The sequence below is a fragment of the Nocardia mikamii NBRC 108933 genome, from assembly GCF_001613505.1.
In the GTDB taxonomy this organism is placed as follows: domain Bacteria; phylum Actinomycetota; class Actinomycetes; order Mycobacteriales; family Mycobacteriaceae; genus Nocardia; species Nocardia mikamii.
On record NZ_BDCM01000016.1, the window covers coordinates 169,459 to 250,264 of the forward strand.

46 protein-coding genes and 1 tRNA gene (1 of these 47 cut by a window edge) are annotated in these 80,806 nt (G+C 69.2%); 25 read left to right on the forward strand and 22 right to left on the reverse strand.

Annotated elements, in window-relative coordinates; genetic code table 11:
• Nucleotides 1-233: the 5' end (the start) of a TetR/AcrR family transcriptional regulator gene (locus NMI01S_RS26645; protein ID WP_063001431.1), read on the reverse strand. It extends 388 nt beyond the left edge of the window; the window shows 233 of its 621 coding nt (coding positions 1-233); it begins with the start codon at nucleotides 231-233; its stop codon lies off the left edge, out of view.
• 112 nt (nucleotides 234-345) lie between these two features.
• On the opposite strand from NMI01S_RS26645, the gene NMI01S_RS26650 reads away from it, so the two are divergent.
• From NMI01S_RS26650 to NMI01S_RS26660, 3 genes are read left to right on the forward strand one after another with little or no spacing between them, the layout of a single operon-like run.
• Nucleotides 346-1,386, forward strand: a complete 1,041-nt coding sequence (locus NMI01S_RS26650; protein WP_063001432.1) for an NAD(P)-dependent alcohol dehydrogenase — start codon at nucleotides 346-348, stop codon at nucleotides 1,384-1,386.
• A gap of 16 nt (nucleotides 1,387-1,402) precedes the next feature.
• On the forward strand, nucleotides 1,403-3,055 hold the full coding sequence (gene casG, locus NMI01S_RS26655) for a steroid-24-oyl-CoA synthetase (protein WP_063001433.1): 1,653 nt from the start codon (nucleotides 1,403-1,405) through the stop codon (nucleotides 3,053-3,055).
• A gap of 39 nt (nucleotides 3,056-3,094) precedes the next feature.
• Nucleotides 3,095-4,834, forward strand: a complete 1,740-nt coding sequence (locus NMI01S_RS26660; protein WP_063001434.1) for an N-acyl-D-amino-acid deacylase family protein — start codon at nucleotides 3,095-3,097, stop codon at nucleotides 4,832-4,834.
• A gap of 25 nt (nucleotides 4,835-4,859) precedes the next feature.
• Here NMI01S_RS26660 and NMI01S_RS26665 read toward each other — a convergent pair whose 3' ends face one another.
• The 3 genes from NMI01S_RS26665 to NMI01S_RS26675 form a co-directional block, all read right to left on the reverse strand.
• Nucleotides 4,860-6,149 carry an RNA polymerase sigma factor gene (locus NMI01S_RS26665; RefSeq protein ID WP_063001435.1) on the reverse strand — a complete coding sequence of 430 codons (1,290 nt, stop codon included), beginning with the start codon at nucleotides 6,147-6,149 and terminating at the stop codon, nucleotides 4,860-4,862.
• A gap of 13 nt (nucleotides 6,150-6,162) precedes the next feature.
• The gene (locus NMI01S_RS26670) at nucleotides 6,163-6,579 is read right to left on the reverse strand and encodes a YciI family protein (protein WP_036504404.1); all 417 of its coding nucleotides are present in this window, start codon (nucleotides 6,577-6,579) and stop codon (nucleotides 6,163-6,165) included.
• Nucleotides 6,580-6,717: 138 nt separating this feature from the next.
• Nucleotides 6,718-7,233: an anthrone oxygenase family protein gene (locus NMI01S_RS26675; RefSeq protein ID WP_062963458.1), complete on the reverse strand. Its 516-nt coding sequence runs from the start codon at nucleotides 7,231-7,233 to the stop codon at nucleotides 6,718-6,720.
• 115 nt (nucleotides 7,234-7,348) lie between these two features.
• Between NMI01S_RS26675 and NMI01S_RS26680 the strand changes: the two genes are divergently transcribed.
• A complete protein-coding gene (locus tag NMI01S_RS26680) occupies nucleotides 7,349-7,801 on the forward strand; it encodes an SRPBCC family protein (protein ID WP_063001436.1) in 453 nt (150 codons plus the stop codon).
• On the opposite strand, the gene NMI01S_RS26685 is transcribed toward NMI01S_RS26680, so the two are convergent.
• The 6 genes from NMI01S_RS26685 to NMI01S_RS26710 form a co-directional block, all read right to left on the reverse strand.
• Nucleotides 7,785-8,891: an NADH:flavin oxidoreductase gene (locus NMI01S_RS26685; RefSeq protein WP_084513293.1), complete on the reverse strand. Its 1,107-nt coding sequence runs from the start codon at nucleotides 8,889-8,891 to the stop codon at nucleotides 7,785-7,787. The genes NMI01S_RS26680 and NMI01S_RS26685 overlap by 17 nt on opposite strands.
• Nucleotides 8,892-8,977: 86 nt before the next feature.
• Nucleotides 8,978-9,934, reverse strand: coding sequence for an LLM class flavin-dependent oxidoreductase (locus tag NMI01S_RS26690; protein WP_063001437.1), 957 nt, complete (start codon nucleotides 9,932-9,934; stop codon nucleotides 8,978-8,980).
• 53 nt (nucleotides 9,935-9,987) lie between these two features.
• Nucleotides 9,988-10,725: a respiratory nitrate reductase subunit gamma gene (gene narI, locus NMI01S_RS26695; RefSeq protein ID WP_063001438.1), complete on the reverse strand. Its 738-nt coding sequence runs from the start codon at nucleotides 10,723-10,725 to the stop codon at nucleotides 9,988-9,990.
• Entirely contained in the window at nucleotides 10,722-11,471 is a 750-nt protein-coding gene (gene narJ / locus NMI01S_RS26700; RefSeq protein WP_063001439.1) for a nitrate reductase molybdenum cofactor assembly chaperone, read from the reverse strand. Before narJ ends, narI begins: the two co-directional genes overlap by 4 nt.
• A 43-nt stretch (nucleotides 11,472-11,514) precedes the next feature.
• The gene (narH, locus tag NMI01S_RS26705; protein ID WP_084513294.1) at nucleotides 11,515-13,218 is read right to left on the reverse strand and encodes a nitrate reductase subunit beta; all 1,704 of its coding nucleotides are present in this window, start codon (nucleotides 13,216-13,218) and stop codon (nucleotides 11,515-11,517) included.
• A gap of 1 nt (nucleotide 13,219) precedes the next feature.
• A complete protein-coding gene (locus NMI01S_RS26710) occupies nucleotides 13,220-17,032 on the reverse strand; it encodes a nitrate reductase subunit alpha (protein WP_084513295.1) in 3,813 nt (1,270 codons plus the stop codon).
• A 436-nt stretch (nucleotides 17,033-17,468) separates the two neighbouring features.
• Between NMI01S_RS26710 and NMI01S_RS26715 the strand changes: the two genes are divergently transcribed.
• Complete coding sequence (locus NMI01S_RS26715) at nucleotides 17,469-18,626, forward strand: FG-GAP repeat domain-containing protein (RefSeq protein WP_063001441.1); 1,158 nt, start codon at nucleotides 17,469-17,471, stop codon at nucleotides 18,624-18,626.
• A gap of 11 nt (nucleotides 18,627-18,637) precedes the next feature.
• Here the strand turns inward: NMI01S_RS26715 and NMI01S_RS26720 are convergent, their stop codons facing one another.
• The 5 genes from NMI01S_RS26720 to NMI01S_RS26740 all read right to left on the reverse strand — a co-directional run bounded on the left by NMI01S_RS26720 (nucleotide 18,638) and on the right by NMI01S_RS26740 (nucleotide 24,850).
• Nucleotides 18,638-20,935, reverse strand: coding sequence for an arylsulfatase (locus tag NMI01S_RS26720; RefSeq protein ID WP_063001442.1), 2,298 nt, complete (start codon nucleotides 20,933-20,935; stop codon nucleotides 18,638-18,640).
• A 117-nt stretch (nucleotides 20,936-21,052) separates the two neighbouring features.
• Nucleotides 21,053-22,786 (reverse strand): NTP transferase domain-containing protein, encoded by a 1,734-nt coding sequence (locus NMI01S_RS26725; RefSeq protein ID WP_167669945.1) that lies wholly within the window; start codon nucleotides 22,784-22,786, stop codon nucleotides 21,053-21,055.
• Between the two features lie 105 nt (nucleotides 22,787-22,891).
• Nucleotides 22,892-23,629 carry a VOC family protein gene (locus NMI01S_RS26730; protein ID WP_063001443.1) on the reverse strand — a complete coding sequence of 246 codons (738 nt, stop codon included), beginning with the start codon at nucleotides 23,627-23,629 and terminating at the stop codon, nucleotides 22,892-22,894.
• A gap of 169 nt (nucleotides 23,630-23,798) precedes the next feature.
• Nucleotides 23,799-24,098, reverse strand: coding sequence for an MGMT family protein (locus tag NMI01S_RS26735; RefSeq protein ID WP_063001444.1), 300 nt, complete (start codon nucleotides 24,096-24,098; stop codon nucleotides 23,799-23,801).
• Nucleotides 24,098-24,850, reverse strand: a complete 753-nt coding sequence (locus NMI01S_RS26740) for an alpha/beta fold hydrolase (protein WP_063001499.1) — start codon at nucleotides 24,848-24,850, stop codon at nucleotides 24,098-24,100. Before NMI01S_RS26740 ends, NMI01S_RS26735 begins: the two co-directional genes overlap by 1 nt.
• A 351-nt stretch (nucleotides 24,851-25,201) precedes the next feature.
• Here NMI01S_RS26740 and NMI01S_RS26745 point away from each other — a divergent pair, with 351 nt between their 5' ends.
• Nucleotides 25,202-28,618: an ATP-dependent helicase gene (locus NMI01S_RS26745; RefSeq protein ID WP_063001445.1), complete on the forward strand. Its 3,417-nt coding sequence runs from the start codon at nucleotides 25,202-25,204 to the stop codon at nucleotides 28,616-28,618.
• Nucleotides 28,615-32,388: an ATP-dependent helicase gene (locus tag NMI01S_RS26750; protein ID WP_157126379.1), complete on the forward strand. Its 3,774-nt coding sequence runs from the start codon at nucleotides 28,615-28,617 to the stop codon at nucleotides 32,386-32,388. Before NMI01S_RS26745 ends, NMI01S_RS26750 begins: the two co-directional genes overlap by 4 nt.
• Nucleotides 32,389-32,401: 13 nt before the next feature.
• On the opposite strand, the gene NMI01S_RS26755 is transcribed toward NMI01S_RS26750, so the two are convergent.
• Complete coding sequence (locus NMI01S_RS26755; protein WP_063001446.1) at nucleotides 32,402-32,794, reverse strand: DoxX family protein; 393 nt, start codon at nucleotides 32,792-32,794, stop codon at nucleotides 32,402-32,404.
• Nucleotides 32,795-33,142: 348 nt separating this feature from the next.
• On the opposite strand from NMI01S_RS26755, the gene NMI01S_RS26760 reads away from it, so the two are divergent.
• Nucleotides 33,143-34,204 carry a potassium channel family protein gene (locus NMI01S_RS26760; protein ID WP_063001447.1) on the forward strand — a complete coding sequence of 354 codons (1,062 nt, stop codon included), beginning with the start codon at nucleotides 33,143-33,145 and terminating at the stop codon, nucleotides 34,202-34,204.
• Nucleotides 34,205-34,281: 77 nt separating this feature from the next.
• A complete protein-coding gene (nudC, locus tag NMI01S_RS26765; RefSeq protein WP_063001448.1) occupies nucleotides 34,282-35,208 on the forward strand; it encodes an NAD(+) diphosphatase in 927 nt (308 codons plus the stop codon).
• 22 nt (nucleotides 35,209-35,230) lie between these two features.
• Here nudC and NMI01S_RS26770 read toward each other — a convergent pair whose 3' ends face one another.
• On the reverse strand, nucleotides 35,231-35,482 hold the full coding sequence (locus NMI01S_RS26770) for a mycoredoxin (RefSeq protein WP_269750196.1): 252 nt from the start codon (nucleotides 35,480-35,482) through the stop codon (nucleotides 35,231-35,233).
• A gap of 103 nt (nucleotides 35,483-35,585) precedes the next feature.
• On the opposite strand from NMI01S_RS26770, the gene NMI01S_RS26775 reads away from it, so the two are divergent.
• The 5 genes from NMI01S_RS26775 to NMI01S_RS26795 all read left to right on the forward strand — a co-directional run bounded on the left by NMI01S_RS26775 (nucleotide 35,586) and on the right by NMI01S_RS26795 (nucleotide 40,168).
• Complete coding sequence (locus NMI01S_RS26775) at nucleotides 35,586-36,023, forward strand: SRPBCC family protein (protein ID WP_063001449.1); 438 nt, start codon at nucleotides 35,586-35,588, stop codon at nucleotides 36,021-36,023.
• A gap of 41 nt (nucleotides 36,024-36,064) precedes the next feature.
• Entirely contained in the window at nucleotides 36,065-36,517 is a 453-nt protein-coding gene (locus NMI01S_RS26780) for an EVE domain-containing protein (RefSeq protein ID WP_063001450.1), read from the forward strand.
• Nucleotides 36,514-36,984, forward strand: coding sequence for a MarR family winged helix-turn-helix transcriptional regulator (locus NMI01S_RS26785; RefSeq protein WP_245717041.1), 471 nt, complete (start codon nucleotides 36,514-36,516; stop codon nucleotides 36,982-36,984). The genes NMI01S_RS26780 and NMI01S_RS26785 overlap by 4 nt, the downstream gene beginning before the upstream one ends.
• A gap of 98 nt (nucleotides 36,985-37,082) precedes the next feature.
• Nucleotides 37,083-39,236, forward strand: a complete 2,154-nt coding sequence (locus NMI01S_RS26790) for an ATP-dependent DNA helicase UvrD2 (RefSeq protein WP_439956302.1) — start codon at nucleotides 37,083-37,085, stop codon at nucleotides 39,234-39,236.
• 620 nt (nucleotides 39,237-39,856) lie between these two features.
• Complete coding sequence (locus tag NMI01S_RS26795) at nucleotides 39,857-40,168, forward strand: WhiB family transcriptional regulator (RefSeq protein WP_084513300.1); 312 nt, start codon at nucleotides 39,857-39,859, stop codon at nucleotides 40,166-40,168.
• A gap of 121 nt (nucleotides 40,169-40,289) precedes the next feature.
• On the opposite strand, the gene NMI01S_RS26800 is transcribed toward NMI01S_RS26795, so the two are convergent.
• Nucleotides 40,290-41,633: an ABC1 kinase family protein gene (locus tag NMI01S_RS26800; RefSeq protein ID WP_063001502.1), complete on the reverse strand. Its 1,344-nt coding sequence runs from the start codon at nucleotides 41,631-41,633 to the stop codon at nucleotides 40,290-40,292.
• A gap of 241 nt (nucleotides 41,634-41,874) precedes the next feature.
• On the opposite strand from NMI01S_RS26800, the gene NMI01S_RS26805 reads away from it, so the two are divergent.
• Genes NMI01S_RS26805 through NMI01S_RS36065 form a run of 4 tightly spaced genes read left to right on the forward strand, consistent with a single transcriptional unit; the run spans nucleotide 41,875 to nucleotide 45,983 of the window.
• Nucleotides 41,875-42,891, forward strand: a complete 1,017-nt coding sequence (locus tag NMI01S_RS26805) for a hypothetical protein (RefSeq protein WP_063001451.1) — start codon at nucleotides 41,875-41,877, stop codon at nucleotides 42,889-42,891.
• A gap of 5 nt (nucleotides 42,892-42,896) precedes the next feature.
• On the forward strand, nucleotides 42,897-43,880 hold the full coding sequence (locus tag NMI01S_RS26810; protein WP_063001503.1) for a hypothetical protein: 984 nt from the start codon (nucleotides 42,897-42,899) through the stop codon (nucleotides 43,878-43,880).
• 36 nt (nucleotides 43,881-43,916) lie between these two features.
• Nucleotides 43,917-45,179, forward strand: coding sequence for an adenylosuccinate synthetase (locus tag NMI01S_RS26815; RefSeq protein WP_063001452.1), 1,263 nt, complete (start codon nucleotides 43,917-43,919; stop codon nucleotides 45,177-45,179).
• 9 nt (nucleotides 45,180-45,188) lie between these two features.
• On the forward strand, nucleotides 45,189-45,983 hold the full coding sequence (locus tag NMI01S_RS36065; RefSeq protein ID WP_063001453.1) for an NUDIX hydrolase: 795 nt from the start codon (nucleotides 45,189-45,191) through the stop codon (nucleotides 45,981-45,983).
• Between the two features lie 32 nt (nucleotides 45,984-46,015).
• Here NMI01S_RS36065 and NMI01S_RS26825 read toward each other — a convergent pair whose 3' ends face one another.
• Nucleotides 46,016-46,921: a TOMM precursor leader peptide-binding protein gene (locus NMI01S_RS26825; RefSeq protein ID WP_084513302.1), complete on the reverse strand. Its 906-nt coding sequence runs from the start codon at nucleotides 46,919-46,921 to the stop codon at nucleotides 46,016-46,018.
• A 235-nt stretch (nucleotides 46,922-47,156) separates the two neighbouring features.
• Here NMI01S_RS26825 and NMI01S_RS26830 point away from each other — a divergent pair, with 235 nt between their 5' ends.
• Complete coding sequence (locus NMI01S_RS26830; protein WP_063001455.1) at nucleotides 47,157-48,137, forward strand: FAS1-like dehydratase domain-containing protein; 981 nt, start codon at nucleotides 47,157-47,159, stop codon at nucleotides 48,135-48,137.
• Nucleotides 48,138-48,168: 31 nt separating this feature from the next.
• On the opposite strand, the gene NMI01S_RS26835 is transcribed toward NMI01S_RS26830, so the two are convergent.
• A complete protein-coding gene (locus NMI01S_RS26835; RefSeq protein WP_063001456.1) occupies nucleotides 48,169-49,602 on the reverse strand; it encodes a zinc-dependent metalloprotease in 1,434 nt (477 codons plus the stop codon).
• Nucleotides 49,603-49,652: 50 nt separating this feature from the next.
• Here NMI01S_RS26835 and NMI01S_RS26840 point away from each other — a divergent pair, with 50 nt between their 5' ends.
• A complete protein-coding gene (locus NMI01S_RS26840; protein WP_218021121.1) occupies nucleotides 49,653-50,678 on the forward strand; it encodes a YlbL family protein in 1,026 nt (341 codons plus the stop codon).
• On the opposite strand, the gene NMI01S_RS26845 is transcribed toward NMI01S_RS26840, so the two are convergent.
• Nucleotides 50,675-51,322 carry a PPA1309 family protein gene (locus NMI01S_RS26845; RefSeq protein WP_439956303.1) on the reverse strand — a complete coding sequence of 216 codons (648 nt, stop codon included), beginning with the start codon at nucleotides 51,320-51,322 and terminating at the stop codon, nucleotides 50,675-50,677. The genes NMI01S_RS26840 and NMI01S_RS26845 overlap by 4 nt on opposite strands.
• A gap of 134 nt (nucleotides 51,323-51,456) precedes the next feature.
• On the opposite strand from NMI01S_RS26845, the gene NMI01S_RS26850 reads away from it, so the two are divergent.
• A complete protein-coding gene (locus tag NMI01S_RS26850) occupies nucleotides 51,457-54,471 on the forward strand; it encodes a UPF0182 family protein (RefSeq protein ID WP_084513303.1) in 3,015 nt (1,004 codons plus the stop codon).
• Nucleotides 54,472-54,636: 165 nt separating this feature from the next.
• Here NMI01S_RS26850 and NMI01S_RS26855 read toward each other — a convergent pair whose 3' ends face one another.
• Nucleotides 54,637-55,176 carry a transglycosylase family protein gene (locus NMI01S_RS26855; RefSeq protein ID WP_063001458.1) on the reverse strand — a complete coding sequence of 180 codons (540 nt, stop codon included), beginning with the start codon at nucleotides 55,174-55,176 and terminating at the stop codon, nucleotides 54,637-54,639.
• 618 nt (nucleotides 55,177-55,794) lie between these two features.
• Here NMI01S_RS26855 and NMI01S_RS26860 point away from each other — a divergent pair.
• The 4 genes from NMI01S_RS26860 to NMI01S_RS26875 form a co-directional block, all read left to right on the forward strand.
• Nucleotides 55,795-55,868: transfer RNA gene (locus tag NMI01S_RS26860), tRNA-Met, on the forward strand.
• A 747-nt stretch (nucleotides 55,869-56,615) separates the two neighbouring features.
• Nucleotides 56,616-70,271: a type I polyketide synthase gene (locus NMI01S_RS26865; RefSeq protein ID WP_281186774.1), complete on the forward strand. Its 13,656-nt coding sequence runs from the start codon at nucleotides 56,616-56,618 to the stop codon at nucleotides 70,269-70,271.
• 62 nt (nucleotides 70,272-70,333) lie between these two features.
• Complete coding sequence (locus NMI01S_RS26870; protein ID WP_439956304.1) at nucleotides 70,334-75,754, forward strand: type I polyketide synthase; 5,421 nt, start codon at nucleotides 70,334-70,336, stop codon at nucleotides 75,752-75,754.
• A 54-nt stretch (nucleotides 75,755-75,808) separates the two neighbouring features.
• Nucleotides 75,809-80,806: type I polyketide synthase (locus NMI01S_RS26875; RefSeq protein ID WP_157126381.1), on the forward strand; the 4,998-nt coding region annotated here is incomplete at its 3' end.

Sequence of the window (80,806 nt, forward strand, 5' to 3'; positions counted from 1 at the left end):
CTGGCGAGTGTGCCCTGTTCGGCGATCGCCCGCAGTACCTCCGTCTTACCGGTGAAATGCAAGTAGAAGGTGGCCCGGCTGCAGCCAACCGCGGCCGCGATGTCGTCGACGCGCACTCCCAGATAGCCCTCACGCGCGAACAACTGCCGCGCCTCCTCGACGATGCGCATCCGCGTCGCACGCTTCTGCTCATCGCGCAGCGATCCGCGCCGGGCGGTCGATTCCGAAGGCATGACGTCGATGATAGACGCCCGCACACTCACTGGACGCTGTGTCCAGTGAGTGCTACCGTGTGTGCCACGTCACGTCCGGCGCTGCGCCGAACGCCGCGGTGAGGAACAGAAGATGCGCGCATTGCAATTGACCGGGCCCGGCACGCTGGAGCTTCGCGAGGTCCCGATCCCCGAGATCGGACCCACCGATCTGCTGCTGAAGGTCGGGGCGGCCGGAATCTGCCATTCGGATTCCTTCGTGCTCGGCTTGCCGTTCCCGCTGCGCGAGGATCCGCTGACGATGGGGCACGAGATCGCCGGCACCATCGAGGCCGTCGGCGCCGAGGTCGACGGTCGTCGCGCGGGGGAGCGGGGCCTGGTCTACCTGTGCTGGTCCTGTGGCATGTGCCGGGAATGTGTGAGCGGTAACGAGAACGTCTGCCTCGCGGCGGGTCGCACCGCGATGCCGCCGTGCCCGGGACTCGGGCCGGACGGGGGGATGGCGGAATACGTTCGCATTCCGGCGAATTCGTTCGTGCCCATCGGCGAGCTGGACTTCGAAACGGCGGCGCCGCTGGCCGATGCGGCGCTCACGCCGTATCACGCCATCCGCGGGGCCGCCGACCAATTGCGGCCCGGCGCCACCGCCGTCGCGATCGGCATCGGCGGGCTCGGACATGTCGCGGTGCAGATCCTGAAGGCCACCACGGCCTGCCGCATCATCGCGGTCGACATCTCCGCGGAGAAACTGGAGCTCGCCACGGCATGCGGCGCCGACCTCACCCTGCCGGCCGACGAGAAGACCGCCGCCCGGATTCTGGACCTCACCGACGGCCGGGGCGCCGAAGCGGTCTTCGACTTCGTCGGCAACGACGCCACCGCGAAACTGGCCGTCGAAACGGTCGCGCCGAACGGCGCCTACCGCATGGTGGGGCTCGACGGCGGTATTCCGGGCATCGACGCCGGGCCCGCCGGTGGACCCGGCCTGCCGTGGGGCGCCACCGTCCGAAAATCGTACGGCGGCACGAGAAGTGATCTGTACGCCTCGGTCGCGCTCGCGCAGCGCGGCGCCATCGGCGTGTCGGTCGAACGTTTCGACCTCGCCGAGGGCCCGGCCGCATTCGAACGACTCGACCGGGGCCTCATCCGCGGTCGCGCCGTACTCATCCCGTAAGCAGAAAGTGAAGGTTATGACGCGAGCTGCCGACCCGCAGGCCATCGCCGCCCGGATCACCGCCGACCTCACCGGTCCCGGCGGGCCGTTCGAGATGGTCGTCGAAGAGGTTCTGGGCGCGCCGATTCCGGTGATGCGCAATCGGCGGCGCAGTATGGCCGAGCTGTTCCACGCGGGTACGGCCTGGGGCGACCACGACTATCTGGTGACCCCCGACCGCCGGATCACCTTCGCCGAACACGGCGCCGCGGCAACGGCTCTCGCGCGCGCACTCGCCGATCGATACGGTGTCGGCAAGGGCGACCGGGTGGGCATCCTCGCCGCGAACACGCCCGAATGGGTGACGACGTTCTGGGCGGCGCAGGTGCTCGGCGCGATTCCGGTGGGCTACAACGCGTGGTGGGCGCCCCGCGAAATCGCCTACGGCCTGGAGCACACCCGCCCGACGGTGGTCGTCGCCGACGCGAAGCGAGCCGCACTGCCGGCGGAGGTGGGCAGCGACATTCCGGTTCTCACCATGGAAACCGATCTGCCGCAGCTGATCGCCGACCATCCCGGTCCGGCGCCTCGGGTGTCGATCGCGGAGGACGACCCGGCGGTCATCCTCTACACCAGCGGCACCAGCGGGCGACCCAAGGGTGTGGTGCACACCCAGCGAAACCTGCTGGCGGTCTGCGACTATCACCGATTCACCGATGCCATGGCCGCCGCCTTCCGCGGGCAACAGCTCGGGCCGGGGCCCAGCGACCGCCGATTCCTGTTGACCTCACCGCTGTTTCATATCGCTAGCCTGCACAATCTGATCATTCCGCGGCTGGCCACGGGCGCGACCGTGGTGATCAACACCGGCAGCTTCGACCCGCAACGAGTGCTGTCGCTGATGGAGCGGGAACGGGTGACCAACTGGGGTGCGGTGCCGACGATGGTCAGCCGCATGCTCGAACACGACCTGTCCCGTTACGACCTGTCGAGTCTGGTGGCGTTCTCGCTCAACGCCGCCCCGTCCTCGCCGGCCTTCCATCAACGGCTGCGCCGGGAACTGCCGATGGCCGAGGTCGCGCTCACCACGAGCTACGGCCTCACCGAAAGCGGCACCGCGGCAACGGTTGCCACGCCGCCGGTGCTGGCCGCCCATCCCGACACCGTCGGGATGCCGATCATCGGCGTGAGCGTCGAGATTCGCGATCCGGACAACACGACGCTGCCCGACGGCGAGGAGGGCGAGATCTGTGTACGCAGCCCGTACGTGATGCTCGGCTACTGGAACGACCCGGCCGCCACCGCCACCGCCATCGATGCCGAAAGGTGGCTGCACACCGGCGATTTCGGTGTGATCGAGGAGGGCCGGCTGCGGTTGTCGGGACGGCGGTCGGATCTCATCCTGCGCGGCGGGGAGAACGTGTACCCGACCGAAATCGAGAACGTGCTCGACGAGCACCCCGCGGTGCTGGAATCGGCGGTTCTCGGTGTGCCGCATGCGGATCTGGGGCAGGAGGTGGCGGCCGTCGTGGTCGTCGCCGATCCCGCCGTCGTGACCGAGGACGAGCTGCGGGCCTTCACCGCCGAGCGGCTCGCCTACTTCAAGGTGCCCGCCCGCTGGGTGATCACGGCACAACCGTTGCCGCGCAACGCGACCGGCAAGGTCGTGCGGCGCGAGATAGAGATCTGACGCGCCCCGCCGGGGCGGGTGGGTGAAAGAGGCACTGTCATGTACGACAGCATCATCAAGGGCGGTACCTGGTTCGACGGCACGGGCGCGCCGTCGGCGGTGCGCGACGTCGGTATCCGCGACGGGCGAGTGGCCGCCGTCTCGGCCGAACCCCTGGACGCATCCGGTTGCGAGACCGTCGTCGACGCCACCGGCAAATGGGTGATCCCCGGGATGCTCGACATCCACACCCATTACGACGTGGAGGTCCTGCTGGACCCGTCGCTGTCGGAATCGGTTCGCCACGGCGTCACGACCGTCCTGCTCGGCTCCTGTTCGCTGTCCACCGTGCACGTCGGCGCCGAAACCGCCGGTGACCTGTTCGGCCGGGTGGAAGCCATCCCGCGCGGACATGTGATCGACGCCGTCGGCGATGTGAAGACCTGGCGCAACGCCCACGAATACGCCGCGGCCCTGGATGCCTCGCCGCTGGGGCCGAATGTGGCGGCGTTCCTCGGGCATTCGGATATCCGCGCCGCGGAGATGGGGCTGGACCGCGCCACCCGCACGGAGGTGAAGCCGACCGCCGGCGAGCTGACCGTCATGCGCCGGCATCTGGACGAGGCTCTCGATGCCGGTTTCGTGGGCATGTCCTCGCAACAGCTGATGTTCGACAAACTCGACGGCGAGACCTGCCGCTCCCGCACTCTGCCCTCCACCTACGCCACGATGCGCGAACGGCACCAGCTCAATTCGATCCTGCGGGCTCGACGGCGCGCTCTGCAGGGCGGGCCGGATGTGGCGCGGCCGCAGAGCTTGGTGGCGATGGCGCTGTCGAGTCTGGGAATCGGGCAGCCGCATCTCAAGGTGAGTCTGCTCTCGGCGGCCGACATCAAGGCGATTCCCCTGGTGGCGTACGTGTTTCCGGCCTTGGCGCGGGCGATCAACGCCTTCGGCGGCGATTTCCGGTTCCAGCATCTGCCGGTGCCGTTCGAGGTGTACGCCGACGGTATCGATCTGGTGGTGTTCGAGGAATTCGGTTCCGGTGCAGCGGCATTGCACCTGTCGAATCAGCTGGACGAGCGCCACCGGATGTTGCAGAGCGAAAGCTATCGCCGCCAGTTCCGTAAGGATTACGACCGCAAGTTCGGCCCGCGGGTGTGGCATCGCGACTTCTTCGACGCCGAGATCGTGGAATGTCCGGACAACTCGGTCGTCGGCAAGACCTTCGGTCAGGTCGGTGTGGAACGCGGGGGAGTGCATCCGGTCGACGCGTTCCTCGATCTGGTGGTGGAGTACGGGCCCAAGGTGCGCTGGCGCACCACGATCTCCAACCACCGGCCGCGTGTGCTGGATCGCTTCGCCGCCGATCCCGGCATGCAGCTGGGTTTCTCCGACGCCGGTGCGCACCTGCGCAATATGGCCTTCTACAACTTCGGGCTGCGGCTGCTGCGCCGGGTCCGCGATGCCGATCTGGCGGGGCGCCCGTTCATGTCGGTGGAACACGCGGTGCACCGGCTCACCGGGGAACTGGCCGACTGGTACGGGCTCGACGCGGGACATCTGCGCGTCGGAGACCGCGCCGACGCGGTGGTGATCGACCCGGCCCGCCTGGACGCGGGACTCGAGCGCTACACCGAACAGACGATGCCGTACTTCGGCAACCTGTCGCGCATGGTCAATCGCAACGACGACACGGTGAACGCCGTATTCGTCGGCGGCCGTTATGTTTTCGGCAACGGGGTGGCCGCGCCGGTGCTGGGGTCACAGGGCACGGGGCGCTTCCTCACCGTCGCGTGACCGGGCTGCGGGGCGGCCCGGTTCGTCAGCCGAGGTCGGCGAGTTTGCTGTGCAATACCGCTCGCTCGCGGTCGTTGCCGCACAGGCGCACGGCGATCTCCCACTCCTCGCGGGCTTCGCCGGTGCGGCCCAGGCGGGCCAGCAGTTCGCCCCGTACGGTCGGCAGCAGGTGGGAATTCGGCAGCGCGCCCTCGGCGCGGAGACCGTCCACGATCGCGAGTCCGGCGTCCGGGCCTTTCGCCATCGCGACCGCGACCGCCCGGTTCAGCTCGACCACCGGTGACGGCGCCAGGCGGCCCAGCGCTTCGTAGAGGCTCACCACGCGGTCCCAGTCGGTGTCGGTGACCGAGCCGGCGACGGCGTGGCATTCGGCGATCGCGGCCTGCACGCCGTAATAGCCCAGTCCGCGGCCGACCTGTCCGGCGCGGGTGAGGGCGGCGCGGCCGCGCCGGATCGCCGCACGGTCCCAGCGCCGCCGGTCCTGATGCTCCAGCAGCACCGGCTCACCGTCGGGGCCCGTCCGCGCCGGAAAGCGGGCCGCGGTCAGCTCGAGCAGCGCCAGCAGGCCGTACACCTCCGGTTCGTCCGGTACGAGATGGGACAGCACCCGAGCCAGCCGCTGTGCTTCCCCGGCCAGATCGAAGCGGATCAGTTCGGTGCCCGAACTCGCCGACGAACCTTCGGTGAAGATCAGGTAGATCACGCTGAGCACCGAGCTCAGCCGGGCAGCACGCTCACCCGTCGCCGGTACTTCGAACGGAATGTGTTCCGCGGCAAGCGTTTTCTTCGCGCGGGTGATCCGAGCCTGAACCGTCGCGGCCGGAACGAGAAATGCTTTGGCGATCTCGTCGCTGGTGAGACCGCCGACCACACGCAGCGTCAATGCGACCCGCGCCTCCCGGGAGAGCACCGGATGACACGCCGTGAAGATCAGAGCCAGCACGTCGTCGTCGATGCGATCGGGATCCCACAGCGGTTCCGCTGCCGAACGCATCGGATCCGCCCCGGGCCCGCCGGTCAGCACGCCGCCCTCGCCCAAGTCGCGGGCGAGGGCGGCGTAGCGATCGTCGAGGGCCGAACGGCGGCGGAAGGTGTCGATCGCGCGCCGCCGCCCCACCGTGAGCAACCAACCGGCCGGATTGTGCGGTGTCCCCTCCCGCGGCCAGGTGACCAGCGCTTCGGCCAGTGCTTCCTGCGCCAGATCTTCGGCGAGGGCGAAATCGCCGGTGTAGCGGGCCAGCGCGCCGACGATGCGCGCGGATTCGATCCGCCACACCGCGGCGACCGCCTCGCGTCCGGTGGGATCGGCCGTCATCCGGATGTTCCGTTCAGAGCTGGCCGGTGGCCTCGCGCCACGCCCGCTCCTTCTGAATCCAGACGTTGTCCTGCGGGAATTCGTCGATCGTGGGCACCCGCCGGATCTCGGTCTTGCACCCCTTGACGATGACCGGCATCCGCTTCGCCCACTCGACCGCCTCCTCCTTCGAGGCCACGTTGAGAAGGTAGAACCCGCCGAACAGTTCCTTGGTCTCGCCGTACGGACCGTCGGTGACGACCGGGGTTTCCCCGTCGTAATCGACCACCACGCTCTCGGCAGGGTCGAGTCCCTCCGCGGCGAGCAGTACGCCCGCCCGGATCAACTCGTCGTTGAACTTGCCCATCGTCTCCAGCATGGTGCCGAAATCGACCTCGCCCATGCTCGCGTAGGCCTCGTCCGTGGCGCGCATGATCAGCATGTACTTCATGGTGTGTCTCCTTCGTCTCGCGGATCCCCTCGGACCCTCTCACCCCTAGGTCGAACGACAACCACTACGGATCGACACGGCCGCCGAAATTTTCCGAAAGAATTTTCTCGCCCGCATTATCGCAGGTCGCCGGGGCTCTTACCCCTTGTTCGTGGTGCGCAGGGCCCAGGCGAGGACGCCGAGGGCGCCGGTGTTGGCGAGGGCTCGCAGGATGTTGAGAGTGATCCAGGGGCCTTCGAACTGGTGGCGGAGGGTGGCGAAATCGCCGGAGGAGGTGTCGGCCAGCTGGTTGTTCAGCGGGACGTTACCGCCCGAGGTGATGAGGAAACTGATCACGTTGAGGGCCAGGGCGAGCAGGACCCACCACAGCACGGTGCGCTGATCGGTGCGCCAGTACAGCACGGCGGCGAGGCCGGTGAAGGCGACCGACCCGAGGAAGCTGAGCATGAAGACCGGGTTGACGATGACGGTGTTGATCCGGTTCATCACGTCCACGAAGGTGCGGTCGTCGAGTTGGCGCAGGGCCAGCATCACCGAGCTGGCGTAGGCGTAGAAGACGCCGGCCAGCAGGCCGGTGGTGACGGTCGCGCCGATCAGGGAGCCGGTCGCGAAGCCGGAGGTGGTCGAGGTGGCGGTGGCGGTGGTCGCTGTCATGCACTCAGTACACCGGGAAACGGTGAGTGTTCCCATGGTCCGGACGCTCGCTCCCATACGCGAGCGTCCACGAGGTCCGGTTTCCGGCGGACCCCGCCCCGGGTAGCGTCGATCTATGGCCACCATCCGCCACGACATCGCGATCGACGCACCGCCGCAACACATCTGGGACGTACTGCGCGATATCGGCGCCGTGCACGAGCGCCTGCTACCCGGCCGGGTCGCCGATACCGCGCTCGAGGGCGAGCACCGCGTTCTGACTTTCCCCGACGGCCACGTGATCCGCGAACGCATCGTCAGCGTCGACGACGATCTGCGCCGCCTGGCCTACAGCGTGATCGAGGGTTCGCGTCCGGCTCTCACCCATCACCACGCGTCTTTCGAAGTGCGCGAGACGGATTCACAGACCGGACGACTGATCTGGACCACCGATCTGCTCCCGGACGAACGCGCCCCCGAAGTCCGGATCCGTATCGAATACGGCGCCGCGGAGATGAAAAGAGCCATCGAAGCGGCAGCGGTCCGGGGAGTGTCGCCGGGAGCGGCCGAGGTCAGCGGAAAGGAGTGATGTCGGCGAGTCGCCCGGCCCGCATCTTGTTCACCCATTCCGGGTCGGCGAGCAGTGCCCGGCCCAATGCGACGACATCGAATTCGCCCCGCTCGAACTGTTCGCGCAGCAGAGTGAAGCGTTGCGCCTGGGTTTCGTCGATGGTGTCGCCGCGGAAGACGCTGTCCACGCCGACCGAACCGACGGTGATCACCGGCAGCCCCGTGATCTTCTTGGTCCAGCCGGCCAGGCTGAGATCGTCGGCGGCGTCGGTGAATTCGGGTAGCCAGTGCCGACGGAGCGAGGTGTGGAAGATGTCGACACCCGCTTCCACGAGCGGGGTCAGCAACTCTTCGAGTTCCGCCGGGCTCTCGGCGATGCGCGCGCTGTAGTCGACGCCCTTCCACTGCGAGAAGCGGTAGATGATCGGGAAATCCGGTCCGACGGCCGCGCGCACGGCAGCGACCACCCGAGCCGGGAAGGCGGCGCGCCGCCGGAGGGAGCCGCCGTAGTCGTCGTCACGGTGATTGGTTGCGGCCCAGAAGAATTGATCGAGCAGATAGCCGTGCGCGCCGTGCAGTTCGATGCCGTCGAATCCCAGCTCCCGGGCCAGGAGCGCGGACTCCACATACGAGTCGACGAGCGTGTCCAGGTCGCCGGTCGTCAGCGCCCGTCCCACCGGCGCTCCGGTGAAGTCCACTCCGGAGGGGCTCACGGTCGGCGTCTCCGGCTCGAAGCGGGGTTCGTTCCCGCGATCGACGCCGGTATGCCACAGCTGCGGCACGATGGCCGCTCCTTCGGCGTGCACGGCCTCGACCACCGCCCGCCACCCGGCCGCACTCTCGTCGCCGTAGAACCGCGGCACCTTCCGGATCGGCCCGGCCGCCGGTCCCCGGACGTAGGTTCCCTCGGTGATGATGAGACCGACACCTCCGGCCGCATGTTCGCGGTAGTAGTCGATATTCTCCGCATTCGGAATACCGTCGGGCGATTTCGCCCGCGTCATCGGGGCCATCGCGAACCGGTTCCGCAACCGCAACGATCCCGCGTGAAATTCGGCGAACAATTCGTCCAGGCGAATCCCCGGCTCCTCGACCAATCCCTGTGACATGCGGCACATTCCCTTCCGATTCGACAACTCGGCCCTCGGATCCGGGCAACAACGGCGCCGCGACGGGAATTCCGGAGGAGAACTGCTCAGTGCGGGGCGGCGTCCAGGGTCGGGCGGATGATTTCGTCGGCGATCCAGTGGGCGACTCCGTCCGGGTACGGGGCGGGCGGGTTGAGGACCAGGTGGGTGAAACCGGCGTCGATCAGCTCGAGCAGCGTCTCGCGTATGCGGCCCGGGGCATCGTAGGAGATGGGCAGTTGCGCCGAACGGGTGATGTGTGCGGGATCGCGGCCGATCGCCGCGCAGTGGTCGTCCAGTGCCCGGCTGTGTTCGCGGAGGGTGTCGACACCGGTCAGCGGGGGTCCGATCACATTCCAGAGATCGGCGTGGGCGGCCACGATCGGCAGCGTCGACGCGCCCGCACCGGCGAGCAGAATCGGCGGGTGGGGCCGCTGGACGGGTTTCGGATCGCATTGGGCGCCGGTGAGAGGGAAGTGTTCGCCCGGGAAGTCGAACACCTCCTCGGTCCACATCCGCCGGATCAGGACGCATGCCTCACCCAAACTGCTCACCGCATCGCGCCACGCGCCGACCGGAATGCCGTACGCCGCGTATTCGGGCGCCACCATCGTCGCGAAGCGGGGATCGTTGCGTGGGAACCCGCCGACGCCGATCCCGAAATCCAGTCGTCCACCCGAGATCACGTCGACGGTGGCGGCCATCTTCGCCAGCAGTGCCGGATGCCGAATCCGGTTGTTGGACACCAGCAATCCGAGCCGGAGTCGTCGCGTCCGCGCCGCCAGCGCCGCCAGCAGCGTCCAGCCCTCGAGGACCGGGCCCGCCGACCTGCTCCCCGTCGAATCGCCGTCGTGTCCGGGCAGCCCGACCGCCGCCCGCGGCAGCAGGTGGTCGTACAACCAGGCGTGCTCGATCTCGGGTATGTCGTCGGCCTCCAGCCACACCCGCAGGATGTCCTCGTAGCCGACGTGCGCGGGTGTCGTCTTGATGCCGAAACTCGGTGCGGGCCCGATGGAATCGCTCATACCGGCGAAGCTAGTCCGTGGAGTGCGCTCCAGGTCAAGGGCTACGGAGCGAATCAGCGCGAGGGCGGCAGTACCGGGCTCTGCCAGGCCCGCGCGTACTTCTTCTTGTTCGCCATATCGACAGGTTTGCTGCGGTACACCACGTACGGGCGCACCAGATAGCCGACCGGGGCGCTGAACATGTGGACCAGCCGCGTGTAGGGCCAGACGGCGATGAGCGTCAGCACGATGAGCCCGTGCGCCTGAAAGGTCCAGGGGGTGCCGACCATCAGGTCCGGCTGCGGATGGGCCGTGAAAAGGCTTCGGAACCACGGCGATACGGTCTCGCGATAGTTGTACGTGCCCCACAGCAGATTACTGCCGACGGTATTGAGCAGCCCGGTGACCAGCGCGGCGGCGAGCAGCACGTACATGAACTTGTCGTTGGTGGTGGTCGCCTTGCGCACGGCCTGGACACGCACGCGGCGATAGGCGAGGATCGCGATACCGGCGATCACCGCGACGCCCGCCACCGTACCCGCGGAGACGGCGACCACGTGATAGAGGTGCTCGGAGATGCCGACGGCGTCGGTCCACGACTCCGGAATCAACACGCCCAGCACGTGTCCGCCGATCACACCGAGCATGCCGAAGTGGAACAGCGGGCTGCCCAGGCGCAGGAGCCGGGATTCGTAGATCTGGGAAGACCGTGTGGTCCAGCCGAATTGGTCGTTGCGATAGCGCCAGAGGTGGCCCAGCACGAACGAGGTGAAGGCGATGTAGGGCAGGGTGGCCCAGACGGTGGATGTCATCGTCGATCTCCGGATCCGGCGAAAAGCCCTGCGGTGGCGGAGGTTCCGGCGGCGGGCGGCGAGTACAGGTCGGGGTTCATGGCGGGATGCATCGACTCGCCGTTCATCGAATACGGCTCGAGCCCGACGTCCTCGTCCGGCGGTCCCTGCGCGGCCAGTTCCGCGATCCGGCGGCGATCTGCCGTGGTGGGCGGGGGCAGGGTGGCGAGGACGGCGGCCAGGGCGCCGGCATACGGCGATTCGCTGTCGGTGAGCGACAGCCGCAACATCTCCAGCACCGGTACGTGTTCGCCGAGCAGTCGTTCACCGCCGATCGGGTCGACGGTGGCGGCGAACTCCAGCAGCACCGGAAGATGGTCGGGCAGTTCGCGATCCGACAACTCCGCCCCGGCGTGCCGATAGGCGTGCTTGAACCGCAGCAGCGCCATACCGCGCTTGCGGGTGTCGCCGTAGGCGTAATAGGTCAGATGCAGGCTGGCGCGCCGGCGCAGGTCGAAGGTGTCGACGTAGTCGCGCGCCAGGGTCAGCGGTGCGGTACCGGTCAGGTGGGTGAGCAGCCGATCGAGATCGGGGCGCACCGGCTCCGGGAGCGAGGCCACCGCATCGGACAGGTCGGCGAGCATCGCCAGCGTGTCCGGACCGGGGTAATCGAGGAGCAGCGCTGAGATCCGCCAGATCAGCCGGCGATCCCGTTCTGACATCCGGACGACCGGCGCGGGGCGCTTTCGTAACGTCAGCAGTCCCATGACCGCACCTCTCGTCGTGCGGAACCGGGACGGTGGCACGTCCTCATCGGCTCGCTCCGGTCGGTTCCGGCAGCGTGTCGTCGGCTACGTCGTGTGCGGTGCCGCTCCCGTGCCCGTTCGTTCCCGAATGCCCGTTCGCGGCACCGTTGCCGTTGCGTTGCGGCACCAGCCCCTCGGTCGACCCGCCGTCCCAGTTCAGCAGATTGATCCGCGACGACTTCTGCTCGGGGGCGGCCGTATTGGCATCGACGAGGGCGAACTTCTCCGAAGTGACATCGAAGGCGGTCATACCCGGCCCGCCGTCGCCCTCCAGGCTGCAACCCGTCGCCAGCGAATCCAATTCGTGCGCCCTGGATGTCGCGCCCGACGGAATCACGTACCGATGCTCGTATTTGGCGATGGCCAGCAGCCGGTACATCGCCTCGATCTCCTCCGGTTCCAGGCCCACCGCGCCGGGAATCGTCAGATCGGGTTCCTGGCCGAGGTTGATCGAGCGCATGAACGACCGCATCCCCGCCAGCCGCTGCAATGCCGCGCGCACCGGCCCGATATCCCCGGCGGTGAACAGCTCGGCCAGATATTCCACCGGAATGCGCAGCGAATCGATGGCGCCGAACAGATTTCGGGCTTCTTCACCGTCGTGCCCGGTCTCGGCCAGCACATCCACCACCGGCGACAGCGGCGGCACGTACCAGACCATCGGCATGGTCCGGTATTCCGGATGCAGCGGCAACGCGATCTTGTAGTCGACGATCAGCTTGTACACCGGTGAATCCTGCGCCGCGGCAATCCATTCCGGCGAGATGCCGGCGCGTTCGGCCTCGCTGATCACCCGTGGATCGTGCGGATTGAGGAATACGCCCAGCTGCGACGGATACAGCTGCTCCGGATCGGTGACCGAGGCCGCCTCGAGGACCGCGTCGGCGTCGTAGAGCATGACGCCGATGTAGCGCAGTCGTCCCACACACGTCTCCGAGCAGACGGTCGGGATACCGACTTCCACGCGCGGATAGCAGAACGTGCATTTCTCGGCCTTGCCGGTCTTGTGATTGAAGTAGATCTTCTTGTACGGGCAGCCGGTGATGCATTGCCGCCAGCCGCGGCATTTGTCCTGGTCGACCAGCACGATGCCGTCCTCGGCACGCTTGTAGATCGCACCCGAGGGGCAGGAGGCGCCGCAGGACGGGTTGAGGCAGTGTTCGCAGATGCGCGGCAGATAGAACATGAAGGTCTGCTCGAATTCGAGTTTGACCTGGTCCGACAGCCGCGCCAGCAACGGGTCCCGGCCGACCTGTTCCGGTCCGGAGCCGAGGTCGTCGTCCCAGTTCGCGCCCCAGGTGACCTTCGTATCCTCGCCGGTGATCAGCGATTTGGGCCGTGCCACCGGGGTGGTGTCCATGGCCGGCGCCGACAGCAGAGTGTCGTAGTCGTAGCTCCAGGGGTCGTAGTAGTCCGATACCGTCGGCAGGTCCGGATTGGCGAAGATGTTGAGCAGGCGCTTCATGCGCGATCCGGACTTCAGGGTGAGGCGGCCGCGGCGGTCCAGTGTCCAGCCGCCCTTCCACTTCTCCTGATCCTGGTACTGCCGCGGATATCCCTGTCCCGGACGGGTTTCGACGTTGTTGAACCAGACGTACTCGGTGCCGCCCCGGTTGGTCCAGGCCTGTTTGCAGGTGACGCTGCAGGTGTGACAGCCGATGCATTTGTCCAGGTTCATCACCATGGCCAGCTGTGCCATGACACGCATATCAGTACTCCACTTCCTGTGAGCGTCTCCGGATCGTGGTGACCTCGTCCCGCTGATTTCCGGTGGGCCCGTGGTAGTTCAGGGCGAACGACTGCTGGGCGTACCCGCCGATCAGATGGGTGGGCTTGATCATGATCCGGGTGAGCGCGTTGTGGATGCCGCCGCGTTTGCCTCGGCCCGCCCGCATGTCCGGGGTGCCCTCGATACGCGGTACGTCGACCGCGCGGTCCTGGGCGTGATACATGAAGACGGTGCCCTCGGGCATGCGGTGGCTGACGATCGCCCGGGCGACGACCACACCGTTGCGGTTGACGGCCTCGATCCAATCATTGTCGGCCACACCGATTTTCGCCGCGTCGCGATCCGACATCCAGATCGCCTGCCCGCCCCGCGAGAGGGTGAGCATATGCAGGTTGTCCTGATACGCGGAGTGGATGGACCACTTCGAATGCGGAGTGAGGTAGCGGACGGTGACGCCCCGCTCGCCGACCGCCCCCACATCGGGTTCGCGGAACAGCACCGACATGTCGAGCGGCGGCCGGAAGATCGGAAGTTGTTCGCCCAGTTCGATCATCCAGTCGTGATCGAGATAGAAGTGCTGGCGTCCGGTGAGCGTGTGCCAGGGCTTGAGCCGTTCGGTGTTGATGGTGAACGGCGAGTACCGCCGGCCGCCGGTTTCGGACCCGGACCATTCCGGTGAGGTGATCACCGGCACCGGCCGCGCCTGTGTATCGGCGAAGGTGATCCGCTTGCCTTCGTGTTCGGCCGCCAGATCCGCCAGCCGGGTGCCGGTGCGTCGCTCCAGCGCGTGGAAGCCCTCCACCGCCAACCGGCCGTTGGTCGTGCCGGACAACGCCAGGACCGCCTCCGCCGCGTGCACGTCCTTGGCCAGCGACGGCCGGCCCTGCGCGACGCCGGAGACGACGGTGCCGTTGACTCCGCGCAGGTACTCGACCTCGGCGTCGGGGACGGTCGTGACGCCCTTGGTGGTGACCCCGAGCGTTTCGATCAGCGGCCCCAGCGCGGCCATCTTCTCGGCCAGTTTCGGGTAGTCCCGTTCCACCACGACGAGTTTCGGCATGGTGCGGCCCGGAACGGGTTCGCATTCACCGGCTTTCCAGTCCAGCACCCGCCCCCGCGCCTGCGCCAGCGCGTCGGCCGAATCGTGTTGCAGCGGAACGGCGACCAGATCCTTGCGAACGCCGAGATGTTTCTCGGCCAGCCAGGAGAAGCCGCGCGCGATGCGATGGAAGGCCTCGAAATCGGTTTTCGCCTCCCACGGCGGGGAGATCGCGGGGGAGAAGGCGTGCACGAACGGATGCATATCCGTCGAGGACAGATCGTGTTTCTCGTACCAGGTGGCGGCGGGCAGGACGATATCGGAGAACAGCGTCGTCGACGTCATCCGGAAATCCAGCGACACCAGCAGATCCAGCTTTCCGGTCGGTGCCTGTTCCGGCCGGCGCACCTCCTGCGGTGGCACGCCGGCCGAATCGTCGGCCTGCAGATTGGAATCCGCGCCGAGCAGATGCCGATGGAAGTACTCGTTGCCCTTACCCGAGGAGCCGAGCAGATTGGCCCGCCACACGGTGAGCACGCGGGGGAAGTTCCGCGGTGCGTCGGGATCCTCGCAGGCGAACTCGAGATCACCGGATTTCAGGTTGCCGACCACATAGTCCTGCGGGGTCTGCCCGGCTGCCTCGGCGGCATCGACCAGATCCAGGGGATTGCGATCGAACGTCGGATACGTCGGCATCCAACCGAGCCGCGAGGCCAGCGCGATATTGTCGGCGGCCGTGCGTCCCGCGAAAACGCCGGAACCCAGGGGAGAGGCGAAGGTTTCGGAGGTGAAGGGGTCGTAGCGCCACTGGTCGTTGGTCAGGTACCAGAACACCGTGCCCTGCATCTGCCGCGGCGACCGCTGCCAGTCCAGGCCGAACGCCAGGGTGGACCAGCCGGTGACCGGGCGGCACTTCTCCTGGCCCACGTAGTGCGCCCAACCGCCGCCGTTGACACCCTGGCAGCCGGTGAGCAGCGTCAGCGTGAAGAAGGCGCGATAGATCTGATCGGAGTGGAACCAGTGATTGGTCCCGGCGCCCATGAGGATCATCGACCGGCCGCCGGAGCGATCGGCGTTGTCGGCGAATTCGCGGGCGATGCGAATGGCCTGTGCCGCAGGCACTCCCGTGATCGACTCCTGCCACGCGGGAGTGTAGGGCGCGCTCGGGTCGTCGTAGCCGGTGGGCCAGTCGCCCGGCAGATCCGGGCGCCCGACGCCGTACTGCGCGAGCAGCAGATCGAAGACGGTCGTGACGCGGCGTCCGGCGACGACCATGGTCGGCACCGAGCGGGTGACCGTGCCGGTCTCGCCGTCGAAGCGGGGGAACTGTACGGCCGCAGCATCGTCGGTGCGGCCGTACAGAGTCATCAGCGGATCGACATCGCCGAGGTCCAGATTCCATCGTCCGGCGCCGGATTCGGAGAACCGGTCGCCGAGGGTTCCGTTGGGCACCACAGGGTTTCCGTCGGCGTCCAGCAGCACGGTTTTGTGCTCGGCGTTGTCCACGTCGAAGCCCGCGACGCCCGCGGCGGCGAGATCGGCGGCGGTGAGGAATTTACCGGGCAGCCAGGTGTGGCCGCGGTATTCGCCCTCGCCGGTCCAGCCGCCCTCGCGCTCGTCCAGCGTGATCAGGAACGGCAGATCGGTGTAGCGCTTGATGTAGTCGTCGAATCGGGCGGTGGAGGCGTCGACGAAGAATTCGCGCAGCACCACGTGGCCCATCGCCATCGCCAGGGCGGCGTCGGTGCCCGGGCGGGCGGGGACCCATTCGTCGGCGAATTTGGTGTTGTCGGCGTAGTCGGGGGAGACCACCACCACCTTCTGACCGCGATAGCGGGCCTCGGTCATGTAGTGCGCGTCCGGGGTGCGGGTGACCGGGACGTTCGAACCCCACATGATCAGATAGCCGGCGTCGAACCAGTCCGCGGATTCCGGGACGTCGGTCTGGTCGCCGAACACCTGCGGCGAGGCGACCGGCAGGTCGGCGTACCAGTCGTAGAACGACAGCATCGAGCCGCCGAGCAGGGAGATGAACCGGGCGCCCACCGCGTGCGACACCATCGACATCGCGGGGATCGGCGAGAAACCCGCGATGCGGTCCGGCCCGTACTGCTTGATGGTGTAAACATGTGCCGCGGCGGCGATTTCGGCGGCTTCCCACCATTCCGCCCGCACGAATCCGCCCTTGCCGCGCGCGGATTTGTAGGTCGTCGCCTGCTCCGGGTCCTCGACGATGGATTCCCAGGCGAGCACCGGATCCTTCAACCGTGCTTTCGCCTCGCGGTACATCTCGAGCAAGACCCCGCGCACGTACGGATATCGCACGCGCGCGGGGGAATACGTGTACCAGGAGAACGAGGCGCCGCGCGGGCAGCCACGCGGCTCGTACTCCGGTTTGTCCGCGCCGACCGAAGGATAGTCGGTCTGCTGGGACTCCCAGGTGATCACGCCGTCGGAGACGTAGATCTTCCAGGAGCAGGAGCCGGTGCAGTTGACGCCGTGCGTGGACCGGACCACCTTGTCGTGGGCCCAGCGGTCGCGGTAGAACTCGTCGGCCTCGCGCCCCCCGACCTTGTGCACCGTGCGAAGGTCACTCGATACCTCCCCGCGCTGGAAGTAGCGGCCCACCTTCAGCAAGGCATCGGCCGCCGACTCGGGTACGCCGTTCGACACCGCGGGTACGCCGTTCGACGCTGACGAGGGGGCCGAATTCTTTTTGTGCGATATGACCACAACGCCCCCATCGAGACACATGAACCGGGCTGACCAGTCCGAGAGTAAGGACGCTCGCGGGGGCGGCAAAACGATCCGCTCACACCGCGCGCGAGGCGCCGGTGAGCTGTGAGGTCGGGGAAACGTCCCGGTCACTGGGCGATTGCCGACTGCGTGGGGTGATTCCGGTCCGACCTGCGGCGATACCGATTCTCACGGTGCCGAGCCGTCGGCGAAGAGCCGCTGTCCACGTACTCGGTGATGCTTTGGAAACCGGCGCTTCGCGGGCGTTTTACATTTGTTAACACATTCGCGCGGCGTCGAATCGAGTCGAGAGGATAGCGGCGCGGCGTAGTTCTCCTCCGCGACGAGCGCCGCCGACCAGGTTCTCGTCGAGCGGGATCGAAGGTAGCCGGAGCGATGCCGCCAAGGCCGGGAAGACCATAGGCTGCCCCCGAATCCAACAACAGGAGAACCGATGTCGCGCTCTATTTCCGTTGTCAGCGTTCTCGCGCCGCTGGCACTCGCCGCTCAGGCGGTGGTCGCAGGCACTGTGGCGCACGCGGATCCGGTACCGCCCAATCTGATGGGGCCGGCGGTACCGGCGATCGCCGATATCAACGCCGACGGTGTGCCGGATGTCGTCTTCAGTGATTACCTCCTCGGAGGGGGTGTATCGGTCTTCCTGGGCAAGCCGGGAGGTGGCTTGCGGCCGGCCGTGCACTACGCCACCGGCGGCCAAGCAGACTACGTCGCCATCACGGACCTCGACCACGACGGCACGGTGGATCTCGCCGTCACGAACTTCGCCTCGAGCGACGTCTCCATCCTGCTGGGCCACGGCGACGGCACCTTCGCACCGGCGGTCGGCTACGCCACCGACTTCGCGCCGGGCGCCCTGGTCGCCGCCGATTTCGATCACGACGGAAACCTCGATATCGCCACATCGAACCAAGCGCCGTCGTGGTCGCTGCTGCGCGGCCACGGCGACGGCACCTTTGAGTCCGCGGTGACGATATCCACCGCCGGCGGTGTCGGATCCGGTTCGGCCGATGTCGCCGATTTCGACGGTGACGGCAACCTCGACCTGCTGCGCGGCAACTACGTCAACAGCACGATCCAGATCTACCGAGGCCACGGGGACGGAACCTTCGCCGCGCCGGTCACTTTCGAGTCGGGGGCGTCGACCGCGTGGTACGGGATGGCGCGCGATGTCACCGGTGACGGCACACCGGATATCTTGTTCTCCAACCTCGCCGACGCGACCGTCTCGGTCCTCACGAACCGGGGCGACGGTACGTTCTCGCCGGCCGTCGCCTACCCGACCGGTGGACTGCTGCCGCAGTGCTTCGACGTCGCCGACGTCGACGGTGACGGGAAACCCGACCTGGTGGTAGCCAACGGCGGTACCTCGAGCATCGCCGTCCTGCACGGACACGGCGACGGCACCTTCGACCCGCCGTCAGCCGTCTATCCCTCCGGCGGTCTGGTCCCGCTGTCCACACCGGCGCTCGCCGACTTCAACGGTGACGGGAAACTCGACGTGGTCATCGGCAACACCCTCACGGGCAACATCACACTGCGAGACGGCAACGGGGACGGCACTTTCGGGCCGGCCGTCGACTATCCGGCATGACTCGGGCGACGCTATTCGGCCACGAGTTCGGCCTCCGACTCCACCGCCCGCACCACCTGCTCCGGCACCTGTAGCGGCCCCGGGGCGTAGGTGACGGCACGCAACGACCCGGTGTAGCGGAACGGGCCGCGGCGCTGTCGCAGGTCCCAGGCGACAGGGCCGCGAGCGTCCACGCCGACCGAGATACCGGTCCAGGGGGCCATACCGACGAGCTGGACTTGGTCGGCGAGAGCGGCGACCGGGGTGCCGTCGAGGGAGAGGGCGAAGTCCCAGCGCAGGCGCGGCCGTACCGTCGCGGCCAGGGTGACCTCCCGGGCGCCGGGGGCGATACGCGCCGACACCTCGGAATACCGGCCGAACGAGTTGAAGCCGAACACGATTCGGCCGTTCTCGATGTAGAGCAGATAACCTCCCTGCGGATCGCCGTGGGCGACGAGTACCCCCTCGTCGCCGTCGTGATAGCCCGCGAGTTCGGCGGTGACGGTGAAATCGCGATAGGCGATGAGGCGTTGCGAGCGATACCGCTCGAGCGTCGGCGTCCCGGGCAGGATACGCAACGGCTCGGACAGCCGGGCTTCCTCGGGGCGCCGGCGCGCCAGATCCCCGCGGGTCAGCAGCGGGAAGACGGTATTACGCCAGGCCGCCTCATCCCAGGCCGCGGCCAGTTCACGCACCTTGCCGGGAAATTCGGCGGCGACGTCGTGCAATTCGGTGGGGTCGGTCCGCATGTCGAACAGCTGCCAGTTCGGCGCGTCCACGTCGCCGCCCGGCTCGTGCAACGCGAGCAGTTTCCAGCCGTCCCGGTAGAACCCGCGATGGCCGGTCATCTCCGAATACTGCTCGACATGCCGGGAGCGGGCATCGAGGTCCCGCAGCACCCGTGCCGCCGATACGCCGTCGAAATCCTTGGCCGGCAGCCCGTTTCGCACCGACGGTCGTGATACTCCGGACAGTTCCAGCAGGGTCGGCGCCAGATCGGTGACGTACACGTATTCATCACGAATCGCGTTGTCCGGCAGACCCTTCGGCCAGGAGATGATGAACGGCACCCGCACCCCGCCGGCGAAGGTCTGTCCCTTGTAGAACCGGAACGGGGTGTTCGACGCTTGCCCCCAGCCCCGCGGATAGTGCACGCCGAGACGGGCGGTGCCGATCAGATCCTCGTCGTGCGGGACATCGCCCACCCATTCCGGATCATCGACGTGCGCGAATTCGGCCAGATAGCTGCGGGTGCCGACCGGGCCGCCCTCCGCGGTACCGCCGTTGTCGGAGGTGAACACCACGATCGTGTCGTCCAGTTCGCCGAACTGCTCGACGGTGTCGAGGAGACGCCCGAGACTCTGGTCGATGTTGTCGACCATCGCGGCATACACCTCCATGTACCGGGCGAAGCGGCGCTGCTGCTCGGCGCTCAGCGAATCCCATTCCTGCGCTTCGTAACCCGGTTCGGTGTTGCGCGGTTGCTGCTCGGTTCCCGGCGCGAAGAGTCCCTGCGCCAGCTGGGAGGCGAATCGGCTCTGCCGCACCGCGTCCCAGCCCTGCGCGTAACGCCCGCGATATTTCGCGAGGTCGACATCCTTGGCCTGCAGCGGGCCGTGCATGGCGACGTGGGCGAAATAGAGGAAGAACGGCTTGTCCGCGTCGTGGGCGCGCAGATCCTTCAAGTAGGTGATCGCCTTGTCGGTCAGGTCGTCGGTGACGTAGTAGTCCTCCGGATACTGCTCGATATCCACGACCGAGGAGTCGGAGACGATCTGGTTCGGATAGAAGAACGAGTTGAAACCCTCCAGCGAACCGTAGTACCGATCGAAGCCGCGCTGTGTCGGCCACGAATCACGGTGTGCCGCAGGGTTCATCGTGGCGTCGCGCACCAGATGCCATTTGCCGACCGCGTAGGTGGCGTAACCGCCGGCTCGCAATATCTCCGGCAGGGTCAGCACATCGTCGGCGAGTTCCAGGCGCAACCCCGGATAGCCGGGATCGGCATTGGCGACGAAGCCGAATCCGGCGCGATGGGAATTGAGACCGGTCAGCAGGGCCGCGCGCGAGGGCGAGCACAGCGGGGTGGTGTGGTAATTGGTGAGCCGGACCCCACGTTCGGCCAGCCGGTTCAAGGTCGGTGTCTCGATTTCGGAGCCGAACGGGCCGATATCGCTGTAGCCCATATCGTCGACCAGCACCACGATGATGTTCGGCGCTCCCGCGGGCGCGCTCGGCGGATAGTTCCACGCCGGGGTGGAGTCGGCGGTGGTACGGCCGACCTCGCCGGGGAAGGCATCGTATCCGCGGGCATACTCGGGCACTGGCATACGACCAGGGAACCCGCCACGGCGGGCTGCCACCAGGTTTCGGCGCACTGTGCGCGCAACCGGCGCCGGCTGGGCACAGGGGTCGGCGCCTTCGCGGTTCGCCCGGGCGTCGCGGCGTCAGCCCGGCAGGGGCAGATATTCGACCGGCGCACCATCGACGGCGCCGGCGGGGACGACGACCAGACCGTCGCGATCGAGCAGCCCGGCCAGATGCGCGGTCCGGATATGACCGTCGGCGACCCAGCCGCCCTCCTCGGCCACCCGCGCGGGCAGGATGCGCGGCACCGGGCCGGAAACGTCGCCGGCGTTCAGGAGGGGGCCGATCCGCACCCGCGCCGGTATGCGGCCGGTGAGACCGGAGACGATGGCCGGGGCCAGCGCCCACAGCGTCGCGACCGCCGCGTAGGGATTGCCCGGAAGTCCGAGAACCACAGGGCCGCTGGGCAATTCGGCGACCACCGTGGAACCACCCGGCCGCATCCGCAAGCGGTGCACCAGAATTCGCGCCCCGGCCCGATCCAGTGCACCGCGCAGCTGGTCGGCTGCGCCACCACCGGTCGCACCGACCACGACCAGCAGGTGGTCGTCGGTCGTATCGGAGAGCACATCGTCGAAGCCGTTGGGAGTGTCGCGCAGATGGACCCGGTCCGACGATTCGATTCCGTGCCAGGACAACAACTCCGGGAAGACGGGGCCGACCGAATCGCGGGTCTGGCCGCTGCGCAGCGGACCTTCGCTGCGAATTTCGTCGCCGGTCATGACGATTCGTGCCCGCACCGGACCGCGAACCTGCGCGGTGACCACCTCGGCGGCGGTCGCGACGGAGATCAGTGCCGCGTCGACGGGGGTGCCCTCGGCGGCGACGATATCGCCGCTGTGCCAATCCTCGCCGCGGTGGCGCACATCGTCGCGGACCGGCGCCTCCGGTAGCCGCCGCAGCAGCCCGTCGTCGAGCCGGACGAATTCGTCGCGCACCACGGTGTCGGTGCCCTCCGGAACGTGGGCGCCGGTGGCGATGCGGACCGCCTCACCGGCGAGCAGGCCCACCGGTCGCTCGCCACCCGCGAAGCCGACATCGTGGCGCAGGCGCCACGGTTCCTCGCCCGACACCGCGTAACCGTCCATCGCCGACACGTCGAAGCGCGGCAGCGGCGAGGCGGCGCGCAGCGGGGCCGCCAACGCCGCACCCCGCACCGCCGCCGGCCGGGCCTCGTGCACCGGCAGCCGGGTGATGCCGGTGCGCAGCAGGTCGCGTGCCTGCGCCAAGGACAACGCCGGGACGGCGGCCTGGGCCGCGCGCACCTGTTCCGGGGTGTCGCAATCGGTGATACCGGGCAGCGTCACCATCAGCGTGTCGACCGGGACCAGCGCCTTCATCGGCTGATTGGTCACCGAATCCAACTGCCGCAAGGCCGACAGCAGCGCCGTCCGCCGCCACACCCCGACCAGATATTGCGGACGGCCGGACTCGTCGGTCGCGAACACCGCATCGGCATCGGAAGTCGTTGCGTGCCCGATCAATTCGCCGATCACGGCGGCGGTGAGAAAGGGCAGGTCGGCGGCCAGGACCACGACCAGATCGGCCGGGAAATCACATTCCTCGAGGGCGCGGACCGCGCAGGCGACGGCCGCGACCGGCCCGGCTCCGGCCGGCACCTCCTGCACCTGCCGGATCTCGGGCGCCAGTTCGGGCCGATGCGGGCCGACCACCACCGTGCGCACACAATCGGCGACCGCGTCCAGTGCCACGGTGAGCATCGCGCGACCGCCGACGGCGATCGCGGGTTTGTCCACCCCGCCCATCCGGGTCGCCCGCCCACCGGCCAGCACGATCGCGTCGACAGTGGTCACAGCGGCTCACCCGGGAGGTTGGTCATGGACCGATGGTAAACCGCCCACATCGGACGGCGGACGGCACGCGGACGGGCGCGGGCTCGTCGTCTGCTCGCGACCGCGTCAATCGCAGGGCGCACGCAACAACCGGATGCGGTTCGTCTCCGGATCGGTCAGCATCGCCTGAGCCGGTGGATGCACCGCGGCGCCCTGGCAGGCGACGGCACCGGCCGCGGTGAGCCGGGCGACCTCCTCCGCGGGATCGCCGGTGGAGTAGGTGACGACATCGAGGTGGACGCGATCGCATTCGCGGGCCGCGACCTGGGTGCGCAGGAATTCCAGCCACGGACCCTGACCGGTGGCCGAGCGGATGCCGGACATCCGCGATTCGTCGTGGGTCAGCGGCCAGCCCGCGGCGGTCTCCCAGAACCGGGCCAGCCGGGTGGGATGCGGAGTGTCGACGACGATCGCGGCGACCGCGCCGGTATCCACATACTCCTCGCGCGGTTCGAGGACACAGAATTCGTTGCCCTCGGGATCGGCGAGCACCGTCCAGGGCACCGCGCCCTGGCCGATATCGATCGGCCGCGCGCCCAGCGCCAGCGCCCGATCCACCTGCACGCGTTGATGATCCAGCGAACGACCGACCACATCGAGATGGATGCGGTTCTTCCCGGATTTGGGTCCGGCCGTCGGCACGAACATCAACGACACATCGGCGGCATCCGGATCGGAAGCAGCCACCTCGACCGCGTGCGGACGGTCCACGGTGATCTGCCAGTCGAGCAACTCCGCCCAGAACCGCGCCACGTTTCGTGGCCGGATCGCATCGAACACCACGCACGCCAGACGGGTGGTCATGCCTCCACGGTAACCGCCGAACGGGAGTAATGGGCGAATTCGGATATCGACGGGCCGATGCCGAGGTCGACAACCGGATCCGGCGGTGCCGTCAGGGTCGAATTGCCGGCTCGGCCGTCAGGGTCGAATCGCCGGCTCGGCCGTCAGGGTCGAATCGCCGGCTCGGCCGTCAGTGGTCGAATCGGTGGCGGGCGGCGGCCAGGTCGACGCGGTCGCCGCGGATCGGGCAGCCCTCCTCGGCCAGCCGGCGCAACTGGCGCTGAACCAGATGGCTCGCCGGGGTGCCGTCGGCGCGCAGCACCCGATGCCAGGGCAGATCGGCGGAGTCGGTGCGCATGATCCAGCCGACGGTTCGCGGCGTCGACAGTCCGGCCGCCGCCGCGATATCGCCGTAGGTGGCGACCCGGCCGGGCGGGATGGCCGCGACCAGTTCCCGCACCCGCTCGATCTCGGCGTCCGTGGTGGGCATCAGAGCACCGACCGGACGACGGCCGCGGTCTCGGCGGGACGCGCCTGGGCGACCATGTGATCGCAGTCGAATTCGTGCAGCGTGAAAGTCGGCAGCGTGGCGAACGCCTCGACGGTCGCGGGGGTGACGAACGGGGATTTACCGGCGCGGACCAGCACGGTCGGAATGTGCGGCGGCGGCAGGACCAGCTCGCGCGCCAGCTGACTCCAGTAGGACGTGACGGCCGGCAGGCTCATCCGCCACGTCACCCGGCCCTCGGCAGTGCCGACCAGGTGTTCGGCGAGTTCGGCATCGAGGAGTCCGGGGTCCACATCGGCCCAGGCCGTCTCGAGCTTGTCGTGGCGCGCCTCGGCGATGTCGGCGTAATCCGGCCGGGCCAGACCCGCCTCGGCGATGTCGTGGAGCAGCACCGGATCGAGGCCGATCGCCGGATCCAGCAGCACCAGCGCGCGGACCAGATCGGGACGGTGGCGGGACAGATGGACGGCGACCGCCGCTCCGAACGAATGCGCCACTACGACCGCCGGTTCGGTGAGCAGCGGAACCAGATCGTCGACGATCTGCTCGAAGGTCCACGGCGGCAGCGAACTCGCCCGCCCGTGGCCGCGCAGGTCGGGAGCGACGACGCGTACCTCGGGCAACTGCCCGCCGGCCAGCGCGCTCCACCGCCGCCCATGTCCGGTCAGGCCGTGCAGGGCGAGGACGAGCGGGCCGTCGGCGGGGCCGAATCGATGAATATGGGCGTCGGACACCCGATCATTGTGCCGTCGGCGCAGCGGCGGTGCGACCGGCGCGTTCCGTTCGCGAGAATCGGGCACGAGGATTGCCGGGCGCTGGCCGTGCCGGTGAACCGCCGGGGAACGACTGCGGCGGTGGGATTTTCGGCCCGATATTCGCGGCCGCCCCGACACAACGCGGTGCGGCATGACGTACGAGCTCTCTACCAGGCATTATCGACCGCAGGCGGAGATCGGCGCGAATTCGTGAATATCGCCCGGACAGGCGTGGCGCCGATCACAACACGGACACATCGGATGCACGGGGTGCGTTTGCTGTCACGGAATTCGATCCTGTCGGGGGTGTCTGTTGAAATAGCGCGTGTGATGCGATCGGATAGCTCGGTGCGACTGGTGCGCCGCAGTGAGACCGCACCCCGGCCACGCGAATGGGGTGCCGATGTCCGAACGCTGTTCGCGGGTGGGTCGGGCGCGGACCCGGGCTGGCGGCCCTGGCAGGTGCTGGGCGGCCCCGGCACCGGGAAGACCGCGCTGCTCACCGATCTCGCCGCCGATCGCATCGTCGCGGGCGCCGATCCGGAATCGGTGCTGGTACTCACCCATTCCAAACAGGCCGCGCTGCGGGTCCGCAACGCTCTCACCCGGCAGTTGACCGCGCTCGCACCCGAACTCGGCGGGGTGCCGGGCGCCGGGCGCGAGCCGATGGTGCGCACAGTGCACTCCTACGCCTTCGCGATCCTGCGCACGCACGCGGCCGCCCGCGGCAATCCGCCGCCGCGACTGCTGACCGGCGCTGAGCAGGACGTGGTCCTGCGCGAGATGTTGCGTGGCGAACTCGCCGACATGTCGTCCGGCGCCGAGGTGCTGTGGCCACCGCGCCTGCACGCCGCACTCGGCACCAACGGTTTCGCCGAGCAGCTGCGCGACCTGATGTTGCGCGCCACCGAGCGCGATCTGGGGCCCGAGGATCTGATCGAACTGGGGCGCCTGCACGAACGCGAGGAGTGGGAGGCGGCCGGATCGTTCGCGCAGCGCTACGAACAGTCGATGCTGTTGCGCTGGTCGGTCGGCGTCCAGGCCCCCGAGGCCAGCGCCCCCGCCCTCGACGCCGCCGAACTGGTCGGCGCCGCACTGGACGTGCTGCTCGAGGACGAGGAACTGCTCTCCGCCGAGCGCGAACGCATCCGCACCCTCCTGGTCGACGACGCCCAGCATGTGGATCCGCTTGCCGCGCAACTGATTCGCGCGATCGGGTCCGGTCCGGCGACGACCGTCGTGGCCGGCGACCCGGATCAGGCGGTCTTCAGTTTCCGGGGCGCGGACACCCGTTTCGTCACCGAACCCGACGCCCCGCCCGAACGCCGGATCGTCCTGCACGACGATCATCGCTGCGCGCCGGCGGTTCACGACGCGGTCGCCCGGATCGCCGCCCGCATGCCGGGCCGAACCGGGCACCGCTTCGACGTGCGGACCGGCGGACCCCATCTCCTCGGCGATCCCGCCGTCGACGGGCAGGCGCTGGTGCGGGTTCTCACCACCCCGGCCAAGGAGGCGGCGCTGATCGCCGACCACCTGCGGCGGGCGCATCTCACCGCGGACGTGCCGTGGTCGCGGATGGCGGTCGTCGTGCGCTCGGTGCCGCTGTCACTGGGCCCGCTGCGCCGCGCGCTCACCGCCGCGGGAGTGCCGGTGCTGCAACCGAAACCGGACACGCCGCTGGCCCGGCGGCGCGGCGCGGCGTGGATGCTGCAGTCGCTGCGCGCCCTGCTCGTGGTCGAACGCGGGCGCCCGGAGATGTTCTCGGCGGACGATGCGCTCGATCTGCTGCTGGGGCCGCTGGGCGGAGCCGATCAGATCAGCCTGCGACGACTGCGCCGTGGTGTTCGCCGCGCGCTGATCGAGCGCGGGTATCCCCGGACGGAGTCGATCGCGGCGGGCGACGGCGACACGGAGCTGGGCGTCGAGGAGTCGCCGGAGGCCCTCGCCCCCTACTCCGAACTCGACCGGTCCTCGGCGGTCGTGCTGCGCGATCTCATGACCGGCGTCGGTGATCGCACCCTGCTCGATCGGCTCACCGAGGTCGAGTCGGCGCCGCTGGTGCGGGTCCTGCGGGCGGTCGACCGGGCGCGGCGGGCGCTGCGGCGCGGGGCCGGGGTCGAGGATGCGTTGTGGGCGTTGTGGACCGCGTCGCGGCTGGAGAAGCGCTGGGTGGCGCAGTCCGAGCGCGGCGGCGCCGGGGCCGTGCAGGCCGATCGTGACCTGGATGCCGCGGTCGGCCTGTTCGATGCCGCTGCCGCCTACGTCGACCGGCTGCCCGGCGCATCCGTCGAGGGGTTCGTCGAATATCTGGAACAGCAGGAGATCAACCAGGATTCGGCTCCGCTGACCGAACCCGGTGACGCGGTGGCGATCGTGAGCGCGCACGCCGCGGCCGGCCGGGAATGGGACGTGGTGGCCGTCGCCGGAGTGCAGGAGGGGATCTGGCCCAACCTGCGTCCGCGCGGGACCCTGCTCGGCATCGAGGAACTGGTCGACCTCATCGGGGGCGTGGCCGATCCGGGTGAGCAGGTCAGCCGGGCCGCGCCGATCCTCGCCGAGGAGCGCCGGCTGCTGTTGCTGGCGTGCAGCCGGGCCCGCCACAGCCTGCTGGTGACCGCGGTCGAATCCGTCACCGGCGACCGCGATCTGGTGCCGTCCCGATTCCTGGCCGAACTCGATCCGGAGGCGGAACCGGGGGAACCGGGACGTATTCCGCCGCCGGTCGATCCGGGGCGCGCGCTGGTCGCGCAGGCCCTGATCGCCGAATTGCGCGGCGTGGTCTGCGACGACGGCGCCGACCCCGCCCGCCGGGACCGGGCCGCCGCCCAATTGGCCCGTCTGGCCGCGGCCGGTGTGCGCGGCGCCCATCCGGACGAGTGGTACGGCATCGCGGACCCGAGTTCGGAACTGGCGCTGTGGGACGACGGTGACGGGCCGGTCGCGTTGTCCCCGTCCACGGTCGAGCTGTTGCAGACCTGTCCGCTGCGCTGGGCGCTGGAACGGCACGGCGGCAGCGACGGGGACAATCCGCATGCCGTCAAGGGCAATCTCGTGCATACGCTGGTCCAGGCGCTGGCCGGGCGAGTGACCGAGGAACAGGTGAAGGCGGCGCTGGTCAAGGCATGGAAGGCCGTCGACCCGAGTTCCGGGGAGGACGGCCCGCACAGCTGGCACTCCCGGCTGGAATTGCGCCGCACCGAATCCATGGTCGACACCTTCCTCGCCTGGTTGCGCAATACCCGGGCGGAGCTGGCCGAGGTCGGTGTCGAGGTGCCGGTGGACTGTGTGCTGCCGGCCCGAGATCCGGACGAGGTGCCGGTGCGGATCCGCGGCCGCGTCGACCGGGTCGAGCGTGACGCGCTGGGGCGCTTCGTCATCGTCGACGTCAAGACCGGCAAGACCCCGATCTCCAAACAGGCCGCTCAGGATCACGCCCAGCTGGCGACCTACCAGGTGGCCGCCGGGGCGGGCGGGTTCTCCGCGGAGGTGGACGGCGACCGCGTCGAACCGGGCGGCGCCCGGCTCGTCTACGTGGCCAAACCGAGCCGCGACGGGGCCACCGAGCGGTTGCAGACCGCGCTCGATTCCGACGGTATCGCCCAGTGGCGCAAGGCGATTCACGACGCCGCGGCCGCCACCCGCGGGCCCGGGTTCCTGGCCATGCGCAACGACGGTTGCCGGCACTGCCAGGTCGCCGGCAGTTGCCCCGTGCAGGACACGGGCCGCCAGGTGACGGATCGATGACGATCACGCCGGAGCAGTTGGCGCAGGCACTGGGTCTGCCGCCACCTACCGAGGAACAGTCCGCCGTCATCGCCGCACCCCTCGGCCCGACCCTCGTGGTGGCCGGTGCGGGTGCGGGCAAGACCGAGACGATGGCCGCGCGGGTGGTCTGGATGGTCGCCAATCGGCTGGTGGCACCGGACGCGGTGCTGGGGCTGACGTTCACCCGAAAAGCCGCGCAGCAGTTGACGACTCGCATTCGCACCCGCCTGGCGCGGCTGGCCGGATCGCCGCTGCTGCGCGAGATCGACAGCACCGGGCGCCTGCGCGCGACCCTGGTCGGATCCGAGCCGGAGATCAGCACCTACCACTCCTACGCCGGGCGGCTGCTGTCCGAACACGGCCTGCTGCTGCCCGTGGAGCCCTCGGCCACGCTGCTCACCGAAACCCAGCTGTGGCAGCTCGCGCATCGCGTGGTCACCGGCTGGGACGGTGATCTCGATACCGAGCGCACCCCGGTATCGGTCACCGAGGCGGTGCTCGCGCTGTCCGGTCAGCTCGCCGAACATCTGGTGGAACCCGAGCAGTTGGCGGTGGCGCATCGGGAGCTGGAACGGCTGGTGGAGACGCTGCCTCCCGGTCCGCGCCAGCGCGGTGGCCCGAATCAGGAGCTGCGCGGGATCGTCAAAGCCCAGCAGGATCGGGTGGCGCTGCTGCCGCTGGTCGCGCGGCTCGGCGATGAGTTACGGCGCAGGGGCGCATTGGATTTCGGCTCGCAGATGTCGCTGGCCGCGCGGCTGGCCGCCACGCACGCCGAGGTCGGTGCGGCGGAATGCGAGCGGTTTCGCCTGGTGCTGCTCGACGAATATCAGGACACCGGTCACGCCCAGCGTATTCTGCTCGCCGCATTGTTCGGTGACCGCGGCGCGGTCGGTATCGCCGCCGAGGAGACCGATGTCGGCACCCGCCCGGCGGTGACCGCGGTCGGCGATCCGATGCAGTCCATCTACGGCTGGCGCGGTGCGTCGGCGGCCAACCTGCCCCGCTTCACCACCGATTTCCCGGCCGCGCCGAATGTCGCCGCGCCGGTGCTGCCGCTGCTGACGAGCTGGCGCAATCCGCCGGAGGCACTGGATCTGGCGAATCTGGTCGCCGAACCACTGCGCGGCGCCGAGGGCGGGGTCACGGTCGACGCGCTGCGCCCCCGGCCGCAGGCGACGGCTGGAACCGTCGCGCTGGCTCTCACCGAAACCGTTGCCGACGAACGGAAATGGGTTGCCGAGCGGATCGCGGCGGAATGGGAGCAGAGTGCCGACGCCGGACGGCCACCCCCGACCTCAGCGGTCCTGGTGCGCCGCAACGCCGACGCCGCGCCGCTGGCCGAGGCGTTGCGCGCCCGGGGGTTGCCGGTGGAGATCGTCGGTTTGGGCGGTCTGCTCGCCACCCCGGAGGTGGCCGATATCGTGGCCACCCTGCGTTTGATCGCCGATCCGGCGGCCGGCAGTGCCGCGATGCGCATCCTCACCGGCGCGCGCTGGCGGTTGGGCGTGAGTGATCTGAAGGCGCTGGCGGCCCGGGCACGTGAGCTGTCGATCGTCGGGACGCCGGGTCGCGCGGAACCCATCACCGACGCCGCCGGGCTGTCGGATGCGCTGCGGGCCGTGGCGCCCGAACCCGCCGAACAGGCCGGCATCGCGGATGCGATCGCCGACCCCGGTCCGGCGCAACGATATTCGGAGCTCGGATACGCGCGCATCGTCGCACTGGGGCGGGAGCTGGCGGCCCTGCGCGAACGCAGCGGGCAGTCGCTGCCGGAACTGGTCGCCGATGTGGAACGCACGATCGGGGTCGGTGTGGAAACCCAGACCCGCCGCGCGGCCGCCGGCGCCGGTGCGGGCCGCGAACATCTGGACGCCTTCGCCGACGTGGTCGCGGGATATGCCGGTGACCACCGTGCCACCCTGTCCGGTCTGCTGAGCTTCCTCGCCGCCGCCGAAGAAGTCGAGAACGGTTTGGAGCCGGGCGAAGTCGAGGTGGCGCACGATCGGGTCCAGGTGCTCACCGTGCACGCGGCGAAGGGGCTGGAATGGGAGGTCGTGGCCGTACCGCACGTATCGCGGAGCCTGTTTCCCTCCGGGAACGCCGCCGCGACCTGGCTCGGCGCACTCGCCGAACTCCCCACCTCGCTGCGTGGCGACCGGCAACGCGACAACGACGGCGGCACACCGGATTCCGCGCCCGCGCGCGACGGGGTCCCGGTCCTCGACCTCACCGAACTGTACGACCGCACGGATCTGGAACGGGCGATCAAACAGCACAAGGAGGCGCTGGCCCGCCGCCGCCTCGACGAGGAACGCCGCCTGTTCTACGTCGCGCTCACCAGAACCGAACGCGCACTGTTCGTTTCGGCCCACCACTGGGCCGAGACCGGTTCCACGCCGAAGGGGCCCTCGGATTTCCTGCTCGAACTGAAACGGTGGACCGAACATCCGGAGTCTCCCGGACACGGCACCGTGCGCGTCGACCTGTGGGCCGACCCACCACCGTCGGACGCGCCCAATCCCTTCACCGACAATCCCGCTGTGGCCGACTGGCCCCGCGACCCGCTCGGCGTGCGGCGGCGTGCGGTCGAAGCGGGCGCGGCCCTGGTCCGTACCGCACTCGCCCACCTTCCGCCCGAACCTCGTGAGAGTCGCACACAGCCGACGAACGGCCGAACCGCTCCTGCCCGGGCCGAGATCCCGCCGGTGCCCTCCCGCCGGGCCCACGACGCCACGAGCGAACCCGAATCCCCGCGCCAGCTGGATTTGTTCGCCGATCTGACGAACGATCCGGCGACCTCCGGCACGAACGATCCGGCGACCTCCGGCACGAACGATCCGGCGACCTCCGGCACGGACGGAACGGCCTCCGGCAACGGATCGGGGAACGGCGCGGCACCCGACCACGATCCGGATCCCGAAGGCTGGGCCGACGATGTGGACGCCCTGCTCACCGAGCACTTCGCGACGGTCGAGGGCATCCACGAAGTGGAGTTGCCCGCGCAGCTGCCCGCCACCGCGCTGGTGGATATGCGGGCCGATCCGGCCAAGCTCGCGGCCCGGCTGCGGCGGCCGCTGCCGTACCCGCCGAGTCCACTGGCCCGGCGCGGCACCGCATTTCACGCCTGGTTGCAGCGCTGGTTCGGCGCGGTCGGCTTGCTCGATTTCGACGAACTGCCCGGCGCCGCCGACAGCGATGCGGGCGACGCCGACCTGATCCGGTTGCAGGAGGCGTTCCTGGCCTCGCCCTGGGCCGACCGCAACCCCATCGACGTCGAAGTGGGATTCGAGACCAGCATCGGCGGCACCCTCATTCGCGGCCGCATGGACGCGGTGTTCAGCGAACCCGGCGGCCGCTGGCTGGTCGTGGACTGGAAGACCGGCGCGGAACCGTCACGCGCGGAAGAACGCTCGGTCGCGATGCAGCTGGCCGTCTACCGGGTCGCCTGGGCCCGCATGATGGCCGCGCAGACCGGGGAAGCCGAAGAGCTCGTGCTCGACAAGGTCGGCGCCGCCTTCCATTACGTCCGCAGCGGCCGGACGGTCGCGCCCGCCGAACTGCCGGGTCCGGCCGAGCTGGCCGATCTCATCGCCGACGTCGCGCCCGCCTGGGCGCCGCCCGCCGACCCGCGGGCACGGTCCGGCCCGGAACTCGCCGACGACCTTCCGCCCGACGAGGAGTACGGCGAAGAGCTGCCGCCCGACCCGGTGTCCGAAGCCGATTTCGACCCGGACTACCCGCCCAGGTGAAAGTCGTTGCCGCTCAGGCGGCTTCGCGGCTGATGCGCAGGGCCTGAGTGATCATCGGCGCCTGGAACGGCAACCGCAGCACCGACACCCACTTGATCGCCTTGGCGGCCTTCGGATTTCGCACCGAATCGGCGGCGAACTGGATGTTGGCCGGGAAGACCGCCAGGAACAACAGCGCCGCCAGCCGGCCGCCGAGCCGCCGGGTGCGCGGAGCCGCCAAGGCGGCCGCCACACCGATTTCGGCCACACCCGAGGCGTAGGTGTAGGTCCGGGCCCGACCCGGGAGAGCGGGCGGCACGATCGAATCGAAGGGCTTGGGCGCCACGAAATGCAGGGCCCCCATGCCGAACAGCGCGGTACTCATCAGCACCGCTCGCCGCTGCGAGGTCCGACCGGCGTCACTCATGCTGTGTCCTTTCTTCGCCCCGCCGCCGCGTCTCTCCGCCGCGAGTGGGTCGCTCCGTGGTGACGCTACGCTGCCGCCTGCGCTCCTGCCCACTCACGCTGTGTTGTTCGGGCGTGAGTGGGGTCGCTTCGTGGTGACGCTGCGCTGCCGCCTCCGCTCCTGTCCACTCACGCTGTGTTGTTCGGGCGTGAGTGGGGTCGCTTCGTGGTGACGCTGCGCTGCCGCCTCCGCTCCTGCCCACTCACGCCGGGCGGTTCCCACTCGCGTGCCCAGTCCGTGGAGTCGGCATCCGGCCGGTACGCTGCCGATCTGTGGCACAGGTGAGCAACGACATGTCCGGGGGATGCCGTGTTCGGTGACAGCTCACGAGGTCTGGGCCGTTTGACGGAACGCCCCGATTACGCGCTGGTCGGCATTCTGCGTATTCCGGAGATCCGGACCAGTCCCTGGGTCTCGCTGACCCGCCGGGTCGCATTCGCGGTACTGCTGCTGGTGGCGGCGACATTGGTGGTCTATTTCGGCCGCGCGGGATATCACGACAACCGCGGCGAGGAGCTGACCTTGCTCGACGCCGCCTACTACTCGACGGTCTCGCTGTCGACCACCGGCTACGGCGACATCGCCCCGATCACGGAGCAGGCGCGGCTGGTCAACACGATCGTCATCACCCCGCTGCGCGTGCTGTTCCTGATCGTCTTGGTCGGTACCACCCTGCAGGTGCTCACCGAGCGGTCACGACAGGCGTTCAAAATTCAGCGATGGAGGCAGAAGGTGCGTAATCACACCGTGGTCGTCGGTTACGGCACGAAGGGCCGGACCGCGGTCGACGCGATGCTCGGCGACGGGGTGCAACCGGCCGAGATCGTGGTGGTCGACACCGACGCGACCGTGCTGGAGGCCGCGGCCAACGCCGGGCTGGTGACGGTGCACGGCTCGGCGACGCAATCGGATGTGCTGCGGCTGGCCGGAGCGCAGCACGCGTCCTCGCTGGTCATCGCCGCGAACCGTGACGACACCGCGGTGCTGGTCACGCTCACCGCGCGGGAACTCAACGCCAAGGCCAAGATCGTCGCCTCGATCCGGGAGGCCGAGAACACCCATCTGTTGCGGCAATCCGGTGCCGATTCGGTCGTGGTCTCCTCGGAGACGGCGGGCCGGCTGCTCGGTATCGCGACCACCACCCCCAGCGTCGTCGACATGATCGAGGACCTGCTCACCCCCGAGGCCGGTTTCGCGATCGCCGAGCGGGACGTGGAATCCGACGAGGTCGGCGGCTCGCCGCGGCATCTGCGCGACATCGTGCTCGGCGTGGTCCGGGAGGGCACGCTGATCCGTGTCGACGAGCCCGAGGTCGATGCCTTGGAGACCGGCGACAAACTGCTCTACATCCGCCGCGTGCACAACAAATAGCCCGGACGGCGGTGCCCGGCGGGGTCGCGCAGGCTGCCTCCTCCGGGCCCGCGCGACCACCGCGATACTCTCGAAGCGTGTCGGTATTCGAACTGAATGGTCTTCCCCTGCTGTCGCGTTCCGCCCTCGATCGGGCCGAGACGTTGCGCTCGGACGAACAGGCGCTCAAGCAAGGGTGGGCCGAGGCCAAGCTGGTGCGGATGAACCGGCGGGGGCAGGTGCGGATCGACGGCGATCAGCTCGTCCTGGAAGCGGCGCTGGACTACGCGGCCGAGCCGGCGCCGGAGGCGGTGCTGCTGGGTGTGGTCGACGGCGCGCACATCTGGGCGATTCGCGACAACGAACTCGACGGTCAGCTGATGGACCTGCGGGTGGTGGGCAGCGCGCTGCACCTCGACGATGTGATCCTCGGCATCCTGTCCACCGCGCTGGCGCTGCTGAACTGGCACGACCGCGCCGGCTACAGCGCGGTCGACGGCAGTCCGACCACGGTGTCGAATGCCGGCTGGTCGCGCGTCAACGCTTCCGGGCACGAGGAATTCCCGCGCATCGACCCGGCCATCATCTGCCTGGTGCACGACGGCGGCGACCGGGTCCTGCTGGGCCGTCAGCAGAACTGGCCGGAGAAGATGTTCTCGCTGCTGGCCGGTTTCGTGGAGGCGGGGGAGTCGCTGGAACGCTGTGTCGAGCGCGAGGTCCGCGAGGAGGTCGGCGTCGCGGTGCGCGATATCCGCTATCTCGGCAGTCAGCCGTGGCCGCTGCCGCGATCGCTCATGCTGGGGTTCGCCGCGGTCGCCGATCCCGACGCGCCGCTGGTCTTCTCCGACGGCGAGATCGCCGAGGCCCACTGGTTCACCCGCGACGAGGTGCGCACGGCGCTGGCCGCGGGTGCGTGGGGTTCGGTCACCGGCGACACCGGAAACGCCGAGCAGCAGCGGCTGCTGCTGCCGGGCTCCATCTCCATCGCCCGCACCATCGTCGAATCCTGGGCTGCGGCAGGCTGATTCGCCCGCGACCCGCTGCCGGTCAGCCGATCGCGGCGAGCGCGGTCTTCACCTGGGCGAGGCTCGGGTTGGTGGCAGTGGATCCGTCGGAGTACTTGACGGTCGGCACCACGTGGTTGCCGCCGTTCACGCTGCCGACGAATTCGGCCGCTTCGGGGTCCTGTTCGATGTCGACGACGGTGTAGGTGATCCCCGCCTCGTCGAGTTGCTTCTTGAGGCGGCGGCAGTAGCCGCACCAGGTCGTCGAGTACATGGTCAGGTCAGTAGCAGTCACGCCTGATTGAACATCGAATGGGTTTTCCGTGTTCCCACGGGCCGGCTGTGACCTCTGCCGGCGGGGGCTTGTCAAACAGATAGTAAGCGCGCATACTAAATGCATGACACAGATCGCCGCAGCTCACGCCGTATCCACCGCCGCGCCCGCCGACTTCTTCGCGGTCTGGGCCGATATGGCCGCCTGGCCGGAATGGAACGCCGACACCGAGTGGGTCCGGCTGGACGGCCCCTTCGTCGAGGGCGCCACGGGCACCTTGAAGCCGAAAGGGGGACCCGAGGTGGCGTTCGTGGTCGAGAAGCTGACCGACGAGGAGTTCGTCGACGTCTCGCGGCTGTTCGGCGCTCGGCTGACCTTCGCCCATCGCGTGGTGCGGACGGCCGCGGGCGCGGAGGTGACGGTGACCATCTCGATGACCGGCCCGCTGCGCCGGCTGTGGTCGGCGCTGATGGGCGGCGGACTGGCCGATTCCGTCCATCGCGACCTCGCGGCGCTGGTCGAGACGGCCGAGGCGCGCCGCGCTGTTCCGGTCGCCCGCTGAATCAGTTCCGGGCACCCACTGAATCGTTCGAGGAGGACGTCATGAACAAGTACTGGCTGGCCGTCGTCTCCCGCGATCACGTGCGTCGCGGGATGGCGCTCGGCATCGCGCAGGCCAATCACGGCAAGCGTGCCGCGGTCGAACGGATGCGGCCGGGCGACGGGCTCGTCTACTACTCGCCCCGAACCGGTATGCGCGAGGGGGAACCGGTCAAGTCGTTCACCGCGATCGGCACGGTCGACGACCGGCCCGTGTGGCAGGCGGAGGATCCGGGCGGCTGCTTCCGGCCGTGGCGACGCGCGGTGACCTATCGCCCGGACGCGCGTGATGTCGCGATCGATACCGTGCGCAGTGATCTCGATCTCACCAGCGTCCCCAACTGGGGCATCGTGCTGCGGCGCGGTGTGGTGGAACTGAGCGCGCACGATTTCGCGGTCATCTCGCAGGCCATGCTGGGCGAGGACGCGGATGAGCGTTCGGGTGCGGCCGGGTGAGCGACGAAACCCACACGCTGCGAACGGAATTCGGTAGTGCCGACGAGAGTCCGGGCCTGTTGTTGTGGCAGGTGACCAACCGGTGGCAGGCGGCGGTGCGCGCGGCGCTGGCCCCGTTCGATCTCACCCACGTGCAATTCGTTCTCCTGGCAGCGCTGACGTGGTTCGGCGGATCGGATGCCGACACCCCGATCACGCAGCGCGATCTGGCCGCCCATGCGGCCACCGACCCGATGATGACCTCGCAGGTGCTGCGCGCCCTCGAACAGAAGGGCCTGATCGAGCGGCGCGATCATCCGCACGACCGGCGCGCCAAATCCCTGGCCCCCACGAAAGCCGGTGTGGCACTGGTGAATCGCGCGATCGTCGCGGTGGAGGACTGCGACCGGTCCTTCTTCGGGCCGTTGCAGGCCCGGACCGCCGACTTCGCCGCATCGCTGCGGACACTGCGCGACGCGCGGAGTTGAGCGACGGTCGCGCCGGGCCGAGGGCAACGCGCTGCGCACCCTGGCGCCGGGCAACCGAGGGCGTCGTCGCGGCGGCGCGGATGTCGGTGGTGCCTGTCATGATGGAGCGCGTGCCTGCCCCGACCTCATCGACCAGCCTGCGGCTCGACGGGCTCGATCCCGAGCAGGCTGCCGCGGTGCGGGCGCCGCGCGGGCCGGTGTGTGTGATCGCGGGCGCGGGCACCGGCAAGACCCGGACCATCACCCATCGGATCGCGCATCTGGTCTCGGCCGGGCATGTGCGACCCGACCAGGTGCTGGCGGTGACCTTCACCGCCCGGGCGGCCGGTGAGCTGCGGGCCCGGTTGCGCGCGCTCGGCCTGGGTGGGGACGCGCAGACGGTCCAGGCGCGCACCTTCCACGCCGCGGCGCTGCGACAGCTGAAGTACTTCTGGCCACAGATCGTCGGCGATGTGCCGTGGAAGCTCATCGACTCCAAATTCGCGGTGGTCGCCCAGGCCGCCCAGCGCGTGGGGCTGCCGACCGCGACGGAGAACGTGCGTGATCTGGCGGGCGAGATCGAATGGGCGAAGGCCTCGCTCATCGCGCCGGAGGACTACGCCGGCGCCGCCCAGCGCCACCACCGCGACATTCCGTATCAGGCGGACAAGATCGCCGCTGTCTACACCGGCTACGAGACGTTGAAGAACACCCCGGACGGTCTGCTGCTCGATTTCGACGACCTGCTGCTGCACACCGCCGCCGCGCTCGAGGACTACCCGGCCGTGGCCGAGGAGTTCCGCGGCCGCTACCGATGCTTCGTCGTCGACGAATACCAGGACGTGACCCCGCTGCAGCAGCGCGTCCTCGACGCGTGGCTCGGCGATCGCGACGACCTGACCGTGGTCGGCGACGCCAACCAGACGATCTACTCGTTCACCGGCGCCAGCCCGGCCTATCTGCTCGATTTCTCCCGCCGGTTCCCCGACGCCACCGTCGTGCGGCTGGAACGCGACTACCGTTCGACGCCGCAGGTGGTGTCGTTGGCCAATCGCGTGATCGGCGCCGCGCGCGGCCGGATCGCGGGGACCCGGCTGCAGTTGGTCGGGCAGCGCGCCGACGGGCCGGAACCGTCCTTCGCCGAGTACGACGACGAGGTCGCCGAGGCCACCGCCGTCGCCAAGGGCATCGCCGGCCTGCTCGGGCGGGGTGTTCCGGCCGCCGAGATCGCCGTGCTGTATCGCATCAACGCTCAGTCCGAGGTGTACGAGCAGGCGCTGACCGAGGCGGGCATTCCCTATCAGGTCCGCGGCGGCGAGGGGTTCTTCCAGCGGGCCGAGGTCCGGCAGGCGGTGCAGGCGCTGCGCCAGGCCGGAGCCCGCGACGACCTGCCCGAGGCCCGCGGTCGCGAGGTCGTGACGCTCGTGCGCGCGGTCCTCGCCCGGCTGGGACTCACCGCCGAGGAGCCGGCCGGTGCGCAGGCTCGCGAGCGCTGGTCGTCGCTGGTGGCCCTGGTACAGCTCACCGAGGAACTCGCCGCCCACGATCCCGTCCTCGAATTCGCCGGGCTGCTGCGGGAATTGGCCGTGCGCGCCGAGTCCCGCCACCCACCGACGGTGCAGGGCGTCACCCTCGCCTCGCTGCACGCGGCCAAGGGGCTGGAATGGGATGCGGTCTTCCTGGTCGGCCTGACCGACGGCACCCTGCCCATCGCCCATGTGCTCGGCGAGGGCGGCGCGGTGACCGACGAGGCCGCGCTGGAGGAGGAGCGGCGGCTGCTGTACGTGGGCGTGACCCGCGCGCGCGAACATCTGCGGCTGTCCTGGGCGCTGTCGCGCGCCGACGGCCGGCGGCGCAACCGGCGGCGCAGCCGATTCCTCACCGGGCTGGTGCCGGAGGATTCCCCGGCGTCGATGGTCGCTCAGCAGGCGGGGACGCGGGGTGGTCGTGGCCGCCGGCTGCCGGTCTGCCGGGTGTGCGGGCGTTCGCTGCTCAATTCCACCGACACGCTGCTCGGGCGGTGTTCGGGCTGTCCGGCCGAGGTGGACACCGAACTGCTCGGCGCGCTGCAGGAATGGCGGCGGCAGCGGGCCGAGGAATTGCAGATCAAACCGTTCGCGGTGGTGAGCGTCAAAACGCTGACCGCGATCGCGGAACAGGTGCCGATGGACGAGGACGCGTTGGCCGCGATTCCCGGCATCGGTCAGCAGAAGTCGCAGCAGTTCGGTCCCGAGCTGCTCGCGATCGTGCGATCACGGGTGCGCAACCGGTGATTCGGCGGGCGTGCCGCGAATGACAAAACCGCAGGTGAAAAATAGGTTGTGCGGTTGTGTATCGCACCCGTAGGGTGGTGATCACGCGCTGGGAGGGCATTCCGGCGCGCACAGTGATCAGTCGGATAACGAGTAGGAGGGAGGTAGACAAAATGAACAACATCGTGACTCTCGCTTCGAGAAGCGTTGTGGCACCGGTGGTTTCTGTCGTGTCCGCCTCCCGGGGGGTCCTCGCCTTGCAGGGGACCGGTCTGTCTGTCGCAAGCATTATCGGTGCTCGACCGCAAGCGCCCGCATATGCAATTGCCGCAGACAAGTCCGAGTGGGGTTGGCATCAGGCACACATCGGTTTCCACACCGACGCTGCCGACGCCTTCGCAGTGGAAGCCGATCGTATGACGGCGAATCTGCAGGCAGTCCGCCTCCGCAACGCACACCCAGCGACCGTGATCAGTAGCCGACATCGAAGTCGGTTCAGGTAGCACCAGCTACCGCAGCCTCCTGGCCACGGATCGCCCGAAGCGAAACCGTGGCCACAGTTCTTTTTCGGCCTCCAGCCACCGGCACCGGTTTCGCGGAAGACAACGAAACGACCGCTGCACGAGCTGAAGGAGCAAGACGTGTCCACCGCGACCGTTACTCGCGTGACATGCCGATCGACCCAGGCCTCGAGGCCGGCCCGCACCCGCGGTGTCGCGCTCGCCCTGCCCTGCCGAGTCGGTGACCCGGACCTGTGGTTCGCCGAAAGCCCCACCCAGCTGGAAGAGGCCAAGGCACTGTGCGCTTCCTGCCCGATCCGCAAGGGCTGCCTCGCTGCCGCCCTGGATCGCGGTGAGCCCTGGGGCGTCTGGGGTGGCGAGATCTTCGAACAGGGCGTCGTGATCGCCCGCAAGCGGCCGCGCGGCCGCCCGCGGAAGGTCGCACTGGCGTGATCGGCGCCGGTTCGGGCCGAGTGCGGATCCGCCTCGGCCACTTCTGGGAACACGAACAAGCCCCGCATCCGACATCGGATGCGGGGCTTGTCCCATATTCGGCGCCCGGCGGGGCGAAGGATCAACTGGCGCTGCGGTATTCGACGTAGCCGGGCACCCAGTCGTGCATCAGCTTCATGAAGGGCACCTCGGCGTCGAGCTGTGCGCAGATGCCGATCGAACCCATCAGCACCCGGAACACCATGATGTGTTCGGCCGGAAGTTGCAGCGACATACCGGTTTTCATCTCCGGGCGGCTCACATCGGTGGCCTTGCCCGCCACGCGCTGCATCCACTTGCGGGTGAAGTGGAACGAATCCTCGCGGATGGGATCGGTGAACGGGCGCAGATAGTCGGCGATCTCCGCATGCGTGACGGTGCGGCCGGGGATCACCCAGCCGTTGGTGTACATCAGATCGGTCAGCTCCTCGAACCGATCCTCGACCGCCATCGCCACCATCTGGCCGAGTACCGGCGGGAACCCGTCGGGCAGCGGCGCGCACGCGCCGAAATCCAGCACCGCCAACCGGCCGTCGTCGAGCATCATGAAATTGCCGGGATGGGGGTCGGCATGCAGCAGGCCCGCCAGGGCGGGGGAGGAGAAGTGGAATTCACCCATCAGGGTGGCCACGCGGTTGCGCAGTTCGACCGTGCCCGCCGGATCCTGTTCGCCGCGCTTGATGATTCCGGAGACCGCGGTGCCGTCGAGCCATTCGGTGACGATCACCTTCGGCGCCCCGGCCACCACCTTCGGCACCAGGAACCGCGGGTGGCCGTCGAAGGCCTTGGCGAAACGACGCTGGTTGGCGGCCTCGGTGCGGTAGTCGAGCTCTTCCTCGGTGCGTTCGGTGATCTCGGCGAGAATGGGTTTGACGTCGGCGCCCGGGATGACGGCGCCGATCATGCCGGCCATCCGATTGAGTGTCTTGAGGTCCGCGCGCAGCGCCTCGTCGGCGCCGGGGTACTGAACCTTCACCGCCACCGTGCGGCCGTCGGACCACTCGGCCTTGTGCACCTGCCCGATACTGGCCGAGGCGGTGGGGGCGTCGTCGAAGGAGCGGAAGCGCTTGCGCCACCCCGTGCCCAGCTGTTGATCCAGCACGCGGTGTACCGCCGCGGCCGGCAGCGGCGGGGCCGCGGCCTGCAGTTTGGTCAGCGCCTCGCGATAGTGCTCGCCGAACTCCTCGGGTACGGCGGCCTCCAGCACCGACAGCGCCTGCCCGAATTTCATTGCGCCGCCCTTGAGCTCGCCGAGAACGGTGAAGATCTGCTCGGCGGCCTTCTGATTCAACTCGGCATTGATCTCGCCCTTGTCGCCGCCGGCGAGTTTGCGACCGAACCCCACAGCGGCCCGTCCCGCGATACCGAGTGGAATCTTCGCCAACTTGGCGTTGCGGGATGAGCTACGGCGCACAATCTCAGACACACCCCCATCATGGCTGACCCACCGTGCCGCGTGCCATGTGAATTGCGTGAACTCGACCCCCGGACCGAGACGTGTCATCGGTCACAGTGGGGCCGGTCCGGGCGATGGTCGGTGCGCACGAGCGCATGAGAAACGGCGCATCCGTGGTGGTCGGCGGGCTGCGGCCGCAAGTTTTTGTGGTTTCGACTAAAAGTTGGCCCGAGGTCTGGTGTGGCATGTTTTAGTCGATTAGACTAAAACTATGACGACAACGCGAGAGGCCGCGGCGGCCATTCGGGGGGTGCGACGTCCGGAAGATCTGTTCGGCGCGGCGACAACGGATTCCGCCGTTCGCCGCAGCGCGCATCGGACGTATCTGCGGTTGGCCGCCGCGCTGCATCCGGACCGGGTGCCCGCCGCCGAGGCCGAGCGGGCCACCGCGGCATTCGTCCACCTCGGCGAGCTGTACCGAAGCTGGCTCGCGGCCGGGCAGGCCTTCGAGGTGGGTGGCGTGCGGGGGCGGTATCGCCTCGGCGCGATGCATGCCCGCGGTTCCGTCGCGGACGTGTACCGCACCGAGTCGGCCACAGTGGCGAAAATCGCACGGCGCCCTGCCGCGAATTCGCTGCTGGCGAACGAGCGAAACGCCTTGACCGACATCGCCGCGCTCACGGGGGAGCACGCGTGGCTGGCACCGTACTTTCCGCGCCTGATCGACACCGTCGACCACTCCGATACCGCCTCGGGGGAGGTTCGCGCGATCAACGTGCTCGACGCGTTGACCGACGGGTTCGTGACGTTGGCTCAGGTTCACGCCGCCTTTCCACGAGGGCTCGACCCGCGCGACTACGCCTGGATGCACCGGCGGCTGCTGCGCTGCCTGGCCGGCGCCGCGACCGCGCACTGGGTGCACACCGCGGTCTCCGCGGAGAACGTGCTCGTTCATCCCCGGCTGCACGGGGTGGTGCTGGTCGGCTGGTCGTTCGCCACTCGCCCCGGGCGAGTGCCCGCGGCCACGCCGGCCTCGATCGACTATCCACCCGAAATCGGCACCGGGGTTTGCCCGCGTACCGATGTGTATCTGGCCCACCGGCTGCTGCTCACCATGCTCGGCGCCCGCGCGCCCGCGCCGATGCGCGCCTTCGCCGAGGGATGTCTGCAATCGGCACCGAGGCTGCGGCCCGACGCCCGCACCCTGCTCGACGAATTCGACGACCTGCTCGACCGGCTGTACGGCGCCCGCCGCTTCCGGCCGTTCGAACTACCGAAAGAACAGTGATCACCATGGGATACGGACAGTGGGACGACAGCGCCTACGACGCCGCCCGCACCTTCCGCGCCGCCCGCGGACTCGACGACTTCGGCTACACCGCCGACATGCGAGCCAAGCCCTATACGGAGTGGGTCGCACATCCGCTGCTCGACCCCTTCGGCGTCGGAGCGCGTGAATCGCGCGACTCCGCCGAGCACGGGGCCTCGCTGCCGATCGCGGTGCTGTTCGACGTGACCGGGTCGATGGGGCGGGTCCCGCGCATCATGCAGGAGAAACTGGCTACCCTCCACGGACTGCTGCAGCGCAAAGGGTACGCCGAGGATCCGCAGATTCTGTTCGGCGGGATCGGCGATGCCGACTGTGATCGGGTGCCGCTGCAGATCGGGCAGTTCGAATCCGACAATCGGATGGACGAACAACTGCGGCTGATTCTGCTCGAAGGCGGCGGTGGCGGACAGAAGTCCGAAAGCTACGAGCTGGCCGCGTATTTCATGGCTCGACACACGGCGACCGACGCGTGGGACAAGCGCGGACGCAAGGGGTATCTGTTCATCGTGGGCGACGAGCTGAACAAGCCGCGCCTCGCGGCCGGGCACGTGCGCCGGGTGATCGGCGACGATGTGCCCCACGATATTTCGGTTCCCTCGATCTACCGCGAGCTGGCCGATCGGTGGCACGTGTACTACATCCTGCCGAATCAATCCCACTACTACACCGATCCGGAAATCCTCGAGCACTGGCGGGGAGTGCTCGGGGAGCGAGTTCTGCGCCTGGACGATCCGGCGGCGGTGTGCGAACTCATCGCCCTGACCATCGGCATCGGCGAGGACCGCGTCGATCTGGGTGCGGGGCTGACCGACCTGCGTGACATCGGGTCCGCCGACGCCGCCGACGTCGTCGGTAAGGCACTGGCCCCGCTCGGTACTCCCGCCGGTCGCCGCGCCGCGGGCGCGCTGCCGGCGGCGACCCCGGGCGACGACGACGTCCGGTTCTGACCGCGAATCCGATCCGAAAAGCGAAGGGAAATAACCATGTTCGGCGACCGGCATGTGATCGTGGTCGATCTGGGATTCGGCGACGCCGGGAAAGGCGCCACCGTGGATTGGCTGTGCTCGCCACAGGCCGGCTTGGACGTCGCGGCCGTCGTGCGCTTCAACGGTGGCGCGCAGGCCGCCCACACCGTGATCGCCGACGGCCGGCGACACACCTTCCGGCAGTTCGGATCGGGCACACTGTCGGGCGTGCCGACGGTCCTGTCGCGGCACGTGCTCGTGGATCCGATCGCCCTGGCCGCCGAGGCCGAAGCGCTGATCGCGCTGGGCGTCGCCGATCCGCTGGGATCGATCTTCGTCGACGAGCGGGCGTTGCTGACCACTCCGATCCACGGGGCCGCCAACCGCTGCCGGGAGGATGCGCGGGGCGCCGGCCGGCACGGTTCCTGCGGGATGGGTATCGGGGAGACCGTGCGCTACGCCCTCGAGCACCATGCGCCCCGGGTCCGGGACTGTCGCACTCCGGATATCCTGCGCCGCAAACTGATCGCGCTGGAGCGGCACTTCGCACCGCTGCTGGCGAGCGGGCGGCACGGCTACGAACCGATCGACGTCCTCGTCGAGGCCTATACGGAATTCGGGCGGTCGGTGGCGCTGGTGCCGGGCAAGCAGCTCGCGGTGTTCGCCGCCGCGGGCCGGCTGATCTTCGAGGGCGCCCAGGGCGTGTTGCTCGACGAATGGCGGGGCCTGCACCCCTACACCACCTGGTCGACGGTGGAGCCCCGCCATGCCCGCGCCATGCTGACGCGCATCGGGGAACCGGGCACGGTACTCGGAGTGACACGCACGTACCAGACTCGCCACGGCGCCGGCCCTTTTCCGACCGAGGATGCGGCATTGTCGATCCCGGAGCCGCACAACGCCACCGGCCCGTATCAGGGCGTCTTCCGCGTCGGGCATCTGGATCCGATCCTGCTGCGCTATGCCGTGGAAGCGTGCGGGGGTATCGACGCGCTCGCCGTCAACCATCTGGATCTCGTGGCCGGTCGCGACGATATGCGTACCGCCGCAGGCTATTTCGCCCCGGACGGATATCGGGACCGGCTCGATTGCGGTCCCTGGCGGGATCTGGACCATCAGCGGTGGTTGACCGGCCTCGTCTCGCGCAGCACACCCGATCTCGTGGCGCTGCCCGCGGACGTACCGGAATATGTGGAACACCGGCTCGGGGCTCCGGTGGTGCTGACCGGGCACGGGCCCGATCGTGCCGATCGCGTGGCCCGGGTCGCGGCTGCGGCATGATGGTTCGCCGTGGAGCAGCAATCCGCCGTATCGCTCGATGTCGTCGCGCTTCGATTCGGCGCCGACGACACGACCGTCACCTTCGCAGTGGCGCCCCGGCAGTGGGATCCGTTCGCGGGTGAGCTCGCCCTGCCCGGTGTGCTGCTCGGCCGCGGTGAGCGGCTCGCGGCGGCGGCCCGTCGCGCGGTACACAGCAAACTGGGTGTGCCCGACGACGCGATCCTCGCTGTCGGGCAACTGGTCACGTTCGACGAGCCGAATCGTGATCCACGCGGTCCGACGCTCTCGATCGCGATGTGGGCGGTTCTCGGTCACGCCGCAGCCGCGGGTGCCGAGCAGTCGAACGGCGGGGAGCCCGGCATTGCCGAGCAGGCCGGGCCGGATGCTTCTGCTGGTGTTCAGCAGATGAGCGGCGATGTCTCCGGCGATGCCCATGGAACGAAAAATGGTGAAACCGGCAGCACCGCAGACTTTCTCGATGTCCGATGGGTTCCGTTCGACGACGTCCCGCCGCTGGCCTTCGACCACACCATGATCGTCGAGGTCGCCCGGGAACGGCTCGCCGACATGCTGTGGAAGGATCTCGCTTTCACCCGCGCGCTGATCGGCGAGCAGTTCCCCGCCACCCGCGCCGTGGCCCTGGCCACCGCGTTGTCCGGTACTCGTCCCGACCCGGGCAACCTCAACCGCACCCTCGCCGCGATCCCCGGGCTCACCCGCACCGGGGAACGGATGCGCACCAAGGCGACCGGACGTCCGGCGGCCGTCTGGTCCTTCACCGACTCGCCCTCCGGTGAGCACTGAGCGGGCCGCTGCGCGGGCTACCTTCGTCGCGCTCATACCTGTCCTCCGGCGACGGAGGCCGCGCGATCGTCGTCCGGCGCTTCGGTCCCCGTGGCCGCGATTCGGCGGCAGGCGCAGTCCGCGTGCGGGGTCCAGCGACGCCGGGCGATGCGCCTGGTGTGCGGATCCAATTCCAGTGTGGTGTCCAGAGTTCGGGGCGGGTCGTCGGCGGCGCCCTCGATGATCGATTCGATTTCACGCAAGGTCAGGGCCGCGGTGGCGGCAATGGTGGCGGGGGAGGCGTAGCCGGTCCGGCCGAGCAGCTGCGCCGCCAGATGCGGCCATTCGGCGTCGAATTCGGTGCGGGTCAGATCGGCGCAGCGCAGACAGCTGGTGCCGCCGGGCAGAACCAGCGGCCCGATCACGCCGTGCCCGTCGCGGATACGCACCTGCAGGTGCGGGATTCGGCGCACCAGCAGCATGCTGACCAGCTCCGGCACCGGGACCAGCGCGTCGGTGAGAATCACCAGATCGGAGCTCGGCAGCGAATCCGGTGCGCCGCTGCGATATTCGCTCGACCGCGTCGGCGTGATGCCCAGTTGCCGGATACCGCTGTGCAGCGAATCCGCCAGCGGCCCGCGGCCGTGTACATGCACCGTCCGCACGCGAGTGCGGCGGGCCCGCGGCCGGACCAGCAGTCCGGCCGCGTCGATATCTCGTAACAGTTCCAGGGCCACGCCACCGAGGCCGAGTTGCCCGGCCTCCCACAGGAGCTGGGGATGGCTGTGCAGACCGTCGAGCAGCCGGACGAACGCGACGACCGCATCGGTGTCGACGGCGGGCGGGTGCAGGAGTACCGCGTGTTCGGGGTCCCATCCCAATTGCACCGCACCCGAGGGCCGGCGCAGAACCGCCACCCGCGGATGCAACATCGGTCCACGTGCGTGTGACAACGTCATGGGCTCAGTATTGTCGGCAGGCCGAGGCACGCCCGCGGGAAAACTGCTGGTTATCCACAGGTTCGGCGTTGTCCACAGGGGGCTTCGGGTGATGTCGCAGCATCACTGTGAACGCACCGTTTCACAAAACTCGCCGACGACTCGCCGTGAATTTTCCAGACCGGAGCAGAGAGTGCTAACGCCCGGCCACCGGCGGCCGACAATCGGGTCGATTCGGGTCGGTTAAAGGAGCAATATGGTCAGCGCATCCCTCGACGTGCCACCGGTGGCGCCGCTGCACGGCGAACATCGGTTTCGAACTCGCGGTGATCGGCCGATCGCCGCGGACACGATTCGCGAGTACGCCCGGGCGATAGGCGCCACCGACTCCATCCACTGCGACGAACGTGCCGCCGCCGCTCGCGGATTCGATGCCCTGGTGGCCCCGCCGACCTTCGCCACCACGGTGTGGATGCGCGCCGAGGAACGCACGCTGGACGCACTCGTGCCGGGTTTTCACAGCGGGCGGGTCGTGCATGCCGACCGCACGCTGGAAATCGTGCGCCCGCTGCTGGCCGGCGACCGCATCAGCTGCGATATCGGATTCGAATCCTTCCGCCACTACCGCGACTACGACGTGGTCTCGGTGACCACCCTGTTGCGCGACGCCGACGATCAGGTCGTGGCCAGCGGCTCCTCCACCCTGCTGGTGCACACCCAGCCCGGAACCCGTACGCGATCCGGGGCGCCCCGGCGGCCGCACGATCTCGAACCGGTCCCGGCGCAACGGCGTCTGCGCACGCCGCAGCGGGACCGGATCCAACCCCCGCTACCGCGCCCGAACGTCGATCTCGGCCCGCTGGCGGTCGGCGCAGATCTGCCCGCCGACACCGTCACGGTCGCGGCCGACGATGTGATGCGCCACGCCGGCGTCGTGGATCCGCAACGGTCCGGCACCGCGACGGGGGCGGCGCCCGGCATGCTGACGCTCGGCCTGGTCGCCGGCTACCTCGGCCGCTGGCTCGGCGATCCGATCGCATTGACCAAACTGCGGGTGCAGTACGCACCCAAGATGCACTATCTGCCCGTCGACTCCGACGCTCCGGCGTCGATCCTGTTCGGCGGCCAGGTCGGCTGGCTCAGTTCGCGGCGCCGCATGGTGACCGTCGTGGTCGACGCATTGTCCAAGGGGCGCAAGCTGTTCGGCTACGCGACCGCCGAGGCGCGACTGGGCTGAACCGCGCCGACCGGACTCGGTGACGCCGCGGCTAGCGGTCCTCGTTCTCGCCGCGCTCGTCACCGGTGTCGCCGTCGGAGTCCTCGTTCGGCCGCTCCTGTTGCGCCGCAGCGCCTTCGCGGCGTTCGCGCGCCTCGGTCTCGGCCAGCTGCGCCAGCGGATCGTCGAAAACGTTGGCGCCGCCACCGATCACACCGTCGATGAAGCCGCTCGGCTTGTCGAGATCCTCGGAACTGGGCAGCAGATCCGGATGCGCCCACACCGCGTCGCGCGCCGACATCCCCGCGTCGGTGGTCAGCCGCTGCCACAGCGTGGCGGCCTCGCGCAGCTTGCGCGGGCGCAACTCCAAGCCCACCAGCGTGGCGAAGGTCTGCTCGGCCGGACCGCCGGTGGCGCGGCGGCGCCGCAGCGTCTCGGCCAGCGCACCCGCACCGGGCAGCCGGTCGCCGACCGCCTCGGCCACGACGACCTGAACCCAGCCCTCGATCAGCGCCAGCAGCGTTTCCAGCCGCTCCAGCGCGGCCTTCTGCTCGGGGGTGGTCTGCGGTTCGAAGGTGCCCTGCGACAGCAGTTCCTCGAGTTTCGACGGGTCGGTCAGCGACATCGGATCGATGTTCTGGGCGGCCTCCTCGATCGCGGAGAAGTCCATGCGGATCCCGCGCGCGTAATCCTCGACCGCGCCCAGCACCTGCTGCCGCAGCCACGGCACATGGGCGAACAGCCGCTGGTGAGCGGCCTCGCGGGCGGCCAGATAGACCAGGATCTCGCTTTCGGGAAGCTCCAGGCCCTTGCTGAATTCGCTGATCGCGCTCGGCAGCAGCGCCGCGGTTCCGGCCGGACCCAGCGGCAGCCCGATATCGGTGGAGGTCAGTACCTCCTGGGCGAGCTGTCCCAGCGCCTGCCCCAGCTGCGAGCCGAAGGCGAGTCCGCCCATCTGGCCGAGCATGCCGAGCATCGGCCCGGCGAACTGCTTGGCCTCCTCCGGCAGTGTCGAACTCCACATACCCGAGACCTGCTCGGCGACCGGATCGCACAGCCGCTTCCAGGTCGGCAGTGTCTGCTCGATCCAATCGTTGGGCGACCACGCGACCGTCTTGGTGGCCCCGGCGGGCAGGGTGGTGGCCGCGTCCAACCACAGTTCGGCCAGATGCGCGGCATCGCTGACGGCGCGCTGCGCACCCTCGGTGATCGGCGCGACGGTCGAACCGAGTTGCTGGCGAGCCAGCCGCTTGGCGACGTCGTAGTTGACCGGACTCGCCTGGCCGCCCGGCTGGCTCATGGTGGAGAACATCTGCCCGAGCGAGGTCAGCATCTGGCCGAAGGCCGCGGGATCGAATCCGGCCGCGCCCGAAGACCCCATGCCGAAGGCGAAGGGGTTGTTCGCTCCGGAACCGGCCTGATCGTCACGCTTGTCGCGGTCGGGATCGTCGTCGCGGTTCGAGAATCCGAAGGGCACGTCGCTCATGCCCCCAAGGCTACGCGGATGGTGATCGTGGAGCCGCTACTGTGGGCCGGGTGAATCGTCGGATCATCACCTTGATAGCGGCTCTGGTGCCCGTGCTAGTCCTCGGTGTGGTGGGCAGTGCGGTGACGGTGCCGTTCGTCGCTCTCGGCCCTGGTCCCACCTTCAATACCCTCGGCGAGGTAGAGGGAAAGCAGGTCGTCGCGGTGCAGGGTGCCGCGGTGGATCCGACCTCGGGACACCTGAACATGACGACGGTGTCCGTTCGCGACGGGCTGAATATATTCGAGGCGATGGGTTTGTGGGTGGATGGCCGCTACGGCCTGGTGCCGCGCGCCGAGGTCTACCCGCCCGGCGTTCCCCGCGACCAGGTGGACAAGTCCAACCAGGCCGATTTCAAGGAATCCGAGGACAACGCCGAACTGGCGGCCCTGAACTTCCTGAAGTATCCGACCAAGGTCCAGGTGCGCGTGGTGGCCGACGACGGCCCGGCCGAAGCGGTGCTGCAGAAGGGTGACGAACTGGTGAGCGTGAACGGGAAACCGATCACGACCTCCAAGGACGTGATCGACGCGGTGCAGGGCGCCGCCCCGGGCACGACGATCCCGATGGTGATCCGCCGCGGCGGCGTGGAACAGACGGTCGAGGTGAAACTCGGTGCGCGCCCGGACGATTCGAACAAGGCCTACCTCGGCGTCACCCCGCAGGAGGTGCCGGCCGGTCCGCTGCAGGTCGATTTCAACCTCGCCGATATCGGCGGCCCGTCGGCCGGTCTGATGTTCAGCCTGGCCCTGATCGACAAGCTCAGCCCCGGTGAACTCAACGGCGGACGTTTCGTCGCAGGCACCGGAACCATCGATCCGCAGGGCAAGGTCGGCCCGATCGGCGGTATCCAGTACAAGATGATCGCGGCCCGCGACGCCGGTGCGGAGACCTTCCTGGTCCCCGCCGACAACTGCAACGAGGCCCGGCAGCGCACCCCGGACGGCCTGAAACTGGTGAAGGTCGACACGTTGTCCAGCGCGGTGCAGTCGCTCGACGACATCAACGCCGGACGTCCCGCCCCCAGCTGCGGTTAGTCCGGCTCGTTCTCGAGCGTGTGGCGCAGCGCGTCGACCAGGTTGGGAGCCAGGTTCGGCGCGGTCCGCAGATCCAGTTCTGGGAAGGCCTCGTCCTCTTCGGGGCGTAACTGCAACAGGCACAAGGAGACTCCGTCGCGCAGCACGCCGGCGTAGAGGCGGGCGTCGCGGCGCTCGGGATGAGTCTGCGCGGCGTCGCGGCCGGCGCGGTCGGCGGCGTCGCGGTCGGCCAGCAGCGGTGCGATGGCCTCGTCGAGCGTGCGTTCGGCGGTCGGCGGCAGCACCACGATCTGCTGCACCAGCACGACCCCCTCGACGGCGGGCGGCCAGCTGGTGGTGGCGAGGAATTCGTCGAGAGCCATCGAATCGCCGGTCAGATCGTCGGGAAGCGGTTCCTGGGCAATGGGAGTCAAGGCGGCCCCGTCATCGAGCTGATCCTCGAGCGTCGGCTCGGCGGCCACCAGGTCGGCGGTCGGCACCAGCGCGAACAACTGCGGCGGCTGATCCCAGCCCTCGGTGTCGGCGAACTCGGCCACGTCCCGGATGCAGCGGTACAGGGCGGAGGAGGGATTGTCCACAGTCACGGCCGACACTGTACGTCCACCGTGAGCGCCCGCGTCCCCGCCACGGCATACCGGAGCCATCGCGATCCAAGCCGACCCGTTTTACGTAGAGTGGGGCGCGAGAGACGGTCCGCAGGGACCACACGCATCATCGGACTGCGGTGTATCGGCCGACAATCGCTTCGGTACGCCGCCGGACCTGGGAGAGTGGCATCGTGGGCATGCGCCCCCCGACAGGCTTACCTTCGCTGTCTCGACGCAGCCGGATATTGCTGATCACCGCGCTCGTGATTGCGGCGTTACTGCTGGTCGGCCCGCGGTTGACCGACGCATACACCAACTGGTTGTGGTTCGGCGAGGTCGGCTTCCGCCAGGTGTTCACCACGGTGCTCGTCACCCGGCTCCTGTTGTTCCTCATCGTCGCGGTCGTGGTCGGGGCACTGGTCTGGCTGGCGCTGCTGGCCGCTTACCGCACCCGACCGGTCTTCGTCCCGGTGTCCGGTCCCAGCGATCCGATCGCGCGCTATCGCACCACAGTGATGGGCCGGTTGCGGCTGTTCGGCATCGGCATTCCGGTACTGGTCGGCCTGCTGTCGGGTCTGGTCGCGCAGTCGAGCTGGGTCACGGTGCAGCTGTTCCTGCACGGCGGCTCGTTCGGGATCAAGGATCCGCAATTCAACATCGACGTCGGTTTCTACGCCTTCGATCTGCCGTTCTACAAGCTGCTGCTGAACTGGCTGTTCGTGGCCGTGGTGATCGCGTTCTTCGCGAATCTCGTCACGCACTACATCTTCGGCGGGCTGCGGCTGTCCGGGCGTGAGGGAACGCTGACCCGTCCGGCCCGCATCCAGCTCGCGCTGATCGCGGGCACGTTCGTGGTGCTGAAGGCGGTCGCCTACTGGTTCGACCGGTACTCGCTGCTGTCGAGCACCCGCAAGGAGCCCACCTTCACCGGTGGTTCCTACACCGATATCAACGCGGTGCTGCCGGCCAAGCTGATCCTGATGTCGATCGCGATCATCTGCGCCGTCGCGTTCTTCGCCGGTGTGGTGCTGCGCGATCTGCGCGTGCCCGCGATGGCGGCCGCCCTGCTGTTGCTGTCGTCGATCCTGGTCGGCGCGGTGTGGCCGCTGGTGGTCGAGCAGTTCGAGGTGCGCCCGAACGCCGCCACCAAGGAAGCGACCTATATCGAACGCAACATCACGGCGACCCGGCAGGCCTACGGGCTCACCGACGACAAGGTCTCCTACGTCGACTACAAGGGTTCGCAGACCAAGGATCCGGGATCGATCCCGGCCGATCAGCAGACCATCGGCAATATCCGGCTGCTGGATCCGAATCTGCTGACCCAGACCTTCATCCAGCGCCAGCAGCTGCAGAACTTCTACGGCTTCCCGGATCCGCTGGACATCGACCGCTACACCATCAACGGCGAGAAGCAGGACTACATCGTCGCCGCTCGCGAACTGGTGCCGCAGAACCTGTCCGGTAACCAGACCGACTGGATCAACAAGCACACTGTCTACACCCACGGTGACGGCTTCGTCGCGTCCCCGGCCAACCGGGTGAACGTGGCCCCGCCCAAGGAAACCCAGCAGGCCGCCACCGGCGCCGGCACCAGCAGCTCCAGCGGCGGATACGGATATCCGGTCTTCAACGTCGGCGACAAGTCGACGGTGAGCGATCTGTTCACGCCGAAGGACAAGCAGGCCATCCCGGTCGATCAGCCGCGCATCTACTACGGCGAGATGATCTCCAAATCCGATGCCGACTACGCCATCGTGGGCGGGAACAACCAGCCGCCGCGCGAATACGACACCGGCACCGAGCAGTACACCTACACCGGCCAGGGCGGTGTCCCGATCGGCAACTGGTTCAACCGGCTCGCCTTCGCCGCCAAGTACGCCGAACGCAACATCCTGTTCTCCGGCGCCATCGGCTCGGATTCGAAGATCATCTACAACCGCGATCCGCGCAGCCGCGTGCAGCAGGTGGCGCCGTGGCTGACCACCGACGGCGACATGTATCCGGCGGTGGTGAACGGGCGCATCCTGTGGATCGTCGACGCCTACACCACACTGGACAACTTCCCCTATGCGCAACGTACCTCGCTGGAAGGCGTGGTCGAGGACAGCATCGACCAGAACACCGGTCGCACGCTGCCGCGCAAGGAAGTCAGCTACATTCGCAACTCGGTCAAGGCCACGGTCGACGCCTACGACGGCACGGTCAATCTCTATGACGTGGATCCCACCGATCCGGTGCTCAACGCCTGGCGCGGGGTGTTCCCGAACTCGGTGAAGCCGCAGAGCGAGATCTCGCCGGAGCTGCGTGCGCACTTCCGGTATCCGGAGGATCTGTTCAAGGTGCAGCGCGAGATGCTGGCGCGCTACCACGTCAACGATCCGCGTGAGTTCTTCACCAACAACGCGTTCTGGTCGGTCCCCAACGATCCGACCTCCGACACCCCGACCAACGCGCATCAGCCGCCGTACTACGTGCTGATCGGCGATCCGAAAACCGGTCGGCCGCAGTTCAATCTGACCAGTGCGATGGTCGGCTTCAAACGCCAGTTCCTCGCGGCCTACATCCAGGTCGCGTCGGATCCGGAGAACTACGGCAAGTTCACCGTGCTCAAGCTGCCGACGGATTCGCAGACGCCGGGCCCGCAACAGGTCCAGACGTCGATGACCACCGATGCCCGGGTCTCGAACGATCGGACGCTGCTGACCGGTGGCAACACCAACAAGATCAAATACGGGAATCTGCTCACCCTGCCCATCGGCGAGGGCGGCATCCTCTACGTCGAACCCTGGTACCTCGAGCGCAACAGCGGACCGACCACGGCGTCGTTCCCGCAGCTGGTGAAGGTCCTGGCCTCCTACGGGGACAAGGTGGGCTATCAGTCCACGCTGGGTGATGCCCTCAACGACGTCCAGGACGGGTTGGGCGCCGCAACGACGCAGCAGCCCGGGCAGGCGGCGATCAATCCGCCCGGCCAGCAGGGCAGTACCTCACCACCGCCGTCGAACCAGAACACCGCGCCGCCCTCCACGACGGCGCCGCCGCCCACGACCGGGTCGGCAGGCAAGGACGCCGCGGTCAAGGAGCTCAACGACGCCCTGAAGGGAGTCGAAGACGCGCAGAAGTCCGGTGACCTCGGGCAGTTGGGCAAGGCGCTGGAAGGCCTGCAGAAGGCCATCGACGATTACAACAAGGCCGGGGGTTAGCGGCGGCCGGTGATCGATGACAACGGCGCCCCGGATCATCCGGGGCGCCGTGCGCATTCGGCCCCGTACGACTTCGGCCCCAACGACTTTCGGCGCTGCCATCACGAGGATGGCAGCGCCGAACGTGTTCGGGTCGCGGCGGGCGCGGAACTACCGCGCCGCGGCTCAGCGGCCCAGGGAGTCGATCAGACCGCTGTTCTGGTCGAGGATCTGCTGGAACTGCTCGCCCACGCCGAACTGCTGCGCGGCCTGCTTGCCGGCGTCGGCGGCCTTGTTGATCAGGTCCTGGCGATCGTTCGGCAGCTGCACCGGTGCGGCCGGCTCGGGCTGCGGGGCCGGTGCCGGCGGGGTCTCCTCGGCGGGCGCGTAGCGCAGGTACTGACCGCACACCGGCCAGGCGCCGGGGCCCTGGGTCTGCAGCACGTTCTCCGCGACGCGGATCTGCTCATCCTTGCTCGCGTTCTGCGGCGAGCCGCTGCCACCGTTGGCGCTCCAGGTGGACTGCGTGAACTGCAGCCCGCCGTAGTAGCCGTTGCCGGTGTTGATATTCCAGTTGCCGCCGCTCTCGCACTGCGCGACACCGTCCCAGTCGTGGGCGGGCGCAGCCGAAGCAGTGGTGGAAGCTGCGAACGGGACGGCAACAAGGGCGCCGGCGACGGCGGCGAAGCCGAGGGCGCGACTGCTGATCTTCCGGTTCTTGTTCATGGTGGTGTCCCTCCCTGCGCCCGCCGGCCCGGCGATGGTGCGCCGAGTCCCTGCCCCCAGGAGGTCGGGGATCCCCGAACCGCGGGGCAGGGTTGCCGGTGTGCAGCGGTTCGGGTCGGAGCCCATCACGGGGTCGATCCGGGCCGCACTCGACCATAACGAACAGATCTCGACAGATCACGTCTTGATAACAGAGACAATTGCATGAAGCGAATAACCGGATTCGGGCGTTGATGCAGGTTGGCTATGTAATGTTCGGGCATTCCGGTCGTTCGTTATGCGGTCGTTATGTGCGGTGAATCACGCGAAAATAGTGGGCCGGGTCACGTTTTTCGGGCGGGCTTTTTGGAAACGCGCGCGTTTCCCACGCGAGTTCTGCTCATTCGGGGTGTTGCGAGGCTTCCGTATCGCGTCGCCGATTCGTCCGATTCGGGCCCGCGGGCGGGATTCGGCGGTCGGTGGGCGGTGTCGATGCGATCCGCGAGGGTGGCGGCCGTTATTTCGCGGGCGGGAGCTGCGGCGGCCGAGGGGGAAGATCGCGTCGATGCTCGCCGAAACCGGTCCTGAGCACCGGATTTGCTACGTCTGTCGACTCGTGTGTAATGTTGTGTTCACCGACGCGGGGTGGAGCAGCTCGGTAGCTCGCTGGGCTCATAACCCAGAGGTCGCAGGTTCAAATCCTGTCCCCGCTACTAGTGAAGAGGTCCCGGAACCAGAAGGTTCCGGGACCTTTTTCGTTTCCGCCAGGGCTTTGTGTTCCTGCTGGGGTGTTCCTGCCAAGACTTTGTGTTCTCGCCGTGGCCGTGTGTGTCCTCGTAGCGCCTCGGCGCAGGACTGATGGCGGCGCGTCGAGGGTGCGCGCGGCGCGAGCGTCGTGCCTGGAGGTTCCGGAGCGGCCGGCGGTGCGCGAGGTACCCGTGCGTTGTGGCTCCGGAACGGCGAACCTGCAGGCAGTGCGCGGTTTTCGGCCTCGGTGCGAATCTCTGGGGAGCGGTGCACGTCACACTATTCCCACTGCTGGCAAGGCTCGGAACGGCCAAATACTGTTCAGTAACTATGAGTCCTGTGCTGTTGTACGAACCCCGAAAGGGATCCTTGTGATAGATCACGGCGCCGTCGCGTAGATGCGGCGTACGCATCCCGCTCGGGCACTACCTCTTCTCCGCGCGCCTCGACACTCCGGCATACCCTCCGGCGCTTCCGATTTCGGTTGCCCGCCGATCGGTTGCCGTACGGAAGCCGGCATATCGGAGCAGTCGGCCTCGTCTGCTCCGAAGCGAATCCGGCCGCGTGTGGATGACGCTCATATATCGTTCGGGACTCTTCGCTGGGCCGTGAACGCGTCGAAAAACGTTGTATAGAAGCAGAATTCGTACCCTACCGGGCAATGGTGAGGGCGTTCGCGAGTTCGCGCGTTCATCGAGGAAGGAATTTCAGAGGTGACCGGATCGGCAAATGCCGTCGCTATCGTCGGTATGTCCTGCAGAATGCCGGGGGCGGCCGATCTCGATGGTTATTGGCAGCTGCTCAGAGACGGGCGTGCCGCGATCGGCGCGGCGCCGGCGGGACGGGAGAACATCACCGAGCGCGCTGGTTTCCTGAGTACCGCAGGAGATTTCGACGCGGACTTCTTCGGGATCTCGCCCACCGAGGCGCGGGCGATCGATCCGCAGCAACTGCTGGCGCTGGAACTGGGCTGGGAGGCGCTCGAGGACGCGGGCTTCACCGCCACGGCGAGCGACGGCCGGCGGTACGGCGTGTTCTTGGGGTGTACCGGAAGCGATTTCGCCGAACTTCTCGCCTCGCAGGGTGGCCCGGGCGTCGGCCGCCACTCGCTGTGGGGAGTGGGGCGCGGCATCATCGCCAACCGCGTCTCGAACTACTTCGGCTTCGGCGGCCCGAGTGTCCTGGTCGACAGCGCCCAGGCGTCGTCGCTGGTCGCGGTGCATCTGGCCTGCGAGAGCCTGCGCAGCGGGGAAAGTGAGCTGGCGCTGGCCGGCGGGCTGAATCTGATTCTGTCGCCGACCAGCAGTGAGCGGATCGAGCAGTTCGGCGCACAGTCGGCACTCGGCGCCTGCTACACCTTCGACGCGCGGGCCGACGGGTTCGTCCGGGGTGAGGGCGGCGCCATGGTGGTGCTGAAACCGCTGGACCGCGCGATCGCCGACGGCGACCGGATCCATGCCGTGATCCGCGGCAGTGCGGTCGCCACCGGTAACGAGCGTCGCGTGCTGAGCGCGCCCAGCGCCGACGCGCAAGCCGCGGCGATCCGCACCGCGCTGACCGCGGCCGGCGTCGACGCGCCGTCGGTGCAGTACGTCGAACTGCACGGCACGGGGACACCGGCCGGTGACCCGGTGGAGGCGGCCGCGCTCGGTGACACCTACGGCCCGGATCGCGACACCCCGCTGGCCGTCGGCTCGGTCAAGACCAATATCGGTCACCTGGAGGGCGCTTCGGGTATCGCGGGCCTGGTCAAGACCGTGCTCTGCCTCTCCCGCCGGGAACTGGTCGCGAGCCTGAACTTCGAGACGCCGAATCCGCGAATCCCTCTCGGAGACTTGGGTTTACGCGTCGTCACCGATACCGAGAGCTGGCCCGCGGCCGCGGTGCGCCGGGCCGGGGTGTCGTCGTTCGGCATGGGCGGCTCGAATGCCCACGTGATCGTGGAGGAGGCGCCCGTCGTCGGCCCGGCCACGGCGGACGACGACACCGGCGCCGTGGCGTGGGTGGTCTCGGCCCGTAGCGAGGGCGGCGTCCGGGCGCAGGCGGCCCGGTTGCGGGAATGGTTGCTACGTCATCCGGAGCCGACCGCGGCCGACGTCGGTTTCTCCCTGCTGACCACGCGGGCCCGAATGGAATGGCGCGGCGGGGTCGTCGGCCGGGACCGCGACGATCTGCTGGCGGGCTTGGCGGCCCTGGCCGACCCGGCCGCGCCCGCGGTGGCGTTCGAACCCGCCGTCGGGCGGGCCGCGCCACGGCGGATCGCCTTCGTCTTCCCAGGACAGGGAAGCCAATGGGAGGGTATGGCGCTGGGCCTGCTGGACGCGGGCGGCGCGTTCGCGGAGTCGATCGCCGAATGTGACGCGGCGTTGGCGCCCTATGTGGACTGGTCGCTGACAGCCGTGCTGCGTGGTGCGCACGACGCGCCGCCGCTGGACCGGGTGGACGTGGTGCAACCCGTGCTGTTCGCGGTGATGGTCTCGCTGGCGCGGATGTGGCGTGCGGCCGGTGTGGAACCGGATGTGGTGATCGGCCATTCGCAGGGTGAGATCGCGGCTGCCCACATCGCCGGCGGGCTGTCGCTGTCCGACGCTGCGCGGGTGGTGGCGCTGCGGTCGCGGGCGGTGGCCGAGGAACTGGCCGGACAGGGCGGGATGGCCTCGATCGGGCTCGGTGCGGACGCGCTGCGCACACGCCTGTCCGCGTACGGCGATCGGCTGTCGATGGCCGCTGTGAACGGGCCCGCTCAGAGTGTGATCGCCGGTGACGTCGAGGCGGTGGCGGAGTTCGTCGCCGCCTGTGCCGGTGACGGAGTGTGGGCCCGCCGGATTCCGGTGGACTACGCATCGCATTCGAAGGCGGTCGAGCGGCTGCGCGCGCGGCTGCTCACGGAACTCGCGCCCATCCGCCCGCGCTCCGGGGCGGTGCCGATGGTTTCCACGGTGACCGCCGAGCGGGTGGATACCGCGGAACTGGATGCCGACTACTGGTATCGGTCCTTGCGGGAGCCGGTTCGATTCGCCGATGCCGTCACCGCGCTGATCGCCGACGGTGTCGACGGTTTCGTGGAGGCGAGTCCGCATCCGGTGCTGACCATGGGGGTGGGGGTGACCGCCGAAGCGGCCGGGGCGGGCGCCGAGGTAGCGGTCGTCGGGTCGTTGCGCCGCGGCGAGGGCGGGCCGGAGCGGTTCCTGGCCTCGCTGGCCCAGGCATTCTGCGCCGGTATGCCCGTGGCGCCGCGGGCGCTGGTGCCGGGGGGAACGCGAGTCGACCTGCCGCCGTACGCGTTTCAGCGTCGCACGGTCGCGTCCGGTACGCCGGTTGCCCGCGCCGCGAACGCCGCGCGGATTCCGGAGGTCGAGGCCCACAGCGACGAACAGACGGCGGCCCGGGATGACACATCGCTGGCCCGGCGACTGCGGGACGCCCCCGAATATCAGCACGACGCCCTCGTTCTCGACATCGTTCGCGAGCAGGCCGCGGCCGTGCTCGGTCACGAGTCGGCCGAGGCGATCCACCCCACGTTGCCGTTCACCGAGTTCGGCTTCGACTCGGTCAGCGGCGTGCAACTGCAGAAGCGGCTGACGCGGGCCACCGGAATCCCCCTGCCGGCGTCGCTCGTCTTCGACCATCCGACCGCGACCGCCGTCGCCACACTGCTGCGGGAACGGATCACCGGCGCCGAGCGCGGGCACCGGCGGGCGGCGCGGCGCGGCGCCGCGGACGAACCGATCGCGATCGTCGGCATGAGCGCCCGTTTCCCCGGAGGGGTGCGATCCGCGCAAGATCTGTGGGATCTGGTGGCCGCGGGCCGGGATGCGATCGGCGAATTCCCCTCCGATCGCGGATGGGACCTGGACCGGCTCTTCGATCCGGATCCGGGAAAACCCGGCACGGTCTACACCCGCCACGGTGGATTCCTCAGCGGCGCAGCCGATTTCGACCCCGGCTTCTTCGGGATCAGCCCGCGCGAAGCGCTGGCGATGGATCCGCAGCAGCGCTTGCTGCTCGAAACATCGTGGGAAGCCCTGGAGAACGCGGGTATCGACCCCACCTCGCTTCGTGGCAGCGATACCGGTGTCTTCGTCGGCGCCTGCTCGTCGGGCTATGCCGGACGGGTGACCGGTGACCTGGAGGGTTTCCGGCTGACCGGTACGTCCCACAGTGTCATCTCCGGCCGTGTCGCCTACGTGTTCGGCCTGGAAGGTCCGGCGGTGACGGTCGATACGGCGTGCTCGTCGTCGCTGGTGGCGTTGCACCTGGCCTGTCAGGCGCTGCGTCAGGGCGACAGTTCGCTGGTGCTCGCCGGTGGGGTCACCGTCGCGGCCAGTCCCTATCTCTACGTGGATTTCGCGCGGCAGCGCGGTCTGGCACCGGACGGCCGGTGCAAGGCGTTCTCCGCAGCCGCCGACGGTGTGGCCTGGTCGGAGGGGTCCGGCGTGCTGGTGCTGGAACGACTGTCGGACGCACAGCGGCTCGGCCACGACATCGTGGCCGTCGTCCGCGGCAGTGCGGTGAACCAGGACGGTGCGAGCAACGGGCTGACCGCCCCGAACGGTCCGTCGCAGGAACGGGTGATCGCCCAGGCCCTGGCCAATGCGGGACTGTCGGCCGGCGACGTCGACGCCGTCGAGGCGCACGGCACCGGCACCACACTGGGTGATCCGATCGAGGCGCAGGCGTTGATCGCCGCCTACGGACACGACCGTGGGGAACCGTTGCGGATCGGATCCCTGAAATCGAATATCGGTCATACCGTGGCCGCCGCCGGGGTGGCGGGTGTGATCAAGATGGTGCAGGCGCTGCGCCACGAGCGGTTGCCGCGCACATTGCACGCCGACACGGCGTCCCCGCATGTGGACTGGGCGGCGGGTGCGGTGCGGCTGCTGACCGATGCCGAACCGTGGCCCACCGGCGATCGGGTGCGCCGGGCCGGGGTGTCGTCGTTCGGGATCAGCGGCACCAACGCCCACGTGATCCTCGAGGAAGCACCGGCGGCGCAGAGCGTCGAAAGCGCTGCGGCACAGCCGGATACCGAAGTCGCGAGTATCCCGTTGCTGGTCTCGGGCAAGGGTGAGCCGGGTCTGCGGGCGCAGGCGGCCACGCTGCACACCTGGTTGTCGGAGCGGCCGCAGGCGGATATCGCCGAGGTCGCCCACGCGCTGGCCACCGAGCGTGCGCAGTTGGATTCGCGCAGTGTGGTTTTCGGCCGCGATCGCGACGAGGTGCTCGCGCGGCTGGCCGATCTCGCCGCTGGCCGTCCGGGGATCGATATCGTCGAGGGCGTCGCCGGTTCGGGGCGGACGGCGTTCTTGTTCACCGGTCAGGGCGCGCAGCGGATCGGCATGGGCGCGGGCCTGTACGAGGCGTTCCCGGTTTTCGCCGACGCGTTGGATTCGGTGTGCGCGCGGTTCGACCCGGTGCTGAGCCATCCGCTGCGTGAGGTCATGTTCGGCGACGCCGCCATGCTGGATCGGACCGAGTTCACTCAGCCTGCCCTGTTCGCCTTCGAGGTAGCGATGTATCGCCTGCTCGAATCGTTCGGTGTCACCGCGGATGTGCTGATCGGCCATTCCGTCGGCGAACTCGCGGCGGCGCATCTGGCGGGGCTGTGGTCGCTCGCGGACGCCTGCCGGTTGGTGGCGGCACGAGGCCGGCTCATGGGCGCGCTGCCCGGCGGTGGCGCGATGCTGGCGGTCGCGGCGACCGAGGCGGAGGTGAACGACGCCGTTGCCGAGCATCCGGGCCGGGTGTCGGTGGCCGCCGTGAACGCGCCCGGGGCACTGGTGGTCTCGGGTGACGAGGAGGTGATCGGGCGGATCGAGGCTCGATTCGCCGAGCGGGGCGCGAAGACGACGCGGTTGCGGGTCGGCCATGCCTTCCACTCGCATCGGATGGACCCGATGCTGGCCGAATTCGAATCGGTAGCAGAGGAATTGACCTACCATGGGCCCCGGCTGCCGATGGTGTCGAACGTATCCGGTCAGCTCGCCGGGGACGACATACTGGAACCCGCGTACTGGGTGCGGCAGGTGCGGGCCGCGGTGCGCTTCGCGCCGGGGATCGAGACGCTGGCCGCCTCGGGCGTGCGCCGATTCCTGGAACTGGGGCCGGATGCGGTGCTGGCGGCGCTCACCCGCCGGAGCCTGCCGGAGACCGCGGACTCCACGGTGGCCGCCGCCGCCCGCCGCGATCACGACGAAACCCGGCAGTTGCTGACCATGCTGGCGCACGCGCACGTCGCGGGCGCGCGGGTGGATTGGACGCCCCTGTTCGGGCGCCGACCGCGACGTCGAGTTCCGTTGCCCACCTACGCTTTCCGTCACCAGCGCTTCTGGCTGCCGCCGCGCGAGAACGCCGGCGACCCCTCGGCCCATCCGCTGCTCACCGGCGTGATGCCGGTGGCCGGTACGGACGAGTTCGTCTTCACCGGCCGGTTCTCACTGGCATCCGATCCCTGGGTCGCCGACCACATGACCTACGGCACCGTCGTGTTGCCGAGCGCGACCCTCGTGGAATTCCTGCTGGTCGCGGGCGGGCGCATCGGATGCGGTGTCCTCGACGAGCTCACCCTGGAGGCGCCGATCCTGCCGTCGGGTGGCGACGAGGTCGAACTCCAGGTCTCGGTGCGGGAGCCGGATCCGAGCGGGCGACGGTCGTTCGTCTTCTACTTCCGGCGAGCGGGGGAGTGGGTGCGCAATGCCAGCGGCGTGCTGGCCCCCGCGTGGGACGGCGGCGACGCGCTGCTGGAGCGCCTGCGCGACGAGCCGTGGCCGCCCGCCGACGCCGAAATACTCGATACCGCATGGATTCCCGAGCAGATCGCCACCGGATCCGGCCTCGAGTACGGTCCGGCGTTCCTCGGGGTCGAGACCGCGTGGCAGCGGGACGGGACGGTCTTCTCCGAGATCGCCCTGAACACCGTGGCCGCATCCGATCCGGAACGGTTCGACCTGCATCCGGCGCTGCTCGATCTGGTGATGCACGCCGGTCTGGCCGGACTCGTCTGGCGCGATCAGGACGGCGACCCGGATACCGGCCGGCTGCTGTTCCGCTGGGGTGGGGCACGGCTGCATCAGCCGCTGGTCAAGGCGACGCGGTTGCGCGTCATCGCCGTTGCCTCCGGGCCGGAGACGATCTCGGTGGCGACGGTGGACGATTCGGGCCGGCCGGTCGTCTCCGTCGACGCGGTCGTCATGCGGCCCTACGACGTGCAACAGTTGCGCGGCACCATGAGCGCGGACGACGCCGGTCTCTACGAGCTTCGGTGGACGCCCATCGCGGCGCCGCCGACCGTCTCCCCGAACCGGATGGCCGTACTCGGTTCCGAGCCGATCGCCGGAATCGGCGGGTGTTATGCGCGGCCTGCGGAAGTCGCTGGGGCACAGCCGATTCCGGAAACCGTCGTCTGGCGACCGGACGTCGGATCCGCATCCGGCGACCCGGCGGCCGTCCGCGCGCGCCTGGAGTCGGTGCTGGCGACGGTGCAGTCCTGGCTGGCCGAAGAACGCCTGGCCGAGACCCGGTTGATCGTGATGACGGGCAACGGCGCCGCGCTGCCCGGCGAGACACCGGATCCCGCCGCGGCGGCCGTGCGGGGGCTGATCCGCAGCGCCCAATCCGAATATCCGGACCGGTTCGTCCTCGTCGACGCCGACGACTCCTCGGCCGCGCTCCGGGACGCTCGGACGGTCCTCGACGCGGTGCTCGCGGTGGACGAGCCGCAGGCCGCGACGCGACGCGGAGCAGTACTCGTGCCCAGGCTGGCGCGAGTGCGCGACGAGCACCGGCGAGAGCCCGCGTTCGGCGCGGGCACCGTTCTGATCACCGGTGGTACCGGAGGTCTCGGTGCCCTTGTCGCCCGTCACCTGGTCTCCGCGCACGGCGTCCGTCGGCTGCTGCTGGTCTCGAGGCGAGGCGAGAAGGCCCCCGGTGCACCGGAATTGGCCGCGGAACTCGCGGAGGCCGGCGCCATCGTCGAGGTGGCGGCCTGTGACGTCGGAGATCGGGCGGCCGTGCGCGCGCTGCTCGGCTCGATTGCGCCCGAGCATCCACTGACCGCGGTCATCCACGCGGCCGGCGTGCTCGACGACGCCACCCTCGCCGGACTCGACGCCGAGCAACTGCGGCGGGTTTTCGACGCGAAGGCCGCCGCCGCCCACCACCTGCACGAACTCACCGGTGACCTGTCGGCATTCGTGCTGTTCTCCTCCGTCGCGGCGACGATCGGATCGGCCGGCCAGGCGAACTATGCGGCCGCCAACGCCTGTCTCGACGCGCTGGCCCACGCCCGGCGGGCCGCGGGGCTGCCCGCGGTGTCGCTGGGGTGGGGACCGTGGAACTCCGCCGGCGGAATGGCCGGCGATCTGGACCGCAGCGCCGTCGCGCGCTGGGAGCGGCTCGGTCTGCGCCCGCTCGGCGACGCCGAAGGTCTGCGACTGTTCGACGCCGCCGTCGGTCGCGGCGACGCGCACGCGGTGGCGATGCGGTTCGATTCGGCGCAGCTGCGGCGCGAAGCCCGCCACGGTGTGGTGCCCGCGGCGCTGCGCGACTTCCTGCCCCGGACCGCGGACCGGACCACGGACCGGCCCACAGCCGCATCCGGCGCGTTGGGCGCTCGCCTGAGCGAGGTTCCGGACAGCGCCCGCGCGGAAGTGGTGCTCGAGTTGGTCCGGGAACACGCGGCCGCCGTGCTCGGCCACGCTTCTGCCGCGGACGTCGACCCGGGGGCGCGTTTCGACGCCCTGGGATTCGACTCGCTCGGCGGCGTGGAATTCCGCAACCGACTGTCGAAGGCCACCGGCGTGCAGCTGCCGTCGACCCTGGTCTTCGATCACCCGACCGCCGACGCGGTCGCCGCTCTGCTGCGCGCCAAGATCGAGGGCACCGACTCCGCCCGCCCGGCCCGCGCGCCCCGGCGGGCCCGCGCGGACGAACCCATCGCGATCGTCGGCATGAGCTGTCGATTCCCGGGCGGCGCCGACAGCCCTGAGCAGTTGTGGGATCTCGTGTCCTCGGGGACCGATGCCACCACCGAATTCCCGCACGATCGCGGGTGGGATCTGGCGCGGCTGATCGACCCCGACCCCGGCAAGCCCGGCACGGTGTACAGCCGCGGTGGTGGATTCCTCGGCGCCGCAGGCGATTTCGACGCCGGATTCTTCGGCATCAGCCCGCGTGAGGCGCTGGCGATGGACCCGCAGCAGCGACTGCTGCTGGAAACGTCCTGGGAAGCGCTGGAACGCTCCGGCATCGACCCGATGACGTTGCGCGGCAGCGATACCGGTGTCTTCGCGGGCGCCTGCGCCTCGGGCTATGTCGATCACGTGACCGGCGACCTGGAAGGGTTCCGCCTGACCGGCACCACCCACAGCGTGGTCTCCGGGCGCGTCGCCTACGTCTTCGGGTTGGAGGGGCCGGCGGTCACGATCGACACCGCCTGCTCGTCGTCGCTGGTGGCGTTGCATCTGGCGTGTCAGGCGCTGCGTCAGGGCGAAACGTCGCTGGCGCTGGCCGGTGGTGTGACCGTCGCGGCCACTCCTTATCTTTCCGTCGATTTCGCGCGGCAGCGCGGCCTGTCACCGGACGGCCGGTGCAAGGCGTTCTCCGCCGCGGCCGACGGTGTCGCGTTCTCCGAGGGTGTCGGCGTCCTGGTGCTCGAGCGGTTGTCGGATGCGCAGCGGCAGGGGCACGAGATCCTGGCGGTGATCCGGGGCAGCGCGGTGAACCAGGACGGTGCGAGCAACGGCCTGACCGCGCCGAACGGCCCCTCGCAGGAGCGAGTGATCGGCCAAGCCCTCGCGGCCGCCGGACTCACACCCGCCGATGTCGACGCGGTGGAGGCGCACGGGACCGGCACCCCACTGGGCGATCCGATCGAGGCCAACGCGTTGATCGCCGCCTACGGTCGCGACCGTGGGGAGCGCGAGCCGCTGCGCGTCGGTTCGATCAAGTCGAATATCGGTCACACCGTCGCGGCCGCCGGTGTCGGTGGCGTGATCAAGATGGTGCAGGCGTTGCGTCACGAAACCCTGCCACCGACCCTGCACGCGGAAACTCCTTCACCGCACGTGGATTGGTCCGCGGGACAGGTGCGTCTGCTGTCCCGCGCCGAACCCTGGCGGGCCGGGAAGACCGTTCGGCGGGCGGGTGTCTCCTCGTTCGGTGTCAGCGGTACGAACGCCCATCTGATCGTCGAGGAGGCACCTGCCCCGCCACCGCCGGCCTCGGCGCCGGCCGCCGACGGCCCGCGCCTGCCGATGCCCTGGCTGGTGTCGGCCAAGAGCGAGACCGCGCTCGCGGCGCAGGCGGCGAAACTGCGGCAGTGGCTGGACGAGCACGCCGGCGCCGCCCCGGCGGACGTGGCCTATTCGCTGCTCACCACCCGTACGCAGCACGAGTTCCGGGCGGTGGTGCTCGGCGGTGAGCGCGACGAACTGCTCACCGCGCTGTCTCGACTCGCGGCCGGAAACGCCACTCCCGCAGTCGTTTCCGGCTCGGTGCGCTCCGGGAAGACCGCATTCCTGTTCACCGGTCAGGGCGCGCAGCGCGCCGGTATGGGCGCCGGACTGGCCGCGGCGTTCCCGGTGTTCGATGCGGCGCTGGACGAGGTCTGCGCCCGATTCGATCCGCTGCTGGGATGTTCGCTGCGGCAGGTGATGTTCACCGGCCGTGCGGACGATCAGGACGCAGCCGCACCGGACGGGGGAGTGGATCGGACCCGGCTGACGCAGCCGGCCCTGTTCGCGTTCGAGGTGGCGCTGTACCGGCTCGTCGAGTCGTTCGGCGTGGTCCCCGACCTGCTGATCGGGCATTCCATCGGGGAACTGGCCGCCGCGTATGTCGCCGGGGTGTGGTCGCTCGACGATGCCTGCACACTGGTGGCGGCTCGCGGCCGGTTGATGGACGCGCTGCCGCCGGGCGGGGCGATGCTGGCGATCGCCGCGCCCGAAACCGACGTGGCCACGGCGATCGAGGCTTTCGGTGACCGCGTGTCCCTGGCCGCGGTGAATTCCCCCGGCGCCGTGGTCGTTTCGGGTGACGAGGACGTCGTCACGCGGCTCGATCGGCAGTTCTCCGGCGCGGGACGCAGGACCAGCCGTCTGCGGGTGTCGCATGCCTTCCATTCCGCTCGGATGGAGCCGATGCTGGCCGAATTCCGTGCCGTCGCGAACGGCATCACCTTCCATGAACCGCGAATCCCGTTGGTGTCGAATGTTTCCGGTGCCGTCGCCGGTGACGAGATCGCGGACCCGGGCTATTGGACGTCGCAGGTGCGGGCCGCGGTCCGGTTCGCGCCGGGTGTCGACACATTGGTCGCCGCGGGTGCGCGCCGGTTCCTCGAGATCGGGCCCGATGCGGTGCTGGCGGCGATGACGCGGCAGACGCTCACCGAGGAGGTCGAGCAGCGGTCCATGGTCGCCGCGGCGGCCCGCCGCGACCACGACGAGGTCGAGCAGTTCCTGACGATGCTCGCTCACGCCCACACCGCCGGACTGGCCGTCGACTGGAATCAGCTGTTCGTGGGCCGCCAGGTGTCACGAATCGCGTTGCCCACCTATGCGTTCGACCACCGCAGGTACTGGCTGGAGCCGCCTCGTGCGGACCGTCCGGCCGCATCGGAGCATCCACTGCTCACCGATGTGGTGCGGGTGGCCGACCGCGACGAATGGCTGTTCACCGGCCGGCTCGACCAGCGAACCCATCCGTGGCTCGCCGACCACACCACCTACGGTGTCGTGCTCGTACCGAGTGCCGCGCTGATGGAGATGCTGGTGGTCGCGGGCGAGCGCATCGGTTGTGCCGCGGTGGAGGAGTTGACCCTCGAGGCGCCGATCCTGCCCCCCGCCGAGGGCGAGGTCGAACTTCAGGTGCTGGTGCGGGAACCGGACGCCACGGGACGCCGTTCGTTCACAGTCCACTACCGCCGGACCGACGGGCCCGATCGCGAATGGCCCCGGAACGCCAGCGGCGTGCTGAGCGCCGAGCAGCTCACCGATATCGGACTCGTGGATATGCTGCGCACCGAGCCGTGGCCACCCGTCGACGCCGAACCGGTGGACACCGACTGGATTCCGGCGCAGGTGGCGCGGGCCGCCGGACTGGAATACGGACCGTCGTTCATCGGCGTCGAGGCGGCCTGGCGCAGCGGCGACACCGTCTTCTCCGAGGTCGCGTTGAACGGGGAGGTTCCGGCCGAGGGGTTCCGGCTGCATCCGGCGTTGTTCGACATGGTCATGCATGCCGGGCTCGCCTGCCTGATCTGGCCGGACCACCAGGGCAATCCGGCCGAGGGCAAACTCCTTTTCCGCTGGGGCGCAACGCAGATTCACCGCACCGCGCCGGTCGGCTCCCTGCGGGTGATGGCGGTTCGACGCAGCAGCGAGGCGATCAGCGTCGTGGCCGTCGACCAGGACGGCAATGTGGTGGTGAGCATCGACGAAGTGGTCATGCGCTCCTACGACGTCCAGCAGTTCCGGGCCACGCTCTCGGGCGGGCGGGCCGCGCGATACGGAATACGTTGGACGGCAGTCGAAGTCCCGGCGACGGCATCGCTCGGCAGTACGGTTCTGTTGGGCGCTGCGGGGGTGTCCGGCATCGAGGAGCGTTATCCGGATCAGGCGGCCCTCGCTGCCCGTGCGACGGCTCCCGAGGTGGTGGTGTGGTCCGAACATGCTGTGGTGCAGGGGGATTCACCACAGGCCACGCGCGATCGGGTGAAGACCGCGTTGCGGGTGGTGCGCGAGTGGCTGGCCGACGAGCGTGTCGCGCGGTCGCGGCTGGTCGTGGTGACCAGCCGTGCGGCGACGCTGCCCGGCGAGATCCCCGACGCCGCGTCGGCGGCCGTATGGGGATTGGTCCGGAGCGCTCAAACCGAATATCCCGGACGGATCGTGCTGCTCGATACAGACGCGGCGGCGATTCCGGCCGGTACCGTCCGGGCCGCGATCGCCACCGGCGAACCACAACTGGCGGTTCGCGGCGATCGCTTCCTGGCCCCGCGGCTCGAGCCGCTGGCCGCGCACCCGGCCGAGACGGTGTCGTTCGGCGACGGCACGGTCCTGATCACCGGTGGGACCGGCGGGCTGGGTGCCCTGCTGGCGCGGCACCTGGTGACCGCACACGGGGTGCGCCGACTGCTGCTGGTCTCCCGCCGTGGTGACCGTGCGGACGGTGCGGCGGAACTGTCCGCGGAATTGTCCCGGCTCGGCGCGCAAGTGCGGATCGCCGCTTGCGATGTGAGCGACCGTGCCGCAGTGCGTGATCTGCTGACCGACGAGACGCGCGACTATCCGCTCACCGCCGTCGTCCACACCGCGGGCGTTCTCGACGACAGCGCGTTCCACACCCTCACCGACGAGGGCGTCGACCGGGTGCTCGCGGCCAAGGCCGAGGCGGCGTGGCATCTGCACGAGCTCACCACGGGCATGGATCTGTCCGCGTTCGTGCTGTTCTCGTCGATCGCCGGAGCGATCGGCTCGGCCGGACAGGCGAATTACGCGGCCGCGAACAGCTTCCTGGACGCCCTGGCGGTCCGGCGCCGCGCCGAGGGGCTGGCCGCCCTGTCGCTCGCATGGGGGCCGTGGCAGCAGGACATCGGCATGACCGGGGTGCTGGACCGCACCGCGCTGGCGCGGCTGGAACGTCTGGGGCTGGCTCCGCTGGACCGCGCCGAGGGTTTGCGCTTGTTCGACGAATCGCTCATCGCGGCCGAACCGGCGCCGGTGCTGGTGCACTTGGACACCGACACGCTGCGCATGGAGGCGCACACCGGCTCGATACCGGCGGTGCTGCGCGGATTCGTCCGCACCTCCGGCCGGACGGCCACCGCCGCGCGCGGTGACGTCTCGCTCGGGGAGCGTCTGCACGGGGTCGCGCAGGAGAAGCGGCGCGGGGTCGTTCTCGATCTCGTGCGCGAGAACGTCGCGGCGGTACTGGGTTACGGCTCGGCCGACGATATCGGCGCCGACCGCGGTTTCAGCGAACTCGGCTTCGATTCGCTCGGCGGAGTGGAGTTCCGCAATCGGCTGTCGAAGGTGACAGGGCTGTCGCTGCCCTCGACCCTGGTGTTCGACTATCCGACGGCGGCCGAAGTCGCCGACTATCTGCTGGCGCAAACCACCGTGACGACGCCACAGTCGCCGACATCGGTGGGGACGCCCGACGACATCGCGCGGCTCGAGGCACTGCTCGAGCGCATCATCACCGGTGGTGACGGCAACGACCGGACCGTGGCCGGACTGCGGGGCGTCAGCGACCGCCTGCGCCGTTTCCTGGGGGGCACGTCGTCGGAGGGTGACTACGACGACCTCGAATTCACTTCCGACAGTGAGCTTTTCGATTTGATCGACGAGGAGTTTGGCCCCGCATGAGCAACCCCGAAACGAGCAACGAGGAACGGCTCAGCCGGTATCTGCGGAAGCTGACCGGTGATCTGCGCGCCGCCAAGAAGCAGATCCGGGAGTTGGAGGACCGGGCCGGCGAACCGATCGCGATCGTCGGCATGAGCTGCCGCTATCCGGGCGGAGCCGACACTCCGGATCGGCTGTGGGAGCTGGTCGCCGACGGCGCCGACGCCATCGGTCCCTTCCCGGCCGACCGGGGCTGGGACCTCGAGCGGCTGTTCGACACCGATCCCGACGCACCGGGCACCGTCTACACCCGGGAAGGCGGATTCCTCGACACCGCAGGCGATTTCGACGCGGCCTTCTTCGGCATCGGTCCGCGCGCGGCCGAGGCGATGGATCCGCAGCAGCGCCTGTTCCTCGAAGCGGCCTGGGAGGCGCTGGAGGACGCCGGGCTCGATCCGGCATCACTGCGCGGCAGCGACACCGGTGTGTTCGCCGGGGTGATCCACCAGGACTACGGGCCGCGCGTCGGTTCACCGGGGCTGACCGCCGAGACGGAAGGTCATGCGTTCCTGGGGGTTTCGGCCAGCGTCCTCTCCGGCCGCATCGCGTTCACCCTCGGATTCAAGGGTCCGGCGCTCTCGGTGGACACCGCATGTTCGTCCTCTCTGGTGGCGTTGCATCTGGCCTGCCAGGCATTGCGGCAGGGTGATGTCTCGCTCGCGCTGGTCGGCGGGGTCACCGTGATGTCGGATCCCGGTCTGCTGATCGCCTTCGGCCGCCAGCGGGCGCTGTCCCCGGACGCCCGGTGCAAGGCCTTCGCCGCGGCGGCGAACGGGACCGGATTCTCCGAGGGCCTGGGCATGCTGGCAGTCGAGCGACTGTCGGATGCTCGACGCCACGGCCACCGCGTCCTCGCGGTGGTGCGCGGCAGCGCCGTCAACCAGGACGGCGCCAGCAACCAGCTGACCGCACCGAACGGTCCGGCGCAGGAAAAGGTGATCGCGCGGGCGCTGGCGAACGCCGGGCTGTCACCCGCAGATGTCGACGCGGTCGAAGCGCACGGCACGGGCACCACCCTCGGCGATCCGATCGAGGCGCGGGCGCTGATCGCCGCCTACGGACGCGACCGGGCCGGTGCTCCGCTGCGGATCGGCTCGCTGAAATCGAATATCGGCCACACCTCGGCCGCGGCCGGTGTCGGCGGCGTGATCAAGATGGTGCAGGCGTTGCGGCACGAAATGCTGCCCGCGACATTGCATGTCGATGCGCCGACGCCACATGTCGACTGGTCCACCGCGGCGGTGCGACTGCTGACCGCCGCCGAGCCGTGGCCGGCCGGGGAACGGGTCCGGCGCGCCGGTGTGTCCTCCTTCGGCGCCAGCGGAACCAACGCGCACGTGATTATCGAGGAGGCGCCCGCGCCGGAGCCCGCTGCCGAACCGGCGGATCCGGCCCCGGACGAGAACCCGGTCGCATCCGGCCCCACTCCGGTGCTGATCTCGGCGAAATCCGAGGAGGGCTTGCGGGGGCAGGCGGCCGCCCTCGGGCGATGGGTCGACGAACACCCCGACCTCACCGTCGCCGACCTCGGCTATTCCCTGCTCACGACCCGCACCCGATTCGAATGGCGGGCCGCGGTGCTCGCGGACGGTCGCGACGCGTTGCGCGCGGCGCTGTCCGGCCTCGCGGAATCGGGTGCGGCGAGCTCGGCCGTCGTGACGGGGCGGGCGGTGACGCGCGGGACGGCGCTGCTGTGCACCGGTCAGGGCGCCCAGCGCGCGGGGATGGGACGTGAACTCTACGAGGCGTTCCCGGCATTCGCCGCCGCCTTGGACGAGATCTGCGCACACTTCGATTCACTGCTGGGAGTGTCACTGCGGCAGGTGATGGTCGCCGGCGCAGACGCCACCGCTCTCGATCGCACCGAATTCACCCAGCCCGCACTGTTCGCCTACGAGGTCGCGCTGTACCGGCTGCTGAACTCGTTCGGCGTGACACCGGATGTGCTGATCGGACATTCGATCGGCGAGCTGGCCGCCGCGCATATCGCCGGTGTGTGGACGCTGCCGGACGCCTGCCGTCTGGTCGCCGCCCGCGGTCGCCTGATGGGACAGTTGCCGACGGGTGGCGCCATGCTCGCCGTCGCGGCGGGGGAACCCGAGGTGACCGAGATGATCGCCGGTGACCGGAGCGTATCCGTCGCGGCAGTGAATTCGCCTGTCGCAGTGGTGATTTCCGGAGACGCCGACGCGGTCGCGGCGTATCGGGCGCGCCTGGCGGACCGTGGCCGCAAGACCGCCCAGCTGACCGTCTCGCATGCCTTCCACTCCCACCGCATGGATCCGATGCTGGCCGAATTCGATTCCGTCGCACGGGAAGTGAAGTACCAGCGCCCGCGTATTCCCCTCGTGTCGAACGTGTCCGGGCGGATCGCGGGCGAGGAAGTGCTCGACCCCGGCTACTGGGTGCGCCAGGTGCGCGAGCCCGTCCGATTCGCCGCCGGAGTCGACTCCCTGGTCGCCGCGGGCGTCCGGCGGTTCGTCGAAATCGGGCCCGACGCGGTGCTGACGGCGATGGCCGGGCAATGCCTGCCGGAGAATCTCGAAGGAGAGCCGACCGTCGTCGCGGCCGCGCGTCGCGGGCGCGACGAGGTCGAGCAGTTCGCGCACTGCCTGGCGCAGATGTACACGGCCGGTGCCGAGGTCGACTGGAGCGTGTTCTTCGCGGGCCGAGGGGCGAAGCGAGTATCGTTGCCCACCTACGCTTTCCAGCGACGTCGCTACTGGCTCTCGGCTGCGCCCGCCGCCGGTGGGGGCGAATCGGCAGGTGTCCGCGCGATCGATCATCCGCTGCTGGAGACGGTGTTGCCGACGGCGGACGGCGGCCTCGTGTTGTCCGGCCACCTGTCGCCCCGGGCGCAACCGTGGCTGGCCGACCATGTCATCGGCGGGGTCATGTTGTTGCCGGGGACCGGATTCGTGGAACTCGCCCTGCGCGCCGGCGCGGAAGCGGAATCCCCCGTCGTGGACGAACTGACGCTCCGGGCGCCACTGGTACTGTCCGCGACGGACAGTGTGCCGATCCAGATAGTCGTCGGCGCAGTCGAATCCGAATCGTCGCGGCGCCCGGTCTCGATCTACTCGCGCGGTGCCCGCGACCACGACGGCGAGTGGGTGCTGCACGCCCAGGGGCTGGTGTCCACCACGGATACCGCTGCCCCCGCACCGCAGATCTGGCCGCCCGCCGCGGCCACCGTCGTCGACATCGCCTACGGCAAATTCCTCTCGCGCGATTACACACTGGGGCCCGCCTTTCGAGGGGTGCGGGCACTGTGGCGACGCGGTGCGGAGGTGTTCGCCGAAATCGCCGTCGACGCGGAGACCGGCGTGCGCGCCGAGGGATTCGGCATCCACCCGGCACTGCTCGACGCGACGCTGCAGGCGGGACTGCTGGCCGATGTGCTCGAGATCGGTGCCGGACAGGTGGTGTTGCCGTTCTCGTGGGAGTCGGTGTCGCTGTCCACCACCGAGGCCTCGCTGCTGCGGGTGCGCCTGACCGTGAGCGGGTCGTCGGTCTCGATCGGAGTCACCGACGGCGACGGGCGGCCGGTGCTGTCGGGATCGGTGACGATGCGGGCGACTCCGGTGGCACAGCTCGCGGCAGCGGCCGCCGCCGATCCGGTGCTGGAGCTGGTGTGGTCTCCGGCCACGGCCGAAGCCGGGGCGGCCGAGGCGAGCGTGGGGTGGTGGGATCGGTTGGAGCCGGAAGCGCCGGTTCCCGCGGTGGTGGTCGTCGAGGCCGGGCACACCGCCGGCGCCGACATCGTGGCCGCCACGCATACCGAGGTCGCCCGCGTCCTCGGTGTGGTGCAGGAATGGCAGGCCGGTGACCGGTTCGCGTCGAGCACCCTGCTGGTCGTCACCCGCGGCGCGGTGGCGCTGGCGGGCGAGGACGTGACCGATCTCGCCGGTGCGGCGGTGTGGGGGTTGGTGCGGTCCGCGCAGGCGGAGGATCCGGGGCGAATCGTGCTGGCCGACATCGACTCCGGCGGCGACGAGCACCTCGCCTCGGCGGTGCTGGGTGTGGGCGAACCCGAAGTGGTGGTGCGCGGCGGTGTCCCGCACACCGCTCGGCTGACCCGCTCCGCCCCGGTGTCCGAGCCGGTCGGCGACACGGCGGCATTCGGTGCGGGCACGGTGCTGATCACCGGCGGCACCGGCGGCGTGGGCGCCGTCGTGGCCCGGCATCTGGTGCGCGCGCACGGGGTGCGGTCGCTGCTGCTGGTGAGCCGCAGCGGCATGCGGGCCACGGGTGCGGCGGCGTTGTGCGCCGAGTTGGAGCAGGCGGGCGCGCAGGTGAAGGTGGTCGCCTGCGATGTCGCCGACGCCGGCGCCGTGGCCGGGCTGCGGGCCCACGTGCCGCCACGGTGGCCGCTGTCGGGTGTGGTGCATGCCGCGGGCGTGCTCGACGACGGAGTTGTCGCCTCGCTGACCCCGCAGCGCATCGATGCCGTGCTGGCGCCCAAGGTGGATGGCGCCTGGTACCTGCACGAGGCGACCGCGGACCTCGACCTGGCCGCGTTCGTGGTGTTCTCGTCGGTGTCCGGCACCGTGGGCGGTCCGGGGCAGGGCAACTATGCCGCCGCGAACACCTTCCTCGACGGTCTGACGGCGCATCGCCGGGCAGGTGGACTGGCGGCGCAGTCGGTGGTGTGGGGCCCGTGGGCGCGCGCGAGCGGTATGGCCGGACAACTCGCCCCGAGCGATGCGGCGCGGATGAACCGGGCCGGATTCACCGCCCTCTCGGACGACGCCGCGCTGGCCGGGTGGGATGCGGCGCTCGCGCGCGGTACGGCCCATCCGGTGATCGTGGCGCTGGACACCGCCGCGATCCGGGCCCGGGCCGCTGCCGGCACGCTGCCGCCGTCGCTGCGGACGCTGGCCCCGCCGTCCCTGCGCCCCACGAAGGCGGCCGCCTCGGCGATTGCCCCACTGCGGCAGCGACTGACGGGTCTGGACGCCGAGCGGCAAGGGCAGGTGGTGCTCGAGACCGTACGCGAGCACATCGCGGCGGTGCTCGGGCGCGACAGTGCGGCCGCGATCGCCCCCGAGGGCACCTTCCAGGACCTGGGGTTCGATTCGCTCGGCGCGGTCGAGTTGCGCAACCGGCTCAAATCCGTCACCGGCCTGTCTCTGTCGGCCGCGGTGGTTTTCGACTATCCGACACCGAAGGCGCTCGCCGCCCATCTGCACACACAACTGGCCGGCGCACCCGTGGACGTGCGGCCCCGGCCGCTCGACGCGGTGTTCGACGACCTGGAATCCGCTCTGGCACTGGGCAATTGGGACGACGAGCAGAAGCGGCGGATCGTGGTTCGGTTGCAGTCCGTCGCCGCGAGTTGGGCGGCTCGAACGAATTCCGACGGCGGCCTGCCGGAAGACGATGTGGAAAACGCTTCCGAAGCGGAGCTCTTTGCGATTCTCGACCGGGAACTGGATGCCTGACCACCGGTCCCAGGCTCGAATTCCGTTAGCGTAGAAAGATTCTGGATTATTCAGATGGCCGACGACACCAAGCACCTCGATTACCTGAAGCGGCTGACCGTCGAACTTCGCCACACCCGTCAACGCCTGCGAGAGATAGAGGATCGGAAATCCGAACCCATCGCGGTGGTGGGTGCGGGCTGCCGCTTTCCGGGTGGGGTGACCTCTCCGGAGGATCTGTGGCGCTTGGTGTCGGACGGGGTCGACGCGATCGGCGCTTTCCCGGTCGATCGCGGCTGGGATGTGGACGGTCTCTACGATCCGGACCCCGAGGCGCGTGGAAAGTCGTACACCCGATCGGGCGGATTCCTCTACGACGCCGCGGAATTCGACGCCGGCTTCTTCGGTATCGGGCCGCGTGAGGCGCTGGCGATGGATCCGCAGCAGCGAATTCTGCTGGAGACGGCGTGGGAGGCGTTGGAACGCGCCGGTATCGACCCGTCGACGGTGCGGGGCAGCGACACCGGCGTCTTCGCCGGCGCGGCGAACGGAGAGTATGCCGATCTGCTGCACGACGGCCCGGTGGACCTGCGCGGCTACCTGCTGACCGGTACCACCGGCAGCGTCGTCTCCGGACGGGTGGCCTACGCCCTGGGGCTGGAGGGCCCGGCGGTCTCGGTGGACACCGCCTGTTCCTCGTCGCTGGTCGCGGTGCATCTGGCGGTACAGGCGTTGCGCTCGGGGGAGTGCGCGATGGCGCTGGCGGGCGGCGTGACGGTCATGGGCTCACCCGGAATGTTCGTCGAGTTCTCCCGGCAGCGAGGCCTCGCGCCGGACGGACGGTGCAAGTCGTTCGCGGCAGCCGCGGACGGCACCGGCTGGTCCGAGGGCGCGGGAATGCTGGTGCTGGAACGACTGTCGGACGCGCGACAGCGCGGGCACCGGGTGTGGGCGGTGATCCGGGGCACGGCGATCAATCAGGACGGTGCGTCCAACGGCCTGACCGTGCCGAACGGTCCCGCGCAGCAGCGGGTGATCCGCGCGGCACTGGCCGACGCGCGACTGTCGCCCGGCGACGTCGACGTGGTGGAGGCGCACGGCACCGGCACCGTACTGGGTGACCCGATCGAGGCACAGGCTCTGCTGTCGACCTACGGGCAGGGCCGCGAGCCGGACCGTCCGCTGTGGCTGGGCTCGCTGAAATCCAATATCGGTCATTCGGTGGCCGCGGCGGGTGTGGGCGGCGTGCTCAAGATGATCATGTCCATGCGGCACGGCGCGATGCCGCCCACCCTGCACGTCGACGAGCCGACACCCCGTGTGGACTGGTCGGCCGGCACCGTCGAACTGCTCACCGAGCGCCGGGATTGGCCGGCCGAACCGGATCGGCCCCGCCGGGCCGCGGTGTCCTCGTTCGGTATCAGCGGCACCAACGCGCATGTGATCCTCGAACAGGCGCCTGCCGACGAACCCGCCGAGGCCGCTGATGCGGGCCCGGAAAGCGATGTCGCCGAGGCATTTCCGTGGGTGTTGTCGGCGAAGTCGGAGACCTCGTTGCGGGCGCAGGCCGAGCGCCTGCGCGAGTTCCTGATCGCCGATCCCGCCCTGTCGGTGGCCGATGTGGCGTATTCGCTCGTCTCGACCCGCGCGGTCTTCGACCATCGGGCCGTGGTCCTGGGAGACGACCACGCCTCGACGCTGCGTCGCCTGGCCGCGGTGGCCGCCGGTGAGCCGGGTGCCGGAATCGCCACCGGCGTCGTGGCCCCGGCGCGGGTGGCCGTCATGTTCGCCGGCCAGGGATCGCAGCGGACCGCGATGGGACGGCAGCTGTACCAGCGGTTCCCGGCGTTCGCGGAGGCGTTCGACCGGGTCTGCGCCCATCTGGATCCCCTGCTCGGATGTTCGTTGCGCGAGGCGATCGACTCCGGAGCGGACCTGGACCGGACCTGGCTGACCCAGCCGGCGCTGTTCGCGGTCGAGGTGGCGCTGTATCGGCTCCTCGAAACATGGGGTGTCACACCGGAGGTCGTGTTCGGACATTCGATCGGTGAGATCGCCGCGGCGCACGCGGCCGGTGTGCTGAACCTGTCCGACGCCTGCGCGCTGGTGGCGGCGCGCGGCCGGTTGATGCAGGAACTGCCCCCCGGCGGAGCGATGCTCGCGGTACAGGCCGGTGCCGCCGAGGTCGCCGAACTGCTGCACGGTCTGGACGGCGTGGACGTGGCCGCCGTGAACGGGCCTGCGGCAGTGGTGATCTCGGGCCGCGCGGAGCGAATTGACGAACTTGCCGATCTCTTGCGAGCGCGTGGGCGGCGCGTCAAACGGTTGCGTGTCGGTCATGCGTTCCACTCCGCACTCATGGAACCGATGCTGGAGCGTTTCGCCGAGGTGGTCGAGACCCTGCGATTCGACCCGCCGCGAATGCCGGTGATCTCCACGGTGACCGGCGCGGTGGCCGATCCCGAGCTGTGGTGCACGCCGCGGTACTGGGTCGATCAGGTGCGCCTGCCGGTCCGGTTCGCCGACGCCGCGGCTGCCGCCTGGGCGCAGGGCGTGGACACCTTTGTCGAGGTGGGGCCGGATGCGGTGCTGTCGGCGGCCGCGGCCGACTGCCTCCCCGAGGACGCGGTCACGGTGCCCCTGCTGCGTGCCGACCGAGACGAACCCACCGACATCCTGGCCGCCGCGGCACGGCTGTTCGTCCGGGGAGTTCCGATGCGCTGGGATGCGGTCTTCGCCGGCCGGAATCCGCGGCAGGTGGAACTGCCCACCTATGCCTTCGACCGCAGGCACTTCTGGCTCGAATCCTCCCGTGGCCCAGCCGGTATGGGCGCAGACGTGCCGGTCGGGAATCTCGACCGGGTCCCCGAATCGCTCCTGCGGGTCGAATGGATCGCTGCCGCGCGGTCGTCGCGGATCGTCGATCCGGAACGTGTCGCGGTGGTGGGCGGGAACGCGGCAGAGGTGCGGAGTTTTCCCGATGCGGCGGCGCTGATCGCCGATCTGGATTCCGCGGTGGAGTCCGCCGTGCCGGACATCGTGTTGTGGAAGTGCCCGACGTTCGAGGGTGAGCCGCCGCTCGCGGCTCGGCGGGTCGTGGCCGAGCTGCTCGAGACCGTGCACCTGTGGTTGCGCGATTCGCGCCTCACCGGCTCGCGGCTGGTCGTGGTGACCGACCGTGCCGTCTCCGTCGATGTGTCCGAGCCGGTGAATCTCGCGCAGGCGCCGGTGTGGGGTGTGGTGCGGGCCGCGCAGGCCGAGCATCCGGGCCGCTTCCAGCTGCTCGACGTGGATGACGATGCCTGGGCACAGAGCGCGATATCGATGGCGACATCAGCCTTTTCGGCCGGAGAAGAACCTGAGGTCGCGCTGCGGGGCGGAGCTCTGTCGGTGCCGCGGTTACGTCGGCACGATGGGGCGACGGTCGTCCGGGCACTCGGATCGGGCACGGTGTTGGTGACTGGTGGGACGGGTGGTCTGGGTGCGTTGATCGCTCGGCGTCTGGTGGTGAATCACGGTGTGACGCATCTTCTTTTGGTGTCGCGTCGGGGTTTGGCTGCGCCTGGTGCTGGGCGGTTGCGTGATGAGTTGGTGGGGTTGGGTGCGCGGGTGCGTGTTGTCGCTTGTGATGTGTCGGATCGTGATGCGTTGTCCGGGTTGATCGATGGGATTTCGGATGAGTGTCCGTTGGTGGGTGTGGTGCATGCGGCGGGTGTTGCGGATAACGGTGTGGTGGAGTCGATTACGGCGGGGCGTGTCGATTCGGTGTTCGCGCCGAAGGTTGATGCGGCGTGGTTTTTGCATGAGTTGACGTGTGAGCGGTCGTTGTCGTTGTTCGTGTTGGTGTCGTCGGCTGGTGGTTTGGTTTTGGCGGCGGGTCAGGCGAATTATGCGGCGGCGAATGTGTTTTTGGATGGGTTGGCTGTTCATCGTCGTGCTGCGGGTTTGCCCGCGACCGCCATCGACTACGGACTGTGGGAAGCGACCGGCTTGGGCGCACTGCTGTCGGACGGGGATATCGCGCGGATTCGACGGCAGGGGCTGCCCCCGCTGACCGCGGCCGAGGGGCTGGCGCTGTTCGATCTGGCGATCACCACCGAATCCGCGCAGGTGGTGGCGGCCCGGGTCGATACGGCGGCCCTCCGCGGCCGCGGGGACGAACTTCCGGCACTGTTGCGTGATATCGCTCCCGCGACGGCTCGCGACCGGGCGCCGGCCGGCACCGCGGGCGGTGCCCCGGCGGACGAGTCGGCGGCGCTCGACCTCGTTCGATCGGTGACCGCCGAGGTTCTCGGGCATACGTCGGCGGATGAGGTCGATCCCCGGCGCACGTTCCAGCAGCTGGGTGTCGATTCGCTCGGCGGTGTCGAATTGCGCAAGAAGCTCGGTGCCGCAGTCGGCCTGCACCTCCCGGCCACGCTCGTCTTCGACTATCCGACGCCGCATGTCGTCGCTCGATTCATCGCCGCGGAGCTGACCGGCGCCGTCGGCGTCGAAGAGAGCGTCGTCGATCGCCCTCGAGCCGACGACGATCCGATCGCGATCGTGGCGATGAGTTGCCGCTATCCCGGTGGCGTGTCCTCACCCGAGGATCTGTGGCAACTGGTGGCGGACGGCGTCGATACCAACGGCGACCTGCCGGTCGATCGCGGCTGGGATATCGAATCCCTCTACGACCCGGAGCCGGGCACGCCGGGGAAGACATACGCCCGCACCGGCGGATTTCTCTATACGGCAGCCGATTTCGACGCCGAGTTCTTCGGGATCAGTCCCAATGAAGCCAGGGCGATGGATCCGCAGCAGCGGTTGCTGCTGGAGACCTCGTGGGAGGCGTTGGAGCGCGCGGGCGTCGATATGGCCTCGCTCCGGGGAAGCTCCACCGGGGTGTTCGCCGGAATGTCGTTTCACGACTACCCCGGTAGTGCGAATTCGGGATCCATTGCGTCCGGGCGGGTGTCGTATGTGTTCGGCTTCGAAGGCCCTGCCGTGACAGTCGATACGGCGTGTTCGTCATCGCTGGTGGCGATGCATCTGGCCGCGCAGTCGCTGCGGTCGGGGGAGTGTGATCTGGCG

Coding starts and splice junctions, on each gene's coding strand:
- NMI01S_RS26745 (WP_063001445.1), top strand. CDS start 25,202: ATGCGATCGGATAGCTCGGTGCGACTGGTGCGCCGCAGTGAGACCGCA.
- NMI01S_RS26805 (WP_063001451.1), top strand. CDS start 41,875: ATGACGACAACGCGAGAGGCCGCGGCGGCCATTCGGGGGGTGCGACGT.
- casG (WP_063001433.1), top strand. CDS start 1,403: ATGACGCGAGCTGCCGACCCGCAGGCCATCGCCGCCCGGATCACCGCC.
- NMI01S_RS26780 (WP_063001450.1), top strand. CDS start 36,065: ATGAACAAGTACTGGCTGGCCGTCGTCTCCCGCGATCACGTGCGTCGC.
- NMI01S_RS26715 (WP_063001441.1), top strand. CDS start 17,469: ATGTCGCGCTCTATTTCCGTTGTCAGCGTTCTCGCGCCGCTGGCACTC.
- NMI01S_RS26845 (WP_439956303.1), bottom strand. CDS start 51,322: ATGGCTCCGGTATGCCGTGGCGGGGACGCGGGCGCTCACGGTGGACGT.
- NMI01S_RS26720 (WP_063001442.1), bottom strand. CDS start 20,935: ATGCCAGTGCCCGAGTATGCCCGCGGATACGATGCCTTCCCCGGCGAG.
- NMI01S_RS26810 (WP_063001503.1), top strand. CDS start 42,897: ATGGGATACGGACAGTGGGACGACAGCGCCTACGACGCCGCCCGCACC.
- narJ (WP_063001439.1), bottom strand. CDS start 11,471: ATGGGACTGCTGACGTTACGAAAGCGCCCCGCGCCGGTCGTCCGGATG.
- NMI01S_RS26680 (WP_063001436.1), top strand. CDS start 7,349: ATGGCCACCATCCGCCACGACATCGCGATCGACGCACCGCCGCAACAC.
- NMI01S_RS26710 (WP_084513295.1), bottom strand. CDS start 17,032: ATGTGTCTCGATGGGGGCGTTGTGGTCATATCGCACAAAAAGAATTCG.
- NMI01S_RS26815 (WP_063001452.1), top strand. CDS start 43,917: ATGTTCGGCGACCGGCATGTGATCGTGGTCGATCTGGGATTCGGCGAC.
- NMI01S_RS26855 (WP_063001458.1), bottom strand. CDS start 55,176: ATGAACAAGAACCGGAAGATCAGCAGTCGCGCCCTCGGCTTCGCCGCC.
- NMI01S_RS26750 (WP_157126379.1), top strand. CDS start 28,615: ATGACGATCACGCCGGAGCAGTTGGCGCAGGCACTGGGTCTGCCGCCA.
- NMI01S_RS26650 (WP_063001432.1), top strand. CDS start 346: ATGCGCGCATTGCAATTGACCGGGCCCGGCACGCTGGAGCTTCGCGAG.
- NMI01S_RS26665 (WP_063001435.1), bottom strand. CDS start 6,149: ATGACGGCCGATCCCACCGGACGCGAGGCGGTCGCCGCGGTGTGGCGG.
- NMI01S_RS26830 (WP_063001455.1), top strand. CDS start 47,157: ATGGTCAGCGCATCCCTCGACGTGCCACCGGTGGCGCCGCTGCACGGC.
- NMI01S_RS26690 (WP_063001437.1), bottom strand. CDS start 9,934: ATGAGCGATTCCATCGGGCCCGCACCGAGTTTCGGCATCAAGACGACA.
- NMI01S_RS26835 (WP_063001456.1), bottom strand. CDS start 49,602: ATGAGCGACGTGCCCTTCGGATTCTCGAACCGCGACGACGATCCCGAC.
- NMI01S_RS26675 (WP_062963458.1), bottom strand. CDS start 7,233: ATGACAGCGACCACCGCCACCGCCACCTCGACCACCTCCGGCTTCGCG.
- NMI01S_RS26790 (WP_439956302.1), top strand. CDS start 37,083: ATGATGGAGCGCGTGCCTGCCCCGACCTCATCGACCAGCCTGCGGCTC.
- NMI01S_RS26825 (WP_084513302.1), bottom strand. CDS start 46,921: ATGACGTTGTCACACGCACGTGGACCGATGTTGCATCCGCGGGTGGCG.
- narH (WP_084513294.1), bottom strand. CDS start 13,218: ATGCGTGTCATGGCACAGCTGGCCATGGTGATGAACCTGGACAAATGC.
- NMI01S_RS26735 (WP_063001444.1), bottom strand. CDS start 24,098: ATGCCCACCACGGACGCCGAGATCGAGCGGGTGCGGGAACTGGTCGCG.
- NMI01S_RS26730 (WP_063001443.1), bottom strand. CDS start 23,629: ATGACCACCCGTCTGGCGTGCGTGGTGTTCGATGCGATCCGGCCACGA.
- NMI01S_RS26755 (WP_063001446.1), bottom strand. CDS start 32,794: ATGAGTGACGCCGGTCGGACCTCGCAGCGGCGAGCGGTGCTGATGAGT.
- narI (WP_063001438.1), bottom strand. CDS start 10,725: ATGACATCCACCGTCTGGGCCACCCTGCCCTACATCGCCTTCACCTCG.
- NMI01S_RS26670 (WP_036504404.1), bottom strand. CDS start 6,579: ATGAAGTACATGCTGATCATGCGCGCCACGGACGAGGCCTACGCGAGC.
- NMI01S_RS26660 (WP_063001434.1), top strand. CDS start 3,095: ATGTACGACAGCATCATCAAGGGCGGTACCTGGTTCGACGGCACGGGC.
- NMI01S_RS26775 (WP_063001449.1), top strand. CDS start 35,586: ATGACACAGATCGCCGCAGCTCACGCCGTATCCACCGCCGCGCCCGCC.
- NMI01S_RS26685 (WP_084513293.1), bottom strand. CDS start 8,891: ATGTCACAGGGATTGGTCGAGGAGCCGGGGATTCGCCTGGACGAATTG.